General features: G+C 50.3%; 116 protein-coding genes, 3 pseudogenes and 1 riboswitch (2 of these 120 cut by a window edge). Of the genes and pseudogenes, 26 read left to right on the top strand and 93 right to left on the bottom strand.

What is annotated here, in order from left to right:
* Both sdhA and EH198_RS08020 read right to left on the bottom strand, forming a co-directional pair.
* Positions 1-1,053, bottom strand: the 5' portion of a protein-coding gene (sdhA, locus tag EH198_RS08025) for a succinate dehydrogenase flavoprotein subunit (protein ID WP_124695028.1). The gene continues 690 nt to the left of window position 1, outside the view; 1,053 of the gene's 1,743 nt are visible here — the first part of the coding sequence; it begins with the start codon at positions 1,051-1,053; its stop codon lies beyond the left edge, outside the window.
* Positions 1,054-1,068: 15 nt separating this feature from the next.
* Entirely contained in the window at positions 1,069-1,737 is a 669-nt protein-coding gene (locus EH198_RS08020; RefSeq protein WP_124695027.1) for a succinate dehydrogenase cytochrome b558 subunit, read from the bottom strand.
* A 304-nt stretch (positions 1,738-2,041) separates the two neighbouring features.
* Between EH198_RS08020 and EH198_RS08015 the strand changes: the two genes are divergently transcribed.
* A complete protein-coding gene (locus tag EH198_RS08015) occupies positions 2,042-2,950 on the top strand; it encodes a LysR family transcriptional regulator (protein ID WP_124695026.1) in 909 nt (302 codons plus the stop codon).
* A 107-nt stretch (positions 2,951-3,057) separates the two neighbouring features.
* On the opposite strand, the gene EH198_RS08010 is transcribed toward EH198_RS08015, so the two are convergent.
* Positions 3,058-3,738, bottom strand: a complete 681-nt coding sequence (locus tag EH198_RS08010; protein ID WP_124695025.1) for a potassium channel family protein — start codon at positions 3,736-3,738, stop codon at positions 3,058-3,060.
* Between the two features lie 13 nt (positions 3,739-3,751).
* Complete coding sequence (locus EH198_RS08005; protein ID WP_124695024.1) at positions 3,752-5,110, bottom strand: TrkH family potassium uptake protein; 1,359 nt, start codon at positions 5,108-5,110, stop codon at positions 3,752-3,754.
* Positions 5,111-5,334: 224 nt separating this feature from the next.
* On the opposite strand from EH198_RS08005, the gene EH198_RS08000 reads away from it, so the two are divergent.
* The 4 genes from EH198_RS08000 to EH198_RS24555 all read left to right on the top strand — a co-directional run bounded on the left by EH198_RS08000 (position 5,335) and on the right by EH198_RS24555 (position 8,792).
* Positions 5,335-7,080 (top strand): CPBP family intramembrane glutamic endopeptidase, encoded by a 1,746-nt coding sequence (locus EH198_RS08000; protein ID WP_124695023.1) that lies wholly within the window; start codon positions 5,335-5,337, stop codon positions 7,078-7,080.
* A gap of 37 nt (positions 7,081-7,117) precedes the next feature.
* Complete coding sequence (locus EH198_RS24560) at positions 7,118-7,255, top strand: hypothetical protein (RefSeq protein ID WP_185702804.1); 138 nt, start codon at positions 7,118-7,120, stop codon at positions 7,253-7,255.
* A 38-nt stretch (positions 7,256-7,293) separates the two neighbouring features.
* Positions 7,294-8,547, top strand: a complete 1,254-nt coding sequence (locus EH198_RS07995; protein WP_221621494.1) for an MFS transporter — start codon at positions 7,294-7,296, stop codon at positions 8,545-8,547.
* Between the two features lie 77 nt (positions 8,548-8,624).
* Positions 8,625-8,792, top strand: a complete 168-nt coding sequence (locus EH198_RS24555; RefSeq protein WP_185702803.1) for a hypothetical protein — start codon at positions 8,625-8,627, stop codon at positions 8,790-8,792.
* Positions 8,793-8,830: 38 nt separating this feature from the next.
* On the opposite strand, the gene uvrC is transcribed toward EH198_RS24555, so the two are convergent.
* Positions 8,831-10,966: an excinuclease ABC subunit UvrC gene (gene uvrC, locus EH198_RS07990; RefSeq protein ID WP_124695022.1), complete on the bottom strand. Its 2,136-nt coding sequence runs from the start codon at positions 10,964-10,966 to the stop codon at positions 8,831-8,833.
* A gap of 447 nt (positions 10,967-11,413) precedes the next feature.
* On the bottom strand, positions 11,414-11,731 hold the full coding sequence (trxA, locus tag EH198_RS07985; protein WP_025688833.1) for a thioredoxin: 318 nt from the start codon (positions 11,729-11,731) through the stop codon (positions 11,414-11,416).
* 536 nt (positions 11,732-12,267) lie between these two features.
* On the opposite strand from trxA, the gene EH198_RS07980 reads away from it, so the two are divergent.
* Positions 12,268-12,426, top strand: a complete 159-nt coding sequence (locus EH198_RS07980; protein WP_124695021.1) for a YqzM family protein — start codon at positions 12,268-12,270, stop codon at positions 12,424-12,426.
* A 433-nt stretch (positions 12,427-12,859) separates the two neighbouring features.
* On the opposite strand, the gene dnaI is transcribed toward EH198_RS07980, so the two are convergent.
* The 3 genes from dnaI to EH198_RS07965 all read right to left on the bottom strand — a co-directional run bounded on the left by dnaI (position 12,860) and on the right by EH198_RS07965 (position 15,945).
* Positions 12,860-13,828, bottom strand: a complete 969-nt coding sequence (dnaI, locus tag EH198_RS07975; protein ID WP_124695020.1) for a primosomal protein DnaI — start codon at positions 13,826-13,828, stop codon at positions 12,860-12,862.
* 25 nt (positions 13,829-13,853) lie between these two features.
* Positions 13,854-15,374, bottom strand: coding sequence for a replication initiation and membrane attachment family protein (locus tag EH198_RS07970; protein WP_124695019.1), 1,521 nt, complete (start codon positions 15,372-15,374; stop codon positions 13,854-13,856).
* A gap of 274 nt (positions 15,375-15,648) precedes the next feature.
* Entirely contained in the window at positions 15,649-15,945 is a 297-nt protein-coding gene (locus EH198_RS07965; protein WP_124695018.1) for a YuiB family protein, read from the bottom strand.
* Between the two features lie 177 nt (positions 15,946-16,122).
* On the opposite strand from EH198_RS07965, the gene hemQ reads away from it, so the two are divergent.
* Positions 16,123-16,875, top strand: coding sequence for a hydrogen peroxide-dependent heme synthase (gene hemQ, locus EH198_RS07960; protein ID WP_124695017.1), 753 nt, complete (start codon positions 16,123-16,125; stop codon positions 16,873-16,875).
* Positions 16,876-16,937: 62 nt separating this feature from the next.
* On the opposite strand, the gene EH198_RS07955 is transcribed toward hemQ, so the two are convergent.
* Positions 16,938-17,201, bottom strand: a complete 264-nt coding sequence (locus EH198_RS07955) for a hypothetical protein (RefSeq protein ID WP_124695016.1) — start codon at positions 17,199-17,201, stop codon at positions 16,938-16,940.
* Position 17,202: 1 nt separating this feature from the next.
* The gene (locus tag EH198_RS07950; protein ID WP_124695015.1) at positions 17,203-18,396 is read right to left on the bottom strand and encodes an NAD(P)/FAD-dependent oxidoreductase; all 1,194 of its coding nucleotides are present in this window, start codon (positions 18,394-18,396) and stop codon (positions 17,203-17,205) included.
* A gap of 292 nt (positions 18,397-18,688) precedes the next feature.
* Here EH198_RS07950 and EH198_RS07945 point away from each other — a divergent pair, with 292 nt between their 5' ends.
* On the top strand, positions 18,689-19,690 hold the full coding sequence (locus EH198_RS07945; RefSeq protein ID WP_124695014.1) for an NAD(P)/FAD-dependent oxidoreductase: 1,002 nt from the start codon (positions 18,689-18,691) through the stop codon (positions 19,688-19,690).
* A 206-nt stretch (positions 19,691-19,896) separates the two neighbouring features.
* On the opposite strand, the gene sda is transcribed toward EH198_RS07945, so the two are convergent.
* Positions 19,897-20,040: a sporulation histidine kinase inhibitor Sda gene (gene sda / locus EH198_RS07940; RefSeq protein WP_124695220.1), complete on the bottom strand. Its 144-nt coding sequence runs from the start codon at positions 20,038-20,040 to the stop codon at positions 19,897-19,899.
* Between the two features lie 361 nt (positions 20,041-20,401).
* The gene (locus EH198_RS07935; protein ID WP_124695013.1) at positions 20,402-21,064 is read right to left on the bottom strand and encodes a YheC/YheD family protein; all 663 of its coding nucleotides are present in this window, start codon (positions 21,062-21,064) and stop codon (positions 20,402-20,404) included.
* A 401-nt stretch (positions 21,065-21,465) separates the two neighbouring features.
* Between EH198_RS07935 and EH198_RS07930 the strand changes: the two genes are divergently transcribed.
* Positions 21,466-21,678: a hypothetical protein gene (locus EH198_RS07930; RefSeq protein WP_124695012.1), complete on the top strand. Its 213-nt coding sequence runs from the start codon at positions 21,466-21,468 to the stop codon at positions 21,676-21,678.
* An 84-nt stretch (positions 21,679-21,762) separates the two neighbouring features.
* On the opposite strand, the gene EH198_RS07925 is transcribed toward EH198_RS07930, so the two are convergent.
* The 48 genes and pseudogenes from EH198_RS07925 to EH198_RS07730 form a co-directional block, all read right to left on the bottom strand.
* Positions 21,763-23,334, bottom strand: a complete 1,572-nt coding sequence (locus EH198_RS07925) for an S-layer homology domain-containing protein (RefSeq protein WP_124695011.1) — start codon at positions 23,332-23,334, stop codon at positions 21,763-21,765.
* Positions 23,335-23,398: 64 nt separating this feature from the next.
* Positions 23,399-30,292, bottom strand: coding sequence for a TIM-barrel domain-containing protein (locus EH198_RS07920; RefSeq protein WP_185702802.1), 6,894 nt, complete (start codon positions 30,290-30,292; stop codon positions 23,399-23,401).
* Positions 30,293-30,489: 197 nt separating this feature from the next.
* Positions 30,490-31,767 (bottom strand): ABC transporter substrate-binding protein, encoded by a 1,278-nt coding sequence (locus EH198_RS07915; protein WP_185702801.1) that lies wholly within the window; start codon positions 31,765-31,767, stop codon positions 30,490-30,492.
* Between the two features lie 169 nt (positions 31,768-31,936).
* Positions 31,937-33,565, bottom strand: a complete 1,629-nt coding sequence (locus EH198_RS07910; RefSeq protein WP_124695008.1) for a response regulator — start codon at positions 33,563-33,565, stop codon at positions 31,937-31,939.
* A 40-nt stretch (positions 33,566-33,605) separates the two neighbouring features.
* The gene (locus EH198_RS07905) at positions 33,606-35,402 is read right to left on the bottom strand and encodes a cache domain-containing sensor histidine kinase (RefSeq protein WP_124695007.1); all 1,797 of its coding nucleotides are present in this window, start codon (positions 35,400-35,402) and stop codon (positions 33,606-33,608) included.
* A 266-nt stretch (positions 35,403-35,668) separates the two neighbouring features.
* Positions 35,669-36,880: a multidrug effflux MFS transporter gene (locus EH198_RS07900; protein ID WP_124695006.1), complete on the bottom strand. Its 1,212-nt coding sequence runs from the start codon at positions 36,878-36,880 to the stop codon at positions 35,669-35,671.
* 176 nt (positions 36,881-37,056) lie between these two features.
* Positions 37,057-37,347 (bottom strand): putative quinol monooxygenase, encoded by a 291-nt coding sequence (locus EH198_RS07895; RefSeq protein ID WP_124695005.1) that lies wholly within the window; start codon positions 37,345-37,347, stop codon positions 37,057-37,059.
* 53 nt (positions 37,348-37,400) lie between these two features.
* A complete protein-coding gene (locus EH198_RS07890) occupies positions 37,401-38,567 on the bottom strand; it encodes an iron-containing alcohol dehydrogenase (protein WP_124695004.1) in 1,167 nt (388 codons plus the stop codon).
* A gap of 39 nt (positions 38,568-38,606) precedes the next feature.
* Complete coding sequence (locus EH198_RS07885; protein ID WP_124695003.1) at positions 38,607-39,401, bottom strand: SDR family NAD(P)-dependent oxidoreductase; 795 nt, start codon at positions 39,399-39,401, stop codon at positions 38,607-38,609.
* 319 nt (positions 39,402-39,720) lie between these two features.
* Positions 39,721-40,197, bottom strand: coding sequence for a GNAT family N-acetyltransferase (locus EH198_RS07880; protein WP_124695002.1), 477 nt, complete (start codon positions 40,195-40,197; stop codon positions 39,721-39,723).
* A 36-nt stretch (positions 40,198-40,233) separates the two neighbouring features.
* On the bottom strand, positions 40,234-40,329 hold the full coding sequence (locus EH198_RS25470) for a DUF4275 family protein (RefSeq protein ID WP_124695001.1): 96 nt from the start codon (positions 40,327-40,329) through the stop codon (positions 40,234-40,236).
* Positions 40,330-40,359: 30 nt separating this feature from the next.
* Positions 40,360-40,953: a hypothetical protein gene (locus EH198_RS07870; RefSeq protein ID WP_124695000.1), complete on the bottom strand. Its 594-nt coding sequence runs from the start codon at positions 40,951-40,953 to the stop codon at positions 40,360-40,362.
* Positions 40,932-41,471, bottom strand: coding sequence for a hypothetical protein (locus EH198_RS07865; RefSeq protein ID WP_124694999.1), 540 nt, complete (start codon positions 41,469-41,471; stop codon positions 40,932-40,934). Before EH198_RS07865 ends, EH198_RS07870 begins: the two co-directional genes overlap by 22 nt.
* Positions 41,472-41,984: 513 nt before the next feature.
* Entirely contained in the window at positions 41,985-42,158 is a 174-nt protein-coding gene (locus tag EH198_RS24550; protein WP_185702800.1) for a hypothetical protein, read from the bottom strand.
* A gap of 289 nt (positions 42,159-42,447) precedes the next feature.
* Positions 42,448-43,011 (bottom strand): histidine phosphatase family protein, encoded by a 564-nt coding sequence (locus EH198_RS07860; RefSeq protein WP_124694998.1) that lies wholly within the window; start codon positions 43,009-43,011, stop codon positions 42,448-42,450.
* Positions 43,012-43,154: 143 nt separating this feature from the next.
* Positions 43,155-43,373, bottom strand: a pseudogene (locus EH198_RS25465) (histidine phosphatase family protein); the annotation flags it as partial.
* A gap of 13 nt (positions 43,374-43,386) precedes the next feature.
* A complete protein-coding gene (locus EH198_RS25315) occupies positions 43,387-43,641 on the bottom strand; it encodes a histidine phosphatase family protein (RefSeq protein ID WP_124694997.1) in 255 nt (84 codons plus the stop codon).
* Between the two features lie 26 nt (positions 43,642-43,667).
* Entirely contained in the window at positions 43,668-43,940 is a 273-nt protein-coding gene (locus EH198_RS07845; protein WP_124694996.1) for a hypothetical protein, read from the bottom strand.
* A gap of 66 nt (positions 43,941-44,006) precedes the next feature.
* Complete coding sequence (locus EH198_RS07840; RefSeq protein WP_124694995.1) at positions 44,007-44,879, bottom strand: phosphotransferase; 873 nt, start codon at positions 44,877-44,879, stop codon at positions 44,007-44,009.
* Positions 44,880-44,932: 53 nt separating this feature from the next.
* The gene (locus EH198_RS07835) at positions 44,933-45,403 is read right to left on the bottom strand and encodes an SMI1/KNR4 family protein (RefSeq protein ID WP_281277998.1); all 471 of its coding nucleotides are present in this window, start codon (positions 45,401-45,403) and stop codon (positions 44,933-44,935) included.
* A 64-nt stretch (positions 45,404-45,467) separates the two neighbouring features.
* A complete protein-coding gene (locus tag EH198_RS07830) occupies positions 45,468-46,055 on the bottom strand; it encodes an HAD family hydrolase (protein ID WP_124694993.1) in 588 nt (195 codons plus the stop codon).
* A 190-nt stretch (positions 46,056-46,245) separates the two neighbouring features.
* On the bottom strand, positions 46,246-46,416 hold the full coding sequence (locus EH198_RS24545; protein ID WP_185702798.1) for a hypothetical protein: 171 nt from the start codon (positions 46,414-46,416) through the stop codon (positions 46,246-46,248).
* Positions 46,413-46,880, bottom strand: coding sequence for a GyrI-like domain-containing protein (locus tag EH198_RS07825; protein ID WP_124694992.1), 468 nt, complete (start codon positions 46,878-46,880; stop codon positions 46,413-46,415). The genes EH198_RS24545 and EH198_RS07825 overlap by 4 nt, the downstream gene beginning before the upstream one ends.
* Positions 46,881-47,040: 160 nt before the next feature.
* Positions 47,041-47,271, bottom strand: coding sequence for a hypothetical protein (locus EH198_RS07820; RefSeq protein ID WP_124694991.1), 231 nt, complete (start codon positions 47,269-47,271; stop codon positions 47,041-47,043).
* A 411-nt stretch (positions 47,272-47,682) separates the two neighbouring features.
* Positions 47,683-48,144, bottom strand: coding sequence for a GNAT family N-acetyltransferase (locus EH198_RS07815; protein ID WP_124694990.1), 462 nt, complete (start codon positions 48,142-48,144; stop codon positions 47,683-47,685).
* Between the two features lie 344 nt (positions 48,145-48,488).
* The gene (locus tag EH198_RS25085; RefSeq protein WP_246014161.1) at positions 48,489-48,704 is read right to left on the bottom strand and encodes a hypothetical protein; all 216 of its coding nucleotides are present in this window, start codon (positions 48,702-48,704) and stop codon (positions 48,489-48,491) included.
* Positions 48,705-48,752: 48 nt separating this feature from the next.
* A pseudogene (locus EH198_RS25080) lies at positions 48,753-48,899 on the bottom strand (transposase); the annotation flags it as partial.
* 169 nt (positions 48,900-49,068) lie between these two features.
* Positions 49,069-49,605 (bottom strand): IS110 family transposase, encoded by a 537-nt coding sequence (locus EH198_RS25075; protein ID WP_246014145.1) that lies wholly within the window; start codon positions 49,603-49,605, stop codon positions 49,069-49,071.
* A 184-nt stretch (positions 49,606-49,789) separates the two neighbouring features.
* Positions 49,790-50,203: a hypothetical protein gene (locus EH198_RS07805; protein WP_124694989.1), complete on the bottom strand. Its 414-nt coding sequence runs from the start codon at positions 50,201-50,203 to the stop codon at positions 49,790-49,792.
* The gene (locus tag EH198_RS07800) at positions 50,200-50,796 is read right to left on the bottom strand and encodes a hypothetical protein (RefSeq protein ID WP_124694988.1); all 597 of its coding nucleotides are present in this window, start codon (positions 50,794-50,796) and stop codon (positions 50,200-50,202) included. The genes EH198_RS07805 and EH198_RS07800 overlap by 4 nt, the downstream gene beginning before the upstream one ends.
* A gap of 258 nt (positions 50,797-51,054) precedes the next feature.
* Positions 51,055-51,849, bottom strand: a complete 795-nt coding sequence (locus EH198_RS07795) for a hypothetical protein (RefSeq protein WP_124694987.1) — start codon at positions 51,847-51,849, stop codon at positions 51,055-51,057.
* A 252-nt stretch (positions 51,850-52,101) separates the two neighbouring features.
* Positions 52,102-52,851 (bottom strand): hypothetical protein, encoded by a 750-nt coding sequence (locus EH198_RS07790; RefSeq protein WP_124694986.1) that lies wholly within the window; start codon positions 52,849-52,851, stop codon positions 52,102-52,104.
* A 316-nt stretch (positions 52,852-53,167) separates the two neighbouring features.
* On the bottom strand, positions 53,168-53,341 hold the full coding sequence (locus EH198_RS25460; RefSeq protein ID WP_425464152.1) for a CDI toxin immunity protein: 174 nt from the start codon (positions 53,339-53,341) through the stop codon (positions 53,168-53,170).
* A 187-nt stretch (positions 53,342-53,528) separates the two neighbouring features.
* Positions 53,529-53,684 (bottom strand): hypothetical protein, encoded by a 156-nt coding sequence (locus EH198_RS24540; protein WP_185702797.1) that lies wholly within the window; start codon positions 53,682-53,684, stop codon positions 53,529-53,531.
* A gap of 192 nt (positions 53,685-53,876) precedes the next feature.
* Positions 53,877-54,404, bottom strand: a complete 528-nt coding sequence (locus tag EH198_RS07785; RefSeq protein ID WP_148091490.1) for a hypothetical protein — start codon at positions 54,402-54,404, stop codon at positions 53,877-53,879.
* Positions 54,405-54,634: 230 nt separating this feature from the next.
* Complete coding sequence (locus tag EH198_RS07780; protein ID WP_124694984.1) at positions 54,635-55,315, bottom strand: class I SAM-dependent methyltransferase; 681 nt, start codon at positions 55,313-55,315, stop codon at positions 54,635-54,637.
* Between the two features lie 342 nt (positions 55,316-55,657).
* A complete protein-coding gene (locus EH198_RS25070; protein WP_246014161.1) occupies positions 55,658-55,873 on the bottom strand; it encodes a hypothetical protein in 216 nt (71 codons plus the stop codon).
* A gap of 48 nt (positions 55,874-55,921) precedes the next feature.
* A pseudogene (locus EH198_RS25065) lies at positions 55,922-56,068 on the bottom strand (transposase); the annotation flags it as partial.
* Positions 56,069-56,237: 169 nt separating this feature from the next.
* On the bottom strand, positions 56,238-56,780 hold the full coding sequence (locus tag EH198_RS25060) for an IS110 family transposase (RefSeq protein WP_246014144.1): 543 nt from the start codon (positions 56,778-56,780) through the stop codon (positions 56,238-56,240).
* A 299-nt stretch (positions 56,781-57,079) separates the two neighbouring features.
* Complete coding sequence (locus EH198_RS07770; RefSeq protein WP_124694983.1) at positions 57,080-57,838, bottom strand: hypothetical protein; 759 nt, start codon at positions 57,836-57,838, stop codon at positions 57,080-57,082.
* Positions 57,839-58,007: 169 nt separating this feature from the next.
* Positions 58,008-58,343 (bottom strand): DUF3024 domain-containing protein, encoded by a 336-nt coding sequence (locus EH198_RS07765; protein ID WP_124694982.1) that lies wholly within the window; start codon positions 58,341-58,343, stop codon positions 58,008-58,010.
* 248 nt (positions 58,344-58,591) lie between these two features.
* Entirely contained in the window at positions 58,592-58,966 is a 375-nt protein-coding gene (locus EH198_RS07760) for a hypothetical protein (protein ID WP_124694981.1), read from the bottom strand.
* Between the two features lie 221 nt (positions 58,967-59,187).
* A complete protein-coding gene (locus EH198_RS07755; RefSeq protein ID WP_124694980.1) occupies positions 59,188-59,820 on the bottom strand; it encodes a hypothetical protein in 633 nt (210 codons plus the stop codon).
* 199 nt (positions 59,821-60,019) lie between these two features.
* Complete coding sequence (locus EH198_RS07750; RefSeq protein ID WP_124694979.1) at positions 60,020-61,135, bottom strand: hypothetical protein; 1,116 nt, start codon at positions 61,133-61,135, stop codon at positions 60,020-60,022.
* A 217-nt stretch (positions 61,136-61,352) separates the two neighbouring features.
* The gene (locus EH198_RS07745; protein ID WP_124695219.1) at positions 61,353-61,901 is read right to left on the bottom strand and encodes a DJ-1/PfpI family protein; all 549 of its coding nucleotides are present in this window, start codon (positions 61,899-61,901) and stop codon (positions 61,353-61,355) included.
* 251 nt (positions 61,902-62,152) lie between these two features.
* Positions 62,153-63,076: a 5'-nucleotidase gene (locus EH198_RS07740; protein WP_124694978.1), complete on the bottom strand. Its 924-nt coding sequence runs from the start codon at positions 63,074-63,076 to the stop codon at positions 62,153-62,155.
* 53 nt (positions 63,077-63,129) lie between these two features.
* Positions 63,130-63,777: a restriction endonuclease gene (locus EH198_RS07735; protein ID WP_246014143.1), complete on the bottom strand. Its 648-nt coding sequence runs from the start codon at positions 63,775-63,777 to the stop codon at positions 63,130-63,132.
* 251 nt (positions 63,778-64,028) lie between these two features.
* Positions 64,029-64,388, bottom strand: coding sequence for a HesB/IscA family protein (locus tag EH198_RS07730; protein ID WP_124694977.1), 360 nt, complete (start codon positions 64,386-64,388; stop codon positions 64,029-64,031).
* A gap of 382 nt (positions 64,389-64,770) precedes the next feature.
* On the opposite strand from EH198_RS07730, the gene mqnE reads away from it, so the two are divergent.
* Together mqnE and EH198_RS07720 are read left to right on the top strand one after the other, a co-directional pair.
* Positions 64,771-65,877 carry an aminofutalosine synthase MqnE gene (gene mqnE / locus EH198_RS07725; RefSeq protein WP_124694976.1) on the top strand — a complete coding sequence of 369 codons (1,107 nt, stop codon included), beginning with the start codon at positions 64,771-64,773 and terminating at the stop codon, positions 65,875-65,877.
* 38 nt (positions 65,878-65,915) lie between these two features.
* A complete protein-coding gene (locus EH198_RS07720) occupies positions 65,916-66,977 on the top strand; it encodes an NAD(P)/FAD-dependent oxidoreductase (protein WP_124694975.1) in 1,062 nt (353 codons plus the stop codon).
* A gap of 12 nt (positions 66,978-66,989) precedes the next feature.
* On the opposite strand, the gene EH198_RS07715 is transcribed toward EH198_RS07720, so the two are convergent.
* Complete coding sequence (locus tag EH198_RS07715; protein WP_124694974.1) at positions 66,990-67,244, bottom strand: YuzB family protein; 255 nt, start codon at positions 67,242-67,244, stop codon at positions 66,990-66,992.
* An 82-nt stretch (positions 67,245-67,326) separates the two neighbouring features.
* On the opposite strand from EH198_RS07715, the gene EH198_RS07710 reads away from it, so the two are divergent.
* Positions 67,327-67,575 carry a NifU family protein gene (locus EH198_RS07710; protein ID WP_124694973.1) on the top strand — a complete coding sequence of 83 codons (249 nt, stop codon included), beginning with the start codon at positions 67,327-67,329 and terminating at the stop codon, positions 67,573-67,575.
* A gap of 196 nt (positions 67,576-67,771) precedes the next feature.
* On the opposite strand, the gene EH198_RS07705 is transcribed toward EH198_RS07710, so the two are convergent.
* The 13 genes from EH198_RS07705 to EH198_RS07645 form a co-directional block, all read right to left on the bottom strand.
* Positions 67,772-68,638 (bottom strand): MetQ/NlpA family ABC transporter substrate-binding protein, encoded by an 867-nt coding sequence (locus EH198_RS07705; protein ID WP_124694972.1) that lies wholly within the window; start codon positions 68,636-68,638, stop codon positions 67,772-67,774.
* A 146-nt stretch (positions 68,639-68,784) separates the two neighbouring features.
* Positions 68,785-69,453 carry a methionine ABC transporter permease gene (locus tag EH198_RS07700; protein ID WP_124695217.1) on the bottom strand — a complete coding sequence of 223 codons (669 nt, stop codon included), beginning with the start codon at positions 69,451-69,453 and terminating at the stop codon, positions 68,785-68,787.
* Complete coding sequence (locus EH198_RS07695) at positions 69,453-70,469, bottom strand: methionine ABC transporter ATP-binding protein (protein ID WP_124694971.1); 1,017 nt, start codon at positions 70,467-70,469, stop codon at positions 69,453-69,455. The genes EH198_RS07700 and EH198_RS07695 overlap by 1 nt, the downstream gene beginning before the upstream one ends.
* A gap of 209 nt (positions 70,470-70,678) precedes the next feature.
* Positions 70,679-70,823: riboswitch (SAM riboswitch) on the bottom strand.
* 84 nt (positions 70,824-70,907) lie between these two features.
* Positions 70,908-71,624, bottom strand: a complete 717-nt coding sequence (locus EH198_RS07690) for a Cthe_2314 family HEPN domain-containing protein (protein ID WP_124694970.1) — start codon at positions 71,622-71,624, stop codon at positions 70,908-70,910.
* 120 nt (positions 71,625-71,744) lie between these two features.
* Positions 71,745-73,517, bottom strand: coding sequence for a UbiD family decarboxylase (locus tag EH198_RS07685; protein WP_124694969.1), 1,773 nt, complete (start codon positions 73,515-73,517; stop codon positions 71,745-71,747).
* 25 nt (positions 73,518-73,542) lie between these two features.
* A complete protein-coding gene (locus tag EH198_RS07680; RefSeq protein ID WP_124694968.1) occupies positions 73,543-74,496 on the bottom strand; it encodes a COX15/CtaA family protein in 954 nt (317 codons plus the stop codon).
* A gap of 338 nt (positions 74,497-74,834) precedes the next feature.
* Positions 74,835-75,179 carry a thioredoxin family protein gene (locus EH198_RS07675; protein WP_124694967.1) on the bottom strand — a complete coding sequence of 115 codons (345 nt, stop codon included), beginning with the start codon at positions 75,177-75,179 and terminating at the stop codon, positions 74,835-74,837.
* A gap of 77 nt (positions 75,180-75,256) precedes the next feature.
* Positions 75,257-76,882 (bottom strand): putative polysaccharide biosynthesis protein, encoded by a 1,626-nt coding sequence (locus EH198_RS07670; protein WP_124694966.1) that lies wholly within the window; start codon positions 76,880-76,882, stop codon positions 75,257-75,259.
* 26 nt (positions 76,883-76,908) lie between these two features.
* Complete coding sequence (locus tag EH198_RS07665; RefSeq protein ID WP_124694965.1) at positions 76,909-77,394, bottom strand: DUF456 domain-containing protein; 486 nt, start codon at positions 77,392-77,394, stop codon at positions 76,909-76,911.
* Positions 77,395-77,454: 60 nt separating this feature from the next.
* Positions 77,455-78,225 carry a Cof-type HAD-IIB family hydrolase gene (locus EH198_RS07660; RefSeq protein WP_124694964.1) on the bottom strand — a complete coding sequence of 257 codons (771 nt, stop codon included), beginning with the start codon at positions 78,223-78,225 and terminating at the stop codon, positions 77,455-77,457.
* Positions 78,226-78,269: 44 nt separating this feature from the next.
* Positions 78,270-80,381 (bottom strand): peptidoglycan D,D-transpeptidase FtsI family protein, encoded by a 2,112-nt coding sequence (locus EH198_RS07655; RefSeq protein WP_124694963.1) that lies wholly within the window; start codon positions 80,379-80,381, stop codon positions 78,270-78,272.
* Positions 80,382-80,424: 43 nt separating this feature from the next.
* Positions 80,425-81,567: a transglutaminase domain-containing protein gene (locus tag EH198_RS07650; RefSeq protein WP_124694962.1), complete on the bottom strand. Its 1,143-nt coding sequence runs from the start codon at positions 81,565-81,567 to the stop codon at positions 80,425-80,427.
* Between the two features lie 58 nt (positions 81,568-81,625).
* Complete coding sequence (locus EH198_RS07645; RefSeq protein WP_124694961.1) at positions 81,626-82,063, bottom strand: hypothetical protein; 438 nt, start codon at positions 82,061-82,063, stop codon at positions 81,626-81,628.
* 309 nt (positions 82,064-82,372) lie between these two features.
* On the opposite strand from EH198_RS07645, the gene EH198_RS07640 reads away from it, so the two are divergent.
* Positions 82,373-83,569 (top strand): MFS transporter, encoded by a 1,197-nt coding sequence (locus EH198_RS07640; RefSeq protein WP_124694960.1) that lies wholly within the window; start codon positions 82,373-82,375, stop codon positions 83,567-83,569.
* 538 nt (positions 83,570-84,107) lie between these two features.
* Complete coding sequence (locus tag EH198_RS07635) at positions 84,108-84,455, top strand: toprim domain-containing protein (protein ID WP_124694959.1); 348 nt, start codon at positions 84,108-84,110, stop codon at positions 84,453-84,455.
* Between the two features lie 120 nt (positions 84,456-84,575).
* Here EH198_RS07635 and EH198_RS07630 read toward each other — a convergent pair whose 3' ends face one another.
* Together EH198_RS07630 and cyoE are read right to left on the bottom strand one after the other, a co-directional pair.
* Positions 84,576-85,193 (bottom strand): SCO family protein, encoded by a 618-nt coding sequence (locus tag EH198_RS07630; RefSeq protein WP_124694958.1) that lies wholly within the window; start codon positions 85,191-85,193, stop codon positions 84,576-84,578.
* Positions 85,194-85,208: 15 nt separating this feature from the next.
* Complete coding sequence (gene cyoE / locus EH198_RS07625) at positions 85,209-86,147, bottom strand: heme o synthase (RefSeq protein ID WP_124694957.1); 939 nt, start codon at positions 86,145-86,147, stop codon at positions 85,209-85,211.
* A 260-nt stretch (positions 86,148-86,407) separates the two neighbouring features.
* On the opposite strand from cyoE, the gene EH198_RS07620 reads away from it, so the two are divergent.
* The gene (locus EH198_RS07620) at positions 86,408-87,403 is read left to right on the top strand and encodes a metal-dependent hydrolase (protein ID WP_124694956.1); all 996 of its coding nucleotides are present in this window, start codon (positions 86,408-86,410) and stop codon (positions 87,401-87,403) included.
* 209 nt (positions 87,404-87,612) lie between these two features.
* Positions 87,613-87,780, top strand: coding sequence for a hypothetical protein (locus EH198_RS24535; protein WP_185702796.1), 168 nt, complete (start codon positions 87,613-87,615; stop codon positions 87,778-87,780).
* 10 nt (positions 87,781-87,790) lie between these two features.
* On the opposite strand, the gene trpS is transcribed toward EH198_RS24535, so the two are convergent.
* A complete protein-coding gene (gene trpS, locus EH198_RS07615) occupies positions 87,791-88,777 on the bottom strand; it encodes a tryptophan--tRNA ligase (RefSeq protein ID WP_124694955.1) in 987 nt (328 codons plus the stop codon).
* A gap of 495 nt (positions 88,778-89,272) precedes the next feature.
* On the opposite strand from trpS, the gene EH198_RS07610 reads away from it, so the two are divergent.
* Positions 89,273-90,250, top strand: coding sequence for an aldose 1-epimerase (locus tag EH198_RS07610; protein WP_124694954.1), 978 nt, complete (start codon positions 89,273-89,275; stop codon positions 90,248-90,250).
* 261 nt (positions 90,251-90,511) lie between these two features.
* Positions 90,512-90,754 (top strand): alpha/beta-type small acid-soluble spore protein, encoded by a 243-nt coding sequence (locus tag EH198_RS07605; protein WP_124694953.1) that lies wholly within the window; start codon positions 90,512-90,514, stop codon positions 90,752-90,754.
* Between the two features lie 122 nt (positions 90,755-90,876).
* Here EH198_RS07605 and EH198_RS07600 read toward each other — a convergent pair whose 3' ends face one another.
* Complete coding sequence (locus EH198_RS07600; RefSeq protein WP_124694952.1) at positions 90,877-91,284, bottom strand: O-methyltransferase; 408 nt, start codon at positions 91,282-91,284, stop codon at positions 90,877-90,879.
* Positions 91,285-91,584: 300 nt separating this feature from the next.
* Positions 91,585-93,384, bottom strand: coding sequence for a M3 family oligoendopeptidase (locus EH198_RS07595; protein WP_124694951.1), 1,800 nt, complete (start codon positions 93,382-93,384; stop codon positions 91,585-91,587).
* Between the two features lie 264 nt (positions 93,385-93,648).
* Between EH198_RS07595 and EH198_RS07590 the strand changes: the two genes are divergently transcribed.
* Together EH198_RS07590 and EH198_RS07585 are read left to right on the top strand one after the other, a co-directional pair.
* The gene (locus EH198_RS07590; RefSeq protein ID WP_124694950.1) at positions 93,649-93,831 is read left to right on the top strand and encodes a YycC family protein; all 183 of its coding nucleotides are present in this window, start codon (positions 93,649-93,651) and stop codon (positions 93,829-93,831) included.
* Positions 93,828-94,058 carry a hypothetical protein gene (locus EH198_RS07585; RefSeq protein ID WP_124694949.1) on the top strand — a complete coding sequence of 77 codons (231 nt, stop codon included), beginning with the start codon at positions 93,828-93,830 and terminating at the stop codon, positions 94,056-94,058. The genes EH198_RS07590 and EH198_RS07585 overlap by 4 nt, the downstream gene beginning before the upstream one ends.
* 41 nt (positions 94,059-94,099) lie before the next feature.
* Here EH198_RS07585 and EH198_RS07580 read toward each other — a convergent pair whose 3' ends face one another.
* Positions 94,100-94,810: a DUF2225 domain-containing protein gene (locus tag EH198_RS07580; protein ID WP_124694948.1), complete on the bottom strand. Its 711-nt coding sequence runs from the start codon at positions 94,808-94,810 to the stop codon at positions 94,100-94,102.
* A gap of 33 nt (positions 94,811-94,843) precedes the next feature.
* Positions 94,844-95,233 carry a globin domain-containing protein gene (locus tag EH198_RS07575; RefSeq protein WP_124695216.1) on the bottom strand — a complete coding sequence of 130 codons (390 nt, stop codon included), beginning with the start codon at positions 95,231-95,233 and terminating at the stop codon, positions 94,844-94,846.
* Between the two features lie 495 nt (positions 95,234-95,728).
* Here EH198_RS07575 and ylbJ point away from each other — a divergent pair, with 495 nt between their 5' ends.
* From ylbJ to EH198_RS07555, 4 genes are all read left to right on the top strand, one after another.
* On the top strand, positions 95,729-96,979 hold the full coding sequence (gene ylbJ, locus EH198_RS07570; RefSeq protein WP_124694947.1) for a sporulation integral membrane protein YlbJ: 1,251 nt from the start codon (positions 95,729-95,731) through the stop codon (positions 96,977-96,979).
* Between the two features lie 108 nt (positions 96,980-97,087).
* Positions 97,088-97,891 carry an NAD kinase gene (locus tag EH198_RS07565; protein ID WP_124694946.1) on the top strand — a complete coding sequence of 268 codons (804 nt, stop codon included), beginning with the start codon at positions 97,088-97,090 and terminating at the stop codon, positions 97,889-97,891.
* Positions 97,892-98,084: 193 nt separating this feature from the next.
* Positions 98,085-99,275, top strand: a complete 1,191-nt coding sequence (locus tag EH198_RS07560; RefSeq protein ID WP_124694945.1) for a copper amine oxidase N-terminal domain-containing protein — start codon at positions 98,085-98,087, stop codon at positions 99,273-99,275.
* 13 nt (positions 99,276-99,288) lie between these two features.
* Positions 99,289-100,740 (top strand): S41 family peptidase, encoded by a 1,452-nt coding sequence (locus EH198_RS07555; RefSeq protein ID WP_185702795.1) that lies wholly within the window; start codon positions 99,289-99,291, stop codon positions 100,738-100,740.
* Between the two features lie 134 nt (positions 100,741-100,874).
* On the opposite strand, the gene EH198_RS07550 is transcribed toward EH198_RS07555, so the two are convergent.
* Together EH198_RS07550 and lipA are read right to left on the bottom strand one after the other, a co-directional pair.
* A complete protein-coding gene (locus EH198_RS07550; protein ID WP_246014142.1) occupies positions 100,875-101,513 on the bottom strand; it encodes a YutD family protein in 639 nt (212 codons plus the stop codon).
* 76 nt (positions 101,514-101,589) lie between these two features.
* A complete protein-coding gene (gene lipA / locus EH198_RS07545) occupies positions 101,590-102,492 on the bottom strand; it encodes a lipoyl synthase (RefSeq protein ID WP_124694942.1) in 903 nt (300 codons plus the stop codon).
* 240 nt (positions 102,493-102,732) lie between these two features.
* On the opposite strand from lipA, the gene EH198_RS07540 reads away from it, so the two are divergent.
* Positions 102,733-103,824 (top strand): M23 family metallopeptidase, encoded by a 1,092-nt coding sequence (locus EH198_RS07540; RefSeq protein ID WP_246014141.1) that lies wholly within the window; start codon positions 102,733-102,735, stop codon positions 103,822-103,824.
* Between the two features lie 38 nt (positions 103,825-103,862).
* On the opposite strand, the gene EH198_RS07535 is transcribed toward EH198_RS07540, so the two are convergent.
* The 7 genes from EH198_RS07535 to EH198_RS07505 form a co-directional block, all read right to left on the bottom strand.
* A complete protein-coding gene (locus EH198_RS07535) occupies positions 103,863-105,827 on the bottom strand; it encodes a sigma-54-dependent Fis family transcriptional regulator (protein WP_124694941.1) in 1,965 nt (654 codons plus the stop codon).
* 228 nt (positions 105,828-106,055) lie between these two features.
* Positions 106,056-107,444 (bottom strand): dihydrolipoyl dehydrogenase, encoded by a 1,389-nt coding sequence (gene lpdA, locus EH198_RS07530; protein ID WP_124694940.1) that lies wholly within the window; start codon positions 107,442-107,444, stop codon positions 106,056-106,058.
* 14 nt (positions 107,445-107,458) lie between these two features.
* A complete protein-coding gene (locus tag EH198_RS07525) occupies positions 107,459-108,880 on the bottom strand; it encodes a dihydrolipoamide acetyltransferase family protein (protein WP_124694939.1) in 1,422 nt (473 codons plus the stop codon).
* A gap of 40 nt (positions 108,881-108,920) precedes the next feature.
* Positions 108,921-109,892: an alpha-ketoacid dehydrogenase subunit beta gene (locus EH198_RS07520; RefSeq protein ID WP_124694938.1), complete on the bottom strand. Its 972-nt coding sequence runs from the start codon at positions 109,890-109,892 to the stop codon at positions 108,921-108,923.
* On the bottom strand, positions 109,889-110,923 hold the full coding sequence (locus tag EH198_RS07515) for a thiamine pyrophosphate-dependent dehydrogenase E1 component subunit alpha (RefSeq protein ID WP_124694937.1): 1,035 nt from the start codon (positions 110,921-110,923) through the stop codon (positions 109,889-109,891). Before EH198_RS07515 ends, EH198_RS07520 begins: the two co-directional genes overlap by 4 nt.
* Positions 110,924-111,128: 205 nt before the next feature.
* The gene (locus EH198_RS07510; protein ID WP_185702794.1) at positions 111,129-111,743 is read right to left on the bottom strand and encodes a hypothetical protein; all 615 of its coding nucleotides are present in this window, start codon (positions 111,741-111,743) and stop codon (positions 111,129-111,131) included.
* Positions 111,744-111,934: 191 nt separating this feature from the next.
* On the bottom strand, positions 111,935-112,564 hold the full coding sequence (locus EH198_RS07505; protein ID WP_281277997.1) for an alpha/beta hydrolase: 630 nt from the start codon (positions 112,562-112,564) through the stop codon (positions 111,935-111,937).
* 324 nt (positions 112,565-112,888) lie between these two features.
* On the opposite strand from EH198_RS07505, the gene EH198_RS07500 reads away from it, so the two are divergent.
* The gene (locus tag EH198_RS07500; RefSeq protein WP_124694934.1) at positions 112,889-113,560 is read left to right on the top strand and encodes a DUF559 domain-containing protein; all 672 of its coding nucleotides are present in this window, start codon (positions 112,889-112,891) and stop codon (positions 113,558-113,560) included.
* Between the two features lie 347 nt (positions 113,561-113,907).
* Here EH198_RS07500 and yunB read toward each other — a convergent pair whose 3' ends face one another.
* Together yunB and EH198_RS07490 are read right to left on the bottom strand one after the other, a co-directional pair.
* Positions 113,908-115,056, bottom strand: a complete 1,149-nt coding sequence (gene yunB, locus EH198_RS25055; protein WP_342772028.1) for a sporulation protein YunB — start codon at positions 115,054-115,056, stop codon at positions 113,908-113,910.
* Between the two features lie 155 nt (positions 115,057-115,211).
* On the bottom strand, positions 115,212-115,343 hold the final stretch of the coding sequence (locus EH198_RS07490) for a TVP38/TMEM64 family protein (protein WP_124694933.1). It continues 480 nt past the right edge of the window; 132 of the gene's 612 nt are visible here — the last part of the coding sequence; its start codon lies beyond the right edge, outside the window — the gene reads right to left on this strand; the stop codon is at positions 115,212-115,214.

Here is a 115,343-nt window from a genome sequence, read left to right as displayed (position 1 = left end):
GACCGCCGGGAAGATTTTCATCGGGATTTTGCGCGGATCGTCGCCCATGAATTTCTCGTAAATCTCGATGATGCCGCCGAGCTTGACGTCCAGCTCCTTCGGATCTTTATGCGAAAGGTCCAGATAGACCATATTCTCGCCGCCCACACCAAGCCCTTGGTCGACACAGACGTTGAAAATTTCGCGGGTGGCAATATCGCGTGGCACCAGGTTGCCGTAGGCCGGATATTTTTCCTCAAGGAAGTACCACGGCTTGCCGTCCTTGTAGGTCCAGATTCGCCCGCCTTCGCCGCGCGCCGATTCACTCATCAGCCGCAGCTTGTCATCGCCCGGAATGGCCGTCGGGTGAATCTGGATAAACTCGCCGTTCGCGTAGTGAACGCCCTGCTGGTACACGGCGCTTGCGGCCGTGCCCGTGTTGATGACCGAGTTGGTCGTCTTGCCGAAAATAATTCCCGGACCGCCGCTCGCCAGAATCACCGCGTCCGCCGGGAACGTCTCGATTGCCATCGTACGCAAATCCTGGGCGCAGATGCCGCGGCAGACGCCCTCGCCGTCGATGACGGCCGAGAGAAATTCCCAGTTCTCACGCTTCGTTACGAAGCCTTCGACCTCCCAGCGCCGCACCTGCTCGTCGAGCGCGTACAGCAGCTGCTGGCCGGTTGTAGCGCCCGCAAAGGCCGTCCGGTGATGCTTCGTTCCGCCGAACCGGCGGAAGTCGAGCAGCCCCTCCGGCGTGCGGTTGAACATGACGCCCATCCGGTCCATCAGATGGATGATGCCCGGGGCCGCCTCGCACATCGCCTTGACCGGAGGCTGATTGGCGAGAAAATCCCCGCCGTACACGGTGTCGTCAAAATGCACCCACGGCGAGTCGCCTTCGCCCTTCGTGTTGACGGCGCCATTGATGCCGCCCTGCGCGCAGACCGAGTGCGATCTTTTGACGGGAACAAGCGAGAAGAGATGGACATGAACGCCGGCCTCCGCCGCCTTGATGGTTGCCATCAGGCCGGCCAAGCCGCCGCCCACGATAATGATATCGGCTGTTGCCATGACAGGTTCACTCCCTTATTGGATGACAGTATTTACAGTTTGGACAATAGCCTCTGCGGTCTTGAAGCCGCTGTCACGGAACGTGACGAGCGACAGCAGGAACATGAACGTCACCAGTGCGAACAGGCCCATGCAAATATAGGACGATACCCGCTGCGAGCGGGGACCGATCGTGACGCCCCAGCTGACGAGGAAGGACCACAGCCCGTTGGCGAAATGGAAGCAAGCCGCAACGATGCCGATGATATAAAAAGCAAGCCAAAACGGCTGGGTAACGATATCATGCATCACGCCGCCGAGCTCTTCATGCGTAACATTCCCAAGCGCCACTTGAACCCGGGTTTCATACAGATGCCACACGACAAAAATAAAGGTAATGATGCCGCTGACCCGCTGAAGCGTATAACGCCAGTTGCGTTCGAGATTGTAGCGGTTCAGGTTCGGCTTCGACTGGTAGGCGATGTACAATCCGTAGACGCCATGATACAGCAGGGGAAGCCAGATGAACAGCAATTCCAGGAAGAAGACGAGCGGCAGGCTGTTCAGCCACAGCACACTGTCTTTGAAGCCGGCAGCGCCCCCCTCCACCGCCGAGAAATTCGTCAGCATGTGCTCGATGAAAAAAAACGCGAGCGGGATTACGCCGAGCAAGGAATGAATCTTTCTGGAATAAAAGCCTCTCATAGTGCGGGGTCCCCTTTCCGAATAAAACAGCGTTTTCATTAATCAGCATACACCTGCGGGGCGGTGGTTGAAACAGGAAATTGCAGGCTTTCATCTGCCAAAAAACCAGTTCCGCCAATCCTCCTCCGCTCCTGATAAGGCTTTGCTTCATTTTTCACAAATTGTGAATATCTTGTGTCACTTTGTATGTTACTCTTTTTTATCTTATAAGGGAATTGCAATCTAATTATTATACGTTATAAATTATATGCATAAGGGTGACAGTCAATTAACCCGTTCTGGAGCAGCCGGAAGGAGTGACGTAATGTTTGACGATCTTGATATTTTTGCCGCTGTTGTAGAACAATCAAGCTTGAACAGGGCTTCACGTCAGCTAAATTTGTCACAGCCCGCCCTGTCGCGCAAAATCTCCAAGCTGGAGGAACGGCTGGGTGTCACGTTGTTCAACCGGCACGGCAAAAAGCTGGAGCTGACCGAGGTCGGACGGCTGACTTACACCTATGCCTTGGAGCAACGGCAGCAGCGCGCCAAATTCCTGGAGACGATCTCCAAGTTCAAGCAGGGCGAGCCGCTGTCCGTTGCGCTTGGCGCCAGCCTGACCACACTGCAGACGACGCTGCCGCCTCTCGTAAACGCATACATGGAAAAATATCCTGCCGCCGAGCTGAAGCTGGTTACGGGCAAGACGCATGAAATTGTCACTTCGGTGCGCGAAGGACGGTCCGAAGTCGGCATCATCGCATCCGCCACCGCCGAGCCCGGCCTGCGCTGCATCCCGCTGTTCGAAGACCAGCTGCGGCTCGTCGTTGCCGGACATCACCCGCTCGCCGGACTGCCTCGGCTTGAGATGGAGCATTTGAACGGGCTGCCGATGATCCTCTTCTCCAAGGGAACCTGGTACCGCCGCATGACGGACGACCTGTTCCAGCGCAGCGGCATTCAGCCGGATATCCGCATGGAGATCGATTCCTTCGAGGCGATCATCCGGCTGCTGCCGACGATCAAGGCGGCGGCGCTGCTGCCCAATTCCTACCTCCGTCCGCAGCTGCTGTCGGGAGGCGGACTGGCCTCCTTGCACATCAAGGAACTGGAGCTGACCCAGCGGACCACCTGTCTGATCTACCGCGACACCGGCGACCTAAGCGCTGCGGCGCGCAGTCTGGTGCAGGTGACGGAAGAGGTATTCAAGGCGGGCCGGCCGGCCTCTCACTAAAATGGCAATGCTGAGAACAAGAAAGACTCTCTTTCAGCCGCAGGGGCAAAGAGAGCCTTTCTCATTACATCATCCGCTGTATTATTTTATCCGCCGAACGAGTAAGGTCAAGCCTCCGTCTCCCCGCTGTTCATCGCGTCTTCCTCGAACCGGTCGATGCTCTCATTGGAGCCGATAACCACCATGATGTCGCCCGCATACAAGTAATCATGCGCGGTCGGAGCAACGATGACCCCGCCTGCGCGGTTCAATGCGATAATGCTGCAGCCGTATTTCGCCCGGGGATTGATCTCGGCAAGACTCTTGCCGTCCATGCAGGACGGAACGGTCAGCTCGACGATCTTGTATTCCTTGGAAAGCTCGATGTAATCGACCAGATGCGGAGTCACCAGCTGATGCGCCACGCGAACCCCCATATCCCGCTCCGGAAAAATGACCCTGTCCACCCCGAGCTTCTCCAAAGCGCGTCCGTGCAGGATGGAAATCGCCTTGGCCACCACCATTTTGACGCCCAATTCCTTCAGGAGAATGGCTGTAAGGATGCTGCGCTCCATATTGTCTCCAATCGCCACAATGCCGCAGTCCAGGTTCCGGACGCCCAGCGACCGCATAACGCCCTCATCCGTGGCATCCGCCATGACGGCATGCGTCAGCTTGTCCGTCATCTCTTCCACCCGTTCCTCGTTATGGTCGATGCCGAGCACTTCATATCCCATCGCCATCAGTTCAAGCGCCAGACCGGCGCCGAAGCGGCCAAGGCCGATCACGACAAATTGCTGTGCTTTCATTCCTGTTATCCCCTTATCCGATAATCATTTTGCCTTCCGGGTAGCGATACAATTCCTTACCCTTTTTCGGTCCCAGCGCATAAGCAAGCGTCAATACGCCCAGCCTGCCGGCGAACATGGTGAGACAGATGAGGATTTTGCCCGCCATGGACAGATCCGGCGTAAGCCCCAGACTGAGCCCCACCGTAGCAAAGGCCGATGTCGTCTCGAACAGCAGATTCAAAAAGGGCGCATCTTCCGTGGTCGATAGCACCATCGAGACGGCGACGATCAGCAGCAAGGCCAGCAGAGTAATCGTCAGAGCCTTGAATACCCGTTCCTGAGCCAGACGGTAGCGGAACAGCACGATATCGTCACGGCCGCGAAGCATCGCGATTACCGCTCCGATCATAATGGTAAAGGTAGTCGTCTTGATGCCGCCCCCGGTCGAACCGGGAGAAGCCCCGATGAACATTAGAATCACGATAAAAAACTGCGAGGCCTGCCTGAGGCCCGTCATATCCAGGGTGTTGGCGCCGGCCGTCCGTGGAGTAACGGACTGAAAGAGCGCCGTCCATATTTTCCCTCCCAACCCGAGTGAGCCCATCGTGCGCGGATTCGTAAACTCGAATATAAAAAGCACGAGAGCCCCGATCACGATCAGCGCGGCGGTCATGGACAGCACGACCTTACTGTGCAGCGATAGCCTGCGTTTGTGCCGGTAATCCATTATATCCGACATAACGATAAAGCCGATGCCGCCGGAGACGATCAGAAACATAACCACGATATTGACAACCGGATCGTCGGCATAGCCGGTCAGGCTGCGGTATTCGCCGAACAGATCGAAGCCCGCGTTGTTGAACATTGAGACCGCATGGAACACGCCGAAGAAAGCCGCCCGTCCCAGCGGCATATCAAAAGCCCAGCGGAACGTAAGGAGAACTGCTGCGCAGGCCTCGATGACCAGAGAATAAATCAGGACGCTGCGGATCAGCCGGACGATCCCTTCCATTGAGCTCTGATTCATCGCTTCCTGCAGCACCAGCCGCTCCCGCAGCGAAATTCGCCGCCTGAACACCAGGGCGAACAATGTCGCCATCGACATGAATCCGAGGCCGCCAACCTGGATCAGCAGCATGATGACAATCTGCCCAAAGGTCGTGAAGAACGTGCCTGTGTCTTTAACAACCAGCCCGGTAACACAGGTGGCCGATGTGGACGTAAATAGCGCGTCCAAAAAACTGATAGAATGCCCCGGAACATGCGAAACCGGCAGCATCAGCAGCAGGGCTCCGATCAAAATGATGACGGCAAAGCCGATCACCAGGATCTGGGGCGGTGACAGCTTCAGCCAGCGGAATTCGGAAACCTTCGATACTTGCGAAGCCATATTCATCCCCCGTCCATAAAATCCGATTTCTCTTCATATGCTATCCTTAGCGATATTATCAAATTTAGATTGCGATTTCACCGTTTTTTCAGTGCTATCCGCTATTTATCCCCCATTATCCCCCAAATAATGGCTTTGGGCATGCCTGCTGTGATATTTTAAGATAGTTAAACCAATCTTAAGTTAGATCGTTTTATAGAAATCATTATCCAAGGAGGCGTTTCATGAATCCCGTCGGCCACCCTTTACACCAGCGGCCCATCTCCAGATCACTCGTTATCTCAGGCCTGATCGGTCTGGTTTTGTTTATCCTATTTCAGATTGTTCCCTCGCTTACCCAGGAAGGCTTCGTCAGCGAACCGGCAATCAGCAAATCGGAAGCCCGCGAGAAAGCGGTGCTTTTTGCGGCCAAACAGCTCGGATACATACCGGAACCCGGCGACCATTGGATCGTAACTTATAAGTCGGATTCCTCTTTTTACGGCTACATGTCAAGGGAAAGCCTCTTGGACGATTACAGCAAAAGAAAGCTGGACCGCCTCTATCCCTTCGATACCTTTCATGCTTCCCTCGATTCCCAGGATGATAAATGGGCGAATCTGGCGGTCGATCTGAATATGTATACCGGCGCGCCTGCCGGCTTTACCCGCGTTCCCGCCGGGACCGGAAAGAAGGCGAACGAGACCGTCGCCGTTCTGAGCGGCAAAGATGACACCGCAGACGTCATCAGCGACGCTTCATTGACCCCTCAGCAGAAGGAACGGCTGGCGGAGCCTTGGTTGAAGAAGTGGGGAGCCGACCCTTCGCGGCTGGAGCGGAATTCTTCTTCTACAGGCAGCTACGGCCTGATCTATACCGATCATTCGGTAAAAGTCGGCGAAGCGCCGCTGCGTTACGCCTTCAAGTTCACCACAGGCGAAGTATCCGTCTTCAAGCCCGGATTCTCCGCGCCGGAGTGGCATACCGCCTATGTGGAAAAGCAGACTTCGTCGGCGACCCGGTTTACGCTGTTCGGGTACGGGCTGCCTACCTTCGCCCTCGGCGTTCTGGCGTTAATTTACAGTATTCTCCGCCGAAAGCACACTTCTTTTGCTCGCGGGGTCTTTTTAAGCATCGTCCACTTTGCCATTATGATGATCAGCACGTACAATATGCTACCTGAAACGACCGGAACGGGCATGGAGGACCGGATTACGTCCATCGTCATGTTCGTCATTTATACGCTGTACAGCCTGCTGATGTCCTCGCTGCTCTATTTCTCCCTGGTCGGCGGAAACGGCCTGTGGCGGAAAGAGGAAGGGCTGAACCCCTGGCCCCGGGCCAAGGAGCCAGGTTACGGCAAATACGTCATGGACAGCGTCTACGCCGGCTATGTTTGGGCGTTCGTGCTGCTCGGCGTCCAGACGCTCATGTTCATTATTTTGCAGTACACGCTGCATAACTGGTCGACTACGGACGCCTCCCAATCGCCCTACAATATGCGCTATGCCTGGCTGCTGCCGATTGTCGCCTGGCTGGCCGGACTTTCCGAAGAAGCGGTTTATCGGCTGTTCGGCATCCGGATGCTCAAAAAAATCGTGCGCAGCACCCTGATTGCCAGCCTCATTACGACCATTGTCTGGGCGTTCGGGCATACGCTTTACCCGATCTATCCGATCAGTTCCCGACCGATTGAGCTGACGGTGATCGGCCTGCTGTTCAGTTATATTTTTCTGCGCTACGGCTTCATCGCTGTCATGTTCAGCCATGTCGTCTTTGACAGCATTCTGATGGGCGCCACCCTGATCTTCATGCGGGAGCCGGTCAATGTGGCCGCGGGTTTGATTACGATTGTCATGCCGTTTATCGTCGGCTACATCGTCTATCGCTTCAACCCGCCGGGGCGGGAGCGTAAGCCGCAGTCCCTTGATCTCGGGCCAGGACCCGGGCCGGGTTCGGGACCGGGCCCAGAGCCGGGGACGATCGTGTAACCGCAGGACGGTTCCTTGGGAAAAGGGAGTTCTGCGCGTGGACGACCGTGAATGCTTACGTCTTGCCGGCGCAAGCAAGCGCCGGGCAAGACGAATGGAGCCAAGAATACCCAAGGCTACAGGAGATCATTATTCCTTTATTCAGGAGCCCCATGTGGAACAAATCGCGGAGTGAATCCTGAATTACGTTCCCGAGGTGAAAGAGGTTACTCTATGGCAAATTCAAATACGTCTTCATCCCTGCAGCCTGAGACGGATGAGCAGGCGGCTCCGGCGTTCAAGCTGCTGGAACTGCCCCTCTCCTATATCCGGTTTCTGATGGGGATGTTCATTTCCAGATTGGGAGATTCCCTGTTTACTTTCGCTATTCCCTGGATCTCCTACAAATTAACTCAATCCGGTATCGTGATGGGGTCCATGTACGCAGTGAGCGTTATGCCGATCGTCTTGTTCGGGCCAGTTGTGGGCAGTATGGTCGACCGATGGGAACGAAAAAAGCTGATGATCATTACCGATAGCTCCAGAGCGCTGCTCGTCGCGCTGATCCCCCTGTTGCACTTTGCTGGAGTTCTGCAGCTGTGGCATCTTTACGCGATCTCCTTCGTACTCACCATACTCTCGCTAATGTTCGACGTTTCCATCGTTGCCATTATTCCTTCGCTGGCGCCCAAACAATTGACGCGGGCTAACGCCTCCTACCAGTTGACCAATCAAATCGCGGAGCTGGCGGGACCGCTGCTTGCCGGTGTGATTATCGTAGCCATCGGAGGATTCAATACGCTTTGGCTCGATGCCGTATCATTCGCGGGAACGCTTGTCGTTTTGTTGCTTATGCCAAGCTTCGGCAAGCCCAAGTCGATAGCCAGCCTTTCGCAGATTTTCAAAGACATCGGCGAAGGGTTCAAATGGCTCATCCGTTCCAAAATCAATCTTTCCTTCTCCTTCCAAGCGATGATTGGTAACTTTGGCTACAGCGCGGCTTTCGGCGTGTTGATGTTCTACCTGCTGAACACTCTCCATCTGAATACCCAGCAGAGCAGCATCAACTATACCCTGCTAGGATTTGGAGGCATTATCGGAAGCCTTCTGGCCGTTCCGCTGGAGAAGCGGTTCCGCAGGGGCATATTGATCCCCGTGCTTCTGGGGATCGGAACGATCGGTTTCCTTTTTGCTTCGGTCAGTCATTTCTGGCTTGCTCCCGGGATCGCCTTTTTCGCGGTCACGGTCTGCAACGTCGCCTGGAATACAATTGTCACCTCCGTACGCCAAGAGACCATTCCAGCCGATATGATCGGACGCGTGCTTGGCTTCTCCAGAGTGCTGACCCGTTTGGCCATGCCCTTGGGAGCGATGTCCGGGGCCGCCCTGTCGGGATGGACCGATCCAAGAGCGGTATTCGCTGTAGCGGCAGGCGCCAAAATCCTGGAGGTGGTCATCGCGCTGGTGACGCCGATCCGAAAACTTTGAGCACCATACGATGCAATTTATTACGCATTTCTATGGGAGTATGTTTTTTTGAACTTAAATCTCAAGGATAAAAAAACGTGCCAGTGACCGCCTCAAGCAAAGGCATTGGAAGAGCCATGACCGAACGGACGCTTTATCTGGATCAGCTCAAATCGGATGCTCTGCATACAAGCGTTGAAAATATTCGGGCCCTGTCCGAAAAACAGCCCGGGAGCGCATTAGCGGCTCCCGGGCTGTTGCTGTAAAATATGGACTTTATAAATGGCTTGGCAAGCTTACCTTGTTAAACCGTTTCTTCGTCTTTCAGCGCGTCCAGAATCTGCCGGGCGAGCTTGTCGCCGATGGACAGGGGACGGAAATCCTCAACCGTCGCTTCTTTGATTTTCTTGAGCGACCCGAAATGCTTGAGCAGCAGCTTCCGCCGCTTCTCCCCGATTCCGGGGATCGCATCAAGCCGCGAAGTGACCATCGACTTGCCGCGCTGCTCGCGGTGGAACGTGATCGCAAAGCGGTGCACCTCATCCTGGATGCGCTGGAGCAGATAAAATTCCTCGCTGTCCCGGGCCAAATGGACCGGCTCCGGCGGATCGCCGACCAGCAGCTGCGCGGTCTTGTGCTTGGCGTCCTTGACGAGGCCGCAGACCGGTATGAACAGGCCCAGCTCGTTCTCCAGAATATCAACGGCGGCGGAAATCTGGCCTCTGCCGCCGTCCACGACAATGAGGTCGGGCTGCGGCAAATTATCCTTCAGCACCCGCTCGTAGCGGCGGCGGATGACCTCGCGCATCGTTTCGTAGTCGTCAGGCCCCTGAACGGTGCGCACCTTGTATTTGCGGTACTCCTTCTTCGCCGGCTTGCCGTCGATGAACACGACCATCGCCGATACGGGATTCGCCCCCTGGATATTCGAGTTGTCGAACGCCTCGATCCGGTTCAAGCTCTCCAGCCCAAGGCTCTGCCCGAGGCCTAGCGCCGCGCCGGAGGTGCGCTCTTCATCCCGCTCGATCAGGCGGAACTTCTCTTCGAGCGCCACGAGTCCGTTCTGGCAGGCCATGCGGACCATTTGCTTCTTCAGGCCGCGCCGAGGCACCAGCACCTTGACGCCCAGCCATTCCTGCAGCGCCGCCGCCCCGCCGGCGGCATCCACTACGCCTGCCGCGGCGGCTTCCACAGCGGCGGCGGCGCGGTGCGCCGTCTCTGCGGCCGTCTCCGGCGCTTCCTCTTCGGCGGCGGAATCTTCGGCAGCAGCGGCGCTCGCAGCCGACACGCCGGCGGTTGAGAGGTCGGCAGCGCCGCTGGAAGACGTTTTACCGGCCTCCTCCGCGGCGGAGGCGTCAACGGTCAGCGCCGCATTCCCGGCGTCCGCCGTTCCTCCCCCTTCGCCTGCACCAGCGCTGTATCCTTCACCTCTCTCCGCTACAGCCAGACCACCGTCCGCAGCCGGTTCCGGCGGAAGCACGGACGCCGCGTCCTGCACGAGCAGCGCTTCAGGCAGCAAAATCTCCTGCGGCAGCGCCGGATTCTCGCTGTAATACTGCGTCACATACGACATGAAGTCGCTGAAGGCTTCTCCATAGAACGGAAAGCTGGACGAGTGGCGCTGGATCATTTTCCCCTGTCTCATATAGAGAATCTGCACGCACATCCAGCCTTTATCCACGGCGTAGCCGAATACGTCCCGGTCCTTCGTGTCCGGCGTGTTGATGTTCTGCTTCTCCATCAGGGCGTCGATATGGATAATCTGGTCCCGCAGTTCCTTCGCCCGTTCGAAATAGAGTTCCTCCGCGGCCTCCTGCATTTTTTGCTGAAGATCCTTCTTGACCGCTTCATGGCCTCCGCCGAGGAACGTCGAAATGCTCTGGGTGATCTCGTCATAGGCCGACTTGGGCACTTCCTTCTCACACGGCGCCAGGCATTGGCCCATATGGTAATACAGGCACACCTCCTTGGGCATCGCTCCGCATTTGCGCAGAGGATACATCCGGTCGAGCAGCTTCTTCGTCTGGTGGGCCGCATAGGCGTTCGGATACGGTCCAAAATATTTCGCTTTATCTTTAAGCACCCGTCGCGTCACTTCAAGGCGCGGATGTCTTTCATTCGTAATTTTAATGTAGGGGAAGGTCTTATCGTCCTTCAACTGCACGTTGTAGCGCGGCATATGCTTTTTGATCAGGTTGCACTCCAGAATGAGCGCTTCCATGTTGCTGGCTGTGACAATATACTCAAAATCGCTGATATCCGCGACCAGCCGCTGGGTTTTGCCGTCATGGCTGCCCGTAAAATAAGAGCGGACCCGGTTCTTCAGCACCTTCGCTTTCCCTACATAAATGATGGTGCCTTCTTCATTCTTCATCAGATAGCATCCGGGCAGGTCCGGCAGAAGCGCCAGCTTGTTGCGGATGTTGTCCATGTAATCCATTGTGGTTCTCCCCTCCTAAAATCCGCGGGCGCCCCTCCTAAATCCTCCCCAAGCTTACGCTTCCGATGCGAGCTTTCTTCCGGAAAACTTGTAGAGGACCCCAAGGGCTCCGCCCTCTGGACGCCCGGAAATGGGCGAATGAGCGGCGCTGAGCCCGGGGTGGTGACCTGGTTTGAATCAAGTGGTCCCTTCTCGGCCTTGCCCTGACGGGCGGCCTCGGGACCTTTCATGCGGCGCTCCGGCATACGTGCAAAGCTCATGCGTGCGGACAACCGCTCTCCCTTTGGATTCGCTTAACTTCGCGGTTAGACGCTTACTGTCTCATACGCGCGGAAGGCCGCTCTCCCTCAGGAATCGCTTCTGTCCGGCGCTGAGCGCACAAAGCGCCTTCGGTTTAAACCGAAGGCGCTGGGCAGGGCCAAGGGCCCGAACGATGCGGTATATAAATTATTGGTGTTTGGCTACGATGTTTTTCAGCGATTCTTTGGAGTTCAGGCCGACCACTTTATCGACAGGCTGGCCGTCTTTAAAGAAGATCAGCGTCGGAATGCTCATAACGCCGAAACGGGATGCCGTTTCCGGATTTTCATCCACGTTCAATTTCGCGATTTTCACACCATCTCCAAGCTCGGTGGACAATTCGTCCAGAATCGGAGCAAGCATTTTGCAAGGACCGCACCATGGTGCCCAGAAGTCCACCACTACAGTACCTTGACCTTGAACCTCATTGTTAAAGGATTGGTCAGACACGTTAACAATTGCCATGATTATGTTCCTCCTAAAAGTTTTGATAGCGTATGCTCCTTGAAATACCTTCGCAAAACTCGCTTCGGAAGCATCAGCTTTGGTTTGTGGTGACGGGCCTCGGTGTAAAACTTAAGCAAAGCCCGCTTCAAAAGCATGTTTAAAGGTTTTGCGAAGCAGAACTCGCTTCGTAATATGTGATGGTTGTGGATGTGCAAAGCGGATGCCCCGCTTGGCCTATTCACCAGGTTTTGCGAAGCAGTTCGGTTTTCTTTTAACCCCGCTTCGTAAAGCTCTGCGTTATTGATGCATGCATGTAATATGATAACCAGATTATCATTCACCGACACGTTTTCAGTATAACATATTTGACTCGCATATGTGAAATGTCACATTGCCGTTATTTTCAAGATTATAACCCAAATTAATTCCAAACGTTATCTTTACAACTTGCCGGGGAGTTAGATATACTTTAGGAAAGCGCATTATATGTCAATGACTTAATTCATACTCCTGCAATTTACAACGCTTGGCCATTTCTGCGAGGAGGTCAAACTATGGATGTCAATGTGCGGACACCAGATCCGCGGGAGCATGTAAACGAAGAGCCCCGCAATGACCTGGGCGATTTAATGAACGGTTTTTTTGGAATGACCACATTTATGGCCGTTGTGTTTTTCGGCATGGTCATCATCAAGTTCCTGATATCCGAGTGAAAAAACGGCAGATCCGGATCACCGGACTGCCGTTCCTATTTGTCTGCGCTAACGTAGAGCGTATCCCGCAGGGAGAGCGGGCGGCCGCTCGTTTGATGCGCAATCCGCCTTCACTCGCCAACGTTGAGCGTATCCCGCAGGGAGAGCGGGCGTATCCTCGTTTGATGCGCAATCCGCCTTCACTCGCCAACGTTGAGCGTATCCCGCAGGGAGAGCGGGCGTATCCTCGTTTGATGCGCAATCCGCCTCGCCGTCGCATGAAAGGTCCCGAGGCCTTGCCCGTAAGGGCAGGACCGAGAAGGGACCGCTGCACGCACAACTTGTATCACTCTTCCGCCAGCGCCGCTCCCCTGTAAAATTTTCGGGTGTCCAGAGGGCGTAGCCCTTGGGGTCCTCCCCATTGGGGAGGATTTAGGAGGGGCAATCGACAGATTTAGGAACTGTGTCCCCCAGAATATCCCCGCTGGTTCTCTCCCACCAGCTGCATCACTTCCACGTAAGGTGAAATCCGGTTCATCAGCCGCTGTCCCTTATAAACCTCCTCGCCGTCCTTGCTGGTGAAGCTGAGATGCTTCTCCAATCCGTCCAGCGGATAGTTCGACGTGTAGAAGGTCGGCTTGCGGTTCATCCGGTAGTTCAGAATCGGCCCCAGCACATGGTCCCGCGCCCAGGGGTTCAAATTCTCCGCCCCAATATCGTCAAAAATCAGCAAATCACAATTCTTCATCGTATCGACGGTTTCTTTCAGCTTTTGGCCGTCCGTCATGATCGTTTTCAGTTCCTCGACAAAATCAGGCATGTACACGATAACGCCGCTGAATCCGGCAATCGCCAGCTCATGCAGCAGATAGCACATCAGGAATGTCTTGCCGGTGCCGAAGGAGCCGTACAAGTACATCCCGCGTGCAGGCAGCCCCGTCTCTTTGGCACTCTCGATATATCGGAACAGCCGGCCCACCGCCGGAGCGCGCCGCGGGTCCTTGCCCATAATTTCAATCTCGTCATAGCCTTCGCTCAGCACACGCTCATCGACATAGAAGCTGCGAATCCGTTTGCGGATTCGCTCCTGATTGTCTCTGGCGATCTGCAGCGGGCATGCAGTCTTACGCTCATACAAGTCGGGGAAGCCGCTCGCGCTCTCCACGGTCAGCTTGCTGTAATGCCCCGGAAAATCGTTGGGGCACCGTTCCAGACCCGGGCAGTTCGCGCAATTGCGGGATTCCTCCACATATTGATACAGGCGGCTTAAATGAAGCCTCAGCCTGGATTCATCCATTTCGGGGTGCTCTTCGCGCAGCCGAAGCACGAGCGGATGGTTCAGCAGTTCATGCTCCAAATCTCTCGAACGCAGGCGCAGAGCGGGATTATTCATCGAACGAAGCACTTCGCCCATGGACTCCACCCATAACACCTCACTTTTCTTACGGCTATTCCGCCGCTCCTTTTTTCTTGCTGGCCTTGATATTCGCCGCCATCTGCATCATAGCTGCGAATTCTTCCTCCGACACCGCCGCAGACTGACCGTCATCCACAGCAATCTGGATTTCGGGCTTGCCGGACCGGCCTCCGCCTTTGGCATAGGAACGCGGGCGCGTTCCCGGCGAGCCGGAGGCTGCTTTTCCTTTTACCTTGGATTGATCGCGTATGTAGCGTACCGCCTTCTCATAGCTGTTGACCTGTTTGACCAGCATATTGGAGGCAATGGCTTCCACAAAATTGCGATTGATCCGCTGCTCTCCTCCTGAAGCAACCATGGCCATCAGATAGTGAATGAGAATGTTGATGACTTCGCCCGGAAGCTTGTAATTCAAATCGATCTTCTCGAAAATATCCATCAGCTGGCCCGGCACCGCGCCCGGGAAAAAAGTCTGAAGCAGACGGGTATACGGCTCGTTGCGCAGCATCATATTATATTGGTGAATATCGCATTTGGAAAGGAACTGCGGGGGAACCTCCACATAATATTCCATCTCAACCGGCTGCTCTTCGGGGACGATCGGTTCCTCGCCCTGCTCGGCCGCTCTGATCGACACGACCTTGGCGGCGGCAGCCTCACGCTGCTCATGCCGCTTCATATTTTGCCGGAAATGCTGGCTTGCCCTGTGCTGAAGCTCGTCTAGCATAACCTCTCCGTCCGGCGTAAAAATACCATCCTCGTCAAGCAGCCGGCACATATCCTGCGCGCTCAGCTTATATTTGTGAGCCACATAGTTGATGACGCCCATCTGTTCAAAATCGAAACGCAGCTTCTCGACATGCGCCCGGTTGGCCGACTCCCGCGGAAACCGCAAAATAATGTCGCTGTAGCCGATGGCCAGCTTGCCTTCTCCATCCCGCACAGGCTGCCGGACGGCGGCAACCTCGGTCAGAGCCTGCTCTAACTCGTAATCGATGACATGCGTGTTCAATTCGAAAATATCATAAAACGGCCGCGATATGTTTTCCTTGCCTACGGCTCCCCGGCTCCAATCCTCCGGCTCCCTGCTCCAAAACTGCTCTCTCAGGGACAATACGGCGAATTTGCCGACCTTGTCGCGGAGCAGCAGCGTTAAGTGCTGGGTGGCGAAAAAATCGGACGGAGACAGCGGCGGCAGCAGCTCGTACTCGTACATATAATCTTCGGATTCCGGTATGAAGACCCGGCTGGTCTGAAGCAGACCAACCGCTTCCAGCTTGGAAGCCTGTTCAATCATCGTTCTGCGGCCCTTCTCGTTCGGTTCAATGCCGAGCGTCAGAAACAGGCGGCGCTGCGGTTCAGCGGCCGAATAGCCGATACCTTCCGCGGGAACATGTGAAAAAAGCAGACGGTACAAACTTATGGCAAAAGCGCCGACCATAGGCTGGTAGATAGAACTCAGCATACGTTCGTCGACAGGACTGAGACCGAATTCGCGGGAAACGCAGTACCGATGATGTTCGGTGAAATGATGTAAATGACTGATATGCATCTTCGGATACCTCCAATTCACGAATTCTTATACGATTTCTATTCGAAGTAGATTTCTATTCAAAGTAGAGTTCTATTCTATCATAAATCGACTGTCAATAAATGTGGAAAAAAGGCCAAATCAGGCGCTTTCTCCCGCTCGCTCGCATCCGGTCCGCCTTATCCTGTCCTATGCGGATTTTTTAGAAAATATGATGAAAACAAGAAAATAAAACGGCCGCTCCCGTAAAAGTCAGGGGAAGCAGCCGCTGCACTTTCTCTTGTAGCCTTTTTCGTCAGAACATTTTATAGCCGCCGAGCCGCAGGCGCCGGATCGTCCAGCCGCTGAGCACCGCTCCGGCCAGACCGGCAATGCCGGTTAAATAGTCCACCAGGTGAAAAGAAGACAAATGCTCCCATAGCGTCATGGAAGACCGGTCCCAAATGGAATACACCACTACCGGCAAAATGACGAGAACAAACAAATAAGCCGGAAACCAAGTGGTCTTCATTAACATATTGAGGATAAAGCCGATGCCAAACATCATCACAAAGAACAGAACGGTGAGCACAAACACAGGAATAAATCCCATCGTTACCCTTCCCCTCTCTCTATAAAGAAACGCGCATAAAGCATCAACCCGTAGTCAGTTTACTAGAAAAAAGGGGACGAAGCAACGAATTTCCTGAGCGGATCAAAGCCCCGTTTGCTCTTCACTGCACGCTTGCGCTACAATGCTTAGAAGGACAACCATATGAGGAGTGATCACATGAGTGAAGCCGCTTTGACGCTGGAAGGATGGTATGCTCTACATGACTTCCGCTCTCTGGATTGGACCGCCTGGACGGCGGCCGATGATGAGGAACGCGCTGTGGCTCTGGATGAACTAAATGCTTTTATAGAGGAATGGTCCGGTGTCGAAGAGGCGAAGCTGGGCAGTTCCGCCTGGTATTCGATCGTCGGCCAGAAAGCCGATTTTGTGATGATCTTTCTGCGCGAAAGCCTGGAAGAGCTGAACAAGCTTGAGGTCGCCTTCAACAAGACCGCCTTTGCCCCCTTTACAACCAAAGCTTACTCCTATGTCAGTATTGTGGAGCTTAGCAATTATAACCCGAGCGGAGAGAGCGGAGAAGACCCGATGCAGAATCCGCATATAGCAGCCCGCCTGAAGCCGATCCTGCCGCAATCCCGGCATATCTGTTTCTATCCGATGAACAAAAAGCGCGAGCTGGCCGACAACTGGTACATGCTCGATATGGCCAAGCGCAAGGAGCTGATGTATTCCCACGGGCTGATCGGCCGCGGCTACGCCGGCAAGGTGAAACAGATCATTACCGGCTCCGTCGGCTTCGACGATTGGGAATGGGGCGTAACACTGTTCGCGGAGGACGCGCTGCAGTTCAAGAAGCTCGTCTACGAGATGCGGTTTGACGAAGTCAGCGCCCGCTACGGGGAATTTGGATCGTTCTATGTCGGCAATCTGCTGACTTTTGAATCCTTTGAAGAGATGCTTAAGGTATAGAATACGAGAAAAGGGTGTGCTCCACAGCGTTATAACGCCGGGGCACACCCTTTGCCGTTTCATTATGCTTCCGAAGACTCTTCATCGTCTCCGCTGTCCTGCAAGCTCTTCAAATAATCCGCGGTCTCCCGGTCCCGGGTCCGGCTCTTCTCCTTCAGCCGCTCAATCGCGGGCAAAATGAGCAGGTCAATTTCTTTCTGGATCGTATAGGCCAGATCATGTCTTCCTTGACCCTCCAGATAGGAGCCGGCCTCGATCAGGCCATTGTAACGGTCAAGCTCATCCCGGGTCAACAGCCCCCGCACTTGTACGCTGCAGTGACGCATTTTACAGGAATCTCCCTTTCTTCAGCACCAGCGGAATCCCCCCGATAATAAAGAGGTAGCGCATATCCACGACTTTTTTCAGCTGGGCCGCCACAAAGCCTTTATATTTCTTGTCGCCAACTACGGCGATTCCCTCGCCTTTGCCAAGCGAAGCTACCGTTCCTTTATTGCTGAATACGAATTTCTTCGGCTGCTGCCCCCGGATCGCAGCGACCAGATTATGGGCGCAGCACTCGCCCTGCTGCATGGCGATTTGCGCCGTCGGAGGATAAGGGCGTCCTTCCGGCGCAATCATCAGCGAGCCGTCGCCGATGATGAAGATGTTCTCATGCCCCGGAGCACGCAGGTATTCGTCCACTTTTACACGCCCGCGCATGGCCTCAAAGCCCGCCGCCTCGATCAGATGGTTGCCGCGAATGCCGCCCGTCCAGACGATCGTTGATGCCTTGATTTCCTCGCCCGTCGCAAGCAGGACGCTGCCCGGCATGCATTCCTTGATCGCTACGCCGATCTTGAAGGTTACGCCTTTCTTCGTCAGCACTTTCATGGCATGCTCCACAAGCTCCGGCGCGAAGCCCGGCAGCGCCGTTGGAGCGGCTTCCACGTTGTAGATGTTGACCAGGCTCGGATCGACATCGTATTCCTTGCAGAGTCCCGGAATCCGGTCCGCCAGCTCGGCCACAAATTCGATGCCGCTAAAGCCCGCGCCGCCGACAACGAAATTGATATGCTCCTGCGGATTGTTCTCGTTCTTATATTTGGCAAACTGGTATTCGATATGCTCGCGGATGAGCCGGACAGAGTTGATGCTGCGGATCGTCATGGCGTACTTGTCCAGTCCCGGAATGCCGAACGTCTCCGGCTCGCCGCCGAGCGCGATAACAAGGTAGTCGTAGGACAGAGTGCCATCCTCCAGAATAACCTTTTTCTGCTGGGTGCGGATTTCCTGCACCGACGACTTCACAAGATCGATCTTGAACTCGTCGATCAGCTTGGAAATGGAAACGCGCGAATGCTCTATGCTGTCCGTTCCGGCTGCAGGCATATGAAGATGGGTAGTAAAGTAATGGTACTCGTGGCGATTAACAAGGGTGACATCCGCCTCGTTGTAGTTCAATGCCTTTTGCAAACGCTGTGCGGTTAAAATACCTCCGTATCCCGCACCTAGAATTACGATTTTGGGAATACTGTTCATTTTCCGGCTCCTTCCAACAGGCGAATCTGATTTAATCTCTGTTCATTTTTAAGATTATTGTGAAATTATACACATAAAGTTGGAATAAATTCCAATAAAACTTAAGGGAATTTGAAAATAATCATATACATTGTAAACCTTACTTTATTATTAAGCAAATAGAATTCGATCACAACAATTGGCGGAAACTCCAGTTAATTCTGTAAAGATGCCCTTTGCAGGGAGGTCCCAACTATGTTTATAATGGGTAGTATGGCATTTTGAATATATCAACTTGGAGGTGTAAAATCCTGTGACTTCCCAGCAATCCGATTCTCCTATTAGCGACCTGCTGATCATAGGCGGCGGCCCGGCAGGTATGTTTGCCGCGTTCTACGGCGGGATGCGTCAGGCATCCGTAACCCTTATCGAGAGTATGCCCCAATTGGGCGGGCAGCTTGCCGCTCTCTATCCCGAAAAATACATTTACGACGTAGCGGGATTCCCAAAAATCACAGCCCAAGAGCTGGTAGACAATCTTTCCCGGCAAATGAGCCTGTTCCAGAGCGATATCCGTCTGGAGGAGAAGGTCCTTTCCGTGGAAAAACGGGAGGAACGCCATTTTGTCGTGACTACCGACAAAGCGGAATATCATTCCAAGGCCGTTATTATCACGGCAGGCGTCGGCGCCTTTGAACCCCGCCGTCTGGAGCTTCCCGAAGCCGGACGCTTCGAAAAAGCGAATTTGCACTATTTTGTAAGCGATTTGAATGCTTTTAAAGATAAAAAAGTACTGATCAGCGGCGGCGGCGACTCCGCGGTCGACTGGGCATTGATGCTCGAACCGATCGCCGCCGAGGTCACTCTGATCCACCGCCGCGACAAGTTCCGCGCTCACGAGCACAGCGTAGAGAACCTGATGAATTCCAAAGTCAAGGTTATCACGCCTACCGAGATTTCCACACTGCACGGCGAAGGGTTTATTGAAAAAGTGACTCTTTCCAATGTCAAGACCAAGGAAACCCAAGACATTGAAGTGGACAGCGTCATTATCAACTTCGGCTTCGTTTCCTCACTCGGTCCGATCACCGAATGGGGCATCAACATCGAAGGCAGCTCCATTGTCGTCGACTCCCGGATGGAGACGAATATCCCGGGCCTTTTTGCCGCCGGCGATATTACCACTTATCCCGGCAAGCTGAAGCTGATCGCCGTCGGATTCGGTGAGGCGCCGACCGCCGTGAACAATGCGAAGGTCTACATCGATCCCGAAGCGAAGCTGTCTCCGGGCCACAGCAGCAATCTGAAGCTGTAACCGCCGGTCGTTCATACAATGGTCTTCGGAGTCCCCGCCAAACACCTGAGTAGGCTTCTTTAGCCAAAGCTGCACTTTGGGGGTTATTTGATATAAAAAGGGTATCCTGACGGGTTGAGGTAAATCACAGCTCGCAAGGATACCCTATTTGATTTCTAGTAGCGGTATAGTTTTATGCAGTGCTTCATGGATAATCCAGAAGTCTATTAATGGAGTACCGCATGTTGTGGAGAGTGTAAGTTCCGTTTGAGAATTTCAACGAGCAGCAGCGCGATAAAATCGTGCTCCAACTGAAGTTCTATGGCTCTATGATAAGAGTCCAACAGCATCTCGTCCGATAATTCAACCACAACGTTCACCTACCTTTCCTTTTTTTGGTTCTTCTCTATCATATCAAACTATCACTTTTCGAACAAGTGTTCTTATTATCCACAACTTGTTGTGGAAATCCTGTGCATAATGTGTGAGTAAGGATGATTAGTGCAGTAAGAGTACGGTGGACAATGGGGATAACAGTTATACACAGGATTCGCCTTTGGTAGTATAATAAAAAAATTTCACATTTGCTATAACCATTTTCAAAAATCGGTCTCTTTTCCCCTGTTAAATGAACTAAAAACGGCACTAAGGATATAATACCCAGGCGCAAAAACGTAAAATCCCCTTTGAACCTATGGCTATATTATCGTCATTTCTAATTCATTCCGTTTATCATTGCGGTCTTGTGTTTACTTCCAGAATCCAAATTCTCCCAGAATGATCCACGGCATAATCGAACCCGAGTTCACCGATTCCCGGAAAATGGCGCTCCATCACCTCAATACAAATTAAGGTGAGATTACGCATCTCCCTTCTTTTTGCGGATAATTTGATCCGCGGAAGTGATCTTTTCAATCCTTCCCGGCAGGTCAGCATCGTGCCTCCCTTGCACAAATTGGTCACGAACAGTCCGGGTCTGGCAAGACGGCCAACCATGGAGCGAAATTCCCAATGATCTCCGTTCTTCACTACCTTAACCCTGTAATCTATCGGACGCCCGGCGATTCTCGCAAGCGATATGCCCTGCTGAATCAAATAGCCGCGCTTGACCCTGACTCTCTTCAGCCCTTCCGTCATGCTTGCAAAGTCCCGGTATATCCGTGTTTTGTCCATATACGTAAAGCCGTAGCCCCTGCCGTCACGGAATACCTTAATGACGCCGTAGCCCCCGCCGCCGACAATCGGCTTGATCACGACATTTCCGTATTGGCCCAGCATGGAACGAAGCGTGGAATGGCTGTAGGGCATCGTTCTCGGAATATATCCGGCAACCCTTCCGTCGCTGAGCAGAGCTTTGGTCTTCCGCCATTTGCTGGCCAGTTGTCTTCCCGCCATTTGCTCCTCTCTCCTTTCTAAAAGCTTGCTATACTGTACTCAAACGCCCCTCGGCTCTCTTGTATGATTGTCCGTGAGGGAAGGCGTTCGCGTAAAAAGAGGCGGCTATGCCGCGGCTAATATCCCGCATGAGTTCCGTTGACCGAAAAAAAATTCCGCACAAATCCGACAGCATCCGAGCCGGCGGCATCCGGAGCGAAAACATGGGGGAAATTGTCGTGTCGCCGCCTCAGACAATGCGACAATATCCACCAAGGATAAATGCGGTCCTGGAGTAGAATGTGAACAGCAATGCGGACGGGAATGGCGGTCAAATAAATGTAACCGCTTTTCAGATCGGTGCCGTATCGCTTATATTTATAGTAGACCGTTCCTTCGTTTACCCTAGAGGAGGCGTTACGATGGCTCAATTGTTTGAGATCTTGTACTGGTTCGCCATGATCGGCTCGTCCGTCGTATTGGCCGCAACCACCCTTCTGGTCTGCGCGCTTGGTTTCAAATTCTTCATTAAAGACCGGCGGAGGGCGCTGGGCGCGGGCTGCATCGCCTTCTCGCTCGTATCCGCCGCCCTGATCGTGTTTATGATCAACTACAAGTTTATATTGGCGGCTTGAAAGCGCCGCGGTTCCACTGCTGCAAGCACAAAAAGAGGCCCCGCACTGGTGCGGGGCCTCTTTCGTTCAACCCGAATACCGGCTTCAATTCCCGGCATTCAATATATTCGCCATAGCTTGGGCCGCTTCCGCGCGGGTCGTCGTTCCCTGCGGGACGAAAGCTGCGGCGCTTCGGCCTTTCATCAGGCCGAGTCCCGCGGCTGTGCCGACGGCGTCCCGCGCCCAAACGCTGATTGCGCTTTGATCCTTAAAGAGCGGCGCGGCAGCTTCCGGTTTAGCCTGCGGATGGAGGACGCTCCAGGCTCTGACGAGCATGGCCGCCATTTCCTCGCGGCTGATGGTCTGCTCCGGTTTGAAGGAGTCGCTGCCAATCCCCTTGACGATCCCGGCCTGATAGGCTGCGGCCACTTCATCCGCATACCACTTGGCAGCAGGAACATCCGTGAACGCCGCGACGCCTCCGCTCAGTCCCAGCGCCCGAACGAGCAGCGCCGCGAATTCCGCGCGCGTCACCTTGCGGGCGGGAGCGAACTCCCTCAGGCTGATCCCTTCCACTACGTGCTTGGCCGCCATTTCCGTAACGGCGTCATATGCCCAGTTTCCGGCGGGAACATCCGTGAATGTTTTGCGGTACTCCAGCACCGCGTATTTACTGAAATGACTCGTTCTGCCGCTTGCCACATTCCCTGCAGACAGGCTGCCGATATACTCAAGCTCCCCTGCATCGGAAATATAATAGAAACCGGCCAGCTTGGCAGCGGCAAGCCCGCTTGCCTTCAACTGGAGCGTAACCGGATGCCCGAATGCGGAAACGGGCGTTTCCGCTCCGCCGGCCGCAATCAGCTTCAGCTTGAATTCGTATATATCGCTTCCCGGCTTAATTTCGGCAAACTGGCGCTGCTTCGCGAGCGCCAGCAGGGACTCACTGTCGGCAGGCGGCACCTTGGCGACGCTTAAGGCCACTTCTCCGCCTGCTTTGGATGCTTGGGCAAGCAGTTCGCCGAGCGTCTGGGCGCTCAGTTTAAGCGTGAATTTGTCACCCGCCAAATTGAGACCGTTGCCGCCCTGCGCAAGTTTTTCCAGCAGCGCGACCGGAATGTGCGCCTCTGTGCTTGTTCCAAGCATGAACGTTGCCTCCTTTAGGCCTTCGTTCAAGGTGAGCTTATCCTCCGTCACCCGCACGATATTGGCGGGAGAGGGAGAAGGCGCCGGCGATGCCGCCGTGCCCGAACCGCCCGAACCGGAGCCCGAACCGGTTGAGGGCGTCGCGCTTGCAGTTGCACTCGGCGTTGGCGTAGGCGTTGGCGCCGTCAGCCCATATGTAAAGCTGGTTTTGTACGGAGTGCCGCTGTTCTCCACGCCGAGCTGAACCTCATACTTGCCCTCGGCGGAAATATTCCATTTAAATGTGAACACACCGCCGTCCCCGCTTTTTATACTGTCAAGAAAAAATTGGCCGCCGGGCTCCACCACCTTCAGCGTCACCAGCTGTCCGGCTCCGGACGCCACTTTACCCATTACCGTTGCCTGCTTGGCCGACGCGTCAGCGTTTGCCGAGACATCCGTAAACCAGACCGTCTCCGAGGCGGTAGCCATTGCTTGCCAGAACGTAGACAGGAGAAGGATTAGGATTAGCGCGGTTATACTTTTCTTCATTGTTTGCCTCCTTCTAAAAGGAGCCCCGGCGGGGCATTCCCGCCGGGTTCCTTCATCTAATAGTTCAAGGGGTCAACTCCACTACGTCGGCGAGAGGCATCATGGTTGTGTTCATCAGATCCTCGCCTTCCCAAACCATCAGCTTGACTTTGTATCCCGCCACACTGGAAGGAAGCTGGAATCCGGCGTTCAGCTGCAGGGTCTGGCCCGCTTTGACCAATGAGGAGCTGTATGCGTGATTGACCATCTTCAATCCGCCGTTCTCGTCATAAAGCGCGGCAATAATCATCACTTTCTTTTCTTCGGACAAGGCGTTCGTAATTTTGACCTTGGCGTCCAGATATTTGCCCGCTTCAAGCTTATTCATGTTAAATGAAGACTCCATCTTGAAGCTGTCTTCCATTCTCTTCAGTACCGTATAATCCAGCGTATACGCTGCGCTTCCGGCTTCGACCCGGATCTGGTACGGACCCGCGGGCAGCGTGGCCGGGAGCTGCAGAGTCAAGCTCGCCTTGCCGCCTGCAATAGATCCGGAAACAGCCGGAACCCCTTCATACGGCAGAGCGTTCTTAAGAAGAACAGCCTTGACGGCAGTACCGTCGTCAACGTTCACCGTACTAATTGCGATCTGCACATCCTTGGCGCTTCCGGCACGGTGCATATCGGCGCCTAGCGTTACGTCTTTAATATTCGATGTGCCGTTAGCGGTAAGCGCGGCTGTGATTTGCTGCAACTCCGAGGTCGCTACCTGCACCGTTCTGACATACAGCTTGCCGGCGGCGTTGTCGTAGAACCAGACGTCTTGACCTGCTTTCACGGCTTCCTTGGAGCCAACCTCCGTAAGTTCTTTGGCGCCCCGCTTGACGGAATAGACTGTCTTGCCTTCGGCTCCGATCTTCACTTCGGAGGACCATACGCGGCTTTCAACCTTGCCTGTGTAGCTGCCCTTCATCGCGGCTATGTTCAACGACACCTTATCATTGTGTTCGCTTGCTGAAATCTCGGTTGCCGCCGATTGGCCGTTCTCGTAAGCGTATGTTTTTCCGTCATCCTCATAAAGGGTGAATTTCGAAGTCTCCCCGCTGCTTAACGGATACACTTTGAGCGTCAGTTCGTTCGCGGGAGTCTGGCCCGTGAAATCCTGCGCTTCTCTGGTCGGGATGATGGCGCCTTCTTTAACCAGCATCGGAATGGTATTCAGATCGGCGTTGTACGTAATTTCCTTGCCGCCGGTATACTGCTGTTCGGAGTTCCAGTCATACCAGGTTCCGCTTGGAAGGTAGATCGTTCTGGCCGTTGCTTTCTCCTGATGAATTGGAGCGGCCAGAATGGAGCCGCCGAACATCCACTCATCCTGAAGGTTGTAAACGTTGCTGTCGGTCGCGTAATCCATAACCAGCGGCTTCATCAGCGAAGTTTCGCCATCCGCCGTCTGCTTGGCTGTGGAATAAATGTACGGCAGCAGCTGGTAGCGCTGATTGATCGCTTTCGTTACCGTAGCTTCCGCATCGGTTCCGAACGCCCACGGCTCTCTGATATTGGTCGGATCCGTAGGATCGTCGCCCAGAGCCACATGCGACCGGAAGATCGGCATCAGTGAGGCCGCCTGCATCCAGCGGGTATACAGCTCCGGCGAAGGCTTGCCGTTAAAGCCGCCGGTATCGTTGGTGTAATAAGAAATGCCCGATGCAGCCGCGCTAAGACCAAGCTGCAGCTGGTGCGAGAAGGAAACCCAGCTGGAGTCGATGTCTCCGCTCCAGACGGTGGTGCCGTACTGCTGGATGCCGGTGAATCCCGATCTTGCCAGCGTCCAGACCCGGTCATTGGTGTAGCCGCGCTGGCCGTCATAGAACGCTTTCGCTTCATTCAGCGCGTACACATTGGTAATCTCCGCCGCGCTGCCTGCGGCAAACTGGTCTCGCAAGGAGTCGGTCGCCTGTTCCGGTTCGTTAAGGTCGATCCAGTAACCCTTCACGCCGGCATCATGCAGCTTTTTCACCTGGGAGCTGTACCACTTGGCCGCTTCAGGATTGGTGAAGTCGATTAGACCCGCTTTGCCGTACCAAGCCGGGTAAATGACTGTTTTGCCGGAAGCATCCTTGACAAAATAGCCCCTGCTGTCGCCCTCTTTAAAATTGGAAGCCGTAACCTGAATGTAAGGGTCGACGATGGTCACAATGTTCACGCCTTTATCCTTCAGCTCGGCCATATTGGCCTTGGGATTGGTGAAATTCTGCGTAGGATCATCGTTCCAGGTCATATCGAAATAATGATTTTTCTTGGCCCAGTACACATCGAGCACCATGGAGTCGAGCGGAATATCCTTGCTGCGGAAGGTATCCACGATGCCGTCCACTTCGTTCCAGCTTCTATAGCCAAATCTGGACTGCATGTAGCCCAGTGTCCACATCGGCGGAATCGGAGCGGTGCCGGTCAGCTTCGAGAAACTCTTCATAATGCTGTTCAAGGAACCGTTGTTCTCGCCGGCCATGAAGTAGTACAGCATTTCTCCGTCCGGCGCGCTGAAGCTGTAACGGTCTGCATCCGCCTTGCCCATGTCAAAGGTTACATTCTCGTACGTATTATCAAAATAGAGTCCATAGCCCTTCGTGCTGGTAAAGAAGGTGCTGGAAACGTCGGACGTATTGCCGCCGTAGCCTTTGGTCATTGCATTGTTCATCACAACCTTCTTGCCCAGACGGTCAAAAGACTGCGCGTCGCGGTCCATACCGAGCCCGAAGATATGCTCATCCTCGGCCAGTGCCATTTCGCTGTAAACGCCGGTGTCCCCGTTATACCCGAAGCCTTCGCCGCCAATTTGCTCGGAGAGCAGCTTCGTATTCGAAGCGTCATAGTAGGCCAGGCGGAACGGCGATTTGTAGGCGCGTACGCTCATGGCATCCGTTTGAATCAAAATATAGCCTTCGTCTTCCAAATCTGTAACGGAAGGATTTACTGATCCCTGCTCACTGTCAACGACAAAAGTGTCCTTCTTCGCAAACGTTCCGGTCGGCTCCATCCATACCTTGGCCGTATCGGCTTTCACGAATTCAAGCTTCACTTTCGCGCTGCCCTGCGAATTCAGCACAACCGCCCGTCCGCCTGAGGATACCTGATACGGATCGGTTTCCGACAAACTGTTAACGAAGGTAACGTCTTTAAACTGCTGGTTGTTGTCCTTTTGCAGCTTGAAGTCGTCGATACCCAGCATACTTCCCGCTTTGCCCTCGGAGATCACGCCGACCTTGACCACTTCATTCATGGCCAGCTGAATATTCGGCAGCTTCAGCTCCGTAAATTCCGCCCCGGCAGGAATATCAAGCGTCTTGGTTCCGCCGGAATAAGTTACATATACCTGAGCTTTACCTACTTCTCCGGTCTTGCGGGTCTTCAGCGTCAGCTGATATACACCGTCTGTCGGCGCATTGCTGAACTGCCATAAATCGGAGGAATAGTCACTGGCGCCGCCAATTCTTGCAAAGGCATTATCCCTGTCTTTGGCAACAGCCTGATGCGTCATGTTCGTGCGGCTCCATCCGGTGAAGCCTTCGTCGAAGCCCGGATTATATAGACCAACCGATGGAGCTTCGCTCACAACTTCCTCTGATGTAAATGAAACATTGTCGATCTGCATGGAAGTATCTACCTTGGGAGCCTCCAGGATGAACTTGATCGTAGCCTCCTGCTCCGTTATATCCGCTTCGGCCTTGAATTCCTTGTATTCAAAGTCGCCTGCTTCCCATTTCGTCTTGCCTGTCGATGGAATTCCATCCTTCAGGCTAGGCGTAATATTAACCGTCACATCGTCTTTACCCGGCTGTGAAATGATCATCTTCGCTTTTCCGCCCGCGAATGTCGGGTCGGTATGCGGCATTAGTTTGACCATAGCCGACAACATGTAATGCCCGCTCTTCAGACTGGTGATCTTTTGCTGGGAGATCGCTTTTCCGCCCGCATCCGGAGAGTACAAGTATTGCTTGTGGCCTGCATAAGCATCATTGGTATCTACGCCGTGCCATATCGTCGTGCCCTGCGTATCTACAGCCCATCCGGTTTCGTTCCCTGCTTCAAAATCACCGTTAATCAATTGGCCGGTTCCGGAACTGAACGAAATGGAATCAATATGAACTGAACCCGCGCTGTCTTCCGTTTGTTTCAGGGTGATCAGATTCATTCCTTTTTTCAGTGAAACCGTCTTTTCCGAACTGCTCCATTTATCCCACTTGTCTTTGCCCTGACTATTGAAAATGAGCGAGTCCGAATCAACGGGGCTGCCGGCCTCATCTTCCACAGACACCGCCAGAGAACTGTCCGCTTCGTTTCCATTGGCATAACGGACATTTAATGGATAATTTCCATCCTGCGGAACACTGACGGCAATGGTCAATTTGGCGTCTTTTTTATCCAGCCCGCCGATGTAGCCAAAGCCCTGATAGCCTGCCTCATCATTGCCGAAAATCGCTCCGCCCTGATACGAGGCCACTTCCGCCTGATACGACTTGGAAGCCGTCTTCGGAATCAGCTTCAGCACGGCAGCGTCATGCGGCTCCAGCGTCTTGGAGTATATCGTTTTGTATCCAAGGTCTTTGTGCTCCCAAATATCGCGGACATAGGCTCCGTCTGCCAGTCCAAGCTCTTTCGCAAAATTCATGGAAAGCGCCTTGGATTCGTCACTGCGGTTGAACAGGGCAACGGCCCATGTTCCATCCGGAAGCTGTCCGGCCCACCGTTCGCTGTCGCGGCTGGCGTTGTTCTTGTAATGCTCGCCCGAATAATAAATCGGCTTGCCGGCAAATCCCGATTTGTTCAGCTCGATCAGTTCCGGGTTCTGATAGAACTTGGCATTGTCCCCGATGGTGTCATACTGGTCGGCAATTGTAATCGGCGAACCTGCCATTGTGAACAGCGACAGGGCCGTCTTCCGCTCGTTGTCGGCGAATTGGCCGCTGTAAGTGTTCAGGCGCAGGAAGTCGCCGTCATTAATCATCGAGCCGCGGCCCGAAATATCGGAGAATCCCGTGAAGCCCTGGAAAGAGTTAGCCCACTGCGACCAGCTGGCCGTCCAGTTCTGACGGCGTCCGCTGGTATGATCCCAGCCTCCCCCGAATACGTCCTCGTCGATGCGGATCATGTCGCCGAACTGCTGCTCATACTTGGCATGGCCGTTCAAATCCGGCATAACCAAACTGAGGAATACATGATTATCGGCGGATGCTTCGTCCATCCACTGCAGCGCTTTGGCATATTCCATATCCGAGTTGTGGCCCGTTCCGATCTGGCCGAGGCCTTGATCGTAGCCCGATTCATACCAGGACAGGAAATCCACGCGCAGGAAGGAAGCTCCCTGCTCGGCCAGGAACTTTACATAGCCTTGGAGATATTCTTTCGCGCCCTTTTTGTTGACATCCAGCCAGTAGAGCGCTTGGTCGGCGCCCTGTCCGCCGTCGAAGCGGTCGCCGTTCAGCTGCTTGCCGTTGCCGAGATTATACGGCTCCGTCTTAACCAGGCTCGCTACCGGAATCTGCTCGGTGCTGCCGTCCTCATTTTTCACGGTGACATGGTATTTGTCCGGATGCTTCAGCACTTCCGGGCTGACCCACAGCGGATCATAATAGATCCCCAGCTTCATGCCTTTGCTCTTGATGTAATCTCCCCAGTACTTCCAGGTGTGGCCGTCCGGGTATACCTCGGAAGGATAGCCCTGCCAGTCATTCGGCCCGGCCCATTTGACTTCCACATCGTCCACATCGATTCCCGCGAAGCCGGCCTTTCCTTTAGGGTCCACAATGAACCCAAGATCAAGCTTGCCGGACGTTACATCCACAGTCATGGAGTAGTCGGTCCAATCCTGGCTGGACACCGTTTTGGCCAGTGTTGCCTCCGGTACTTCGGTGTTGTAGCCGTTCACTTGAAATACTGCGGTCGCTCCATTTTTGATCATGTCGTTCTTGGTCTTGGCTTTGGCTTTTACCGTGTACAAACCGTTCGGCAGATCAATGCTTTGCGAAACCTTTTGGACCTCATCGGCCCCCGGATTCCAGGTGTACAGAGATTTGTATACGCCCATTTCGTTTTCATTAATGCCGAATCCGCCGCCGCCCGTGCCGGTAATATTCCAGCCGTCCGTATTTCCCTGATTGAAATTCCCGTTGACTACGTGGTTTGAAGTATCGACCTCATCCGTAACCTTCTCAAGCTTCACATCGTCAAGGTCCAGCCCGGCGCTTTTCTTCGATTTGGCTTCCGCATCATAGGAGAATTCCAGATACACATTCGGATTGGTAATGTTCAAGTCGACGCTGTAATCCGTCCAATCTTCATAAGTAATGGCGGTTACCGTTTCGGCCGCAGGATCGGCTGCATCATAGCCCTTAATCTTCATGAAGACCGGAACGCCGTCCGTGTACATTCCGTTCTTGGTCTTCGCCTTTGCGCTCAGACGGTACAAGCCCGTGTCCTCCAAATACACGTTCTGGCTGACGGTTTCCTTATGGGGATCCTCCATCCACGTATACATGGAATCATTGCCGTTGTCTGTATTTCGTCCGTGGGCGGCCGGTCCGGTAAAGGTCCAGCCCTTTGTCTCGGGATCGCTAAAATTGCCATTGATCACACCGTATAATGTTTCCGGATCATCATCTTCCGAACCCAGCGGATGGGTCATCCATCTATTGTTTTGCGATACAATGTAACCGTTCTCATTTAATAGCGTGGCACCTTCGATCCATCCGTCCGTACTGACCATATCATACCCGTACGGCTGAAAATTTTCCGCCATCCAGTCAATGTTCGCTTTCCAGCGGTCTTCCGGCATGTACGTATTTTTGGTCCATTGATGCTCATAGGAAATCCAGTACATCGGCCCGGAGCCTTTTCTGGTGAACTCGCTGTCCCTCGCCATCGCGGGAACGGAGCCGAATGCCGGCACGATCAGGCTTAACGCCATAATCGAGGCCATCATCCGATGTAACCGCTTTCTATTCTTTTTTTGCATCCCCTAGTGTCCTCCCGTTTGATTAGAGTGGATAACCATATTGCAAAAGCATCGCACCCGGCTGCGAAATTCACCTCCTTAAAAAGGAATTTCCGGCATACATCCAAGCGCCGGCCTCTTCTTCCGCAGAATTCTGTCAGCTTCATCCCCCTTCTTTCGTGTTACATATTTGCGGCCCTAACCAGCTTCACCCACGCTTTCGTTAAGTCCTCAAGCACTTCATCCTTCGACTTGGCATGGGCAACGTACTCCTGAAACAGCGCCCCCAGCTGCGTATCGAAACCGTCCGGCCAATATCCTTGAACCCAGGGATAAGTTTTGCCCTTTTTGATATAGCGGATCGTCTCGGCGGCAAGCTGGCCGTCTGGAACCGCTCCGCCCTTCACGACAGGAACCTCGCCATGCCATCCGTATTGCTTAATATAATCGGCAACGATGTAATCCAGGAATTGTTTGGCTTCATCAATATGCTTGGAGCTGTCACTGATGCGAAGGACCACGGAGGAGTCGACCATCAGTCTCGCCTTGGAAGGATCGTCTCCGACCGGTTCCGGGAAGAAGCCGAGCTCGGAGGATGGATTGGCCTTCAGCATATCCCCTTCCGCCCAGTTCCCGTTATGAACCATGGCCGCCTTGCCCTGAGCCACCAGAGCAAGTCCTGTGCCGTAATCCGTCTCCAGCGGCTTATCGCTGCCGTACTTGACCATCAGGTCAATCATGTCGAAGGTCCGGCCAAAGAGCGGCAGGTCCTTGAAGGTCTTTGTCCCTTTCGAAATCTCCTGCGCCGTTTGCTCGTAATTCCCTTCTTCGGCAGCAAGAGTCTGGGAAGCGATATGCTTGAACACCCACCATTCCTTGAATGAGTTGGCGAACGGCGTAACGCCTTTGGCCTTGATCCGCTTGGCCGCCTGCTCAAGTTCAGAATAGGTTTCTGGCAGTGAGGCAATGCCGGCACCTTTGAACACTTTTTTGTTGTAAATAAAGCCGTACGATTGGATGCTGACAGGAATCCCGTATATTTTGCCGTCCAATTCGGCGGCTTTCAGGGCGCTGTTTTCAATTTGATCCAGGAAGGGTTCACCGGTGAGCTCCACTACGATGTCCTTATATGTCCGGTTCGTCGCATAGCCCTGAGTCATGAAGATATCCGGCACGTCACCGGAATTCAGCTTTGTTTTGAGGACCGAATCGTATTCGTTGGAAATCAGCTCGGTTTCTACCGTAACTTCCGGATGCAGAGTGTGATATTTTTCCGCCATATCATGAAGCTGCTCCGACAGGCCTTCCCCGAAGGTGAACATTTTCAGGATAACCGGCCGGGGCTGGGCGCCAGCATCCGGAGCTTCCATAGAATAACTGCTGCTGCCAAGAGAACAGCCTGTGAAAGGCACGGCCATGAGAATCAAGCTTAAAGCGAGGAATACCGGTTTCTTCTTCATCCTGAAGCTCCTCTTTTCAGGCTCCACGTAAACGTTTAAGGTCCCTCTATGCCAGAATAACGCGAAGCCATCGCGATTGAAATGTACAAAAATGATGGATTTATAGGAATATCCTGAACTCCACAAGCAAGAGCCGACACTGCATATTGAAAATGAACGCCCGGGCCATTCACATGCTTTTTTTGGATTGCAGCATAAGGTTCCGATATTCGCTTGGCGACAGACCGGAATATTTCTTGAAAGCCTTGCTAAAATAGGCATTGTCGTTGAAGCCGACTTTGCTGGAAATCAGCTGGATTTTGATGGCCGGATCATCAAGCATTTCCTTGGCTTTGTCCATTCGCACTTTGAGCACATACTCGTAGATGCCGAACCCGAATCTTTCCTTGAACAGTCTGGACAAATACTCCTTGCTTAAATAATATTGCTCCGAGAACATCGTCAGATGGATATCGTTAAAAAAATTGTCGTCGATATAGTTTTTGATGCGGATAATGTTGAATGTTTCCGAACCTTTCAGTCCGACCTGAATCCTGTCGAATACGAGTGCAATGACCCGAAACACAAACTCGCTGAAATCCTCGAATGAAGGATAGGCCTGGACGGTTCCATAGGACATCGGCTTTCCCTGCAAGTCTTCCGGAATCCCCAGCTGAAGCGCAATATCTTCAATCATGAGGATAAATTCGGCAGCTGCCCTACTCGCGTCGTCCATGCTGAAATACCCGGCCTGTTTGACATGTTCAAAGTACCGGCTCACAATCCCCCGGGTGAACTCGATATTCCCGCTCTCGAAGGCGCGGATCAGCAGCTCCTTTTTGTTCATGATGGATGATATTACCGCCTTGCGCCCGGTTTGGATTTCCGTGAATACCCGGTTTTCGCTGTTCAGAATATTGATGCTGGATTTAACGGCATGCGCTTCGCTGTAAGAGCCGCTGAGTTGTTCAAAGGAAGGGGAAAAGCTTCCGACGCCGGCGATGGAAGAGAATCCGAACAGATTCTGCAGCGAAACGATGATTTCCGTTATTTTGGCCGCGCTGAAGTCTTTGGGCTCCGGATGGTCGCCGATTTCAAGCACGACAATAATCTCATGATCGGACTTATAGCTTCGGAAGCTGAAGCCCTGGCTCCAGGGAGCGCAGCATTCATCGATCATATTCGTCAATGCAAAATAGCAGGAGAATGAATCCCCCTTGAATCTGGTAGCGCATACACTATTAAAATTAAGAAGCTGGATAATCGCACAGCCGTAAAGAACGCCCTGCTTCGTCATGGAAGTCAATTTCTTGTAATCCTCAATAATGGGGGGATGGACGCGGTCGCCTTCGATAATCATGGTCAGCAGCTTTTCCTTGAACAGAGGCAGGGACAGATTATTCATCATTCTCTGATGCTGCTCCGTTTCCCGGTCTTTTCTTTCCTCGTCAAGCTGCAGGATTGCCTGTCGCAGAGACCGGTTCAGTTCGACCTTGTCGACGGGCTTCAGCAAATAATCCACTACCCGGTACTGGATGGCTTGTCTGGCATATTCAAAATCGTCGAAGCCGCTGATAATGATATATTTGGCTTCCGGATGCTCGGTACTCGCCCTGCGAAGCATTTCCATCCCGTCCATCACGGGCATCTTGATATCGACCAGCACGATATCCGGCTTCCACTCCTTCAGCAGCTCTAGACCCGTACGCGCTTCCGGCGCCTCCGCGATTTCGGACACCGCAAGCTTCTCCCATTCTCCGGCCAGCCTGATCGCCGTCCGGACAGGACGCTCATCATCGACAATCAACACCTTATACATGCGAAGATCCCTCCCGTCTGATTGCTCTCTGTCTATTCTACTAGTCTTCTACAGGAATGATGATTTGTACGGATACTCCTCCCTCCGGATGGTTCCGGATATCCAGCCTGGCGCCCGTGTGTATGAGCAGCTTTAATCTTTCGGATAAGTTCCTTAGCCCGATGCTCTCCTGCTGTCCACTCAACCAGTTCTCCTTCTGAAGCAGCTCCTGCAGCTCCTTAAGCCGGTCTTGCGGAATGCCGGGACCATTGTCGCTGACCTCGATGATCGCCCGGCTTTCCCCGAAATAACCCCGAATCCTGATCATGACCGGACTCAAGGTCTGCTCCAGAACATGCTTGATCGAATTCTCCACCAGAAGCTGAACGGCCATTTTGGGAACGTGGATATCGCCAATGCTTTCCTCCAGACCGATCTGGACGGATAATCTCTCGCCGTATCTGGCCTGCTGCAGCATCACATAGCTCTCGACATTTTTCATTTCCCGGGACAAATTCACGTGATCGCCGGTCCGGATCGAATACCGCAAAATGTAAGCCAGCGCCTGCACCATCCGGTCAATATGATCGACCTTGTGGACCAGCGCCTCCGTGGAAATCGTCTGCAGGGCATTATATAAAAAATGCGGATTGATCTGCGCTTCGAGCGCCTTCATGCGCGCGGTCTTCTCACCCAGCTTGGCTTTATACTCCTCATTAATCAACTCGTTGATCTTGGCAACCATCGCGTTGAATTTTTTGGAGAGATAAGCGATTTCGTCGTTTCCGTTAATATCAATCATCACGTCGAAGTTCGCTCCTCCTACCTTCTCCATCTGCTTCGACAGTCGCTTCAGCGGTCGCGTAATCGTTTTCGTCGCAAACGTGACGAGCAGTGTGCCGATCAGCAAAAAGGCCAGTCCGATTAAAAACTCCAGATTTCTCGTATTTGCGGCCCGCTCGTTCAAGGCGCTGGTGGAGATCAGCTTGATCAGCTTCCACCCGTCGCCCGGCGAAACGTCGTACGTGACCAGAAAATCCTGCTTTCCGCTGCTCCAATTCAGGTAGCCTTCCGGCTTCGTCCAATCAATGGACCGCAGCAAATCAGCCTCATGGCTTAATGTTTTCCCGCTGCTGTTAAAGAAGGAGGTATTGTTCCGGTCAAAAATCGCAATAACCTCGGCATCCTGCTCCAGAATATCGCTGATCATCTTATCCCGGTAAGCAGAGTTGATCGTAATGGACACCATACCCAAGGGCCTCTGGCTAGGAATATTGATGAGTGCCCTGTGAAACGTAAAAAACTCGTTATCCATATCAGCTGCACGTGATGACGGTACCGGCGGTTCGATGCTGCGGAACGCACTGGCTCTGGAGCTGGCCTCCTTGTACCACCGGTTCGACGTCATGTGCCGAGGGTGATCAACTTCCAGTTTCGGCGAGTCCGTCAGCCTTGATATGGTGTACTGAGCTCCGGTCCGCGGAATAAACAGGGAGACGGCGGCGATGTCCCTGCTGGAGGGATAGAACAAATTCCGAAGCTGGTTCTCAATGTAGAGGCGGCTTGAAAAATCCTCCTCATCGTTCATCAGCGCCTCCATAAAGTTGTCATCCCGCCTGAACGACAGCGACAGCGCGTCAATCTGCGCCACATAGTTATCCAGACTCTCGTTCATATGCTCCAGCTCTTTGGCCGTATTGGAAATATAGTTGTCTTTGATAATCCAGGTTGTCCGGTAATAGGAAACGGTGGCAAGCACCAGGATCAGCACACAAACAATGAGCGAAAAGGCCAGCCCCAGCTTATTCCCCAGCTTGCGGGTGAAATTTCTTAGCCGATTTAATAGGAAGAGCTTCATCCTGTCACCACCGGTACTATATTGGTGAATGCGTTTTCAATGTAGATTGATTTTATCATACTTCATTTGGGGGCTCTATTGGTTAAGTGAAAATAAAAGAAATTTATCGACTCATTTGTCTCTGGACGCGGGGAACTGGAGCGACTGGAAAGAATCCGATGGCGACCGGGGAGGAATAAATGTGAAAAGCCCGCGTCTAGAGCGGGCTAAAGGGCTATGCACTGGTGCTGCGGCCTTTTTGTCGTTCCTACACAGATGGTCTGTAATTAAGAGCACGCAGAATAGCTTGTTTGGGATTTATGTGCAAGTCCAAAGTAAGCAAGGATAGCCAATAAACTGGTCGACAAGATAATAACTCCCATTGGGACTGCCGTATATTCACCGGCAATGCCAACCAATGGAGAGGTGAATGCTCCCAGCAGGAAAGGCAGTAATCCAAGAAGTGCAGATGCGCTCCCTGCCATATGACTTTGTGACTCCATAGCCAGAGAGAAGGAGGCTGTTGAAGTTATTCCGATAGACGCAACAAAAAAGAAAAGCGGAATAACCAATGCTAGTAATGGGCCGTTCAAAAGAATCACAAGTAAGGCCGCAAGGCTTGACGCGCCGGATAATAGCAATCCAATAACAAGGAAACGCCGCTCCGGGATCACATGGGTAAAGCGTCCAACAACTTGAGAACCGAGAATTAAACTTATTCCATTCGATCCGAATAAAATTGCAAACAATTGGGGAGAGGCACCGTAAATATTCTGGTATATAAAGGGAGTCCCTGATACATAAGCGAATACCCCTCCGATCATAATCCCTTGTGCCAGCGCGTATCCGGTAAACTCGCGATCTTTAAGCAAGGTTCGAATACCTCTAATCAGTTCGCCAAAGTTGCCTGAAATTCGATTCTGAGCAGGCAAGGTCTCTTTAAGGTTCACGGTTGCAAGAATGACTAAAACCAATCCAACAGTACCCAAAACCACAAAAACACCCACCCAAGTAGTAAAGGATATTACGCCGCTTCCTGCAACTGGTGCAATTAAGGGGAATATATTATTCACTAACATGAGCAGTGAAAAAAACTTGGTGAGCTCCGGTCCGCTATAAACATCGCGGATGATAGCCCGAGAAATAACAATTCCTGCGGAGGCGGCAAAGCCTTGAACAAAGCGCGCTGCTATGAAATAAATGATATTAGGTGAGACCGCGCAGACAAATGAAGCGATCAAGTAGATAATAAGTGAGATAATTATAGGCTTGCGTCTTCCATGAACGTCACTCAAAGGGCCCATAATCATTTGACCTAGACCTAATCCTATTAGGCAAGCAGTTAGACTAAGCTGGACCAGAGAAGCACGGGCACCAAAATCAGCAGCGATTTCAGGAAATGACGGCAAATACATATCAATCGTAAGAGGGCCCAGTGCCGAAAAAGCGCCTAAAAGCAAGACAAGTCTAAGGCGGTTATCATTTTTTGTTAAATGCATCGTTAAATTTTCTCCTGACTTATGCAAATATATTTATAGTTAGTTACCTTAATTCATTATAGACTGGGACACCTATAGTTTGACACCTTTTTCTCGGTAATTTGGGTAAAGTTATTGAAATTGGCCCTAAGCAAGAGATTCGCTTAGGGCCAATTCTGTCTTTTTTATCAAGATTATTAATTAACTTCCTGCAGTCGGTATACTTGCCTCGACTCGATAAGATCCTCTATATTGCGCCGGTATTGCTTATAATGGTCGGTCTCAATATGGAGGTTGATAGACTCTTCATCTTTCCAGATTTCATAAAACACAAAAACTGCATTATTTTCGATAGATTGATGGAGGACATACTTTATGCATCCCTCTTCCGACCTGGAAGGTGCTACTGCTTTCACTAACTCTTGATACAGAAGCTGCTCTTTTCCCGGTTTTGCTTGAAGGATGGCTGTAATAGAAATAGCGCTCAATTTACTTTCATCTCCCCTTTTAACAGCTTAATGCGAGAAAGCTCGTTTTATGATTATAATGACTTTCTTAAAATAGTCTCCACATCGTTTTTATTTAATGGGACATAACTTCCAAGGGTTTCGGCCACCATTGCTCTTTCAAGCATGATGCCGATTTCCGTATCATCGATTCCATAATCGGAAAGCTTCCCAGGCGCCCCTAACGAAGTCCAAAACTCACGTAATTTTTGAATCGTCTCAGCTGCCACGTCAGAGTCATTTTTGTCTTTGGCATCAATTCCAAAAACGCGAATCCCTAGTTGAGCCACTTTTTCCGGTCTCTTGGACGCGACAAATTCCATCCAATTAGGGAACAAAATTGCTAATCCGCCGCCATGAGGAATGTCATGAACGGCTGAGACCGCATGCTCGATCATATGGGTCGCCCAATCGGTATGAACACCCATGGATAGAATGCCATTTAAAGCTAATGATGCGTTAAGCATAATGACTTCACGGTAATCGTAATTACCCAGATCATTAATTAACTTGGGCGCAACTTCCATTGTTGTCTGCAGGATGGATTCACCGAACCGTTCTTGCAGCGGGGCATTGGATGAAGCATGAAAGTACTGCTCGAAAACATGGGACATAATGTCTACCATGCCGTAAACCGTTTGGTTCTGAGGTACGGAAAAAGTATTTTCCGGATCCAGAACACTAAATTTAGGGAAAGTAAGATCGGAGACAAAAAAACGTTTATCCTTTTCTTCCCAATTTGTAATGACCGAACCGCCGTTCACTTCTGATCCTGTCGCAGAGATCGTCAAAATAGTGCCGAAGGGAACGGCTTTTGCCGCTGTTGCCTTATTCGTTACAATATCCCATACGTCGCCTTCGTAGTATACGCCTACAGCGATAGCTTTTGCACAATCAATTACGCTTCCGCCGCCAACAGCAAGGATAAAATCCAAATTATTTTCTTTGATAAGGTCAATGCCCTTATTCACCGTTGTTAATCGCGGATTGGGTTCCACTCCGCCCAGTTCCGTAATATAGACATCTGTAATTTCAGACAGGGCTTTAATCACATCATCGTACAGCCCATTCTTTTTAATGCTCCCGCCCCCATATAGAAGCAAAATACGCCGTCCATAGGATGGAATTTCATTTTTAATTTCTTCGACTTGCCCGCGTCCAAAAAGGATTTTCGTAGGATTACTAAATTTAAAGGGGTTCATATGAGTACTCCTCCTTTTCATTTTACATCAGCCGCGTTATTACAAAATGCTGTGGATAATCCCGCCTTCAACTCTTTGAGCCGCACCGTTGATGGCTGATGCCTTATCGGATGCGATAAATACAATGGTATCAGCTACTTCCTCAACTGTAGCAAAACGCTGAATCAGAGAAGTCGGCTGGTCGTTCTTAAAGTATTCTTTAATAAAGGTATCCAAATCTTTTCCGTTCTCTTTAGCCAGGTCTGTAATGAAAGTGCCGAATCCTTCCGTCCACGTCGGTCCAGGAAGAACCGAGTTGACCGTTACATTTGTTCCTTTGGCCACTTCCGCTAAACCTCTTGAAAGCGTAATAAGTGAAGTTTTAGATATACCATAAGGAATAAGTTCTGGATAAGGTTTGATCCCGGCTTCACTTGCAACGTTAATGATTCGTCCCGCATTACGTTCAATCATCTTGGGCAAGAATGCTTTGGATAAACGAACAGCGCTCATTACATTAATTTGATAGTAGTCCAGCCATTCCTCATCCGTCACATCAACAAAAGGCTTTACGGTAAAAACACCCGTATTATTAATCAAGACATCCAAATCTCCGATTTCGTTCACTTTATTGATGAGTTTCTCGCATTCCGCTTTATCTGCAACGTCTGCGGCAATTCCATAAACCGTTCCGAGTGCGGAGAGTTCTTTAACCGTTGCTTTAACATTTTCATCAGAGCGGCCGTTAATAATAACTTTGGCTCCTTCTTTCAAAAAACTGACTGCCGTTCCTTTACCAATTCCCGCCGTGGATCCTGTAATGAGGACTAATTTATCTTTCAAGTTCAGTTCCATAATCATTCTCCTTCGTGTCATTATGTACCCGTCAAGTCCATAGCCATCAACGACAAGTCAGAGGCCTGACGAATCGCGCGGGCGTCAAATAGTTCCTGTACAAACCGAAATTGAAGTACACTTGGCTTTGATGAGTATTTGCTATTATAGTTCTAACAGACACGAAAGAACAGTAGGTACTTTTTTGTAATATAGGTACTAAAAAGTAACGGCTGAATTCCAGCTTGCATAGGAGGACATTTTGTGAAGAGGACTACCAAGAAGACTGACCAGGGAATACCGGGAGTAGCTGGGGAACTTTGAAGTTTGAGCAACCCTGTCAGAAGACTATCTTCCGGGAGTCATTCATCTTCTCAAGGTACATCATCGTCAATTTCTCATTTATTACTTGTGACTTGAAACCCTGGTATCCATTCTTGCCGTACAAATAGAGATTCTTCTTGCTCTTGTGCCCTGTAAACAACTCGTATCTCCGGCATTCCTTAAACACCTGTTCGACTTCACGAAGTAACCTTGTACCAATTCCCCTATTTTGAAAATCCGGATGAACAATTAACCTGCCAATATAACAAGTATCGCCGCTAACAAAAGCTCGTACAGAGCCAGCAATAACATCCCCCTCTGCAATCGCTTTAAGTAAAGTCTGTGTTTCATATTCCGATTTCAGTTCATCGATGGTCTGCCGCAGCGGTTGAATCGTGTAATCATTGTATATGGCCGCTTCTACCATAAAAGCCTTACGCTGCAATTGCAAAATCTCTTCAATATCCGTTTCTTCCGCTCTCGTAATAAGCATGTTTTAAAATCTCCTTCTGTTCGTTTCCATTTCTCTCTAACTGGACTCTTTGCAATAAAAGTAAGGTCCACAGTCTGTCTCATGAGTCTTCACATAGGTCCATTGAAACATCCGATCGGTAATTGACTGCATAGCATCTTAATCGTTGTGTTATGCGAAGAATTATTTTCTAAAATACTCATACAAAATCATCCCCGAGTAACTTACATTAAATCCGTTTCGAATTCTTTCATATTCACTTGGATCAATTCCGAAGGAAAAATCAGAACCCGGTCCATATCCGGTCTGACCTATTTGAATCTGACTTCCATGGAGATCGGTTAGTTGAAAATCCTCTGGCGACCCTTTCGTTGTATACGTACCGTCATCATTTAACAACATGTTATATAGAAACTTACCCTTATTGAAGTTCAAATCATAGGTTGTATGGAAACTAAAATAGATATCGTCGCCTCGATTCCACACTTGTTGGAGTATGATATTGGTGCTGTGGCTTTCTGCAATCTTAATGTTAAGTTTTTGTGGTTTTTCCGTTTTAAAAGGAATCCATTCAGGTTTAATAGAAAGATCGAGTTTTATAGCAGTATTCTTTTTGGTGATAGCATAATGATTCCGCTCCAAAATATTCTGTATTATTCTTTGATCTACAAAATGATCGCTATAAAATTCATAGCCTTGGTAACCCCCATATAAAAGAAACGAAATGACTAGGATAACGATAAATGATTTCTTTTTCATAGGTTTTTTCCAGCCCATTTTTCAGCTTCATCCGACTCCGTTACTGTTGAAAAGAATGAACGGTATGAAACTTCAAATCCGCCCTTTTTATCCATCATTAATGCAGAGTAACGATTAGGCAGCTCCTTCACTCCCGCTTCATCAATGATCGCGTGGATGGCATTTTGTTTGGTGTGTTCATCCCACAGCACATTGAATTCATAACCGGTGATCTCCGGGAAAAAATGATTGATGTTCCACGCATATTCCGCCATCTCACGGTAAATATCTTCCTTGATCGGAACCGAACCGACTTCCGGAATAAATGTGAGTGTAATTTGATACTTATTATCTTGATTGTCGACTGTCACATTTTCAATAAATCTAAAATTTTGTTGAGTATAATAAGTTACTTTTTGAATAATAAAATCCTTCTGTGTCAACTCCTCTTTGGTATCGGGTGGAACTTGAGAATCATTGGTTTGAGAGCAGGCAGAAAGAACATTCAAACAAAGCATAAGAGAGAACACCAGCAAAGCGATTTTACGTTTATTCATAAGCACCTCATAAAATTATGTTATTTAGTAAAGCAATTTTACCAACCGTTAAGTCGGCGAAGCACATACTCTTCATTGTCTAGATAAGCCTGCGTTCTGGCATAAGCTTTGGTTTATCATCACCAGTTATCGTTGCCTCGCGTTACAGGTACTAATGTCAACGGTGTTAGCCAATATATTTATTTCTACTACAGTAAAACTCTAACAAGCACTGAGGAATCGGTACTTCGTGTGAATATTAACTTTTTTTATGATTCATACTCTCTCTTTGGCGCTATACATTCCAATAAATGATCTTTTTGCGACCCATGTAGATACTGGCTTTTCCTTGCTATAGTTCCCCATATGGGCTCGCCATGTTGCTTGTATTGTATTTCAGGTTATTGATCGTGAAGCTGTCGGTCATACCGGATTCCTCGAAGTCGATATCGTCGAGAAGACAGGCGTATCGAAGTAGCTGAGGCTATTTTCAAAATCTATTTTAAATGCTCTATCTATAAGAGTTATCTATTGCTAAATTACTTTATCATTATTTTCCGTTTCATCTTTATCTTCCATTGTTATACTCCATAATTCCTCTTTTTCATCTTCGCTAAATGGTCTTATGGAATGATTTTGCGAACAAGGAGTCGAATTAGAATTCGCTATGTAATAACGATGATAGTCGATATTTTTATCTTCGTTCAAAATGCTCTTAGGAATACTGTTAAAATTATTCTGTGCTCTTTAAGGTAAAAGTTTCCTTCCCTTCATCTACTCGGGTCCTATTATTTCGAGTCCGGTTACCGCGGGACCAACGGAAAGCAGGCGAACGGCTTTTATCGTTCCATAGCTTGCCGCAATTTCGTCTACGATCCGTCAGAGCAAAACCTATACGATGGGCGGCGATATTCTGGCTTACAGGGCACGCGGAGGATCACAGGATTCTGATCCGGGATCGTAAGGACCGATGCGGGAATGCGGTGTCTTGGGTTTGTTATTTCAATAGTTCTAGTCTTGTACAACTCCAATTCTTTGAGCTAAACTTATTGATTTCTTTCCACCCTCTTTTCTTTAATTCTTTATAAATAAAAAGGTTGATAAATCCATGTCCAACTAGAGCCACTATACCCTTCTCCGACGCTCTCGTAAGTATCTCACTAGCAGCTATAGCCCGTTCCACTACTTGCTCTATCGTCTCATGTTCTTTAACTAAGCCACTGTACCAAAGGGCGCCAGTTAGAAATGTCCATAACCGCGTACTTAATCTTATGCCCTTCAAATTAGGAGACTTAAAATTCACCTCATTAAAAATGTCATTAGGAGTTGCTTTGATACCTGGTGTTAATAAAGTCAAGGAATGTTGTGACCTATATAACGAACTTGTAAATACATATTCTGCTCTTGTAATGTGTCTGGACGCTTCTACAAAAATCTTACTCTTTGACTCTATTACACCTAACCTATCATATTCATCTTTCCAATTCTTATACTCATCCATGGTTAATTTAGGAATATTTGAACGTTCGGATTTCCCATGCCGTATTAACATTATTTCCATAATTGTTTTCTCCCTAAAATTGATAAAAATAATTTGTGTTTAGGAAATTTCCGATAGCGTTCTTTGCAGACCAAGGAGCGTTAGTGACGTAGCGGGGACATGTTGTTAGACGCAGCTTTTCACTTCATTCAATCACTTACTTATTACTTTCTTATAATTTCTTCAATTTTCTCTAAGATCACTTCTTTTTTGAGAGTTCCATCAATAATAAAATCAGAATCGCTTTCAGAAATCAATAATGTCATGATATCTCCATGCGTGCCTATAGCGATTCTCTTACCTTTAAATTCTTCAAGAATCTTGTTTAGTATGCTTATGGCTCGTTCTTGTGCTTGCTTGCTCGATTCTCCACCTGGAAATGAATAATTTCGGTCTTCATTTTATTTCATGTCCTATCCCCGTTAATTGCCTTTCCCTTAAGTCTTCTTCTAATCTAATGTCCATATTTAATTCAATAGCCAAATCCTTTATTGTAAGAATGACTCTTTCGTATGGACTTGAAATCAATATATCTATATGTTCATTCATTAAAACATCCTTTACCTTACCGGCGTCTAACTTCCCCTTTTCCGATAAACCCCGAGATTGTTCCATTCCTGCAAAAAAAGGAGATTCGGCATGCCTAAGCAATGCCGGTTCTTCTTCAAACTACTACGTTATAGAGACTTTTTATAAATCTTTTCTGTCCATTTCCATACCCATAGCCCCCAAAAGTAACCACAAACAGGAAATATAATCAATGTTTTAAGTAAGGTCATAATAAAGGAAGTATCAAAGGTACTAGAATAATTATTCTCTAAAAATTCAGTCAGAAAAGTAAATATTATCGCCGTTGGTATCCCCCAGCCAATTACCCCATTATAAATGAGAAAATGTTTCTTCCCTTTAGATCTTGTTCTTTCCCATTTACTTTTTTGAGATGCTCTCATTTGTTTTATTCACCTTCCTAACGTTGTTGCATTCAAGAAACGCCCCAACCTTAGATAGCTCTTATCTTAGGTTTTCTTACAAAGCTCTTTCCAATATTCCCATGCCTTTAGATATTCAGATAGATCATTTGGATGGTGTTTTACACTAAGCCCCACTCGACAATACAGCTGTACTGAAACCTCATCAATCAACCTTAATTTGCCAATACGGCCTTGTTCAAGATTATCAAATGCTGCAATTAAAGTATCAATATTAATATCGTCGGGAGAAGAACAAAAAGCGTAAACAAAATCATAAATTAATGGCCCCATCATAGGTGATGGATCTATGACACCAATTAAAGAGGATTGATCAAACACAAAATTATGCACTCCTGCATCTCCATGCAATAAATACTTTTCTCCTTGTTCTATTTCCTCTCCTGATAATTTAGTAATTTGTGATTTAACAAATATATAGTCATCCGTTGTTAAAGCATTTCCAATGTTGATTCTAGCTTCCTCAATACTTATTTCATTGAATTCCCTCCATGAACGAAGAGGATACTCTAATCTCCCCCAAATGTTTATATGTTGATATTTGTTGTATTTATTGAATAATTCATTCACTAGTACGGTTAACCACTTTTTCTTTGATCCACGGTTAATATGAGTTGTTCCATTGATATAAGTGTATATAAAATGTGATTTATCTTGGGCGGTAAAAATGACTTTTGGCAATAGGACTGAATTTTGATAAGTATTCAACAATTGTTCAACCATTTGAATTTGATTTGGTTCATCAAACTTCAATATATAATTATTGTTTTGATTGGAATCAAGTCTATAAACTCGGCCACTAGTTGTTCCAGACAACCTATGAATTTTTACGATCTCATCGTTGACAATATGTAGTTGAAATATTCTATTAATTTCTTGGAAAGTAGGTTCAGTTATCATTCGTTCTTCTCCTTATTCCCTGTTGCATTGGTTTCATATAATGTCGTTTTTATTCACGACGTCTCACTCCCTAAAGGAACGAAGTGACTGGCCACATATACCACAAATATTGTATCTACAAGTGGGTTAAATAATATAGTGTTCTTCCTACACAAACTGTCACTTGTTTTAGTCATTGTTTCTAACAAATTAGATAGAAATTCCGAAAAAGTTAAAGCTATAATTTCACAACTTCCTGCTACAGCATGTGTTTCATGAAAACTATCATAACAACGACCACACCGATCTTGGTCAAAATCTATTGTGACATATTCTGTCTCATCGTATCGGGCGACTACATACCACTTCATAGAAATATCATTTTCTTCTTTAAGTAGAAGTTCTTCGTATGCCTCTTCCCCAAGAATAACCAAATTTGCAGGTATTACCTCACTAGGTTTTAGAATCTCAATAGGTCTTGTACTATTAAAAAATAAAGTTCCACCTCCACATAATCTATAAAATTCCATCATTTCTTGAGGTATATCAATCTTATCCTTTAGTTCCGGTAAGCTGCTTGGTTCAAAAAGTATACAATCACTTCTTCTTTTAAGTGTTTTTATAAGCTCTTATCCTTTCTTCGTTACCCACGTAACTCATCTGTTCAGGATGACATCCCAGTTGATGGGCCAGTTGTATAAATCCTTCGCTCCGCGGCTTTCTGTAGCCTACCTCCACCGATGTAATCAGAACGTCTACGTATTGCTCAAATCCCTTAAGATCCTTCATCACCAATTCTCTAGACATGCCATAGGGTACGTCGGTAAGAATTCCGATTTTTATGTTTCGTTCTTTTAGATATTTTAAAATAGGTAATGTGTAGTAAAACATGTGTGACCCTGCCTGAAAAAAACTAAAGAACGTATGGATCGTTTGCTTCATATCCTTATTAATTCCCCATACTTGGAGTATTTCTTGAAAAATATCAGTATCCTTTACTTCATATTCTCTAGGATTAATTCTCGTATTGAACTTCTTTAAAATCTGGACTGCGGCTTCGATTAATTCGTCGTTTTGATCCATACCTATATCCTGCAAGAGCTTTGTGAGCGACCTTTCATAGAGGTCTGTCCAACTGGCCTGAACATTGCGATAATAAATTAACGTATCCCCTAAGTCGAAGCCAATTGCTTTCATGCAGAGTCACCTCCATACTCACATTTTTTCATTGCTTTTGTTTATTTCTCTCCACAACAAATCAAGTCGGTTTATAATCCTCTCATCGTTCTTCAACTTTTTCCTAAGAGATTGATCTATACTGACTAGCCCTAAAATTACTAATATCATGAAAATAATTAACATTATGATCTCACCTTCCAAACATGCATCAATTATTATTAATATACGAACTATATATCATTTCGCCTTCATCATTAAATACTTCTACTATAGCCTTTGAGGAATTGGTCCGTTTTCCAAGTGGATGATCGACAATATAAGCTTTTTCATGGTGCATAATCTTTTCAACCGATTTCCCGTCCGCAAAGCGATCGATCATTTGTCATAGATTCTTTCTATCGGAAAATACAAATATAAATCTCCATTTGCTTCACATGGATTGTGGTATTCATGCACGGCTCCCACGATTGAATAATTGTGATTGGGAATGTATTCATTAACCATGTAATTGAATTTATCCCGGTATGTATTTTGATTGCATTTTATTACTGCGAACTTATATGAAGGTATAACCCATTTAGTCCAATCGCTTGGGGCTATGGAGTCATCCAAAACTTCACAGCCAGCCAGATATTTCCCTTGCTCTGTCCACCGTTCAAATCTCTCGGAAACATCACTCATCGCACCCCAAATCCCAACCAGATTACCTGCACTGTCTTTCTTGGCTAAAGTACTAATTTCACTAAAATTTTGATTGGCTTCTTGCCACAGCTTTGGGATCCACTCTGTACGAAAGTCCCTTTCCCATTTTTCCGATAACGGTAAAAGATTGCCTTTCTTCAATGAGCACTTCCATAATTACACTCTCCTATTTGTTTTTGGGATTTAGAAGTCTTTTGGATAGCGTTTTCACATTCACGTACCCAAGAGCCTTAAGACGTGTGAAATCCGGGTCGTAAGACTTAGCCTCGGAGGGTTATCGTAAGCAAGATCATCGAAATACCTATAGCGTATCAAGTACTTTCTGTTGGGCGTCGTTGCCACAAATATATTCTTTGATCCATTTCACCGAAACATCAATTGTATACGGCTTCCTGCTTGCTGCATCTGTATTGGGATCTAAATGAGCCTCCAGCATTTGTTGTGATATATGTTCATCAACCCACATCTGTGAACTACCCTTCTCAAATAATGAAGGTCTTTTTGTTTTTTCAACTATTTTATTTATCGTCATGAAAGATCTCCTTCTCTTTAAAATATTAACAATTCCTTGTGATAAGGTAACCGTGAGCCGGCAATGCAAGCTAGCGATTAAAAAATCAACCGCGACGCGGTTAGGTCGCAGGGTTGTCTGCAGCCGAAACTTCTTCACCTTAGTTTCTGGAAAAAGGGACCACAGCTTTAATGATGTTTACAATGTTAATATCCTCTTATACTCCCCTAACTTATTTTACTCTTTATTCCGTCCTTGAGTATTTATCCGGTAATAATTCATGAATTTCCCTTTTTATATAATCGTCAGTTCCCTTTAAAAATGGTTTAATAGCCTGCAATAATTTCAGCTAACGTTTCCATTATTGTAGTTCCATCTTTATTAATTAGTTTTATTCTTTCTATCATCTCTACAGGTTCTTCTCCGATTTAGCTATTTCTTGTTCTTCAAATTATAGGTTCTTAGGTAAAATCCATACTTCTCATAGAACAAAAATGCAGATTCATTCCCGTACATGACGCTGATACTTATATCTTCTATATTGTGAGACTGAAACCATTCTAATGCATTCTTCATTAGTAGACTTCCTAGTCCTTGTTTCCTATAGGCATCTATTATATAGATTGAATCAATTTCCCCTTCAAGGGATTCATTTATCGAACTAATACAATACCCGACATAATCCTCCGTTTCCTCATCCAATACTAAACAAATATTGATGTTTCCGGTCCTAGCTTTTTCTTTAATCTGCTTTGAACGTCTTTGAAAATTATTATTAGCAATAGATTCAGAAAAAGTTGGAGAAATTCGTGTATGATGATCTCGCAAACAATACCAAAGTGGTTCAACTAATTCTAATCCTTCTAGATCTTTCTGTATTAAAGAGATCTTCATTGAATTCACCTCAACGATATGGGTTAAAGTTACTTAACGAATTGTCAAATAACGTTGTTGTATTGATATGACGAGGCCTTTCAACCCCTTGTTTTTTTAATACCTCGGCGCGAAGGCAACAGTCAACTCGACAGTTGGCACACTGATATCCGTGGGCTGGTTACCACATTTTATCCGACCGTCTGAGAATCTGCTCGCTAACTCACGACGCACGTTCACCCTCCGGCTAGTGCAAATACAACTCGCGATTCTATTCCCCTACCGCGTTGCCTTCGGGCCCAGGTATCAATTTTGTTCCTCGTATTGTCCTCTATTTTTCCTTGCTCTTTATGGATCATTTATTTTTAACTTGCTGCCTGTTTCCGTTCCACTTCCAAGGCGACTGCCCACACGAATCCAAGCAACTCTCGGGCGATTGCCGTTGCTGCGACACATTTTTGTTTTCCTCGTTGCATGATAAGACGGAAATAACGTCCGTGTAACCGGTGTTGTGCCTTCCAAGCGATGGATTGAATCTTGGTGCTTTGCTTTTGGCTTTTCTGCTGCATTCTCTCTGTCATAGCGGGTCGATGACGATATTGCCATGCTGCTTCTGTAACCACACGCCGGATATGAGCATTCCCCGACTTGGTTATTCGTCCCCGCCAACTTACTTCCCCGCTTGATCGCTCCTGCGGTACGATACCTGCATACGCCATGAGCTGCTTCGGATTCCGAAACCGTGAAAAGCTGCCAATCTCAGCAACCAAGGTCATCGCCGTTAGGAGTCCAATTCCACGGAGCGACTGAAGCGCTTGAATCACCTCTGCCTGGGGCGCTGTATCACTTTGTCATGCCATTTCCTGTTCCAGTCGTTCCAATCGTTGTTCACTTTCAAGTACAACCTGCAGGTAGTCCTGAAACACAAAATGTTCCGCCGATCGCTCAAATTTCAGTGCTCCTAGCCACTTCTTGTAACTCTTGGTCCACCGCTTTTTCAAGTGTGCAGGATGAGAAATCTGATGACGAAGCAAGAAACTTGATCATCCGCTGTCTGGCGCGGTGCAGATCTTCTTTCGCATCTTCCCTTGCTCTCACCAAGTCTCTTAATGCCTCTGTATCTCGATCGGGTACATAAACGCTTGTAAGTTCCCCGGCTCGATGCAATTGCGCCAACCGAATCGCGTCACGGCGATCTGTTTTTACACGATCCCCTGCACGTTTCGGAATGAGCGACGGCGCGACAACTATACACGTTATACCCATGCCTGTTAACCACCGGAACAGTTCATAACCGGTTGGCCCAGCTTCATAGCAGACCTCCAAATTTTCATTGCCGCCTACCTGCTTCAACCATTTTCTTACCGCTTCCGGCTTATGAGGGATTGTCCCCCAAAATCGCGGCTCCTCTCTCCCCGATTCGGCGATGGCAATGGCAATGCTTTCTTTGGATACACCATTCCAACGTATTTTGTAGTACACTTCAAGATGAACAAATTGGGGCTGGCCTCGTCATTATAACTCACGAACCCGAAGGGTTTTCTGACTGCTATCACACCCCCATGAATTATCTACTAGCAGACCAGAGCCGAACGGCTCGCAGCGTGAATACTGTGTTAAATGATGTAACATGACTTCAAGAAATACTAACAACTAATCCTCATCATTAAGATGAGGACCAAGAGGAATATACCTTGTGAATTATGTACATCGAAATATATACAGTAGCCAAAAAACTAACTATTGCAAAAAACCAGGCTAACACAAACGCTGTCCTTATTAAATTAAAATCAGTTAAACTGAAATTTGAATACTTGATAGTTTTTATTCCTAAAGGCATCATTGTATACGCGCATAAAAATGTAATAAAAACTACTGGAGCCCACTTAAATATTAGACCATTTATTAGGGCTTTTCTTTGTCTATTAAGCTCTTTCTTCTTTTCAATCTGTAATTCTTTTTCTAGCAGGTTTATTATCTCTGGATATCTTATCCCGAATAGAACTGTAGTAAAAACTAATAAGATACTTATAGCATCAAATGAACTTTCCAAAAGTGAATTTAACTGACCATTATTCATCTATCCTCATCCCCAGCAGCAACTTCATCAGTTTGAATGAAAACTCCACTTAATAACTCGTATGTATCTTCTGATATTTGGTACTTTCTCGCACTCCCCCTAACCTTTGAAATTGGATCTAAATGTGGAGCATTTATACTAATAACTCTATTGAGTTCTTCGATTACATTATCTGATTGTATAACTACATGATAAGCATCAGTGCGTAATTCAGCAGATTCGATAATTTGTTTTAAAGTTGTAAATATTTCAGCTTCCAACTGATAACGAAATCGAGTTCTGACATTTCTTATCAATGCCTTACTTTCGGATTCAGTCAATTGAAACATAGAGGATACTTCTGCTTCATTGGGTATTACCCCTTGAAAATAATGTTTCACTAGATGAAATAGCCTATGTTGTTTTATTTCATCAGCTCTAGTCGGTAAACCCTTACCTAGCAACATTTCTTTGTATTCGGTTAATGCTGCGAAGACAATTTTAGAAACTGCTTCACTATACTCATGATCATTTTCTGAACGAAACAATATCTTTAGTTTCCTATATTCGTCTTCTGTAAAGAAATTGTCTGGTAGGTTGATTGTAATTGCCATATAATTCACTCCTATTATTTAGATAATTAGGTGTTATTCAAAATATAGAATTAGCCTGGTAAAAATCCATGTTATTTCAGTTAGCGTTTCAACATTCACGAACCAAGAGGCTTAAGGCGCGCCAGCGCCGGGTCTAAGAATTATCCTTGCAGGGTTGTCTAACCTGCCCCAGTATCCCCGAACTTCCTTCTGGCAGACCCAGGGCATAGGCCCACAGCGTGAATGCATTGTGTTATCGGATGTTATCCACTCCTTCGATTATTCCCTCAACAATTTAATAATGGAGTCTAAATCACTGTTTGGAACTTCCTTTACCCCCATAGTGTAATAACATTGATAACCAAATTGAGAAGGGACCATTCTGGCTGGGATAACCTCTCCCCAATCATTTAATAATTGAAAATCCCCTTCATTAAAAGCATTGTGTATCATTTCTTTAGATAATCTGTTAATCACTTCTTCTTTGAACTTGAGTTTATTCAAAATATTCATTTGAGAGAGTTCATGAATTTCTTGTAACAGAAAAATTTCTTTTGAGTTGAAAAATTCTTTTTCATTGAATCTTATATCGTATGGATTTATGTAATGTTCTTTAAATAATCGTATTAAACATAGTTGGCGATATGTTAAATCCTCCGCAACCTTAAGCAGATGATTAGCTTCTTCCACTTTATATTCATTCGAAAATGAAATATTTATAAATATATTAGATATAAATTTCGATTTTTTTTCTTCATGCTCGTTCTTACACTTAATAAGGACGCCTTCAAATATTTCTTCTGCAGAAGAACGATAGATTTCATTGTTCGAAAAAAAGAAGTCATCATCTCGTAGTTTTCCCCCTTTTATTACTCTATCTTTAATTTCTTCGATACAATATTTAGCAGTATTACTAACACGAAATTCTTCTCTTTTTGATAAATGCCTTGAAGCAATATCTAGTAATACAGATTTTGCAGGGCTAGCAATAATAGGTCCAATTAATGGGATCTGTTTAGCAATGTCACATATTATTTCAATTCCTGTTTCAGTGAGAATCTTTTCTTTGTTCATTTATATACTTCCCTTACAATGATTTTGGATAATTTCCGATAACCTTCTGGTATTCGCGACGTCCATTCCCCTTAGATAGCTCTTATCTTAGGGGAATGGATGTATCTGCCTGAATCTTCTTCATCGAGATTTTCCGGGCAGATCAAGGACCACATGGCCCGTAGCGCGAATATTGTGTTGTCGGATGTGACCGTCTTCTATGAAATACTAAAAAAATAGAGGTGAAGGTCAAAGACCTTTACCTCTTACAATTTATCTTGTTGAATTAAATATCATTGTTGCTTCATCCTTTAATCTATTTAAGTCATTTTTAAAGAAGGAATACAAAGATTTGTTGTTAGAGTTTTTCTCTATTACAAATAAAGGTACATTAGTTCTTCCAGATGAAGCCTGATATAAGGTAAAGACCGCTCGTTCGCTCGTTAAAAACAATCCAGTGGTAGGGTAGTTTTTAATTGCATATAATTTTAGCGATCCTTTTTTATCACTTTCATTATATAGCTTTTGTAATAAAGCCCAAGTATCGTTTATTTTACTTTTTAGCGAATCAACTGTAACATCGGTTTTTCCAGCATGAACATTAGTAAAATTACTATTCGGGTCTAAAGTAAAAATAATGGTATCGGTACTTGTGTTAAACCGTTGAGTTAAAGACACTGAATTATTTCCTACCCATCTAAATCCATCATTCATTACTACTGCTAAGTAACTTTCTTTTGTTAATAATTCAGTGAAGTTAAATGCTTGAGATTCACTACGAATTTCCTTTACTCCCATAGATTCAACTGAATCATGAATTCTAAAAATTTCTCTTAATTTTTTATCTTGATGTTTTTGAGTAAATATCTTATCAAGTAATGTTAAAACCCCTGTAATTAACAACAAACTGCTCAGTTCGTTTAAGTACGGTTTTAGTACGCTAGTCTCACCAATATTTGAGTTAATAACAAGCATTACTAATCCAGCTATTATTAAAAAACAAATAAGTAGTACTTGTAGCATGAGTACATTGACCCTCTCTTTAGTGGAATTTATAGGAGCATAATTACAAACAAGACCATATTACTATATAAAGGAACAATTGGATAGTATTTTTGTCTGTATTATAGTCATTTCCGATAACGTTCTGGTATTCACGAATCCGAAAGGCTTAAGTGGGCGTCAGCGAACAGGTCGCTAGACTTAGTTTCTCGTAGGGTTGTCTGCCTATCAATCGCTACCTCTATTTCTCTACCGCAGACCCAGGGCGTAGCCCGCAGCGTGAATTCTTTGTTATGGAATGTTGACGATTTCCTGAGTCACTACCCAGTTTCTTGAATCAATCTTTGCTCTTAATCATTCTTCTAATTAGTCCGTTATGTAATATCTCTATTACATAATTGTTTTCTTTATATAGCCAAACATCTGGTGATATAGCTGTGGCTTCATTAATATTCTCTATTATTCTATTCATTTTAGCTCGTAATACTGGATCGAAGTCGTGACTCCACAAAACCTTATCATCCTTCAACAGTACATGGCTTCTAATGTTTTTAAATCGAATTCTTCAAATTCATATTCCTTCCAGTCTATTCATCCATAGTATGTGATTTGATATTCATTTTGAAATGCAGCATAAGTCTCTTCAGTCTTTTCATTACTTAAATATTACATTCCCTTCACAGAGTGCCTCTATACATTCATCTAATAATGGGCTCGTCTTTTTCTTTTGAGCCTTTAGCTTTGTCTTTCCAGTAATAATTGAAGGATTGCTTTTCTTGATTTCGTATCCATGAGCCAGCCCCAAATTCATAATGTTGTGTTTCGTCAATTTCCCATAACTTCTTTGTATTCACGATCCCGAGAGGCTTAAGGCAGCTTGCTGCCGTGTTGCTCGGCCACTTAGCCTCGCCGAGTTGTCTGCTGAATCTGCACTCTGAAAAGCCTCTTCAGACCAAGGGACCGGCAAGTTTCGTGGCGTGAATACAGTGTTATATGTAGCCATAGCCTTCTTCGAATCCGTAAAATACAATCTTTCATATATTCTTTCAATCAGCTGCTTTCGATAAATAATATTGATGTTGAGTGTTGAGTAGGTTTACGATTTCGGGAATATCATTCAGTGTAATTCTTTGTATACTTATTAATTCTCCGCCACATCTAAAATACTTACGCCCATCCGAATATGTGTACTCATATCCCTCTAAGTTGTCCTTACACTTTCCACAGTTGTAACATCCAGTATACTTGTAGTTATGTTCTTCTATAACAACTCTTACGCTTTCATGAAATAAATAGGAGTAATCTGTTGAAGCATAAAATTTCATTTTCAATATTGGTTTGCCCTTTTCAATTGAAAACTTCATAATATGTTTTTTTGTCTTATTACTATTGAAAACATAATTTATGGCTTGGGTTTTTGCCTTTTTAGTTTTATAACCGAGTTGGGTTGCAAAATTTGCAATTTCAGAGTACATATTCTGATCCTCGGCAGACAAACACTGATAAAATTCTTCGAGCCCCATACGAATCGCTCCCTGTTTATTCTTCATCGAATTAACTTCAATATTATTCATTAGCTGGGATTGCATATAACGTTGTTACATTCCGACACCCCACCACCTTAAGGGAAGCACAGAGCCAAAAGCGAAGCTGGCTCCCGACCGGCCGCGATGCGGTTATGTGGTGCGGGTGTCGCCTGAGTCATCCTCCCCGAAAAGCAACTGGCGACCAAGGACCCTTCAGGGTCCGCTGTGGGAATGCGTTGTTAGAGGATGTGACTGCCTTCTTCGAGAATCCCGACATATCATTTCTTAATTGCCTTCCATATGTACCGGTATTCTTTCATGCATAGTTTTTCGTTTATTGTATTCTCTTGAATCTTATTGCTTAACTCTTTTTTTAATTTAGGGGAAGTATAATCAGGATTTCCCGGTATTCCTGTGATGAACTTAGCAAATTCATTCTCATCAGGGAAATAATAAATCGCACTACTAAATTCTTCGATTTCAATGTTGGTAAATCCATTACTTTCTAATCGTTCTTTTACTTTCTCTAATGAACCTGAATGAATCCCAAATACAGTTCCCCCAGCTTGGAGTATTCTACTATGGTTTAATATTGAGGTTGGCCCTCTTCTGTCATAAATTAAGTCAAATTGCTCGTCTTGAAAAGGTAACTGTGTTTTGGTTGTAGCATAAATAAACTTTACATTGCTCACTTTACTTTCTTTAAGTAATGAGTTGGCGATGTTCATCAGTTCAATAGAATTATCGAAACCCACCAATGATTCTGTATATCTTGACATCTTTACGGTAAATTCTCCATGCCCACAACCGGCATCTAAGACCGATTTATAATTAGGTAGCAAACCAATTAATCGTTGTTCGAAAATCTCTTCTGCTGAAATCCCCTCTACCGTAAATACAGCATTACTCTTATATCCGCCATTTCTTCTGGCGATAACGTCGTACCATTCGACTCCCATGAATTTACCCCTATTGGTTTATAGTGTTTGCAGCCATTTCCTCTAACGTTGTTGTATTGATATGACGAGGCCTTTCAACCCCTTGTTTTTTCTCTTAATACCTCGGCGCGAAGGCAACAGTCAACTCGACAGTTGGCACACTGATATCCGTGGGCTGGTTACCACATTTTATCCGACCGTCTGAGAATCTGCTCGCTAACTCACGACGCACGTTCACCCTCCGGCTAGTGCAAATACAACTCGCGATTCTATTCCCCTACCGCGTTGCCTTCGGGCCCAGGTATCAATTTTGTTCCTCGTATTGTCCTCTATTTTTCCTTGCTCTTTATGGATCATTTATTTTTAACTTGCTGCCTGTTTCCGTTCCACTTCCAAGGCGACTGCCCACACGAATCCAAGCAACTCTCGGGCGATTGCCGTTGCTGCGACACATTTTTGTTTTCCTCGTTGCATGATAAGACGGAAATAACGTCCGTGTAACCGGTGTTGTGCCTTCCAAGCGATGGATTGAATCTTGGTGCTTTGCTTTTGGCTTTTCTGCTGCATTCTCTCTGTCATAGCGGGTCGATGACGATATTGCCATGCTGCTTCTGTAACCACACGCCGGATATGAGCATTCCCCGACTTGGTTATTCGTCCCCGCCAACTTACTTCCCCGCTTGATCGCTCCTGCGGTACGATACCTGCATACGCCATGAGCTGCTTCGGATTCCGAAACCGTGAAAAGCTGCCAATCTCAGCAACCAAGGTCATCGCCGTTAGGAGTCCAATTCCACGGAGCGACTGAAGCGCTTGAATCACCTCTGCCTGGGGCGCTGTATCACTTTGTCATGCCATTTCCTGTTCCAGTCGTTCCAATCGTTGTTCACTTTCAAGTACAACCTGCAGGTAGTCCTGAAACACAAAATGTTCCGCCGATCGCTCAAATTTCAGTGCTCCTAGCCACTTCTTGTAACTCTTGGTCCACCGCTTTTTCAAGTGTGCAGGATGAGAAATCTGATGACGAAGCAAGAAACTTGATCATCCGCTGTCTGGCGCGGTGCAGATCTTCTTTCGCATCTTCCCTTGCTCTCACCAAGTCTCTTAATGCCTCTGTATCTCGATCGGGTACATAAACGCTTGTAAGTTCCCCGGCTCGATGCAATTGCGCCAACCGAATCGCGTCACGGCGATCTGTTTTTACACGATCCCCTGCACGTTTCGGAATGAGCGACGGCGCGACAACTATACACGTTATACCCATGCCTGTTAACCACCGGAACAGTTCATAACCGGTTGGCCCAGCTTCATAGCAGACCTCCAAATTTTCATTGCCGCCTACCTGCTTCAACCATTTTCTTACCGCTTCCGGCTTATGAGGGATTGTCCCCCAAAATCGCGGCTCCTCTCTCCCCGATTCGGCGATGGCAATGGCAATGCTTTCTTTGGATACATCCATTCCAACATATTTTATGGTACACTTCAAAATAACCAGCTCCTTTTTGTTTGTAGCTCTGCAACGGTTGTTCTCCAACACCATTGTAACCTACGATGAACAAATCGGGGCTGGCCTCGTCATTATAACTCACGACGTCCCACCGACTTAAGGCGACGAATGTGGCCGGGCGCGATGCGCTTAGTCGGTATGAATGTGTCCGGCTGAGTCTACTTCCCTGCAACTGAAATTCCTCTTCGAATCTCATCGAGCTTCTGCCGGACCGAGGGCCGAATGGCCCGCTGCGTGAATATGGTGTTATAGGATGTTACCAGCCATCACAGTGTTACTTACACAAAATCTTGCAAGTATTTCATTTCGTCTTCATAATCATTAAAAAACTTTCTATGGTAGTTTAGTAAATGATATAGAGCTATATATGTATTTATTATATTACTCTGAAGGTACATTACTTCTCCTTGATGTACCTTTATTAGTCTCTGTGCAATAAATTCCTTCGTAGTCTGATCTCCCATACTCGTCTTACTATCTTGAAAAATAGCATCATATATATTGAATCCTCCAACAAAATCAATGTATTGAACTAATAAATTAGAGATTTCAGGGAAGTTTTTGAAGTCAATGTTAAAGAGTGAGTTCTCAATTGTTTTTCTGATTTTCTCCTGTGCCTCAAGACATTTAAGGACTACTGGTTTTTCATCATCAAAGATGTATAAAGATCTTACAAAGAGATCTTGCATGTCGCTAAACAAAAAATCCTCTGGAATCTCTTCTTTAATTTGTCCTTCTCTCTTATCAAGGGGAGTAACAACTTGATAAGCATATTTTTTGTAATCGGCTATATAGATATTTAATACTTTTGCAGCACGAGTAATAGCTTGTGCTTCATGCCTCTTGTTTTCACCATCTTCATGACGGGAAAATATCAATTGTACAAAAATCAAAGTAACAATAATCCCCAAAGTCTCCGTGAATGTTCCTCTTACATAGTCTTGTAAAAATGAATCATCAGAAACAAAGTAATCGATTGCTCCAAGAACTATTAAGAAAATAAAAAATGAAATAGCTAATGTGATGTATCTTTTCATAAGATAAGATTTCCCTTCTGTATTTAATGATTTGCTGGTAATTTCTTATAACGTCCTCGTATTCACGAACCCGTAGGGTTGCCTGCCTGTTTCTATCTTCTGGCAGACCCAGGGCCGAATGGCCCGCAGCGTGAATACATTGTTAACTGATGTCATTGCCTTACCTGAACTACAACCAAAAATATCCATACTCGTCTTTATCAATCATAGTGAGTTGCTTTTCAAAGTCTTCTATTGGTTTGATATCTTCTACGTGATGCCATTTGTCCTTACTATCCTTCCAATAGATCTTCCATTTGTTTTCTTCTTGCCTAAATTGTGCAATAGGCAGTTCAACTCTTTGTCCTGGCCTATATGATGGTCTTTCTTGTGTAAGTGTGATTGTATTTCCTCTGAATTTATATAGAATTTTGAATTCCTCTTTGAAATGTAAAGGGATTTTTCTTTCTATGTAGTTATCAAGAATTTTTGCAAGCCTTTTCTTCGTAAAAACATCAAATGCCACGATGATCCTCCTATATCTCTTTAGTTTTAAATAGTCTTTTCTTATGCAATGATTTCAGATAACGTTATTGCATTCACGAATCCGAGAGGCTTAAGTGAGCCAGCGAACGGGTCGTCAGACTTAGCCTCGCAGAATTGTCTGCCTGATCCACCTCTTCGAAATGCCCCGGGCAGACCAAGGCCGAATGGCCGCAGCGTGAATGCTGTGTTAGCTGATGTTGCTGCCCTCTTCGAAAGAGACTCACACTACTATCCTTCAACTAATTTATAGAATCTAATATCTCCATCTTTAGTTTCTGCTATTAGTATGTCATTTCGCTCTTTTACACTAAATATCTTAGTTCCTACTACTAGTTTGTTTGCGGTTCCATCCTTGAATTCTTTGCCATCTTCCCTTAGTTCAATAATCTCTGTTATTTCTTTATCTTTAGAGAGTTCTAATTTATTGACCCAATCGATCCCTGCATTATAAATTGTGTTCTTATACATGAATATATTTGCATTTCGATCCATCCTTAATACTTCTTCTGCAGTTGGATTTCTAGTTGTATTATTTGGTCCTTGATTTAAATTACACCCCGCCAATACCAATAAAAAAAGTATAAAAATCATTAATTTACGCATGTCATACGCTCCTAGATCTTAATAAAAATTTTGCAGCAATTTCAGCTAACGTTTCTGTGTTCACGACGTTCATTCCCCTTAGATAGCTCTTATCTTAGGGGAATGAATGTGTCTGCTGCTTATACTTCTCCGAATCTACTTCTGCAGACCGAGGGCGGATGCCCGATGCGTGAACACTTTGTTAGATGAAGTTGTGGACTTCTTTGAGATTACTATAATAGCTATTTCCTATTTTCTTTTTCTCTTTCCTTCATATAGTCCTCATACGGAGAATAAAAAGATGTACTTTCAATAATTCTTGTGACAAATTGAATAGGATTTAAAAAGAAATTTCTTAGGCTCTTTACTTTAATCCTCTTATATTCATTTATTTTTATCTTACCTACGACTGGCAGAACTGTCTGATACCTTATTATTGATTTCTCACCAGATATTGATTCCCAGTACAATACCAACTTGTCACCAATCTTAAAATTTGTAGGTATTCTAAAATCTATTGATTTATTGGGTTCAACTTCGAAATTCTCTGTTTCCATTAACAAATAATGCTCTTTAAATAGTTCGAAAATGTAATCAAATAAGTAACCCTTAGCAATCAAATCCTCATCAATGGTCCGACTTTCAATATACAACTTAATATTAATTGCAGTACCAAGACCATAATTTTTAACTGTGATTTTTAATTCATCATCAGTTTCAATCAGCACTGGTTTTAAAAATGTTTTTTGTGTTGCATGTATCATTTTAAATGTTGCAATCACATAAACAATTGTAACAATTAGTAGTATTAGTGAAGTTAGTGTTTGTATTGCTACACCGAAATCCTGAAAAAAGCTTATAATAAGATGCTTCAATTTTATTACCTCCGTTCTTTCCACGATTTCATCTAACGTTTCCGCATTCACGATCCCGAGAGGCTTAAGGCAGCACAGCTGCCGGGTCGAAGACTTAGCCTCGCAGGGTTGTCTGCAGCCATAACTTCCTCGCCTTATCTTCTGCAGACCAAGGGTCCGTCAGGGCCCGCAGCGTGAATGCATTGTTATCTGATGCCCCTTACTTCATTGAACTATCAATCAAAACTCTTGAAGCGGATAATTTGTCAAGTCTTGCATCTATTATGATAGGTTTTATATTTAATTTATGCTGCTCTTTTATTCGCTCTGCAGCCTCCATTACTTTATTTACTTTCCTTAATTCCTTCTCGTTAAGGATTATTACTATAAAGTATGCATTCTCAACTTTCTCCGATAACATATACTGTACTGTTTGACCTTCAAGCCCGTGTATTAGGTTATTAGTTCCTAGTTTAACCTCAGCAATCGCCTTAAATTGATGTCCATACGAGAACTTAAAGTCAACAGGCCCTCTTCCTGTCTCAGCTTCTGGGGTTATATCTATATTATTTGTAAAACAATAACTTCTAACGACAATTTCTAGTAATTGCTGTGCACTATTTTCTTTCCTAGGGATCTTATTATCATTCCAGAGTAATTTATAGGCGCTTCTCATTGTTATTGAATGCTGAAAATAATCCATGATGTTATCAATATGATACAAAAAGTCTCCTACATCATTGATCCCTCTATTGTGTTTTTTTATAGTGATATTTTTAGATGAAGTGCGCTCCTTAATACTATTATATTTATTCTTTATATCGTTAGGCATTAAATTAACATAGTCATCTAAATTTATGTTTGCATTATTTTCAAAGTTATAAGGATCTAACGTATAGTATTCAAAATATTCAGGAATATTTAAAAAATCATGATCTTGAAATAGTATTTCGTAGTAAATAGCTATATTTTGCAAATTATTTAACATATAATCATCGTCTGATACATCTTCGCTCTCAAAATAATATTTGTCAGTTACTAATCCAGCTTCTTCATTTCTTTCTTCTGCCATACGTAGCAACTGGTATAATGCATACTCATGTAATGGGCTCAACGTATGCATGAAATCATCACTGGTCCAAGCGTCAAGCTCAATCATAATCTGTATACATCTCTCTTTATTTTCTAACCAGATACTGTGTGAAAAAAAAGGGGAGAAGGCTTCTTCAGGACCTAAATTTATGAAGAAGTCCATATACAAATCAAGATAATCATTCAAAATATTGTTAATTTTTATCTTTGTGGCTTTGTTAATATCTAAATAAACTTCGATCATAAGTTTTCTCCTTATTTTGGGGATAACGTTCTGGTATTCACGAATCCGAGAGGCTTAAGAGAGCGCCAGCGAACGGGTCGTCAGACTTAGCCTTGCAGGATTGTCTACCTGATCTCAGTTCCTCGAAATGCCTCGGGCAGACCAAGGAGCGTCAGCGAAGCATCATGAATACGGTGTTATGCGTAGTTACTGTTATCTTTGAAATACAATAAAATTATTAATCCCCTAAATACCAATTGAGATCAAAATCTAATTTCAATAATTGTCCAAGTCTATTTCCAAATTCAATGAATCCTCTTCCTCGTGCAGTCAAAACATTCCCATCTTGTACTACTAAGTCATGGCAATAATTCTTTTTATTAAATATTCCTGTTTGATTTCGATCTTCTTCATACATTCCAATGGTATACTTTCGTTCCTCTAATAGTCCTGCTCGTGCCAATAAATATGACGAACTTGAAATTGATGCAATAATTAATTCTTTATTATAGTCAGCACATCTTCTAATAAAATCTATTAAGTCATTATTATCATAAAGAGTTGTAATATCCATACAACCAGGAAGCAAAATACTATCTAAAGAATCAATATCAACATTATAGATTGTACTATCAGTAATGACCTTCAAATCTGACTCACCGATAATAGGATCAGATGTTATTCCTATTGTAGTTATAGGGTGATTTCCTTGCTTTAGAACAGATAATGCAACTGATAATTCATACTCACTAAATAAAGGAAATATAATTACTCCAGTTGTTTTCATATTCATCTCTGAATGACCGTCCTTAATATTATTAATTACAGTAATTACGTATTACGTTTCCTCATTCACGAACCCGAAAGGCTTAGGTAGCGCAGCTGCTGGGTCGATGACTTAGCCTCACAGGGTTATCTGCTGCCGTAACCTCTTCGCCTCTAGCTTCTGCAGACCAAGGGGCTGTTAGGCTCCGCCGCGTGAATGCTAAGTTATAAGGTGTCCCCGCTTTCTAGCACTACATTCAAATCTTTTATGTATTATTTTCTCTTGTTAACATCTCCAAATGGGACATGAACAGAAGGAAATGTTCTGGCAACTCCCTCAATATGACCAACTTGATCATCAAAGAATATATGTGGCATAAAAACACTCAACACTCTTATTTTCTCAATTCCTCCGAGAAAAAAAGCTTCGTCGACTCTAATATCAAGTTTTCTAAGTGTAGTAATCACTCTTTCATGCGCAGGGGCATTTCTAGCAGTAGCAATTGCTATTCGAATTCTAGGTTTATAATCAGGGTCATTTTGATTCTTTAAGATTTCTCTTTGTTGTAGCTTAGATATTTCAGTGAAGAATCTTAACAAAGGCCCAGCTGGCAAGGGTTGACTTGCGAACTCTTTCTCATGAGAATGGAAACTATCTAAAGCGCCACCTTGAAAAATAGATTCTGCGGAATCATCAGCAATGACACCATCGAAATCAAATGCTAAACGTATCTCATTATCCTCTTCGTTATCAACATAATCAGAAGGATAAATACATCCTGCAGGATATCCATGTTCAACTGCTTCTTTAACGTCATCTGGATTTCCGGATAAAAATAGAGATGCATTAAAAGCAGTCATGTACTTAAAAGGATTACTTCCAGTGACAAAAACAGCTCTACTGATTGTTAATCCGTATTTTTCAATAGACTTAAAAACCCTCAAACCAGTATCAGGATCATTTCTTGAGAGCAAAATAACCTCGACTATTTGATCTTGGGGGGTATTGATGCTTAACAATCTTTTTATAAGTGGGTAAGCAACACCTGGTGTTAATATTTCATTCTCTTGTTCTCTCTGATACTCTCGGTATACTTCTTGTCCATGTTCTCTGAATACATGGTCGGACTCGGTAAGATCAAATAATGCACTTGAGGCTACCGCAATAACAAATTTGCTTTCAATATCAAATGGCATTAATCTTTCATCCTTTCTCTTACTTCTTGAAATTTACAATTCCCCTATCAAAATCACTTCCCCATCACCTTCTTCACATACTTCTCCGCCTTATAATCCTTCCGAACCTCACGCAGTACCGGATTGCTCGCCTCACTCCACGATTCCAAAATCATTCTCGGTTCCGATTCAATAATATCTTGTGCCGCTCTGACGTTATCCTTTTTATAAGCTTCAATAATATTAATCAAGTCCGCTCGATCTAGCAGCTTTACATGGTTAATTCCTGCCAATGTCTCACAGGGTTCGGTAAACTTGGCTGTAGCGATCACAATGGCTTTCTTCGCTTGGTAATATCTCATACAAGAGAAGACCTCTTGCACAGCGCTGATGCCGACTGGATTACCTTCAGAATACCGCTTCGCTTGGACAACATTTCTGATGCCCTCTCGATCTGTAAAAACTACGTCTGCTCCAAAGTCACGACTCCCGACAGTCTTGTATACACCTGAGTAGCCAAGTTCAATAAAAAGTCTGTATAGGTACATTTCAAACTCTGAACCATCTAGCATCTTGTCAATATCAGCAATAGTAATCGACTTTAAATCGTAGTTTTCTACAAGAGATAAAGTAGATTTTTTTCGTTTTTGAAGCATGCTGAAGAACAAGAAGCTGACAATAAAAAACAGAATAACTATTAACGCTACAAATGCATAGATCAATAGAACTACCTCCGTTGGCTTAATAGTAAAATGATACCATGATTTTCTTGGGATATAATCGAAAAAAATGGGTTTTTTGGGTACAAAAAAGAGACAATCCTACTGGACTGCCTCTCTTCCCCATATTCAAGTCCACCTTTAAGCATAAAAAAACCTCCCGAAGCTGCGTTTACAATGAACACAAGCTTGGGAGGTATTTAATCCACAACCCTGAAAAGACGTTCCGTGGGTTGCTATATTCACATCACCACTCAGCAAGGCTCCTCGCTCGGTTTCCCTTCATCCGTCGCCGTTCTGAAGCTATGCCCGCATCCACACGTGGCGGTGGCGTTCGGGTTGTTGATGGTGAAGCCGCCGGTCATGCCGGATTCCTCGAAGTCGATTTCGAGGCCCTCGAGAAGACGCAGGCTTTCTTTTTCCATGACGACCTTGAGGCCCTTCACATCCATATAGACGTCCTGATCGGTCTCGTTGTCGTCAAAACCCATCGCATACGAAAATCCGCTGCATCCTCCGGGGTTTACGCCAAGACGAAGGAACATGTTCGGAATCTCCTGCGATTCGCGCATGGTCTTAAGCTGCTCCGCAGCCGCATCGCTGATAGAAATCATGGTTTCCAGCCTCCTTTAATTATCTATGGTATCGGCCGAGCTCGGCCAAAAGTTATTGTCTATATAAAGTAAAGTATACTTCACTCCACCCCGGTCCACAAGCCGCAGATGAAGGGACGAGAAGAATTTGGGGCGGTTGCTCCCCCTTCAAGAGAGGTTTATAATAGGAAAAAGTAATACGCAAAATTCGAAATTTTGTCACGCGCGACCTATGACTCCATAGAAAATGAAATTGCTGCCGCTTCGATATGTTGTTCTTGAAAACATCTGCGTCGTTTTTCCCTATGCGAGAAACAGCGGGATGTTTTCTTATTGGTAAGCCGCAACGTTATGCCCATGCTGGCTAAGCCTCTGATCTCAAACCTTACTAGGAGGAATCATAATGTCTACTCTTATTACTCCCCACACCGATGCCAGAATGGCTGATATTATTGAAAAAGTTCACGCCGGCGAGCGATTGACCTTGGAGGATGGCGTTTATTTATATGATAGCAGTGATCTGCTGACCATTGGCCAGCTCGCAAACGAAGTCAACCGGCGGAAGAACGGAAACAAAGTGTATTTTATCGAAAATATGAGTCTGTACTTTACCAATGTGTGCGAATCGCGCTGCGCGTTCTGCAATTTCCGCAAGGATGAGGGCGAAGAAGGCGCGTATACCCTCTCCGGCGAGGAAATGATCTCTTATGTGGAGCAGCATATTCACCCCGGCGTGCGCGAGTTCCACATTGTGGGCGGGCATAATGCGGGCGTTCCTTTCCAGTACTACGTCGATTCGCTTCAGGCGCTGCATGACCGCTTTCCGGAAGTTACATTGAAGGCTTATACGGCGGCGGAGATCGATTTCTTCACCCGGATCAGCGGTCTGAGCATCCGCGAAGTGCTGGAACGTCTGCAGGCGGCAGGCCTTAAGACGCTGACGGGCGGAGGAGCGGAAATTCTTTCCGATCAATACCGCCAAAAAATGCATGTCGACAAAGCAAATGTTGAAGAATATTTGGAGGTGCACCGTCAGGCGCACAAGCTCGGCATGCGGACCCATACGACCATGCTGTACGGCTCCATTGAGTCCCATGAGGACCGCGTCCGGCACATGCTGCAAATCCGTGAGCTTCAGGACGAAACGAACGGCTTCATGGTGTTCATCCCGCTGTCGATGCAGCCCAAGAGCAAGAACGCCGGCATCATGCGCCGCAATTCCGCGTACGAGGATCTCAGGACTATCGCCGTCAGCCGGCTGATGCTCGACAACATCGACCACATCAAAGCTTACTTCATTAATATCGGGCCGCAGCTGACCCAGGTGTCGCTGAGCTTCGGCGCTTCGGACGTGCACGGAACGATTCTTAAGGAACGGATCAGCCATTCCGCGGGCGCGCTGACTCCCGAAGGTCTTACACGCGAAGAACTGATTTGGATGGTGAAGGGCGCCGGCAAAATCCCCGTTGAGCGCGATACCTTCTACAACGAGATTAAGGTATACGAATAACGACACCCATTTCACAGTTGAAAGGAAGACAGGACTGCATGAAGAAACTGCTTGTACTCGGCGGCGGCTACGGCGGCCTCGCACTAATCCAGGAATTGCTTGAGCACCATCTCCCGAGCGATGTGGAAATAGTCCTGATCGACCGGATGCCCTTCCAAGGCATCAAAACGGAATATTATGCGCTTGCCGCCGGCACGGTTTCCGATCATGATCTCCGTATCGCCTTCCCCGTCCACCCGAAGCTCTCGGTCAAGTACGGCGAAGTCGGTTCCATTGATCTGGAGAGACGGATCGTCCTCTTGGCAGACGGCGAGCCTGTACCCTACGACCTGCTCGCTATCGCTTTGGGCTGCACCGATAACTATCACGGCATTCCCGGCGCCGAGGAACATACCTGCAGTATCCAGACTCTCTCGGGGACAAGAGAGACCTACCGCCGCTTGAACGATGTGAAGGCGTACGGCACCGTCAACATCGTCGGCGGCGGCCTTAGCGGCGTCGAGCTTGCGGCCGAGCTGCGCGAAAGCCGGCCTGATTTGAACATCTCGATTCTCGACCGGGGCGAGCGGGTTCTTTCCGCCTTTCCCGCCAAGCTGTCCCAGTACGTCGAGGAATGGTTTAGCGAGCATCAGGTGCAGACGCTCAGCCGGATTTCGGTCTCTCACATCGAGAAGGATGCGATCTTCAACGGCTCGCAAGCGATCGTTTCGGACGTTACGGTCTGGACTGGCGGCATCCAGCCGGTCAAGGTCGTACAGGCTCTGAATGTGGCCAAGGACCGCGGCGGAAGAGTGATTCTCGGCAAGTATTATAACGTTCAGGAATATCCTGAAGTCTATGTGATCGGCGACTGCGCCAGCCTGCCGTTTGCGCCCAGCGCCCAGGCGGCGGGAGCCCAGGGCGAGCAGGTGGCGCAGATTTTGCGTGCCCTGTGGCGAAATGAGACACCGAGGCTGCATAAAATCAAGCTGAAGGGAACGCTCGGTTCCCTGGGAAAAACCGAAGGCTTCGGCCTTCTAGGCAGCCGTTCCGTCATGGGCCGGGTGCCTCGCCTTCTGAAGAGCGGAGTGCTGTGGATGTCCAAGCGGCATTTCGGTTAACTCCCCGCCCGGTCAGTCTATTTCGAGATTGTCCCAGGCTTCCAGTTCCTTGATCTTGGTCTCAATGGCGGCCTCCAGCTCTTCAGCCGAATCGGTGGCAATGATTTCACCGTTTACCATGGCGAACGGCTCGAAGCGGCACTGGCTGCAGTTTCCGAGACAGCTGTACTCGACAACATCGTAATCCGGATTTTGTTCCAGTTTATTCTTAAGCGCTTCGGTGCCATGTCCCAGGTTGCTGACACAAAATTCAATAATTGGTCTCATGTTGATCTCCTTGGCCCTTACTAACCGTTTTATTTTTTAAATATTTGTACTATAATATACGTACGAAAGGAGTGATTGAGAAATGAGTGAGAATACACAAAGCACTAGCATGTACGACGAAGTGCTGGAAGTTCTTGATAAACTGCGCCCGTTTCTGCAGCGCGATGGCGGCGACGTTGAACTGATCGACGTTGAAGACGGTATTGTGAAACTGAAACTGATGGGTGCCTGCGGCAGCTGCCCAAGCTCCACAATTACGCTGAAAGCCGGAATTGAACGTGCTCTGATCGAAGAAGTTGAAGGCGTTCAGGAAGTCGTTCAAGTATTCTAATTTTCGCGTATACACCGTCCCGGTTGTTTGCCCAGGCAAACGGCCGGGATTTTTTTGTGCTTAACCTATCGGTCATTATATTAAATTTTATGTTTCTCCACAACCTTGTCTCCTACCTAGGGGAACCGCCCAGTCCATAAAAAAATCCCGCACGCCCAAAATCGGGCAGTGCGGGATTTGTTCAAATAGCGGATGATTAGAACGCCGGGATGATGGAGCCTTGGTACTTGTCTTCAATAAACTTCTTCGCTTCCGGGGAAGTCAGCGCGGCCGCCAGCTTCTTGATTGTGTCTTTCTCCTTGTCATCCGGACGGGTTACGAGCAGATTCGCATATGGGGAATCTCCGCTCTCAATGAACAGGGCGTCCTTCGTCGGAACGAGGCCCGCTTCCAGCGCATAGTTGGCGTTGATCAGCGCAAGGTCGACTTCATCCAGTTGGCGCGGCAGGTTTGCGGCTTCCAGCTCGATGATCTTGAGATTCTTTTTATTTTCTGTGATATCCGATTTGGTAGACGAAATATTGTTAGGGTCCTTAAGCGTAATCAGACCGTTCTTCGCCAGCAGAATCAGCGCACGGCCGCCGTTGGTGGCATCGTTAGGGATGGCCACTTTCGCGCCGTCTTTCAGTTCGTCGATCGTTTTGATTTTTTTGGAGTAGGCGCCGAAAGGTTCAACATGGACAGCGGCGACGGATGTCAGATTCCAGCCGTTCTTTTGGTTCTGGTCGTCCAGATAAGGCTTGTGCTGGAAGAAGTTCGCGTCCAGTTCGCCTTCGGCAAGCTGCAGGTTCGGCTGTACATAATCAGTGAATTCCTTGACTTCAAGCTTGATGCCCTGCGCTTCGAGCAGCGGAGCGATGGCATTTAGAATTTCGGCATGCGGAATCGGAGAAGCTCCGACAACCAGGGTAACAAGTTCTGCGCTCGGTGCAGCAGAAGCTCCGGCAGCAGGCGCATCGGATGCGGCGGCATTGGAGGCTTTGTTTCCTCCGTTGTTACTGCCGCAAGCAGCCAGCACCGCTATCAGCGTCAGGCTGAGCAAGGTCAACAGCAATTTTTTCATTTGTAAATCCCCCTCTGAAGTATGTGTGTGTTAACGGAGCTTGTACGGTTCCCCAACCGCCAAATCCGCCAATTTCGGCGAAAGCCTCTGTTTCCAAGGAAGCTGAATGCGTTTCGCCTGAATAAGGTATTTTATATAAATAGGCCTTATTTTCTTGTAAAGTGTCTTACCAGCCGGTCACCCGCCATCTGCAGCAGTTGTACCAGCACAACAAGCAGAATAATCGAGACAATCATAACTTCCTTCTCGTAACGCTGATAGCCGTAGCGGATAGCCAAATCGCCCAGTCCTCCCCCGCCGACCATGCCTGACATAGCCGTGTACGAAACAAGCGTAACGACGGTTATTGTAATTCCGGCGAGCAGGCCCGGACGGGCTTCCGGCAGCAGCACGCGCATCACGATCTGGGCTGTCGAAGCTCCCATTCCCTGCGCCGCTTCAATCACACCCCGGTCCACCTCGCGCAGCGACGTTTCAACCAGACGGGCGAAAAACGGGGCTGCTCCGATCACAAGCGGCGGAATGGTTCCCAGAACGCCGATTGAAGTGCCGACCATCGCCCGGCTGAACGGAATCAGCGCAATGACCAGAATGATAAACGGCACGGATCTCAGAATGTTAACAATAAAGGAAAGAACCGCATAAAAGCCCTGCACAAAAGGAATTTGCGATCTTCCCCATAAATATAACACAATTCCGATAGGTAAACCAAGAATTATTGTGAAGACCGCGGAGTTTCCCAGCATTTTCAAGGTATCCAGCGTGCCGGTAAACATTTCATCCCAGTCAACGGCTGAAAAATCAAGTCCGAATATCATGATAGCACCTCCACATCAAGTCCCTGCGCCGCCAGTTCGGAGATCGTTCTGCCGATAGCTTTGGCGTCCCCTTCGAAGCGGACAATCAACTGGCCGTACGGGGTGTCTTTAATGGTGGAGATGGTTCCCTGAAGGATCGCGAAATTCACTCCGGTACCGCCAGCCACGCGCGACAGCGTCGACTCGTATGTCTTTTCCCCAAGGAATGTAATCTTGACCGCCGTCGCCCCGGTCGGATGCGGAGCATGCAGAGCCGCAAGGAGCGGACTATCGTCCTGGGCTTCGCTGCGGATGAACTCCTTGGTCACCTCGTGCTTCGGTTTCAGGAACACATCGGTCACCCGGCCCTGCTCAACTATGCCCCCGCCGTGGATCACGGCAACCCGGTCGCAAATGCTCTGGATGACAAGCATTTCATGCGTAATCAGCACAATGGTCAGATTAAACTGCTTATTGATGTCCAGCAGCAGCCTGAGGATCGAATCGGTCGTCTGCGGATCAAGCGCCGAGGTGGCCTCGTCGCACAGCAGCACATCCGGATCGCTTGCCAGCGCCCGGGCGATGCCGACGCGCTGCTTCTGTCCGCCCGACAGCTGAGCCGGGTATTTGCCGCGGTGTTCCGTGAGGCCCACAAGCGCGAGAAGCTCATTCACCTTCCGGTCTACCGCGGCCTTCGGTGTATGCGTCAGCCGGAGCGGAAAGGCGATATTGTCATACACGGTCGCCGATGAGAGCAGGTTGAAATGCTGAAAAATCATGCCAATCTTCCGCCGGTGCTCCTGCAGCTGGCTTTTGCCCAGCCGGGTCAGCTCGGTGCCGTCGACCCACACTTCGCCTTTCGTCGGACGCTCCAGCAGATTGATGCAGCGGATCAGCGTGCTTTTACCCGCGCCGGAGTGGCCGATCACCCCAAAAATTTCCCCTTTTTCAATGTTAAGATTTACGCCCGAGAGCGCAGTGGCGGCGCTGCCGCCTTTTCCGTACACTTTGGTCAATCCTTTTAACTCTATCACTCTTTCTGCCCTCCCTATGCCCCCGAAAACAACAAATAAAAAAACGATCCAAGAAGAAACGCCTGACGGCGTCCTGAAGGACGCAGGTGCGCTTCTCGTAGAAATATAAGTCTATTATAAGCGTGAAAATTATAAATTCTTATATTTCAAAAAGCCCCCCGAATCTGTGCAGACCGCGGGAGGCTCTCTTAAGTGTAAAAGACAATGCCTTCTCATCTGCGCAAAGCCGTGAACCTGCCACAGCAATGTAGGAATTAGCACCATGACACTGATGTATTGGGCATATACCTTCGCCGCGCATCAATCGGTTGCCGGGCTTCATCGGGCCTGTCCCTCCGCCACTCTCGATAAGATTGGATATGAAATTTTCATGCCTTAGTATAAAATCTTTTACATGCTTTGTCAAAGATATTTTAAAGGAAATTGTTTATTTTCTCATCATTTTCCCAAGCTCTTGCCAAGCTGTTCGTTGCTGTACGTGAACACTTCAACCAAGGTTTTGCATACCATTTCCAGCCCCTGGCGCAAATCCTCCAGATGTTCGTCCAGATCCTCGAGCCGGATTTTATCATGCAGGCCCTGATGCCGCTGCCACAGATCGTCCTGCATCTCGGAATTCATATAATGAATCTCGGCGTTGCGGCGCCCCCGCAGCTTCTGCATCGGATCGCGGTACGAATCCTTGATCTCCTCCAGCCTGCCGGACAGTTCTCTATGCTTCTTGGTCGAGCGGAACCGCCGCAGCACGGTATAGTAGGAATAATGGGCTTTAACCCTAACGGTATTCAGATCGTACAGGCTGTTCAGCACCGTCCCAAGCTTGTCGAGCAGCGAGAATACGCGGATGAAGCCGTTTTTGTAAAAATAGACATAGCGCGCATAATCGCCCTGTTCGCTGACGGACATATCATCCATATAGCCCGCCTTAACCAATTTGCGGAAAAAGGAAGCGGCGAACAAGCTCTGCTCCAGTTCATCAAGCGAGGAAATCAGCCCGCGAATCCAGATTTCCAACTTCCGGTACTCATGGTCCCGGTCCTCATGGGCATTCATTTCCGTGCGCAGCATCGACGCCATTTGAGCCATATTGTCCATGGCGGCCGCCAGCACGCCGGTATTTTCACGGGGAGGCTCCCCCAGCATAATCCGCAGCATATCCGTCCTCCTCTACGCATTAAGCAATATATGTATCGCTAATGCTCTTGTTCCTGTAAACACACCGCTAAAATTCAACGGATAAAAATTTCCTGGGGAATTGGCTTGTCCATCTTTCGTTTACACTGTGGGGAAATAATTCTTCCAGTTGCGGTCAACCAGCTCCACGATATCCTCGCGCGGGAACAGCTCGTCCGGGTATCCGGGCTTCATACGGGCGTCGATGACGATCGGAAGCTCGTAGCCGATATGATGATTTTTAACCATGGCTTCGGCAAAAATATCGGTAGCCGGGTTGAAGCGGGTAAATACCGTCCAGAGGAAGGAGGTTTGCGTCTTCACCGTTTCGGCGGCATTGTCGACCAGAATAACGAGCGGCCAGGAGGTGTTCTTCTCCCGGAGAGCGCCCACCAGACGCTGCGGCAGCTCGGGATCCTCCTTATAGGACGGGCCGGAAACGACAAGACAGCCGCCGCAGTAAGGCACCGCCGCACGGATGCCGGGCAGATTGCCCTCCTCGTAGCTTCGCGGAAGCTCGCGCACCTTGCTGCCGATACCCATCAGGACGCCTTTGCTGCCGTGATTCATTCTCTGGCCGGTGTAGTCGAGCGTGTCATGCGATGTTTTGTTGAATATAAACAAATCGACCGCCGGATTGAACCGTTCCAGCACCGTTTCCAGCAGCTTCGGAAAATCGGACAGGTCCACCGGCTCGTTCGTAAGGACCAGGAACTTGGTCAAAGACAGCTGCCCTTCGCCCAAGATGCGGAAGGCCGAAACCAGCGCTTCGCGCGAATAGCTTTCGCGCACGACGGCGGACGCCAGCGTATGGGAGCCCGATTCCGAGTACGCCCACAGGGAGCGGACGGACGGCATGACGAGCGGATAAGCCGGGGACAGCAGCCGCTGAAGGAAATCGCCGAGGTAATAATCCTCCTGGCGGGGCTTGCCGACAATAGTCGCCGGATAGATGGCATCCTTGCGGTGCCACATCCGCTGCACATTCATGACCGGGAAGTCATGCTTTAGCGAGTAGTAGCCGTAGTGGTCCCCGAACGGGCCTTCCGGCCTGCGCTCATGCGGCGGAACCAATCCGCGGATCACGAATTCCGCCTCCGCCGGCATCCGGTGGCCGCCCATCGGGTCCTTGACCATCGGCAGACGGCCGCCCAGCACCATGGACGCCAGCAGCAGCTCCGGCATACGCTCCGGCACGGGGGCGATGGCCGTGGCGATCAGGGCCGGCGGGCCGCCGACAAAGACGGATACCGGCAGCGCTTCATTCCGTTGCTCCGCCTCATGGTGGTGGAAGCCTCCGCCCTTGTGAATCTGCCAGTGTACGCCTGTCGTTTGATCGTCGTATATTTGAATCCGGTACATCCCAAGATTATGGTCCTTGGGATTGGAAGGACTTTCCGTGTAAACGAGCGGCAGCGTGACGAACGGACCGCCGTCCTCCTGCCAGCTTGTGACTCGCGGCAGTCCCTTCAGCGGATCGGTGCTCTGACAGACGTTTAAGATTGGCGCCTCACCCTGTGGAACATTCTTGATGCCGACTTTCAGCAGGTTAAACAGCAGCCCCTTTTCCTTCCAGACGCCGGTTACCGTAGGCGGCAGAAGCGTTTCCACCGCGCCCATAAGAGATTTCATCAGCGCTTCGGGACGGGGGCCAAAGGCTTGATCCACCCGGCGCACCGTGCCGAACAGGTTGGTAACAACCGGAAAAGGAGTTCCTTTTACATTCGTAAACAACAGAGCCGGCCCCTCTTCCTGGATGACGCGGCGGTGTATCTCCGCCAGCTCCAGATAAGGATCGACCGGCGCTTCAATTACGGCAAGATCTTTGTCCTTCCGCAGTTGCTCTATCCATTGACGTAAATTACTGTATCCCAATATATTGTTCCTCCTTGAACCGACTCTATCCAAAATGGCTGATTTCATCCGAAACAGCCTCTTTCTTTATTCTGCCAAGCTGCCAGACGCGTACGCTCATGTAGCACAGTACGCCGAACATACCGGATATCAGCACAATATGGGCCAATGCGGCAAACAGGTACCACTGTTCATTATCCAAAGTAAAGACGACACCCGCTCCGCTAAGAATCTGCAGCGCGCACAGAATGACGGCCGTGACTCCGAGCTTCTTAAGCTCAGGGTAGGCGCCGTAACGCCAGAACGCTAAATGCCCAAGCGCCGCCACGAGAAGAAACAGCAGCATAGCCGCGACCCGGTGAAAGAACATAATACCGACTCCTCCGGAAAGCTCCGGAATTACTTCTCCGTTGCACAAGGGCCAGCCCGAGCACCCGCCTTGCGAATCCGTATGGCTGACAAATGCGCCGATATACACGACGATATAAGCATAAATGGCGGTGAACCAGGTCAGCATGCGGAAGCCTCCGGCAAGCGGCGGAAGAGCGCCGGGTTGCTCAGCGGAGGGGCGCCTTCCCGCGCCAAGAGCCAGCATCAGCGAGCTGGCGAAGGCGATCAGCGAGAAGCCCATATGCAGCGCCATAACGGCGGCGGATTGCGGCCTGACGACCGCCAGCGCGCCCATGGCCGCCTGAATGACGACGAAGAGCAGCGTCATGAAGGCATACGCCTGCAAATCGCGGCGTTCCCGGGCATATCGCCGGAAGGCCAGCGCCGAGGCAAGCGAGAACAGGCCGGCAAGACCGCTGATCAGCCGGTGGCTCCATTCGATCATCTGTCCGAGCGTATAAGCCGGAATCAGCTTGCCGTTGCACAGGGGCCATTCATTTCCGCATTCGAGGCCGGACCCCGTTTTCGTAACCAGCGCTCCGCCAAGCAGGGCGAGAAACATAATGAGACAGGTTATGTACCCAAGCCATTTCAACTGTTTCGCCGTCAAATCCGATCACCCGCCGTCTTATGGGTTTTATGGAGCAAGAAGAAACGCCTGACGGCGTCCTGAAGGACGCAAGTGCATTTCTCGTAGAATTATAAGGCCATTTATAAGTGTGAAACTTATAAATTCTTATACTTTGAAGAAGCTTCCCGGGCTTGCGTTACAGAAAGTTATGCGTTTCCATTATAACCGATAAGGGGAGATACGGCACACCTGCATGTATAAAATTTGAATTTCTCTCTCGTAGAAATATAAGACGAAATGATAAGCGCCCAGCTTATAAATTCTTATATTTAAAAAACGCCGCCTCCGCACGGATCCTGCGAAAGCGGCGAATCGCGTTACTTATGAATGCTCCGGTACACCTCGGACGCGCGGTTCAGGAAATCTTCAATCTCCTGTCTCGACTTGCGTAGCTTGTTGACGAACCGGACCAGTTCTCTTCCATCCGAATAAGCGACAAAGCTGGGGATGCCGAGGATGTTCTGTTCCTGGCTGACTTCGCCAACCGCCTCGACGTCGACCTCCACCAGTGTCAGCTTATCTGCGTAATTCCGCTCAACCTCGGGCATAAACGGATCGATAAACTTGCAATCTCCGCACCAGTCTGCCTTGAATACGGCCACGGTCAGTCTTGGAGATTGGATGGCCACCTGAAATTCAGCCGGAGAGCTGATTTTGTCCATAACTTGCACCGTCCCTTCTAATATGACAATGGTTTCTCTTTAAGTGAAGCAAAATGCGCAGCGGAAGTCAAATACCTCTAGTCTCTTTCCCGCACGCGCGACGGCTGCAGCTTCATGAGCGGGTTCAGCAGCTTCCGCACCGGACGCGGATAGCTTGCCAGCTCCTGGGCGCTTAATACACCCTGAACAATCAACATAACAAGATAAAGGATGACAACCCCCGCTCCTGCGGCCAGACACGCAATCAGATAGGCCAGGCGAGCAGGCATCATTCCGGAAAGGGCGATTCCTGCCTCATTCAGGCCGTAACCGGCGGCGCCCGACACAAGCACGGCCAGCAGATATCCTCTCCAGCGCTTACCCATAATCTCGAACGGCACAATGGTCCGGAGCAGCCGCAAATTAAGGGCAGTGATTACGATAAAGCAAAGCGCCGTAGCGATAATAATACCGTAAATGCCCATGAACCGGCTAAGCAGGACGCTCGCCGCCAGCTTGACGATAATCCCAGCCAGCACGTAAAACATGGAAATGCGCGATTTGCCCATACCGAGCAGAATGGAGTTCGAAGTGGTCATCGTAATCTGAAAAATAGTTCCCAGTGTCAGCAGGGCAATCATGCCGCTACCGGAGGGGCTCGTGAAGAGCAGGCCATTCACCGAGTAGGCCGCCACAACAAGCGACAACACGATCGGCGTTCCGGTCAGGATGGCGATGCGCATCGCGAGCGTGATCTGCCGCTTCAGGTGATCCTCATCCCGGCGGGCGTAGGCCGCCGAAATGACCGGGATCAGCGAAGTGCTGAGGGCGATCGCCAGCACGGGCGGGATACCAGCGATGCTCTGCGCCTTCTGGCCGAGAATACCGAGCAGCCTTGTCGCCTCGCCGCCGCCCACCTGCCCGCTTAACAGCGGAACGATCAGGGAAGAGTCAATAAAATAGACCGCCTGAATCGTCATGGAAGACAAAATGATTGGAATGGATAAGCTGAAAATATCTTTATAAATACCGAGCAGCGGCAGTTTGGCTTCGGAAGAAGCATGGATTCCATTTTGCTTGTCGCTCCGCTTCATTTTGATAGCGGCATACAGCATAATGGCAAAAGCCCCGATGCTGCCGAACACACTGCCGAACGAAGCCCCCGCCGCCATAACCGGGTTGCCGTATCCTTGATGGAGCAAGAGGAAAGCCAGCAGGATGGCCGTAAACACGCGGGCGATCTGCTCCACGATTTGCGAAATCCCGTTGGCCATCATATTGTTGCGGCCCTGCGAGTACCCGCGCATCATCGCGATGGTTGGGAACAGCAGCAGCGCGGGGGCAATGGCCCGGATCGCCAGCGTGCTTTCCGGCACTCCCGCATGCTTCGCGAACAGCGGGGCGGCTATGTACAGCGCCGCGCTGATGATCACGCCGGCGACGGCGCCAAAAATAAGCGCGGCCCGGTAAACCTGGCGCGCTTCATCCGGACGGTTCAGGGCGTAGCGCTCTGATACCATTTTGCTGAGCGTGCTGGGAATGCCCGCCGTGGCGAGCGTCAGCAGCATAAGATATACATTGTTGGCCTGCGAAAAGGCCGCATCCCCGACATCATTGAATAAATGCTCAAGCGGAACCCGCTGAAAAATGCCAAGCACGCGCGCCACCAGGGCGGCGGCGGCGAGAATAATCGTGCCTTTAACAAAAGAATCTTTCTTCGACAACCTGTTTCCCCTTCTTTGCAGTGAATTTAATACCGGCCGATCCAAATAAAGAAGAGGATGACCATGGCGATCTGCAGCACAATTTTAACCACCGTGCTGCTGAACAGCCCGAGCATGGAGCCGGCGCTGACCTTGAGCGCTTTGCCCGGATTCGATCCGGCGATCATCTCGCCGATAAATGCGCCGAGAAGCGGACCGATAATGAGGCCGAACGCCGGAATCACGAACGGTCCCGTGATCAGGCCGATTGTACTTCCGATAATGGAAGCGCGCGAACCGCCGAATTTTTTGACGCCCCATGCCCCCACGACATAGTCGGCAATGAACAGCACAGCGACGATCAGCGTCTGAATAATCCAGAACCACGGCCCGAACGGCGCGAACCCGAAGAACCAGCCGTAGACGAAAAAGGCAAAGTAAATTGCCAAAGCTCCCGGCAATATGGGATAGACGGCCCCGGCCAAGCCGACGGCAAACAGTGCGATAATCAGAATCCAACCGAGAATAGTCAAGCTTGGTCCCTCCTGTATTTTATTGTCAGCGAACCCTCATCCGCAGGCCTTTGCGTTAAGTTACGGTCTGCGCTGGGAAGCCTCTACTTCATCAAGCAATAGGAAACGGCGGATGACTTCGGCAATGCCATCTTCGTTGTTCGTCGAGGTTACTGCATCGGCTTCCTGCTTGACGGTATCCTGGGCATTGCCCATAGCTACGCCAAGACCTGCCTGCTGAATAACCGCCAGATCATTCAGGCTATCGCCGACCGCGACGACTTCCTCCACGGTGATGCCCAGCAGGCCGCATACTTCCTTGATGCCGGATGCCTTGTTCACGCCGAGGGGATTGATTTCGAGATTATAAGGGGAAGAGTTCGTAATCTCCAAACCGCCCATATCCTGAAGCTTCAACAGCACCTGATGGCGGATTTCGTCATCTTCCGTATGGTAGCCGAACTTCAGCCACTCCCGCCCGTCGATATTGCCGTCCCAGCTTTCCTTGTTATAGACGCCATCGACGGCATACGCCCAATACCAGATGCCGGACTCGACCGCGATCGCGTGCATTTGTTTGACTAGCTGCGGGTCCATCAGGGAACGGCGGTACAGCTCATACGGCGCCCGCCACACTTCACTTCCGTTTACCGTCACCATCGGGGTCTTGAGCCCAAGCTGCTCGGCGTAAGGATACGCGGAGTCGAAAGAGCGCCCGGTGGACAAGCAGACATGGATGCCCGCGTCCACCGCCCGGTGAATCCATTTTACCGTCTCCGGCGTAATCAATTGTTCATCATTCAGCAGGGTCCCATCCATATCCAAAGCAAGCAGGCGGTATTTGGCAGTCATAGCCATCCCTCCATTTTCTGTTTTATTGGTTGATATTTAAAAATTTAGTTAGTTCCCGTTGTCTCCATATTCTTCGAGGCGGTACCGGTTTGAGCCGCCGATTGATTCTGCTGCTGGCCCTTCTTCGGCACGCCATTCAGCCCGTACTCCCAGTCGTAAGCATCGAAGATTTTGCGCGCCACCGGCGCGGCGCTGTTCGAGCCGAAGCCGCCTTCGGGGATAATAACAGCTACCGCCAGCTTCGGATTCTCGCGCGGCGCGTAGGCGATAAAGACGCCGTTATCGCGCAGTTTCCCTTTTGCCACCTGCTGCGAGGTCCCTGTTTTGCGAGCGAAATCATAGGGGAAATTATCGAACGCGCTAACGTCACTGTTCATCCCCCGTTTGACCTCATTCCAGAAAGAGTCATCCATCTTAACGGTATTCAGTACCTCGCGTCCGAACTCCTTGACCACGTTTCCCGAGGAATCCGTTATTTTGCTGACGAGCTGAGGTTTAATGCGTTCGCCTTTGTTGGCAAGCGTAGATACGTACTGAGCAAGTTGAAGCGCCGTATAGCCGCCCTGCTGGCCAAATGAAGCATACACGAGAGAGGCCTGAACACTACCGGTCTGTTTGATATTATTGTAATTTATCAATCCCAAATACTCTTTGGGCAGACCGCTTTGCGTCGACACTCCGAGTCCGAATTCTTTCATGTATTTGTCCCAGACCTCGAGCCCTTTATCCTGATATTTCTGGTAAAGTTTTTTCCCTACCATATCAACCATAAACACGTTGGAGGAATGTTGAATGGCCAGGGCCGGGTCCATGTATCCATAAACATGATTCGATGCATTTCTTACTGATGTTTCATGGCCGGCTTTGCCGAAATAAGTGATCCCCTTATCGGAGTAACCGGTTGAAGTAGTAAACAAGCCTTCATTTAAGCCAATCAGTACACTTAACGGTTTAATCGTGGAACCCATGAACAAAACCGAGCCCAACCCATTCCCCGATCTGCCTGAAGCATTTGGAGTAATCGTGCCATTTTGGTAATTATCCATAATTTCATTCCAAACTTCCGTATCAATGCTGCCACTTGTCCAGGCGTTCGTATCGTAATCCGGCATGCTGGCCATCGCCACGATATTTCCGGTATCCACTTCCATGGCGACCGCGTAGCCCGTTACAGCGTCAGGATGCGTCTTTCCCTGAACCGCATGGGTATGCAGCCATTTCAATTGATCGGTTATCGCCTGTTCCGTCTTGAGCTGAACATTTTTATTGACGGTCATCCAAATGTCATTCCCCTTTACAGGAGGGACAACCTTCTCAATTTTTTCCGCCATGTTCTGCGGATTGATGGAAATCTCCTGGTATCCGTTCTGTCCGCGAAGATCGCGCTGGTACTGAAGCTCAAGGCCGTCGAAACCGACGAACTCATCGTCTTTGTAGGTCAGGCCCGCTGTCGGATCCTTTTTCATTGCGTTTAGAACGTTCTTGTAGATGGGAAGACTGTTGGAATTCTTGAACAGCTTGATATACCCGACCGTTTGCACAGCCACCGTATCCTTGTCGTAATGCCGCACATTCTCTTCCACGACTTCCAAGCCAGGGTATTCATCCTTGTGCTCCATAAAATATGCGACTTCCTTGGTGGAGAGTCCCACCTTGATCCGGCGGGGGGTATAGCCATTGTACTTCTTGAACTCCAAGTCGAACGAGTCCTTGACTTCTTGCACCGTTAGCTTTTGCTCGGTCGTATCGCCTAGACTATTGAACTTATCCACCAAATCTGCTGCCAATTTGTCGGCTTTCGCCTTGGCTTCGGGAGTGAAATCCGTAATCCCGGTATCCTTGTCCGTCTTTTTTGCCGTATATTCCTTGGTCAGCGTAATGTACAGCGACTGCACGGGGGTGGAATAAGCAATCTTCTCGCCTCCGGCGGCGAGGATCGAACCCCGCATAGCGGCAAGCGGCACATCTTTCGTATCCCGATTCGTCTCCACTTCGGTCAGCGTCGGGCCTTCCACGAATTGCAGTACCGCAAGACGGATAATAATTACGCAGAAAATGACAAATGTGCTGAAAAAGAATACATTGATCCGTAGCGCCAGGGTGCTCTTGCTATTGGTCTCGTCCGAAGGCGAGCCCTGTTTGCGAAAAAGGCTCACTTTGTTCTCTCCTTTATAATTTAAATATATAGAATTAAATGCCTCAAAGCACACTTTCCTTGATATGCGTGGAGTCAAAATCCGGCGGATTGAACCAGTCTCCGCTCTTCGCCCAAGTGGAGTCCAAAGGAATCCACGCTTTCCGCTCGGGGACGTATACCTCGTTCCAGGCATGCGGCCCGTATCCACCCTGCCCGTCATAGCCGCGGCCGGTCACCACCCGCACATCAAGACCCTGCGAACGGGCCATTACGGCATACAGACGAGCATAGTCGATGCATACGCCTAGCCGGGTATCGAAGGTATCCTGCGGCGTCTGCTCTTTCCATATTCTTTTCTGCTCATAATTCTCGGCTTTGGCATAATCGTAGGAAATCCTGCTGCCTACCCAATCGTAGAGCAGCCGTGCCTTCTTCTCGTCGTTCTCCGCCTTCCCGGCAATGTCCGACGCCGCTCCGGTGATATCGCTTGACACGTCCCGGTCGATAATTTCGTATTTGCGGCGGAGAATATCGTTCATCTCTGCGGCGACCGCCTTGGTCAGTACCGGCAGATTGTCCTGCACCGCCGTGCCGGCCACAGGCTTAATAACGGATTCGACGCCCTGCCGGTATACCGGCGAATCTTGGACGTAGCGGGCCAACCCGCTGCTTGGACTCAGACCGGTTCCGACATACAGCGCGATAATGATCAAGAGGCAACGAACGGCGCCTATGAAAAGTCCGATACCCGCACCGCCCAAGCGGCTTCCTGCCGAGATTTTCCGGCCCAGCAGCCCTGGCCGCCGGCTCCGGGGAAACGGCAGCAGCGGGGCTAGAAGCCCCAGGATGATCCGGATCAGGCTGTAACCCATGATCAGTAGGAGCAGGAACCGCAGCATAGGGAGTCCCGCAAGCGCCGACACGGCAGTGTAATAAATCTGCTGCCACTGCTTCAATTCTCCTTCTGGCGCTGCCGTTCCCGCAGCCCAAGTTTGAACATAGGGCGAAAAATACGCCGCGGCCAGCGCGGAGAGAACCAGCGCCGAAATCGTGGCAATGCCCGAACCGAGCAGTCCGAACAATCTGCCCGCGGATAAGGAAAATCCCCTGAACCAGCCTTGAACCAACGAAAAGGCGGCAACAAGCAGCAAAATTAAAGTGATAATATTGGCATCGCGCAGGCTCTGCAGCCATTCGTTCAACATATCTTCCCTCCTGCTCTAACACCTTTCATATTTTTAGCGGCATTCATTATTAATCAAGTTACTGAGCTTTACGAGCTTCATTGATGAAGCTTTGCAGCGTATCGTTAACGCTCCACTGACCGAGGCTGACGCCGCGGAAGGTAACGCTCACCTTGTCCTCTCCGGCTTTGCCCTTCACCTCGATATTGGGGGTCGTAATGGTAAAGGTTCCGTCTCCATGCGAAGTGTAGACGGCGTCCTTAGCTTCTTTCAGCATCACTTCCTGGGCCTCGGTTTTCAGTGTGTCGACCGTTCCCTCTTTCACTTTGCTTACGGCATCTCCGATCTGATCTATCGTAACTCCGCTGTAAATGAACAATCCTGCGACAATAACAATGGCAATCGCCCATTTCAGCACTGTTTTGACCAAATTAACAACAGCGAACAGCAGCACAAGCCCGATAACGATAACGAGCCAATTTTCTCTGATAAATTGCGACCATACTTGAGTATCCATCAATCCTGCAACACACTCCTGTAACTCATTTGCCCCGGACTCACGCTTGGTTCGGCGTTGTGCCACGGATATTCAATATTATACATGATCCTTCGGCATATTACATAAATCCGGCGAGGGGTAACAACATTGTAAGCTTTGCGGCGGGGAGTTCTACAGCGTTGTGAAAAAATCGGTATATGCCCATCCGTCCTCACGTAAAGTACAAGTAGCGATTGTCCACAACGCCAGTGATGGCGTTTCTTTCGTCCACATTCTCTCCGCCCTGACCTGGCAGGCCGGGGTCGGCTCTTGGAGGTGCAAAGCTGCTTGAAAACCGCACTCTGGCTTTACCTGTTCTTGTTCCTCGCCTATTTTGATCTGCATGCGCAGTATCCCATTCTGACCCCCTTCGCCATCTCTCTTGGCGCCGGGCCAGCCTTTATCGGCTGGATGATGGGAATGTATTCGCTCACCCATCTTCCCGGCAATCTGCTTGCCGGCGTACTGATTGACCGAAAGGGCAGCCGCCGCTATATCGTCTACAGCCTGGTCGCCGCGGGAGCGATTCTGCTGCTCCAGGCCTATGCCCAGCTGCCGTGGCATCTGCTGCTTCTCAGGGCAGCGAGCGGTTTTGCGCTCGCCTTCCTCTCTCCCGCCTGCATGTCGCTGCTTGCCTCGCTGTCAAGCGATTCGGTGAAGCAGGGGAAGTACATGTCCGGCCAGGGAATCGTGCATACGCTCGCTTCCGTCCTTTCGCCGGCGGCCGGCGCTTTCGTCGTGGCCAAAGCCGGCTTCTCCGGAACCTTTCAGAGCCTGGGCTGGCTGCTGATCGCCACCGGCGTTATGGCGTTTTTCAGCGTGCCCAAGGGGGCTAGAGAGCAGCCGGCGCAGGCGGTAAGCGCAGCGGCGGGGGACGGACGCACCGAAGCGTTGATTTCACCGGAAGCCGTCACAGCGAAGCCGATTCCCTTGCGGTATCTCCTGCTTCCATTCTTTATTGCCTCCGCTCAGGGCGTGCTCTTCTTCGAGCTTCCCCTGTCGCAGGCCGGAAATGGAAACAAGGGCATTCTTTCGACCGGAATATTGCTTTCGCTGCTCAGCCTCGGCGCGCTTGTCACCCTGAGTATGCTGTTTCTGAACCGCCTGCCTGCCCTCTGGCGAATCAGCGCGGCGCTGCTCGGCATGGCGCTCTGCTTCTTCGGTCTTGCCGCCGTCCCCTCTATCCCTCCGGCAGTTGTTTTGTTTCTATTGGGGACCGCAAAGGGCGTGCTGTTCCCGGCGATGGCTGCGCTTTTTATCAACATCAGCGGTCCCGGGCGCCTGGGGCGGACCTTCTCGCTGCAGTCGATTGCGACTTCCCTCGGCGCCTTCGCCGGTCCTGTCGCCGCCGGACAGCTGCGGGGGCTCGTCTCGCCTTACTTCATTGCCTTCCTTCTGATGATGATGGCGCTGCTGCTGATTCCTCGTCCCGGTTCAGGCAAGCTTTCCGCCTACCGCCCGGACCTGCAAGGACCGGTAATCTGAAGGGACTCAATCTGACAAACGCCTGAAAATACAGTCACGTCCGTCTGCCGGATGATGGGCAGGGACACAAACCCGGTAGATAAATCGACATATAATACATCGTAGTTAAGAATCCATTGCGAAAGAGAGTTGAATTACAAATGACCAATCCCTGCTGCCCTAAGCCCATGGTTGCTCCGGTTCATACGGCTCCGGTGTGCCCGACTTCTACCGGTGTTATTCTGGTCCTCTACATTCTGCTTGTCATCATCCTTAAAACTTGCTGGTTATAGGACACGAACTTTACACTTTATAGGCATACTCCGCGAATCATCCGGACCGCCGTCGGCATCCGGGTGATTTTTGTATAAATGTACATATTTATAGGTACGAAACAAATTCCGCACATTGTCCGGTGATTATGCGACATTTCCCGGGGAATGATTACAATCGCACCGCCATTCTGTTAAAAATGACAAACGTTAGGTAATATATATTTAAGGCCCGGCTGCCTTTCATGCCGCGCTTTCATTATTCGGTCGGAGGTGACGCCGCTATCATGTCCATCACCATTATTGTCGAAGGAAAGAATGACCGCAGCCGCTTACGGCGTCTGCTGAAGCCCGAGATCAACATTCTATGCACCAACGGCACGCTCAATACGCTCAAGCTGGAGGCCCTGCGCAAACAAGTCGGAGACAGCGAAGTGTACCTTTACATGGACAACGACAGCTCCGGCAAAAAAATACGCGGCGTCCTGCGCGATGCTTTTCCCGACGCGGAGCATATATACACCCGCCGCGGTTACGCCGGAGTCGAAGGCACTCCCGATGAATACAATATTGCGCAGCTGGAAAAGGCGGGATTGGAAGAGTTCATTATCTATCCCGATCCGCTTCCTTATTAAATTAAAGCAGCCTGTGCCTTTATTCCCGAAAAAAAGCGCCTTTTTCGGCTCCTCCCTTCCTTGCACAAAAGGGGGAAAGCGAAAAAAGCGCTTCTCGACACCGATTTCAGGTCCTGCTCGTTACTCGCGGGCCAGCTTTTTCACGGCATCGGCCAAAAATTCCGGGGTAATCCGGTCCGTATCGCCGGCATTGTACAGTGCGCGCAGCCGGTTATTTCGGTCCACAAGCCCGATCAGGTTCGCGTGTGCGAAATTGTCCTCGTTGTTGCCCGCGATCAGAATTTTGAAGGAACCCGCCGCCAGGTCCCGTACCTTCTCCTGATCCCCGCGCAGGAAGTACCAGCCGGCATAATCGGCGTGGAAACGATCGGCAAACGTCTTGATCGCCTCACGCGTGTCGTTCTGCGGGTCGAATGAGATGGAGAGGAAGGCCGCGTCTTTGCCGAAGCTGCCGTCCTTGATCAGCAGGTCCTGCGTCTGCGACAGGGCATAGGTCGTAATGGGGCACACATCCGGACACTGGGTAAAAAAGAAATATACGAGCCGCACCTTGCCCTGAGTATCCGAAAGCGTTACCGTGTCACCGTTTACATTTTCAAGGGAGAAGTCCTGCACTTCCCCTATAACGGGAAGCTTCCCCGTTCGGGAAGCCCAGGAGCTTGCGGCCAGATAGGCCGCCATGGCCAGCGCGAGCAGAAGCAGCAGCCAAGTCCATTTGTACCGTAAGAGGATGTGCATGATCTTCTCCCTCCGTCATCCGTGAATCGTATTGAGCACCAAAGCGATCAGGCTGAGAGTCAAATAGTTAATGGAGAAAAAGAAGTTCTGTTTCGCCCAGGCGTCATCATCCTTCGCCCTCAAACCTCTCAGCGTCAGATACAGCCAGGTAACGGAGAGTCCGGCGGAAATAATCAAATAAAAAATACCGGCGTAGTTGTACATATACATGAACACCGAAACCGGAACGAGCAGCGCAACATAGGGAATCATCTGAAACTTGGTGCGGCGGGTGCCTTTCACCACCGGAAGCAGCGGAAATCCCGCGGCACGGTATTCTTCCTTGCGTCGGATGCCGAGCGCCCAGAAATGGGGGGGCTGCCACAGGAACAGCATCGCGAACAGCAGCCAAGCGCCAAGATCGACCCTGCCCGTTACGGCGGCATAACCGATCACCGGCGGCATCGCCCCGGAAATGGCGCCGACCGAGGTGCTCCAGGTGGAGGTCCGCTTCAGCCAAAGGGTATAAACCACCACGTAGACGAACATGCCGACGATACCGAACAGACCCGCCAATACTCCGGAAAAGATAAACAGCGAGATCAGTCCGGTGATGCCGAGTCCTATGCCGTAGAGCAGAACCGTATTCGGCTTCAAACGGCCGGTCGGCAGACCGCGTTTCTTGGTCCGTTCCATTTTCATATCCAGATCGCGGTCGAAATAGTTATTGAACACACAGGCCGAAGCCATGACAAGCATCGTGCCGATCAGGGTCAGGATCAGTTTGCCGTAGTCGACGTCCCAACCGGAAGCCAGCCAGTAGCCGGCGAACGCAGCGATGAGATTCGACCGGATAATGCCCGGTTTGGTAACCGTAATGAAATCGCGCCATGTGGCGCGTTCGGCTTCGGGGGGGAGCTTGGCGGACATAGCCGCGGAATCGGAAGAGGCTTGATATCTCCATTGATTATCCACGTATTCGAGTTCCTCCTTCATGTTCTGCCTTCAAAACGGAACGTAATTGCAAGCCTGTTTCGAAGTCTTTTCTGACGAATCATAGCCTTCCGCTGTTAACTTTATCATAACAAACCGCAAAATACTTTGACAATCATTGACCAAGATGTTCATCAATTTGACAATTGCGTGACGGGAAATATTTAAGTTGAACATAAATATTAAGGTGATAAAATGGGTAGTTATTAATAGAGAACTTCCGTACAAAGGAGAACTGCGCTATGGATACCGCTACACACTTTGTCATGGGTTTTGGACTTGCGGGGCTCTCCTTCGTCGATCCCGCCGTCGCCTCTCAGCCGATGCTGGCGGGAGCCGTCATGCTGGCGACCGTCATCGGATCGCAGGCCCCCGATGCCGATACTGCCCTTCGCTTGAAGAGCAATGCGGTTTATATTCGGAATCACAGGGGGATTACGCACTCCCTTCCTTTTTTATTGCTCTGGCCCGGGTTGATCACTCTTGTGCTAAGTCCGATTTTCGGACTAAGCGATATGCGCTCCATCGGCCATCTCGCCCTCTGGAGCTTTATTGCGGTAGCCGTTCACGTCTTTAGCGATGTGTTTAACACGTACGGCACTCAAGCGGCCCGCCCGATCACCGAACGCTGGATCGCCTGGAACATTATCCATATTTTCGATCCTTTTATTTTCGGCAGCCATTTTGCAGCCATCGCGCTGTGGGTTACGGGCCTTATCCCTCCGGCCCCTTTGTTCGTGACGCTGTACATCATCATCGTCCTGTATTACATTTGGAGAACCGTCGCGCATTTCCGGATCACCCGCAGCATCAAAGCCAAAGACATTAAGCATGACCCCAGCGACAGATATATCGTCATCCCCACGATAACGCCAAGACGCTGGAATGTCGTCAAGGCTAAAAAGGAAGGCGACTACTATGTCGGCCAGCTTAACTACGGACGTTTGGAGTGGTTCAAGCACGCGGTCAGTTCCCGGCATCCGGCCGTGGAACGCTCCAAGTCCCACCCGGATATTGAGGCTTTTCTGTACTTTACTTCCTATGCCGTCGCCGAGGTGGAAGAACTGCCTTCGGGTTATATTGTACGCTGGGGAGACGTCCGTTATTTGCACCGTAAGCAATTTCCCTTTGTCGCGGTGCTTGTAATGGATCACCAGTACCACCCGCTTCAGACTTATGTGGGCTGGCTCAGCAGCGAGAAGCTTGACGAGCGTTTCGCCATCGAGCCGGGTTCATGAAAGTGTAGCGGTCTCGCTGCATGTACGGAATCGGCGTTTAATGAGCGGACTTCCTATAGGATCGCAAAAAAATCCCGGAGCAACGAGCGCTCCGGGATTTTTTCAGTATCAACCTGCCCTATTTCATTATAGAATAGTCTAATATTAGGCAGCCGCCTTGTTCCCGATTGGACAGCGTCAGGCCTGCCGCGAAACGGAGGCTCACTGCAATGAGTAAAGGACTTTCGTTATGGTTCGCGCTTTCTTCGATTATGCTCCTCACCGCAGCTTCCATCGCCATCAGCTACCGGCTCTGGATCGCGCTCCTGCTGGGAGCGTTATGCGTGCTGAATATCGGCTGGGGATTCATCATCAAAGCCCGCAGCCAAAGAGAATGATAACACAACGTTACCGTGCCGGCAGGAATCCCATCCGCTCCTTGACTCCGGCGAGCGTCACCGACGCCACGGCCCGGGCGCGCCCGGCGCCAGCGGCGAGGATGTCGGTAATGGCTCCGGAGCTGCGGATGTCGCGGTACCGCTCCTGAATCGGCTCAAGCGTCGCCACGATGACTTCCGCCAGATCCTTTTTGAACCCGCCGTACATCTGCCCTTCATACCGTTCGGTGATTTCCGCAAGGGACAGCCCGGAGCATTCCGAATAAATGCTCATCAAATTGCTGACTTCCGGCTTGTTGGCCGGGTCGTATACGACTTCCCGTCCGGAATCCGTGGTTGCCCGGCTGATTTTTTTGCGGATTACTTCCGGAGAATCAAGCAGAGCGATATAGCTGCCGGCGTTCGGGCTGCTCTTGCTCATCTTCTTCCGTCCGTCATCCAGCGACATAATCCGGGCCCCGACTTTCGGAATATACGGCTCCGGTATGGTGAAGAACTCGCCGTATCGGTGGTTGAAACGTCCCGCCAGATCGCGTGTCAGTTCCAGGTGCTGCTTCTGGTCTTCGCCCACCGGAACGAGATCCGCGTTGTACACTAGGATGTCGGCGGCCATCAGCGCCGGGTAGACGAACAATCCCGCGCCGACGTTGTCTTTCCCCGAGGACTTGTCTTTAAACTGCGTCATCCGCTCCAATTCGCCCATCGCCGTCAGCGTCGTCATCAGCCAGCCCAGTTCGGCGTGCTGGGGCACATGCGACTGCAGATACACATTGGACCGGACGGGATCGATGCCCGCCGCGATGAACAGCGCGGCAACCGCCTCGGACTGCTCGCGCAAGCTGGCCGGTTCCTGCGGTACGGTAACGGCATGCAGGTCAACCACCATAAAATAGCATTCATGTTCTTCCTGAAGCTTGACGAAATTTTTCATCGCGCCGATATAATTGCCGAGTGTCAGGGTGCCGCTGGGCTGAATGCCGGACAGGACTTTTTTCATAGTATAACTCCTCCGATCAAATATCATGACTGTTCACAAAAGAACGCAAAAAAGCCTCACTCCGAAGGGACGTGAGACCGTGGTGCCACCCTTATTTGCCGCTTCAGCCTTTCCCGCGCTTACTTCCAAAGAAACATCGCGGAATGCTGCAAACAGCCTTAAGACTTCCTGTAACGGGGAAGATCCGGCCGGTCTACCAGGGAAGATTTCCCGTTCGATCGCGGCGCTCAGGGGTCCATTCACCCGGGAGGCATTCTCCGGTTCGCATCACCCACCGGCTTTCTGATGGCCTGTCACTCCCGCCTACTTATCCCCGTCATCGCATTGACAACATCGTTAACTGAGTTCATCATAGAGCCCGAAGATAAGTTTGTCAAATGGGCATTTTGCAATATACTGAAATCTTCAACCGCTTGAACATAAATCTGTTATGATAAGGATATCTGTTCACATTTACATTTTCGAATTAAGCGTATGAAAAAAGGAGCATGGATCATGAAACAGGTGACCAAAGGGCAATGGTGCGGTTATGATACTTACATTTTGCACAGCCGCGATTTGGAAGTCACGCTGCTGCCGCGTCTCGGCAACAACGTAATCTCCCTGTGGGACCGAAAGGAAGGGCGGGAAGTTCTGCGCCGGCCGGATGAGGCCGACCTGGATTTTTATATGCAGAAGCCCTACCACTTCGGTATTCCGCTCTTGATTCCGCCGGGGCGCATCTCCAAGGGACAGTTTGAATTTGATGGTGCGCATTATCAGTTTGACCGCAACACCGCCGGCGACAATCATATTCATGGCCTGCACCGGACACAGTCCTGGTGCGTCAGCGATATCGAGGAAGACGAAGAAGGCTGTGCGGTAACCACCGAATTCAAGACGACAGACGATCCCCACTGGATGGAACAGCTGCCGGCTCCGCTCCAATTCGAAATGACATTCCGGCTGCAGGATGCGGTCTTGAATCAGACTCTGAAGGTGACACATCTGGGCGGCGAACGAAGCATCCCCTTCGGTATCGGCTATCACACCTGGTTCATGATTGACGGCCAGCCGCGGCGGTGGAGCCTTAAGCTGCCGGTTGAGAGCATTTACGAGCTGAACGACCAGCTCCTGCCCAGCGGAAAGGTTAATCCGCTCGGTTCGCTCGAAGCCTTGAATGAAGGAATGAACCTGCAGGGCACCAATTTCGACACCGCTCTGCGGATCGGCGATAAGACTCCCGTCCAGGCTCTTCTGCTCCGTGATGACGGCTACGGGCTGCGCTACAGCGCAGACGAGAAATATTTCCGTCATTGGGTGGTCTATACGAAGGGGCCTGCCGATCTTTATCTCTGCGCCGAGCCGTATACGTGGCTGCCGGATGCGCCCAACGTTTCCCAAGATCCAAGCTTTACCGGGCTGCTGACGCTTTCTCCCGGTCAGAGTCTTGAACTGAAAACCTCAATTGAAATGATATATCCTGAAGACTGACATTTCCGCAGCCGTATCAGATGCTGCAACCTAACGCCAAGAGGGCAACCCGCCGAAATAACCGGGTTGCCCTTTTGCTTACTTTCAAGGATCGTATTATCCATTCCGTGCACCTGCAATCTGGAGAAAATTCGCGGGAAACCCGCAATTTCCAGGTCATTTTATACACTTATTCCCAGCCTTAAAACCTTTCTTTATCATGCATGAATTCCCGCCTCCGCGCCCATACTATCTCTACCAAGGACGAAGGAGGTGACAAACATGGGTCAAGCAGGTCAAAACCAAGGTCGCAGCAGCCGTTCCAACAACCTGATCGTTCCTCAAGCCAACGCTGCGCTGCAACAACTGAAATTTGAAGCGGCGCAAGAGCTTGGAGTAACCATCCCTCAAGACGGTTACTATGGTAACTATACTTCCCGCGAAACCGGTTCTCTGGGAGGTTATATCACCAAGCGTCTCGTACAACTGGCAGAGCAACAACTCTCCGGTCGTTCGAATGTGTAATGCATAGTCCATCGTTTTTTTATTCAGCCGGTCCGCATGGGCCCGCCGAACAGCTTGTCGGCCCTCCCGCTTCGCTGAAGCGCGGGGGCTTTTTCAAATATAAGTATGAATAAGCTGCGAAATTATCCGCAATAATGATCGGTCTCCGACTGCGAATTCCGAGGATAGCGGATCATCAGGTTAGCCATGTTGTAATTGGATTCCATAACGGCGTCGACCATTACAATTCCCTGCCTTACGGCAAATTCATAGCTGATTTCGCCATGCGTCCACCGCCGTTTGAAGTTCAGACTTTCCAGCGCCATTAGTCGAAATGAGGATTGTTGCCCGGCTGTCAGTCCCTCCCCCTTGTCAGTGAATGTCCCGCTGCGCCCGGATAGAGGATTATGTCGGATTCCGAATTTGCCAATGATATTATTTCGTATTTGTACAAAAACGGTACCGGAAGACAACCCCGACAATTCCTCCTGAAGCTCTTTAAAAACCAGGTCCATCTGCCTTGCCAAAGACAATTGTTCCGTCTTAAGCATAACTTTCCTCCTCTTTCATACATACAGCCTTACTGCCTAAGGCTTAGGACTCATTATAGGATATCAGACCAAGCCACACAACAATTAACAACATAATTGGGTTATAATCCCTATATATTCGCATTTTTCATCATTTTCTTCCAAATCCCTGCTGCATTATCGATCGTTTTCGACAAATATCAATGAAAAACGACCCCCGCAATGCAATTCATCGCGAGGGTCGTTCGTATTCGCACAATAAAAACGCAATTATACAGGCTTTATGCATCAATAAATGCATAAATTTGCGCAAACGCGAAGTCAAGCCAAATGCTTCGTCATCTCAAGAAAGGTGGAAATGTCCTCAATAATCAAGTCGGCGGCTCCCTGCCAGAAGTCCGGCTGTGTCAAATCCACACCCAAATGCTTGCGGGCCAGATCCTCAAGCGTCATAACGCCGGTGTCGCGCAGCAGCGCATCGTATTTGTCCGCAAAGGACGGCCCTTCCTGCAGAGCAAGACGGTAAAGGCCGGTGCTGAACATGTATCCGACGGTGTACGGGAAATTATAGAACGGCACGCCGGTAATATAAAAATGCAGCTTGGACGCCCAGAAATGCGGATGGTAGCCGGACAAAATGCCGCCGAACGCTTCCTTCTGCGCCTCCGCCATAAGCGTTGAAATCTCCTCCGCACTGACCAATCCCGCCTTGCGCTTCTCGTAAAATCGGGTCTCGAACAGGAACCGGGCATGTATATTCATGAAAAAAGCGACGCTGTTCTGAATCTTCTCCTCCAGCAGAGCCAGCTTCTCTTCATCGCTGTCCGCCGCCTTGACCTGCGCGTCGGATACGATAACTTCGGCGAACGTCGAGGCCGTTTCGGCCACGTTCATGGCGTAGTTCTGATTGAGCACAGGCTGGTCATCCAGCAGGAAGGAATGGTAGGCGTGGCCGAGCTCATGGGCCAGTGTGGCGACATTGGAAGGCGTGCCGCTGTACGTCATAAAGATCCGCGATTCCTTGATCAGCGGGAACGAGACGCAGAAGCCGCCAGGACGCTTGCCCGGCCGATCCTCCACTTCAATCCAGCTGCTGTCAAATGCGCGCTCGGCAAATTCCGCAAGCTTCGGACTGAATTTTCCGAACTGAGTGACGATTTCTTCAGCCGCCCGGTCATAGGATATCTTGCCTGAAGAACTCGCCAGCGGGGCTTCGACGTCTTCCCAGCCGAGCTTCGTAAGTCCCAGCAGCTTCGCCTTGCGCTCCAAGTATGAGATGAGGGCCGGCTTGCTCTTGACGATAACGTCCCACATGACATCAAGCGACTCGCGGGACATGCGGTTGATGCTGAGCGGCTCCTTCAGCACATCGTCCCATCCCCGGCGCTCATAGAGCTTCAGGCGGAAGCCAGCCAGATGATTCAGCGTATCCGCGGCATAATCGGCGACGCCTTCCCACGCCTTTTCCCATTTGGCGAACATTTCCTTGCGGGCTTTATTGTCATTAACGTGCAGCTTGTTGAAAGCTTGGCCCGCCGACAACAGCTTCTCTCCGTCCTCATCTAAGTATGGTATGGAGATGGAACTGACGATCGTCTCATAGTGCTCGCTCCAGCCGTGATAGCCATCCACCGCCAGCTCAAGCGCCAGGCTCTCCAGTTCCGGGCTCATTTTCTCGCGGGCCTGGTCCCGGCTTTCACTCAGCACGAACGACAGCGGCGCGATTTCGGGCCGCTCGATCCACTCTCCCCACACCTCATCTCCGGTCTGGCGCAGTACATTCTCGAATTCCGACGACACGCCCTGAAACCGGGCGCTGAGTCCGGCCACGGTTCCCGACAGGCGGATGGCCCCTTTATCCTGCTGGTTCTGCGCTCCGAGGCATCCGGCAAACTCCGAGGCCTGAACCAGCCGCGCGGTACAGCTCTGCAGGAGGTCGATCACGCCGTCCAGAGTTTTCGTCGACTCCAAATCCGCCGGAGCCTGGGCTGCTCTTACCTTCTCCGCAAGCGTGCCGATATCGTTCTCCAGTTCGCTTAAGAAGCGTTCAAACTCGGGAGATGAAGATCCCCCCGGAAAGAGAGAATCGAGTTCCCAGGTCAGAGATAACGGCTGTTTCATCTTCTATCACCATTCCTTTACGTATAATCCATTCTCGAATCCGTTCATTTAACATTCGCTTTGTAATACGCCGCATCCCATGGTAAAGTGAATAACACGCCTTACCTATTAAGCATTGAGCGGAAAATCCGGGGTTCCGGCTTATTCATCGTAATCCAAAGACGGGAATGCTTCAACTCGTCCGTAGCTTGTACACGTAAGCGTTTGAATTTGGATTCTGCAAAATGCCTTTATATTTCACAAGAGGACAGGAGGACATTGACAATGCGGCCACTGCAAATTTCGCCGGAAACGGCCTTGGCGCTCTCCAAGCAGCTGGGTGTGCCCCTTGAACACTTGATGCATATGCCCCAGCATATTTTAATGCAAAAAATAGCCGAGTTATCCAAAAAAAATACGGATGGCGATAACGGGAAAGCCGGCGGTGAAGGCAAGGACGAAGCATGATTCCATTCAGCCATACCTGGCCGTATGAACTCATTCTGGGCGATTTATACGTCCAGTCCTGTCCTTTCTGCGATGCGGAGAACGTCCTTCTCCCGATGAAGCCCAAAGAGCTGCAAAGCGTTCGGGAAGGCAAGAAAAAGCTGCTTGTCTTCCCGTGCTGCAGCGAAAGGCCGGTCGTCGTGGACAGCGACGGCGATTATTTATTGTTCGACCGGGCGGTGCGTTAAGCGCCGCCTCTTTGTTATGGGTATAACCGGCAGGTTCTTCGCTACGCCCCTGTCAGAGTCGTTCCCGCAGCCGGACCGCTTTCTTCCCCGAGCATCTGCTCTCGGATAGCCGTCCACTGCTCGCGCGCCGCGCGAATCATCGAGGCATCCATGATCCGCCGGTCGTTGATCAGGCGCGAGAACCATTTAACCGCTTCGGAGAACCGGCCGGTCCGGCGGTTAAGCTCACCGATCAGAAACATCAGCCGCGCGTCGTTCCCCGCGACTCCGTCCTGCTCAAACACATGAATATAGGACTCCAGCGAATATTGTATAAAGCGCAGTTCCTGCCCGTCATCGCCTTGGTAACGGTACATCCAGGCAATATGATGCAGAAGGCTTGCGATGATGCGCTCTTTGTCGCGAATGCACTGCGCGCAGAGCAGTGCCAGCTTGTAGGTCACCAGCGCTTCCGCCCAGCTCCGCTTGCCTCCGAAATCCCGGGGCAGCCAACGGCCGCCGATCCACTCGTTAAACGCCTTCCGCTGCCAATCCGCCAGCATTCCCACGGAGTTCTCCGTGGAGGCAAAGCCGCAGGAAGGACATACCCTAACGACGTAGTAATCCGGGTTCTCATCCTTGTAGTAAGCGCAGAAATCCGCATCCCGGCGAAAAGCCTTTTTAAGGCTTGGACGCACTCTTGAGGTTACGAACTCTTTTTCACAGTTGCAGCATGTTACTTTGATGGAGTACAGGGGCTCCAAGTGGGTCATATGCCCTCATTCCTTTCACGCGTCAGTCACGCATTAATCTGATTCAGCGGGCATGTTGACAAAGTGGCGGGCCGGACCTGCCAGCCGCTGCAGTACGAAAGTCCGGAGAGGCTCTTCAACACCAGTTTCCTCCAGCGCTTCTCCCATGCAGGACAGCCATTCTTCCGACCGTTCCTCCGTTATCGGCACATGCATATGGCGGGCTCTCATCATAGGATGTCCGTATACCTCGGAATACAGCGTTGGGCCGCCGAAGAATTGGGTGAGGAAGCGGTACTGCTTATCCATAACGGGAGAAATATCTGCCGGAAAAAGAGGACCAAGCCGCGGGTGGGCCTGCACTTTGCCATAAAACACTTCCACCAGCTTGCGCAGCCTTTCGGCTCCCCCCAGGTTTTCATATATGCTTTCATTCGGATTCATCGAAGCAACCAACTTTCCGCCTCTTTTAATTATATCGGCCTATTGATTATATAAAATTAAGGGTAGTTCGACATATTTCGCCAAAAAATTATTAACGACAAAAAAACCATTCTCCAGTGAAATAAGGCCTGCTCATGAAGCCCTCTTTCTAAGAAAAGGTGCCTAGGTATATATTACCCCAAAAAGCCAAAAAAGACGCTAAACAAATGTTTAGCGCCTGCAGCATATTAATAGGTCCGCCAATCCTCATCGCCGGGAGAGACGAGGGAGGCCCGGATGACATAAACAAAAGCGCAAACGAGAACGCCGGCAACTACGCTCATCATCATCACTCCATCCCTAAATATTAAAGTTTTCGGAAAGGTGCTTTAATTAATTTTTATAATATCATAAATACAGCAAAAATGCACACCTAATTGTAATCGCTTTCTTTATTTTTTTGTGATGTTTGTCCCTTTAATCGCATATCTTACCATAGACCGGGAGGCGTAAATTATGACCTTAAACAAGCTAAGAGGCCCGCTTCTGGCGCTGGGACTCGCCGTCTGCATGCTGCTCTTGCTGCTTCATCCCGAAGCTGCTCTCGGCGCCGCGCTGCGCGGACTCGCCATCTGGTGGGATGTGCTGTTTCCGTCGCTTTTTCCTTTCTTTGTCATCTCCGAGCTCATGCTCGGCTTCGGGGTCGTCCACCTGTTCGGCGCTTTGTTTGATCCGCTGATGCGCCCGCTCTTCCGTATTCCCGGAACCGGCGGCTTTGTGATGGCGATGGGCTATGTGTCCGGCTATCCGGTAGGAGCCCGGCTGACGGCCAAGCTCCGGGAGCAGAATCTGCTTACCCGGGTGGAAGGTGAAAGGCTCGTGGCCTTTACGACTTCCTCCGACCCGATCTTTCTGCTCGGCGCGGTATCGGTCGGTTTCTTTCAGAATGCCGCTCTGGGGCCTTGTCTGGCGGTCGCCCATTACGGCAGCGGTCTTCTCGTCGGGCTGCTGATGTCCTTTCACGGGCGCAAGGAAGAGGCTGGCGCCGCGCTCGGGTCTATCCCGGGACAGGAGACACCCCGATCCGGCAAGCCGAAGCATCAGAAAACGGGCGGTCTCGGCGCCGCCTTCGCCTCCATGGCCGAGGCTCGCCGCCGCGACGGACGGACGCTTGGAGAGCTTCTAAAGGGGGCCGTGCAATCCTCTCTGCATCTTATTATTGTCGTAGGGGGCCTGGTTGTATTCTTCACTGTACTGATGGAACTGCTGAACCGTGCGGGAGTGATGGCCTTCCTCTTCTCGGTTATCGGACGGTTTCTCTCGCTGTTCGGTTTCCCCGGCGGGCTGGCCGAGGCGATAACGAGCGGTTTTTTTGAGGTGACGCTGGGCGCCAAGGGGGCCGGAAACGCGGCGGCCCCGCTTCCCTTCAAAGCAGCAGCAGCCGCTTTTATTCTCTCCTGGGGAGGCCTGTCCGTGCACGCCCAGGTCGCCAGCATTTGGAACGGTACCGGACTTCGCTATATGCCGTTCATGGCCGCCCGCTTTCTGCATGCCTTTCTGGCCGCCGGATTTACACTGCTCCTCTGGCGGCCGATGATGGATGCATCGCCTGCGCTGGCCCGCCTTTGGACGCCGGTTCCCGCTCTGTACTCACCCGCCTCGGGACTTGAGCTGCTCTGCCTCCTGTTGGCCGGCACTCTGCTGCTGTCCCTCGCAGCGGCGACGGCTGGCAGGCTCCTGCGGCTTCTGCGCCGACCCCGAAGCTGACTCCGGTACTATTGCGGGGACCCTGAAAAAGATGTCAAACATTGTTTTCCTGACTAAGATTGATTATGATCGGTGTATGACAGAACCTAACAAAGGAGTCTATTCACCTTGAGATATTATGTCCTGGACCGCGGCGATCAACTGTCCATTGATCTCAGTCAACAGTTTCACAAGCTTGCGAAGGAGCGGGGACTGCAGCTAGACGCAGAATCTCCCGAAATCGTCGTTTCCATCGGAGGAGACGGTACTATGCTTCACGCCTTCCATACCTTTATTGACCGGATACCCGAGCTTGCTTTCGTCGGTGTCCATACGGGCCATCTCGGCTTCTATGCGGACTGGAAGGCTGAAGAACTGGCCACTCTGGTCGATTATATGTGCGGTAAGGAGGATCATCATCCGCATAAGCCGCGGATCGTCAAATATCCGCTTCTGGAGCTGGAAATTCACAAGAAATCAGGCACTTCTTCTCATATTGCCCTTAACGAGTTCACTCTGAAAGGGGTTGACGGTACGGTCGTTCTTCAGATCGATATCAACGACGAGACGTTCGAGATGTTCCGCGGGGACGGCATCTGCATCTCCACGCCTTCCGGAAGCACGGCCTACAACAAAAGCCTCGGAGGCGCGATGGTCCATCCCTCCATTGAAGCTCTCCAGATCTCGGAGATTGCGTCGATCAACAATCGGGTGTTCCGCACGATGGGTTCCCCGCTGCTTCTGCCCAAGCATCACCATTGCGACATTTTCTCCTGCAGGGAACAGAAACTGATGCTTACCCTGGATCATAATAACTATCCTATCGACGATCTGATTTCCGTCCGTTGCCAGGTATCGGAGAAAAAGGTCAGCTTCGCCCGTTACCGGCCGTTTCCATTCTGGAGCCGTGTACGCTCGGCATTCCTTATTTAGCAGCTCCCGAAGACATTCCCCATTATTGACCGCTCCGAGCCCGTGCAGCAGCCGTCCCCGGCTGTTGGCGCAGGGCGTCTTTTTGCCTGCAATCTAGCAGAACAGGCGTTTTATGCCGATAGACATAGGAAGAAACGAAATGGTACAATGAGGATATTTTACAAAGAGTTACATAAAAAAGGGGAGAAAATTGTTGAAGAAATGGTTTACTATGCTGGGGTCCCTCTTGTTGTCCCTGGCTCTCGCCGTTCCCGCGTTCGCGGCGCAAGCGCCGATTACGGTCTATGTTGACGGCGTCCGGCTTTCCTTTTCGGCAGGCTCTCCTTATTTGCAGAACGGCTCGGTGATGGTTCCGTTCAGGGCCGTGTTCGAGAAGCTTGGCCTGAAAGTGGGCTGGGATCCCGTGGCGCGTTCGGTCACCGGAACAAGCACAAACCTGAACCTGCGCCTGACCATCGGCAGCAACCGCGCCTCGGTCAACAGCACGGTCCGCAAGCTCCCGGCCGCCCCCGTACAAACCGGAGGAACCGCCTATGTGCCGCTGCGCTTTATCGGCGAAGCCACCGGCGGGAAAGTCGTGTGGAACCCGGCCTCAAGAAGCGTCCAAATTACTAAGCCTGTATCCAAAAACCGGGATGAGGAAGACATTGCCTCTCTGATGAACACCCTGACAAGCTATTTCAACTCGGAGAATGCCGCTGGAATCGCCTCTCTAGCCCAGACCGGCTCCGACTTTGCCCAAAGCGTCACCGGCCTTGAGCGTATGTTTCAGGCTTACGATTTGAAGAGCGAGGTGAAGAGCATGGATATCCTCGGCCTGAAAGACAATGAAGCGACGATAGCCACAGTGGAGACCTCTACACGTACCGGAGGGACCTATATTCCGGACTCCCAAGACGAGTACATATACACACTGGTGCGAAGCGGATCATGGAAAATTTCCGATGTGCGGAATCAAAAGTCGACTGTTCTCTTCACGCGGGAACAAGGGATGCAGCGGGCGGAGATGCCGCAGGGCACCGATAACGCTATACAGAATACGCTCAAACGCCATTATGAAAGCTTGAACGATAAAAATGTGACTGTAATGCTGTCCACTATGACTTCTTACGGCGAGGATTACGATAACACGCAAAAATCATCCCTGGAGGAGTTCTTCAAAACGTATGATTTGGCCTATACCTTATCGGCTTCGAACGTCTTTTACTTCAATGGAACCGAAGCAGCCGTTTATGTGGAGCAGCAGGTTAAGGATAAGAACGAATCGGTATCGTACAATCAAGCCCTTATTCTTCTTCTCGATAAGTCGGATGACGGCGCTTGGACCATTAGTGACAGCTATACCGTCTCCAATTCAGTGGAAGGCGAACCAAATAATCCGTAAAGGACGTTATAACATGACATTTAAAAAGCTAACGGCGGCTGCGGCCGGCGCCTGTTTGGCCCTGTCGCTGATTCTGTCTCCCGCAGCAATGGCGGCCGACAGCGCTCAGGCTACCAGCCAAGCATCCTCGGATACCGATTTAATCAATGAGGTAATGCAGTATGTGGAGAAATACAACCTGACCGGAGCAGACAAAGACGCCTTGATCCGCGCCGCGATCGACGGCATGGTGGATTCGCTTGACGATCCTTACAGCCAGTATTTCAGCAGCGACGAGAGCAAGGAGCTTCAAAGTCAGCTGGCTTTGGATTATGTCGGTATCGGAGTTCAGCTGGTCTACGCGGGCAACGAGCTGTACATCGAACAGGTCATGGCCGGATCGCCTGCGGAAAGCGCCGGACTGAAACGCGGAGATACTATTCTGAAGATCAACGGCGTGAAGATCAGCGATATCGAAGGCGATACCCTGAGCGGAAAGGCGGACACCAAAGTGACTCTGCTCATCCAGCGGAACGGTACATCCAAGACGTACACCGTGAAGCGCAGCGAAATCGCGTATCCGTCCGTTACCGGCAAAATTGTCGGGCCCAAAATCGCCTATATTTCGCTCAACGGCTTCACAGAAGATTCCGATGAAGAATTCGCGGCAGTGCTCAAAAATATGCGCGCTTCGGGAATGAAGTCCATGATTCTCGATCTTCGCAACAATGGCGGCGGCTATATGGATTCGGCTTATAATATCGCTTCCCAGTTCATCGACAAAGGAATTATGATGTATACTGCGGACAACACGGGTGTGCTTACCCCGGTAACGATTACGAATGGCTCCAAAATGGATGTGCCCGTGATCATTCTGACGAATGAATATACGGCCAGCGCCTCTGAAGCGCTGACCGGAGCGCTGCACGACAACGAGCTGGCTACGGTCGTTGGCACCAAAACCTTTGGAAAAGCCCGGATTCAAAGCCTGCTGGACCTGTCGGACGGCGGCCTGCTCAAGCTGACCACGGAACGGTATCTGACTCCGGATAAAGTCGATTTCAACCATATCGGCCTGACCCCGGATATCGAGATCAAGGACGATGCGGCGCAGATCATTACCGCGCTTCAGCTTGCGGGCATGAAATCGATCGAAGCCGCGGGCGACAACCATATTCTCGACGTGAACGGTTTCGCTTTTTCCGGCAATGTCGGTCTGGTGAAGCAGGGCGGCAGCGTGTACGCTTCCTCCCGCATTCTATCCGCTTTGGTTGAAGGCGATCTGACCTGGGATGCCAAGAACAAGAAAGTGATTGTCGCTGCCGGGTCCGGCAAGTCTTTCGGCTTCAGCGTTTCCTCCAAAGAGGCGCTCTATCAGAACGGAGAAACGTACATCGCGCTGAATGCCTTCAAGAAAAAGTTCCCTGCGCTGGCCTGGAGCTATAACAAAACGCAGAACCGCCTGACGGTTTCTGTGAAGTCTTAGGGAGTAATCGATAACTCCGCTGAACTTATACTTTAACAAAAAGGTGCCGCAAGACGTTCCGATGAACGTCTTGCGGCACCTTTTATTCATATGCCGGCTGCGCAAGCCGGCGCTGTTAAGTCATTTCAATAGCGTTACGATTGTCCCGCGGGACCTTGAGGCGGTTTCTGCCGTGAATCCCTGCTTTGAGCTTCGCGGCTCTGATACTCCCGGGACGGATTCGGCTTCGGCTGGTTGTCCCGGCTTTGATTATCCCTTGCCTGATTATCGCGGGCTCCTTTTCTGCCCTGATAATCCTTGTTTCGGTTGTCTCTGCCGCGATCCTTGCCCGGTCTGTCTTTGGAAGTATACTCTCTGGACGGCACCTCTCTGGAAACCGCCGATTCCGCCTGAAACTTACGGGAGGAAACTTGCGGAATGCCCTCCTCTTTGGGAGCGCCCTCCTGGGAGACCGTCACCTGACCCGGCACCTCCTTTGGAGCCTCGCCAGGCTCCTTGACCAGAATGTCTTTGGCATTCGGGTCTTTCTGAGCATCCTTCATCTTGCGGAGGACAAAATAGGCACAGCCGAAGTTGCAATATTCATTGATGTAATCGATCAGACCGGAAATGGCCGTATCCCGGTTCACTTTCGGATGATTATCCCTGTAAAAACCTTTCAGGCGCAGCTGGCTGTAGCCCCAATCGCCGACAATATAATCGTAGCGCTCGAGTACTTCACTGTATCTTCCGCGGAAGCCTTCCGGATTCCAGCCCTCCTTATGGTTCACCATAAGCTCGTAACATTTACCGCCTATAACGATCAAGCAAGACTCGCCTGCCTTTCACAAAAAATATGTTACCATGCGGTCAGTTCGTTACCGTACGCCCCTCGCGGGTCTTCTCGGCTGACTGAACCTGCTCATGCGCATGGTAGGAGCTGCGCACGAGCGGTCCCGACTCAACGTGACTGAAGCCGCGCTTCAGTCCTTCTTCCTTCAGCCGTGCGAAATCCTCCGGCGGATAATATTTAACGACATTCAGATGCTGCGGGGAAGGCTGCAAATATTGACCCAGTGTAAGGATGTCGCAGTCCACCGCGCGCAAATCGTCCATCGCCTGCAAAATTTCATCCCATTCTTCCCCTACCCCGAGCATGATGCTGGACTTTGTCGGAATGTCCGGTTTCATTTCCTTGGCCCGGCGCAGCAGTTCGAGGGATCGGCGGTATTTAGCCTTGGCGCGCACGCGGTCGGACATACGCTCGACCGTCTCGATATTATGGTTCAGAATGTCGGGCCTACTGTCCATCACAATCTGCAGACTGTCGCTGTCGCCGAGGAAATCGGGAATGAGCACCTCCACGCTGCACAGCGGCAGGCGCCGGCGGATCGCGGCGACCGTCTCGGCAAAAATCTTCGCTCCGCCATCCTTCAGATCATCCCGTGCTACGCTTGTAACAACGCAGTGGCGCAGGTTCATACCTTCCGCGGCTTCGGCCACCCGTTCCGGCTCCTGAAGATCCAGTTCGGTAGGCATCCCGGTGTTGACCGCGCAGAAGCGGCAGGCGCGGGTACAAATATCACCCAGAATCATAAATGTAGCCGTCCGGTTCGCCCAACATTCATAAATATTCGGGCAGCGCGCCTCTTCGCAGACGGTATGTAAAGTTTTTGAACGCATCATACCTTTAATATCTTGATAATTATCGCCGGTCGTCAGCTTAATACGAATCCAATCCGGCTTGGGTTGTTTAACGTCTTTTTTCGTCATGGTAGCAAACCCCTCTCCGCCTGAATGTGAAAAGATGTTAAGTTACTGCCTTACATTATAACATGCACCGTAGGGAATTGCCTGCTTTTGTGAAAGAAGGATGACAAAAGCAATGCCGGACCGGAGAGAGACTCCGGCTTCTTTTCTTTCCAATGGATAAAAAATGCGGATTTGTTCAATCTAAAAGAAAAGCTGCTGCTGTCATCGCCCTTATAACCGATAAAAAGGAGGCTTTACACCTTGCCGTTCCTAAGAATAAAAACGCGGCGGGCGCTGCTCACCGTGTCCGCGGCGGCCGTATTGTGGGGAAGCTTCGGCGGGGCGGCTTTCGGAACCGCGGTTCATCCGGGAACCGGGGACAAAGGATTGTCCGTCCGGGGAAACCGCGTTGGCGCCCGAGCCGAAGCCGCTGCCGGCGGCATTATTGCCGCCCGCCAGGAGCTTTACGACCAGATGAGCGCAACCACAAATATTCCCTGGTACCGCCTGGCCGCCATTGATCAGTATGAACGAACCATAGCGAAAAAAGGAAAATCGGAGACCGGCGCGCCGGTCCGCCTCATCGGAATTGCGGTTCCCGAACCGGTATGGTGCGGCCCGCTGAATCCGGATCAGGAGGATACCTCTCCCTCATCCATTTCCTTCTTCAGCGGTTTCGGACGCGACGGTTCGGGAGACGGCAAAGCCGACCCCGGAAACGACATTGACGCTCTTTACAGTATGGCAGTCTATCTGGCGAAATACGGAAATTCCGCCAGCGACTTTGGCATTGCCGTCTGGGAGTATTACCATAACGGACGAGCTTCCCAGCGTATCGACCAATTCGCCAAGCTGTACCGGCACTTTGGACGGCTTGACCTTTCGGGCAGCGCCTTTCCTCTGCCGCTGGGCAGCACGTACTCTTACCGGAGCACCTGGGGCAGCGGACGAAGCTGGGGCGGCGCGCGCATCCATGAAGGCACCGACCTGTTCACGCCCCACGGCGTTACCGTACGGAGCACCTGCTACGGCGTTGTGGAGACCAAAGGCTGGAACCGCTACGGCGGCTGGCGGATCGGCATCCGCGACATCGAGAACCGCTACCATTATTACGCCCATCTGTCCGGCTTTGATAAATCGCTCTCAGCCGGCGATATCGTCATGCCAGGACAACAGATCGGCTGGGCCGGAAGCTCCGGATACGGCAAGCCGGGTACGCAGGGGAAATTTCCGCCCCATCTGCATTACGGCATCTATAAGGACCGCGGTCTTACGGAGTGGGCCTTCGACCCTTACCCGCTGCTGAAGCAGTGGGAGAATGCCGAACGAAAGGCGCTGAAAAAGAAAAGATAGAGCCGCTGAGAAAGACCTGCGGCTCCTTTTTTTTGTTGTCAGGCTTCATCCCGGCCGATTCCGTATTCCGCCAGTTTGCGGTACAAGGTCGATTTGCCGATATGCAGCAGCCGGGCCGCCTCCACAACATTGCCGCCGCTTGCAGCCAGAGCGCGGCGGATGTTCTCCACCTCGGTCTGCCGCATGCTCTTGACGGTCGGCAGATCCGCAGGAGCGGACGAGTGAAACAGCGTCAAACGCGGGTCCGGGAGGCCGCTCTCCGTCTGGCGGACCGATGGAGCTTCCTTCTCGGTGATACTGTCCCCAGCGCATAAATAATAAGCCCGCTGTACGGTATTTTGCAGCTCGCGCGCATTCCCTCTCCACTGACGGCCCTGCAGTTTTTCCAGAAAAGCGCTGTCGAAACGTTTGGCCGGTCCGGGATTATCCCGGTTGCATTTGCGCAGGAAGAGCCGGGCAAGCGGCGGTATATCCTCCGGCCGCTCCCGCAGCGGCAGCAGCTTGAGATTGATAACATTCAGCCGGTAATACAGGTCGCCGCGGTAAGCCTTTTGCCCCACTTCCTCCAGCAGATCGCGGTTGGTTGCCGCTATGACCCTGACATCCAGCATCCGTTCATGCTTGCCGCCGATCCTCCGGACCTTGTGGTTGTCCAGCACCCGGAGGAGCTTCGCCTGGATCTCAAGAGACAGCTCCCCGATTTCGTCCAGAAATAGCGTTCCCCCGTTCGCCAGTTCGAACTTGCCCGGGTTGCCTTCGCGCAACGCTCCCGTGAACGAGCCTTTCTCATAGCCGAACAGTTCACTTTCCACCAGTTCCTTGGGCAGCGCCGCGCAGTTAATGGCGATAAACGGTCCGTCCGCACGCGCGCTGGCGTTATGAATGGATTGGGCGAACAGTTCCTTGCCGGTGCCGCTTTCTCCTTCGATCAGAACCGTGCAGTTCGTTCTGGCGATTTTTCGGGCAAAATCGATCTGCTCCTTCATATAAGGATGGTGTGTCACGATATCCTCAAACCGGTAATTTGCCTTGAATCCTGCCAGCTGGTTGACCTCCTTGCGCACCTGTACCGCTTCCCTTATCGTGAGCGATGCCCCGACCACCCGTTCGTCCAATGTATACGGAAAGATATTGACCATGCACTCAATCTTCTTCCTCTTCACCGTAAGCGTGCAATCCGCATAACCGATGCGGCTCTTGTTCCTGAACACGCCCTCCAGATCGACATCCTGCAACAGTTCCTTTATGTCCAGCTCCCGAACCTCTTCCATCCCCAGCATAAAAATGGAAGCCAGCCGTTCATTGAACTGCCGGATTTGGTATTCCGTATCGATCACCAGCAGCCCGTCCTGCATGGATTGAAACACGGCGTTCATCAACTGGTTCGTCTCCAGCACATTAAGCTGTTCTTCAATGCTGCTCACGGCGGAAACGACAATGCCAAAGGTATGGGGGTGCACATCCTCCGCTTTGCCGGACAGATCGAGGCAGCCGATGACCCGACCGGAGCTGTCGTGAATAGGTGCCGCCGAGCAAGTCCAGGCGTGATGCGATTCGCAGTAATGTTCGTCCCCGAGCACCTGCATCGGCATGTCGTCCGTCAGCGCGGTTCCGACGGCGTTGGTGCCGACGCTGGCCTCATCCCACCTTGCCCCCTCGAAAAAATTCACCTTCGCACACTCGGGCTCAATCTCCTTGTTAAGCATCGTGCGGAGCAGAACTCCGTCCTGATCCGTCAGCACTATGGCGTAAACCGTATCCTTAATCACCTGGTAGATGCTGTTCATAATCGGTTTGGCTACGGAGACAAGCAGCCGCTTCTCTTCAAGCCGGAGCCGAAGCTCTTCCGCGGATACCTGCACCCCTTTTCCCTGCAGCGGGTTGACTCCGGCCGTCCGGCATCTCAGCCAGGAAGCCGCGATTTCCGGACGTGTTCCTTCGGGAATTCTCCCGCATTCGGTAAAAGCTTCCCATCTGCTCATCGTATTCGGATAACTGATCATTTCCGGTTCCCCCTCTATCGTACCCTTTCAGCCGGACATACATATTTATATAGCTGTTTGTGTTGTATACGCTTACAACATTATCTATTCTTATTATAATTGTCCGCTCAAAGGTTGATAACGGCAAAAAAACGGATAAGATGAACTTCTGATGACATATTCCCAAAATGGGAACCGGCCATCTTTTAGATCATCTTATCCGTATGGCTGCACAGGGGAACGCCCTGTTTAATGTGAGTGGATTGCGCGGTGATGTACGGCAAGGGCGGCTTCCAGCAGAGCTTCGGAAACGGTTGGATGAGCATGCACCGTCGTTATGATCTCATCCAGTGTCGCTTCCAGCCGAAGCGCCAGCGCGCCCTGCGCGATCATATCCGTGGCCCTGGGACCGGCGATATGCAGGCCGAGAATTTCGCCGGACCGCGCATCGGTTACATATTTGACCAGCCCGTTCGTTTCACCCATGATCATGGATTTGCCGTTGGCCTGAAGCGGGAAACTCCCCGTCTTCACTTCCAATCCTTGCTCCCGGGCGTCTTCTTCGGTCAATCCGACCGAGGCCAGTTCCGGTCTCGTATACACGCAGGACGGGACGGTGCGGAAATCCACCGGGGACGGCTCACCCATGATATGCTCGGCTGCAACGACGCCTTCGGCCGAGGCGACATGCGCAAGCATGATCCCGCCGACGCAGTCGCCGATGGCGTAAATGGACGGCACCGCCGTCCGCATGCTGCGGTCGACCTCAATGGCGCCCTTCTTCATGGAGACGCCAAGAATCTCAAGGCCCAGTCCCGACGTCTTCGGACGGCGGCCGATGGACAGCAGCACCTTCTCCGCTTCGATCACCATGCTTCCCGAAGGGGATACCGCCTTGATGGACAGCCCTCCTGTTGGCGTTTGTTCGATGCGCTCAACCCGGGTTTCCGTATGAACGTCCACGCCGGCGGCGGCAAATTCCTTCCGCAGGCAGCCGACGATGTCGCGATCCATCGCTGCGATCAGCTCCGGCAGCATCTCGATAATCGTAACCCTGCAGCCCAGGCTGCTGTATATACTGGCGAATTCGCAGCCGATTACCCCGCCGCCGATAATGCAGAGGCTTTCCGGCACCTCCGGCAGCGACAGAGCCTCGTCGCTCGTGATAACAGCGGAGAGCTCCGTGCCGGGAATCGGCACCCGCGACGGCTCCGATCCGGTGGCGACGATTGCGCGGTCGAAACCAATGGTCTGTATGCTTCCGTCCGCACCGCTTACTTCCAGCTCATGGATACCGGTAAACCTGCCGGTGCCGATGTGTTTGGTCACTTTGTTCTTTTTAAGCAGAGAGTCGATTCCGCCTGCGTTCATCCGGACAATCTTGTCCTTGCGCTTCTGCAGCTTCTTCCAGTCCACCGCAATCTGCGGAACTTCCAGGCCGATTTCGGCCGATTCACGCTTTAGCACCGTATAGAGCTCTGTTGTGTGCAGCAGCACTTTGGTCGGAATACAGCCGACATTGAGGCAGGTTCCACCCAAAGCTTTTTTCTCAATCAGCGTCACTTCCGCCCCCAATTGGGCGGCCCTTATGGCGGCGACATAGCCGCCGGGACCTCCTCCAAGCACGACAACTTTCATCCCTTGTTCTCCTTTCACAGCAGCAGCAACGCCGGATTCTCCGCGTACGCCTTGATTCTCTGCATAAACTGCGCCGCGACCGCGCCGTCCACCGCCCGGTGATCCGCTGTCAGACTCAGATTCATCAGCGGTTTGACGACGACTTCACCGTTCACGGTAACCGGCGTATCCACAATCGCGCTTACACCGAGAATCGCCACCTCGGGCTGATTGATAATCGGGGAAAAAGACTCCATACCGTACATTCCGAGATTGGTTATGGTGAAGGTTCCTCCGGTCATGTCGGCCGGGGTCAGCGTATTGTTCCTCGCGCCTTCGGCAAGCGAACGCACTTCATCGGAGATTTCGCCCAGGCCTTTCAGATGGGCATTACGGACAACCGGCACGACCAAACCGCCCTCAAGCCCGACGGCCACGCCGATATGAACCGCCTTGTGAATCACCAAATCGTTACCTTCAATGGAGCAGTTAAGCAGCGGGTGCTCCAGCAGCGCTTTGGCGGCGATGGCGACCAGCAGATCGGTGTAAGTGATCTTCCGCGAATCCTGCAACTGCCGTCTGAGTGCGGCCAATGCGGAAGTGTCCAACCGCATGTTGTAAGTAACTGACGGGGAGATATCCACGCTTTCACGCATCCGCTTGGCGATCACCCTGCGCATGGCGCTCATCGGAACCCGGGATGCCGCTTGTTCTTCCGTGTCCGCATTCCGGATGGCGGCCGCCGACCGGGAAATCCCGGCGCCGGATAATGCAGCGGATGGCTGGCCCGCGATTTCGGAAAGAGCCTCTCCTCCGGCGGCCCAAGACCGGACATCCTCCTTCATGATTCTGCCGTCCTTGTGGATGTCGGCGGGATTTATACCGAGCGCCGCCGCTTCCTTCGCCGCAGCCGGGGAAATCCGGACCTTAGGCGAGCCGTCCTTCCCGCTCTCGGCATACCGCCGAACGTCAGCGTCCGTTATCCGGCCCTTCGGCCCCGTGCCTTTTACCGCTGACAGCTCCACGCCCCGTTCCTTCGCCGTTCGCCGGGCCAGCGGGGAAGCCTTGATCCGGCCGCCATGCGCGGCGGGTCCGTCCTGGGCAGCTTCTCTCTCCTCCCCGGAAGCGTCCAGGCCGGATGCTCCAGCGGTGGATGACGGCAATTCTCCCCCCGCCGGCTGTCCTGCGGCGCCCGCCGGAAGCAGCGCGGATATATCCTCGCTCGCGTCCGCAATAATCGCGAGCGGATGGAAAACCTCCACCGTCCCTTCCTCAACCAGAATCTCCCTCAGCACTCCGCTTGTCTTGGCTTCGATTTCATTGGATATTTTATCGGTCTCCACATCGAACAGAATGTCCCCCTGCTCCACGCGGTCTCCCTTGGCCTTCCGCCAATTGGAGACGGTTCCTTCCGTCATTGTAAGGCCCAGCTTGGGCAATACGACCAGTTCAGCCATGACGCACCTCCATGATTTTGCAAGTAATGGGCCGCAGGGTTCAGAACAACTCTTTGATTCCTTTGATAATATCCTCCACGCTCGGCAGCACCAGGGATTCCAGTATTTGCGAATAAGGAACCGGCGAATCCAGGGCGCCGATCCGGACGACCGGGGCGTCCAGTTCGTCGAAGCACTGCTCCGATATAAGCGCCGACAGTTCTCCGCCGTAGCCGCCGCGCTTCACTTCCTCCGTAACGACAAGCGCCCGGTGCGTCTTGGCGACCGATTTGAAGATCGTCTCTTTATCCAGCGGATACAGCGACCGAAGGTCAATGACTTCGACCTCGATGCCGTCTTTGGCGAGCGCGGCCGCCGCCTTCAGCGAGTCATGGACCTGCTTGCCGTAGGTGATGACCGAGACATCGGCGCCTTCCCGCGCAACACTGGCGGAGCCGAAAGGAATCGGGGCAATCTCGTCCGGCACTTCGCTTTTTTGCGAATACAGCACCTTGCTCTCGATATAGACCACCGGGTTGTCATCGTCAATCGCGTTCAGCATCAGGCCCCACGCATCCCGGGCGTTGGACGGGTACACCACTTTCAGTCCGGGCACATGCGTTACCCACGCCTCCAGCGAACCGGAATGCTGCGCCCCGGCGCTAATGCCGCCGCCCGCAGGAAGCCGCAGCACGAGCGGAACGGAGATTTTGCCGCCGAACATGTATCTCATCTTGGCCGCCTGGTTGACCAGCCCATCCATGCCGAAAGTGAGAAAATCGATGAACATCAGCTCCGCCACCGGTCTCAGGCCCGTCGCCGCCGCTCCCACCGAAGCGCCGACAATAACCCCTTCCGAAATCGGCGTGTCCCGCACCCGCTCTTCGCCAAACTGCTCCCACAGCCCTTTCGTGACGCCGAAGGTGCCGCCGTAAGGACCGACATCCTCGCCCAGCAGAACGACGTTTTTGTTCTCCAGCATTTTCTCCCGCAAAGCTTCACGGATACCCTCGCCGTAAGTGATTTTTCTCATCTGATTCGCGCCTCCTCAATCAAATCGGAGTAAATATCCTGCACGGAAGACTCCGGAGCCGGATACGGGCTTGCGTCGGCGAACTCCAGCGCTTCCCGGATCTCCTCCTCGACCTCCTGCCGGGTAGCCTCAAGTTCCTCCTCTGTCAGGATGCCGTTCTCCAGCAGATGGCTTTCGAGTCTTGGAAGCGGGTCTTTTTGCAGCCAAGCCTCCACTTCCTCCTTCGGCCGGTAAGCGCCCGAATCTCCTTCAAAATGGCCGTGCTGTCTATACGTCTTAAATTCAAGCAGAGTCGGCCCTTCGCCCGCCCGCGCCCGGTTCACCGCTTCGCCCACCTTCTCGTAGACCGTGAGCACATCGTTGCCGTCCGCGGTAAGCGCAGGCATGCCGTAGCCGATGGCCCGCTGCGAAATATCCTGAATATTCTGGTGTCTCGCCTGGCTGACGGAGATGCCGTACAAATTGTTTTCGCAAACAAAAATCACCGGAAGCTTCCACAGGCTGGCCAGATTCATCGCCTCATGGAAGGTACTTTGGTTGGTGGAAGCGTCTCCAAAAAAGCACACGCTCACTTGGTCTGTTCCTCTGTACTTTGCGCTCCAGGCCGCTCCCGTCGCGATCAAGTGTCCGGCCCCGACAATGCCGTTGGCGCCAAGGATGCCCAGTTCCGCGTCGGCAATGTGCATGGACCCTCCTTTTCCTTTACAATAACCTGTTTCTTTGCCGAACAGTTCCGCCATCATGTACTTCAGATTTCCGCCTTTGGCAACGATATGCCCATGCCCCCGGTGGGTGCTGGTAATATAGTCGTCGTCCCTTAAGTTGGCGCAGGCGCCGACGGCGATCGCTTCTTCCCCGATATATAAATGCACAAAGCCCGGAATCTTGCCTTCCGCGAAGAAGACCGAAGCCGTCTTTTCAAACTTGCGAATGCTCAGCATTTTCCGGTACATCTCACTCAACAATTCTTTTGGAATGCTCAAGTGAATCCCTCCCGTTTCATTTATAGGCCCTGCTGCCGGTTCTTTCATGGATGCCCCGTTCCCCTAAAGCGCCTCCCCTGGATTAAATTGGCCTTCATTTATATAAAGATGCAATTTCCGTGCCAAAAATTAAGTCTGATAAGAAGCCGTTAAATGGCCGAATACGAAACGCAGCACCAAAAAGCCCTTCCCATAATGGGAAAGGCTCGGCGGAATGGTTCCCATATCGGGAAAACGCGGGAAAATTGGGAATTCAGACGATTAGTTTCTCCAATGCGGGAGCATCAAATCTGTCGCCTTGTACAAGCCATTGCCCATTTACGTTAAAAAGTGTAAGTATACCCTCCAAAGGGATTCGCTTCATTTCCTTGCCTTGCTGATCCAACAATAAAAGATCCAACGTATATTTTAACTCGACCGTATCTTTTTTGTGCTCTTCAAGATTAAATTGGAGATTTGCCGGTATTAAGGAAAGATTCTGTTTATGGGCAACTTGCAACGGTAAAAGTGTGTAACGGTTATCGACCGCCTTTTGATAAAAATAGTCCGTTAAAAAAGGCTTCATCTCTTCATTTCGCTTCCGGACCGATTCTTCGGACAGTATATCTTCGGACGCCTTAATTTGGTACTCCGCATGTATGTACCTCTCTGCGGCTTGAACAGCCTCGTTATCTTCGGCGGCGTCTGTGTTTTCATTTGGGCTGGCCGTACTGTCCGATGCGTCAGCTGTGCTCTCGGGTGCGATAGCTGTATTTCCAGGTGCAGGGGTTGTGCTTTCGGGTGCGGCAGCTGTAGCTTCGGATACACGGATTGTGCTCTCGGGCGGAGTCTTAGACGCGGATGAAGTGCATCCCGTAATGATGACCAATGAAAGAAACGTTGCGCTTAACAAGGAGGGGATTATTCGCATAGCAGCCACCTTTTCAAATGAATTGGAAATATTTAAGTTAATTTTACCATATTTATGCTTTTAACGGAGCAGCAAAAAAGCCCCTCCCATGATTGGGAAAGGCTTAACGCAGTTGGACCGCTTATCGGGAAGATGCGAGGGAACCCGGGTCAGTTTGAAGCGGCGCTGCGGATAAACTGGAGAACCTCGCCCAAGACCTTGTCCTTCTCCTCGCAGTAGCACAGCAGATGCCCGCTGCGCTCGATCAGCAGAATCTCCTTGTCGGATGAACCGATATGCCGCTTTAGATAGGCCGCGCTCTTGGTTTTGACCAGATGGTCGCTTGTTCCCTGCACAATCAGCGTCGGCGCTTCGATCTGCGGGTACAGGTCAAAGCTCTCGCGGACGATCCTGCCAAATTCGCGGTTGGCATGCACCGGAGTCGAGCCGAACTTGCTCACATAGTTCTTCAGCATCGAGAAGCTGCCCAGCGTCTTGATAATTTCGGCCGGATTCAGCGGAAATACCGGAGCGGCCAGCAAGGTCAGCGATTTGACCAGGCTTTTGTAGCGGACGGCCAGATGGGAAGCGATCAGCGCCCCCATTGAAAAGCCGATGATATGCACGCCCTGCCCGCTCTGCGCAAGCTCCTCCAGTTCGTTCCCCGCCTGCCGATACCAATCCTCCCGATTGGCCCGCAGCATATCGGCCCTTCGGCCGGTGTGCCCCTTCAGCGTGAATGTATGGGTTAGACAATGATGCTGTTTCAAATATTCCGACAGAGGCTCGATTTCAAATATACCTCCGGTAAACCGTGGATGAACAGACAGCGTTCCATGACCATTCCTCTTTTCGCGGCGGTTCTCTTGCTTCGGTTATTACACATTGGTTGAGTTTATTATAAGCCTGGCGTAGAGGGGATACAAAGTCTGCTGATGTGAAGTTTAAAACCGGCAATGGAGGATTGCAGTTCATTACGGGATAGTGAAGGTCGATGAAGGAATTCGATGGTTTTTCTCCTTTCCGCCGATGCAGAACTGCATTATAATTGGCCTATGACGAAGAACGTCCCGTTTCACTCAACCGAGTGAGCCGGGACGTTTTTTATTTTTGGGGAGGAAAACATGGACTTTAACGAAGCCTATCAGCAGTTTATTCAATATCATCTTGCACACCGGACAGGAGAACGCCAATCCAGGCTGAAGAGAGGGCATCGGCACGCCGAATCGCAGTTTCTGGAACAGGTCTGGTGGCCTTTGATGGGCCATATGGATGATCTTCATCCCGAGTATGAGGTGCTGGATTGGCGCGGCAGGTCTTATTTTGCCGACTTTGCCTGGCTCCCCGGATGCACCAAGCTGATTATTGAGGTAAAAGGCTTCGGCCCGCATGTGCGCGATATGGACCGAATGAAATATTGCAATGAATTGAACCGGGAAACCTTTCTTCATGCAATGGGATATCAGGTTATTTCCTTTGCCTATGACGATATTGAACAGCGTCCACAGTTATGCGTCACCTTGCTGCGCATGGTGCTGAGCCGCTACAGGCCATCGGTTGCGCCCGTCTCCAGAGCGGTGCTTGCCGAGAAAGAAATTGTGCGTCTTGCCATTCACGCCGCCAAACCCCTTCGACCGGTTGATGTCGTCCGGCATTTTGAAGTCGACTCCAAAACGGCAGTCCACTTGCTGAAAAAGCTGTGCGCCAAGGGCTGGCTGATCCCCGTCCGGCGCGGCAAAAGTGAGAGGGCGGTCGGCTATGAATTGGCCAATGGCGTGCTCGATTACTTTCTGTAACGGAAATCCTCCCGCTTAATTCTCGTATTTAACTCCAAACAATACATTAAGACGGAAAAACTCCAGCTTACTCTATCTCCTGCACCGTAAAATAGTCAAAACAGGGAAATAAGCAGGAGTTTTTCCAGTTCATTTGAAAATCCAGAAGATATTGGGCTGTTAAACGGGAGAAATTCCCGTTCATACAGCGCATCCGCTTTCGGCTGGCCCTTCAGCGGGCTGGCCGCTATCCGCCCCGCTCCCGCGGTGCGGGCTTCACTACCGGCCGCAGCTCCCGCCACCGCCGCCGCTTGCGCCGCTCTGCTGGCCCTGGCTTCGCACCCGGGCCAGCACCCTCGCCCGCCCGCTTACGGCTCCGCCGTGAACGGCGCGCCACCGCTTCCGGCGGTGCCGCTCCCCGCCGGAGCCCCGGCCGCCGGGCCGCTCTGCGCGCCCGGGCTTTGCGCACCGCTCCCGCCTGGGGCGGCAGCGCCGCCGCTTGAGCCCTGCGTGCTTACCCCGCCGGAGGACGGGGCGGGCAGCGCGATATTCGGCGCGCCCGCGCTTCCAGAACCGACAGGTTTGCCCTGGTTGTCGTAGTAATACATCGGGACGTCCCCGACGACCATCAGATAAGAGACGGGAATTTCCGTATCGACCACCTGAGGCTCCATGTCAAACGGGACGACCACCGCCACCTCGGTAACGATGTGAATATATACTTCGACCAGGATCATGTTGATTCCCGCATTTTGCTGGCGGGTATTCAGTTCGACCTTAACCGCGCCCTGCGGCTCGATCTTGATCGGAACATCCGGCCCGAAGGATGCGATCAGCGGACTGTCCAGCGCTTGGCCGAGCGGAATATGCTCGGTTTGATTGTGCAGGCCGTCCAGGGTGGACTGAATCACTTCCGCCGCCTGGGAAGTAATGCGCATATGCTCCGAATAGTTGAGCATAAAGCCGGAGACTTTTCCCGCACTGTCCGTCTTCCAGTCGATCAGCTTCTCGGCGCTGCTGCCGCTTGCCACCTGGGAAGCGATGGCCTTGTTAATTGCCTCGGTCGCGACCTGCTTCACCCGGATTTGCGCCAGATGGATGATCGGCGGCGTCAGGTGCCGTTCCACATAGCCAAGGCCGAACATAACTGCGGCCAGGGTCAACAGAACCGCGGCTAGCCAGAACCGGCGGCGTCTCCCTGGTCTGCGCTGCCGTCCCCCCGCCGTTTGCCCCGGCCGTCCGCCGCTTTTCGGCCGCTCGCTCCAGTAACCCGCCTGACGCGAAGTCCTGGCCGGCCTGGACTTGAAGCGTGCTCCCCCCGGCCGCAGCTTCATCCATCCCCCATCCCCGAATCCGCCGCGCTCGCCCCTCCGCTGTACCGGCCGAAAAATGCCGGAGCCGCCTGACTTGAACGAGCTTTTTCGCTCGGGCGGCGTGAAGCTGATCCGCGGCAGGCGCAGCCGTCCGAAAGATGGCAGCTGAAGCCGCCGGTTTCCCCATTTTTTGATTCTGCCCATAAGCGTGTCCCTCCCGCCGCTTTCGGCGGTCAAGCCGCCTTCTCTATGTATCGTATTCAACGCCCGCCCAAAAAAGAAGAACGCTTATCCGGCACGGTATGCCTGACAAGCGTTCCATTTCGCTGCGCAAACGTTTCTATTTTTTATAAGCCGAATCAAACCATCCGCTCCCGCTTATCCTCCTGCAGATGGCCCCAATGCTTCCAGAAAAATACGACAACCAGCACAACAACGAACAGACCGTAACCGGTCAGATAGAAGCTCCACTCCTCTCGCGGGACGATAAG

It is taken from the genome of Paenibacillus rhizophilus, assembly GCF_003854965.1.
Classification (GTDB): domain Bacteria; phylum Bacillota; class Bacilli; order Paenibacillales; family Paenibacillaceae; genus Paenibacillus_AQ; species Paenibacillus_AQ rhizophilus.
This window is presented reverse-complemented; position numbering and strand designations above follow the sequence as displayed.

What these genes read in the sequence shown, in the direction of transcription:
- EH198_RS24535 (WP_185702796.1), top strand. Translation starts at nt 87,613, where the DNA reads ATGAGTAAAGGACTTTCGTTATGGTTCGCGCTTTCTTCGATTATGCTC.
- EH198_RS07905 (WP_124695007.1), bottom strand. Translation starts at nt 35,402, where the DNA reads ATGAAGCTCTTCCTATTAAATCGGCTAAGAAATTTCACCCGCAAGCTG.
- EH198_RS07720 (WP_124694975.1), top strand. Translation starts at nt 65,916, where the DNA reads ATGAAGAAACTGCTTGTACTCGGCGGCGGCTACGGCGGCCTCGCACTA.
- EH198_RS07840 (WP_124694995.1), bottom strand. Translation starts at nt 44,879, where the DNA reads ATGATAACTGAACCTACTTTCCAAGAAATTAATAGAATATTTCAACTA.
- uvrC (WP_124695022.1), bottom strand. Translation starts at nt 10,966, where the DNA reads ATGGATTACATGGACAACATCCGCAACAAGCTGGCGCTTCTGCCGGAC.
- EH198_RS07845 (WP_124694996.1), bottom strand. Translation starts at nt 43,940, where the DNA reads ATGAGAGCATCTCAAAAAAGTAAATGGGAAAGAACAAGATCTAAAGGG.
- EH198_RS25085 (WP_246014161.1), bottom strand. Translation starts at nt 48,704, where the DNA reads ATGACAGAGAGAATGCAGCAGAAAAGCCAAAAGCAAAGCACCAAGATT.
- lipA (WP_124694942.1), bottom strand. Translation starts at nt 102,492, where the DNA reads ATGACGAAAAAAGACGTTAAACAACCCAAGCCGGATTGGATTCGTATT.
- EH198_RS07660 (WP_124694964.1), bottom strand. Translation starts at nt 78,225, where the DNA reads ATGACTGCCAAATACCGCCTGCTTGCTTTGGATATGGATGGGACCCTG.
- EH198_RS07630 (WP_124694958.1), bottom strand. Translation starts at nt 85,193, where the DNA reads ATGCACATCCTCTTACGGTACAAATGGACTTGGCTGCTGCTTCTGCTC.
- EH198_RS07965 (WP_124695018.1), bottom strand. Translation starts at nt 15,945, where the DNA reads ATGGGATTTATTCCTGTGTTTGTGCTCACCGTTCTGTTCTTTGTGATG.
- EH198_RS07740 (WP_124694978.1), bottom strand. Translation starts at nt 63,076, where the DNA reads ATGCCATTTGATATTGAAAGCAAATTTGTTATTGCGGTAGCCTCAAGT.
- EH198_RS07980 (WP_124695021.1), top strand. Translation starts at nt 12,268, where the DNA reads ATGGATGTCAATGTGCGGACACCAGATCCGCGGGAGCATGTAAACGAA.
- EH198_RS07885 (WP_124695003.1), bottom strand. Translation starts at nt 39,401, where the DNA reads ATGGAACTGAACTTGAAAGATAAATTAGTCCTCATTACAGGATCCACG.
- EH198_RS07805 (WP_124694989.1), bottom strand. Translation starts at nt 50,203, where the DNA reads ATGAATAATGGTCAGTTAAATTCACTTTTGGAAAGTTCATTTGATGCT.
- EH198_RS07595 (WP_124694951.1), bottom strand. Translation starts at nt 93,384, where the DNA reads ATGAAACAGCCGTTATCTCTGACCTGGGAACTCGATTCTCTCTTTCCG.
- EH198_RS08000 (WP_124695023.1), top strand. Translation starts at nt 5,335, where the DNA reads ATGAATCCCGTCGGCCACCCTTTACACCAGCGGCCCATCTCCAGATCA.
- EH198_RS07555 (WP_185702795.1), top strand. Translation starts at nt 99,289, where the DNA reads ATGACATTTAAAAAGCTAACGGCGGCTGCGGCCGGCGCCTGTTTGGCC.
- EH198_RS07715 (WP_124694974.1), bottom strand. Translation starts at nt 67,244, where the DNA reads ATGAGACCAATTATTGAATTTTGTGTCAGCAACCTGGGACATGGCACC.
- EH198_RS07520 (WP_124694938.1), bottom strand. Translation starts at nt 109,892, where the DNA reads ATGAGAAAAATCACTTACGGCGAGGGTATCCGTGAAGCTTTGCGGGAG.
- EH198_RS07800 (WP_124694988.1), bottom strand. Translation starts at nt 50,796, where the DNA reads ATGGCAATTACAATCAACCTACCAGACAATTTCTTTACAGAAGACGAA.
- EH198_RS07600 (WP_124694952.1), bottom strand. Translation starts at nt 91,284, where the DNA reads ATGCTTAAGACGGAACAATTGTCTTTGGCAAGGCAGATGGACCTGGTT.
- ylbJ (WP_124694947.1), top strand. Translation starts at nt 95,729, where the DNA reads ATGACCTTAAACAAGCTAAGAGGCCCGCTTCTGGCGCTGGGACTCGCC.
- EH198_RS07550 (WP_246014142.1), bottom strand. Translation starts at nt 101,513, where the DNA reads ATGGTGAACCATAAGGAGGGCTGGAATCCGGAAGGCTTCCGCGGAAGA.
- EH198_RS07830 (WP_124694993.1), bottom strand. Translation starts at nt 46,055, where the DNA reads ATGAAAGCAATTGGCTTCGACTTAGGGGATACGTTAATTTATTATCGC.
- lpdA (WP_124694940.1), bottom strand. Translation starts at nt 107,444, where the DNA reads ATGAAAGTTGTCGTGCTTGGAGGAGGTCCCGGCGGCTATGTCGCCGCC.
- trxA (WP_025688833.1), bottom strand. Translation starts at nt 11,731, where the DNA reads ATGGCAATTGTTAACGTGTCTGACCAATCCTTTAACAATGAGGTTCAA.
- EH198_RS07610 (WP_124694954.1), top strand. Translation starts at nt 89,273, where the DNA reads ATGAAACAGGTGACCAAAGGGCAATGGTGCGGTTATGATACTTACATT.
- EH198_RS07935 (WP_124695013.1), bottom strand. Translation starts at nt 21,064, where the DNA reads ATGGCGGGAAGACAACTGGCCAGCAAATGGCGGAAGACCAAAGCTCTG.
- EH198_RS07770 (WP_124694983.1), bottom strand. Translation starts at nt 57,838, where the DNA reads ATGAAAAGATACATCACATTAGCTATTTCATTTTTTATTTTCTTAATA.
- EH198_RS25070 (WP_246014161.1), bottom strand. Translation starts at nt 55,873, where the DNA reads ATGACAGAGAGAATGCAGCAGAAAAGCCAAAAGCAAAGCACCAAGATT.
- EH198_RS07605 (WP_124694953.1), top strand. Translation starts at nt 90,512, where the DNA reads ATGGGTCAAGCAGGTCAAAACCAAGGTCGCAGCAGCCGTTCCAACAAC.
- EH198_RS07785 (WP_148091490.1), bottom strand. Translation starts at nt 54,404, where the DNA reads ATGAATAATATTGAAGTTAATTCGATGAAGAATAAACAGGGAGCGATT.
- EH198_RS07870 (WP_124695000.1), bottom strand. Translation starts at nt 40,953, where the DNA reads ATGGGCTGGAAAAAACCTATGAAAAAGAAATCATTTATCGTTATCCTA.
- EH198_RS07890 (WP_124695004.1), bottom strand. Translation starts at nt 38,567, where the DNA reads ATGAACCCCTTTAAATTTAGTAATCCTACGAAAATCCTTTTTGGACGC.
- EH198_RS08010 (WP_124695025.1), bottom strand. Translation starts at nt 3,738, where the DNA reads ATGAAAGCACAGCAATTTGTCGTGATCGGCCTTGGCCGCTTCGGCGCC.
- EH198_RS07575 (WP_124695216.1), bottom strand. Translation starts at nt 95,233, where the DNA reads ATGAATCCGAATGAAAGCATATATGAAAACCTGGGGGGAGCCGAAAGG.
- EH198_RS07585 (WP_124694949.1), top strand. Translation starts at nt 93,828, where the DNA reads ATGATTCCATTCAGCCATACCTGGCCGTATGAACTCATTCTGGGCGAT.
- EH198_RS07525 (WP_124694939.1), bottom strand. Translation starts at nt 108,880, where the DNA reads ATGGCTGAACTGGTCGTATTGCCCAAGCTGGGCCTTACAATGACGGAA.
- EH198_RS07635 (WP_124694959.1), top strand. Translation starts at nt 84,108, where the DNA reads ATGTCCATCACCATTATTGTCGAAGGAAAGAATGACCGCAGCCGCTTA.
- EH198_RS07955 (WP_124695016.1), bottom strand. Translation starts at nt 17,201, where the DNA reads ATGCGTCACTGCAGCGTACAAGTGCGGGGGCTGTTGACCCGGGATGAG.
- EH198_RS07745 (WP_124695219.1), bottom strand. Translation starts at nt 61,901, where the DNA reads ATGAAAACAACTGGAGTAATTATATTTCCTTTATTTAGTGAGTATGAA.
- EH198_RS07920 (WP_185702802.1), bottom strand. Translation starts at nt 30,292, where the DNA reads ATGGCCTCGATTATGGCGTTAAGCCTGATCGTGCCGGCATTCGGCTCC.
- EH198_RS07910 (WP_124695008.1), bottom strand. Translation starts at nt 33,565, where the DNA reads ATGTATAAGGTGTTGATTGTCGATGATGAGCGTCCTGTCCGGACGGCG.
- EH198_RS07865 (WP_124694999.1), bottom strand. Translation starts at nt 41,471, where the DNA reads ATGAATAAACGTAAAATCGCTTTGCTGGTGTTCTCTCTTATGCTTTGT.
- EH198_RS07620 (WP_124694956.1), top strand. Translation starts at nt 86,408, where the DNA reads ATGGATACCGCTACACACTTTGTCATGGGTTTTGGACTTGCGGGGCTC.
- EH198_RS07690 (WP_124694970.1), bottom strand. Translation starts at nt 71,624, where the DNA reads ATGCTGCGGATTATGCTGGGGGAGCCTCCCCGTGAAAATACCGGCGTG.
- EH198_RS07675 (WP_124694967.1), bottom strand. Translation starts at nt 75,179, where the DNA reads ATGGACAAAATCAGCTCTCCGGCTGAATTTCAGGTGGCCATCCAATCT.
- EH198_RS07705 (WP_124694972.1), bottom strand. Translation starts at nt 68,638, where the DNA reads ATGAAAAAATTGCTGTTGACCTTGCTCAGCCTGACGCTGATAGCGGTG.
- EH198_RS25470 (WP_124695001.1), bottom strand. Translation starts at nt 40,329, where the DNA reads ATGCAGTCAATTACCGATCGGATGTTTCAATGGACCTATGTGAAGACT.
- EH198_RS07900 (WP_124695006.1), bottom strand. Translation starts at nt 36,880, where the DNA reads ATGCATTTAACAAAAAATGATAACCGCCTTAGACTTGTCTTGCTTTTA.
- yunB (WP_342772028.1), bottom strand. Translation starts at nt 115,056, where the DNA reads ATGGGCAGAATCAAAAAATGGGGAAACCGGCGGCTTCAGCTGCCATCT.
- EH198_RS07925 (WP_124695011.1), bottom strand. Translation starts at nt 23,334, where the DNA reads ATGAAGAAAAGTATAACCGCGCTAATCCTAATCCTTCTCCTGTCTACG.
- EH198_RS07915 (WP_185702801.1), bottom strand. Translation starts at nt 31,767, where the DNA reads ATGAAGAAGAAACCGGTATTCCTCGCTTTAAGCTTGATTCTCATGGCC.
- EH198_RS07880 (WP_124695002.1), bottom strand. Translation starts at nt 40,197, where the DNA reads ATGCTTATTACGAGAGCGGAAGAAACGGATATTGAAGAGATTTTGCAA.
- EH198_RS07500 (WP_124694934.1), top strand. Translation starts at nt 112,889, where the DNA reads ATGGACTTTAACGAAGCCTATCAGCAGTTTATTCAATATCATCTTGCA.
- EH198_RS07590 (WP_124694950.1), top strand. Translation starts at nt 93,649, where the DNA reads ATGCGGCCACTGCAAATTTCGCCGGAAACGGCCTTGGCGCTCTCCAAG.
- EH198_RS08020 (WP_124695027.1), bottom strand. Translation starts at nt 1,737, where the DNA reads ATGAGAGGCTTTTATTCCAGAAAGATTCATTCCTTGCTCGGCGTAATC.
- EH198_RS24545 (WP_185702798.1), bottom strand. Translation starts at nt 46,416, where the DNA reads ATGATCGATCGCTTTGCGGACGGGAAATCGGTTGAAAAGATTATGCAC.
- EH198_RS07815 (WP_124694990.1), bottom strand. Translation starts at nt 48,144, where the DNA reads ATGAAGATCTCTTTAATACAGAAAGATCTAGAAGGATTAGAATTAGTT.
- EH198_RS07970 (WP_124695019.1), bottom strand. Translation starts at nt 15,374, where the DNA reads ATGCATATCAGTCATTTACATCATTTCACCGAACATCATCGGTACTGC.
- EH198_RS07780 (WP_124694984.1), bottom strand. Translation starts at nt 55,315, where the DNA reads ATGGGAGTCGAATGGTACGACGTTATCGCCAGAAGAAATGGCGGATAT.
- EH198_RS07760 (WP_124694981.1), bottom strand. Translation starts at nt 58,966, where the DNA reads ATGCGTAAATTAATGATTTTTATACTTTTTTTATTGGTATTGGCGGGG.
- EH198_RS07710 (WP_124694973.1), top strand. Translation starts at nt 67,327, where the DNA reads ATGAGTGAGAATACACAAAGCACTAGCATGTACGACGAAGTGCTGGAA.
- EH198_RS07580 (WP_124694948.1), bottom strand. Translation starts at nt 94,810, where the DNA reads ATGACCCACTTGGAGCCCCTGTACTCCATCAAAGTAACATGCTGCAAC.
- EH198_RS07860 (WP_124694998.1), bottom strand. Translation starts at nt 43,011, where the DNA reads ATGGAAATAATGTTAATACGGCATGGGAAATCCGAACGTTCAAATATT.
- EH198_RS08005 (WP_124695024.1), bottom strand. Translation starts at nt 5,110, where the DNA reads ATGGCTTCGCAAGTATCGAAGGTTTCCGAATTCCGCTGGCTGAAGCTG.
- EH198_RS07730 (WP_124694977.1), bottom strand. Translation starts at nt 64,388, where the DNA reads ATGATTTCTATCAGCGATGCGGCTGCGGAGCAGCTTAAGACCATGCGC.
- EH198_RS07795 (WP_124694987.1), bottom strand. Translation starts at nt 51,849, where the DNA reads ATGAACAAAGAAAAGATTCTCACTGAAACAGGAATTGAAATAATATGT.
- hemQ (WP_124695017.1), top strand. Translation starts at nt 16,123, where the DNA reads ATGAGTGAAGCCGCTTTGACGCTGGAAGGATGGTATGCTCTACATGAC.
- EH198_RS07750 (WP_124694979.1), bottom strand. Translation starts at nt 61,135, where the DNA reads ATGATCGAAGTTTATTTAGATATTAACAAAGCCACAAAGATAAAAATT.
- EH198_RS07645 (WP_124694961.1), bottom strand. Translation starts at nt 82,063, where the DNA reads ATGGATACTCAAGTATGGTCGCAATTTATCAGAGAAAATTGGCTCGTT.
- EH198_RS07535 (WP_124694941.1), bottom strand. Translation starts at nt 105,827, where the DNA reads ATGATCAGTTATCCGAATACGATGAGCAGATGGGAAGCTTTTACCGAA.
- EH198_RS07820 (WP_124694991.1), bottom strand. Translation starts at nt 47,271, where the DNA reads ATGACGATAAATAAAATAGTTGAAAAAACAAAAAGACCTTCATTATTT.
- mqnE (WP_124694976.1), top strand. Translation starts at nt 64,771, where the DNA reads ATGTCTACTCTTATTACTCCCCACACCGATGCCAGAATGGCTGATATT.
- EH198_RS07790 (WP_124694986.1), bottom strand. Translation starts at nt 52,851, where the DNA reads ATGCTACAAGTACTACTTATTTGTTTTTTAATAATAGCTGGATTAGTA.
- EH198_RS07950 (WP_124695015.1), bottom strand. Translation starts at nt 18,396, where the DNA reads ATGAACAGTATTCCCAAAATCGTAATTCTAGGTGCGGGATACGGAGGT.
- EH198_RS07995 (WP_221621494.1), top strand. Translation starts at nt 7,294, where the DNA reads ATGGCAAATTCAAATACGTCTTCATCCCTGCAGCCTGAGACGGATGAG.
- EH198_RS08015 (WP_124695026.1), top strand. Translation starts at nt 2,042, where the DNA reads ATGTTTGACGATCTTGATATTTTTGCCGCTGTTGTAGAACAATCAAGC.
- EH198_RS07515 (WP_124694937.1), bottom strand. Translation starts at nt 110,923, where the DNA reads ATGAAAGAACCGGCAGCAGGGCCTATAAATGAAACGGGAGGGATTCAC.
- EH198_RS07650 (WP_124694962.1), bottom strand. Translation starts at nt 81,567, where the DNA reads ATGTTGAACGAATGGCTGCAGAGCCTGCGCGATGCCAATATTATCACT.
- EH198_RS07930 (WP_124695012.1), top strand. Translation starts at nt 21,466, where the DNA reads ATGGCTCAATTGTTTGAGATCTTGTACTGGTTCGCCATGATCGGCTCG.
- trpS (WP_124694955.1), bottom strand. Translation starts at nt 88,777, where the DNA reads ATGAAAAAAGTCCTGTCCGGCATTCAGCCCAGCGGCACCCTGACACTC.